At 65.9% G+C, this 110700-nt stretch carries 115 protein-coding genes and 1 tRNA gene (1 of these 116 only partly in view); 55 read left to right on the forward strand and 61 right to left on the reverse strand.

Features of this window, described 5'->3' with window-relative positions; all coding sequences use genetic code 11:
• Positions 1-437: 437 nt before the first annotated feature.
• From ACODRV_RS13680 to ACODRV_RS13700, 5 genes are all read right to left on the reverse strand, one after another.
• On the reverse strand, positions 438-1289 hold the full coding sequence (locus ACODRV_RS13680) for a class I SAM-dependent methyltransferase (protein ID WP_488908682.1): 852 nt from the start codon (positions 1287-1289) through the stop codon (positions 438-440).
• A 72-nt stretch (positions 1290-1361) separates the two neighbouring features.
• On the reverse strand, positions 1362-3272 hold the full coding sequence (gene dxs / locus ACODRV_RS13685) for a 1-deoxy-D-xylulose-5-phosphate synthase (protein ID WP_488908683.1): 1911 nt from the start codon (positions 3270-3272) through the stop codon (positions 1362-1364).
• 116 nt (positions 3273-3388) lie between these two features.
• Positions 3389-4258 carry a polyprenyl synthetase family protein gene (locus ACODRV_RS13690; protein ID WP_141628360.1) on the reverse strand — a complete coding sequence of 290 codons (870 nt, stop codon included), beginning with the start codon at positions 4256-4258 and terminating at the stop codon, positions 3389-3391.
• A gap of 56 nt (positions 4259-4314) precedes the next feature.
• Complete coding sequence (locus tag ACODRV_RS13695) at positions 4315-4674, reverse strand: tRNA-binding protein (RefSeq protein WP_141627503.1); 360 nt, start codon at positions 4672-4674, stop codon at positions 4315-4317.
• Positions 4674-4919 carry an exodeoxyribonuclease VII small subunit gene (locus tag ACODRV_RS13700; RefSeq protein WP_488908684.1) on the reverse strand — a complete coding sequence of 82 codons (246 nt, stop codon included), beginning with the start codon at positions 4917-4919 and terminating at the stop codon, positions 4674-4676. Before ACODRV_RS13700 ends, ACODRV_RS13695 begins: the two co-directional genes overlap by 1 nt.
• A gap of 127 nt (positions 4920-5046) precedes the next feature.
• Here ACODRV_RS13700 and ACODRV_RS13705 point away from each other — a divergent pair, with 127 nt between their 5' ends.
• The gene (locus ACODRV_RS13705) at positions 5047-6021 is read left to right on the forward strand and encodes a hypothetical protein (RefSeq protein ID WP_141627505.1); all 975 of its coding nucleotides are present in this window, start codon (positions 5047-5049) and stop codon (positions 6019-6021) included.
• Positions 6018-6371 (forward strand): hypothetical protein, encoded by a 354-nt coding sequence (locus ACODRV_RS13710; RefSeq protein ID WP_488908685.1) that lies wholly within the window; start codon positions 6018-6020, stop codon positions 6369-6371. Before ACODRV_RS13705 ends, ACODRV_RS13710 begins: the two co-directional genes overlap by 4 nt.
• 4 nt (positions 6372-6375) lie before the next feature.
• On the opposite strand, the gene ACODRV_RS13715 is transcribed toward ACODRV_RS13710, so the two are convergent.
• Positions 6376-6993 carry a peptidylprolyl isomerase gene (locus tag ACODRV_RS13715; protein WP_488908686.1) on the reverse strand — a complete coding sequence of 206 codons (618 nt, stop codon included), beginning with the start codon at positions 6991-6993 and terminating at the stop codon, positions 6376-6378.
• A gap of 19 nt (positions 6994-7012) precedes the next feature.
• Positions 7013-7663 (reverse strand): histidine phosphatase family protein, encoded by a 651-nt coding sequence (locus ACODRV_RS13720; RefSeq protein ID WP_488908687.1) that lies wholly within the window; start codon positions 7661-7663, stop codon positions 7013-7015.
• Positions 7664-7984: 321 nt separating this feature from the next.
• Between ACODRV_RS13720 and ACODRV_RS13725 the strand changes: the two genes are divergently transcribed.
• Together ACODRV_RS13725 and ACODRV_RS13730 are read left to right on the forward strand one after the other, a co-directional pair.
• Positions 7985-8512, forward strand: a complete 528-nt coding sequence (locus ACODRV_RS13725; protein WP_488908688.1) for a GNAT family N-acetyltransferase — start codon at positions 7985-7987, stop codon at positions 8510-8512.
• 51 nt (positions 8513-8563) lie between these two features.
• Positions 8564-9214: a hypothetical protein gene (locus tag ACODRV_RS13730; RefSeq protein ID WP_488908689.1), complete on the forward strand. Its 651-nt coding sequence runs from the start codon at positions 8564-8566 to the stop codon at positions 9212-9214.
• Between the two features lie 3 nt (positions 9215-9217).
• Here ACODRV_RS13730 and ACODRV_RS13735 read toward each other — a convergent pair whose 3' ends face one another.
• Positions 9218-10402, reverse strand: coding sequence for an aspartyl/asparaginyl beta-hydroxylase domain-containing protein (locus ACODRV_RS13735; protein ID WP_488908690.1), 1185 nt, complete (start codon positions 10400-10402; stop codon positions 9218-9220).
• Between the two features lie 116 nt (positions 10403-10518).
• Between ACODRV_RS13735 and ACODRV_RS13740 the strand changes: the two genes are divergently transcribed.
• The gene (locus ACODRV_RS13740) at positions 10519-11697 is read left to right on the forward strand and encodes a vWA domain-containing protein (RefSeq protein WP_488908691.1); all 1179 of its coding nucleotides are present in this window, start codon (positions 10519-10521) and stop codon (positions 11695-11697) included.
• A gap of 37 nt (positions 11698-11734) precedes the next feature.
• The gene (locus ACODRV_RS13745) at positions 11735-12244 is read left to right on the forward strand and encodes a hypothetical protein (RefSeq protein WP_488908692.1); all 510 of its coding nucleotides are present in this window, start codon (positions 11735-11737) and stop codon (positions 12242-12244) included.
• A gap of 63 nt (positions 12245-12307) precedes the next feature.
• Here the strand turns inward: ACODRV_RS13745 and ACODRV_RS13750 are convergent, their stop codons facing one another.
• The 5 genes from ACODRV_RS13750 to ACODRV_RS13770 all read right to left on the reverse strand — a co-directional run bounded on the left by ACODRV_RS13750 (position 12308) and on the right by ACODRV_RS13770 (position 16017).
• Entirely contained in the window at positions 12308-12493 is a 186-nt protein-coding gene (locus ACODRV_RS13750; RefSeq protein WP_141627514.1) for a CsbD family protein, read from the reverse strand.
• Between the two features lie 81 nt (positions 12494-12574).
• A complete protein-coding gene (locus ACODRV_RS13755) occupies positions 12575-13027 on the reverse strand; it encodes an NUDIX domain-containing protein (RefSeq protein ID WP_488908693.1) in 453 nt (150 codons plus the stop codon).
• Position 13028: 1 nt separating this feature from the next.
• Entirely contained in the window at positions 13029-14075 is a 1047-nt protein-coding gene (locus tag ACODRV_RS13760; RefSeq protein ID WP_141627516.1) for a sensor histidine kinase, read from the reverse strand.
• Entirely contained in the window at positions 14072-14497 is a 426-nt protein-coding gene (locus tag ACODRV_RS13765; RefSeq protein WP_141627517.1) for a response regulator, read from the reverse strand. Before ACODRV_RS13765 ends, ACODRV_RS13760 begins: the two co-directional genes overlap by 4 nt.
• Complete coding sequence (locus ACODRV_RS13770; RefSeq protein WP_488908694.1) at positions 14497-16017, reverse strand: sensor histidine kinase; 1521 nt, start codon at positions 16015-16017, stop codon at positions 14497-14499. The genes ACODRV_RS13765 and ACODRV_RS13770 overlap by 1 nt, the downstream gene beginning before the upstream one ends.
• 119 nt (positions 16018-16136) lie before the next feature.
• Here ACODRV_RS13770 and ACODRV_RS13775 point away from each other — a divergent pair, with 119 nt between their 5' ends.
• Positions 16137-16844 (forward strand): hypothetical protein, encoded by a 708-nt coding sequence (locus tag ACODRV_RS13775; protein WP_488908695.1) that lies wholly within the window; start codon positions 16137-16139, stop codon positions 16842-16844.
• A gap of 69 nt (positions 16845-16913) precedes the next feature.
• Here ACODRV_RS13775 and flhA read toward each other — a convergent pair whose 3' ends face one another.
• From flhA to ACODRV_RS13825, 10 genes are all read right to left on the reverse strand, one after another.
• The gene (flhA, locus tag ACODRV_RS13780) at positions 16914-19004 is read right to left on the reverse strand and encodes a flagellar biosynthesis protein FlhA (RefSeq protein WP_488908756.1); all 2091 of its coding nucleotides are present in this window, start codon (positions 19002-19004) and stop codon (positions 16914-16916) included.
• Positions 19005-19091: 87 nt separating this feature from the next.
• Positions 19092-20486, reverse strand: a complete 1395-nt coding sequence (flbD, locus tag ACODRV_RS13785; protein ID WP_141627520.1) for a sigma-54-dependent transcriptional regulator FlbD — start codon at positions 20484-20486, stop codon at positions 19092-19094.
• 73 nt (positions 20487-20559) lie between these two features.
• Positions 20560-20877, reverse strand: coding sequence for a flagellar motor switch protein FliN (gene fliN, locus ACODRV_RS13790; RefSeq protein WP_370451063.1), 318 nt, complete (start codon positions 20875-20877; stop codon positions 20560-20562).
• A gap of 14 nt (positions 20878-20891) precedes the next feature.
• Positions 20892-21545 carry a FliH/SctL family protein gene (locus ACODRV_RS13795; RefSeq protein WP_141627522.1) on the reverse strand — a complete coding sequence of 218 codons (654 nt, stop codon included), beginning with the start codon at positions 21543-21545 and terminating at the stop codon, positions 20892-20894.
• 1 nt (position 21546) lies between these two features.
• Positions 21547-22572 carry a flagellar motor switch protein FliG gene (fliG, locus tag ACODRV_RS13800; protein WP_205750971.1) on the reverse strand — a complete coding sequence of 342 codons (1026 nt, stop codon included), beginning with the start codon at positions 22570-22572 and terminating at the stop codon, positions 21547-21549.
• A 14-nt stretch (positions 22573-22586) separates the two neighbouring features.
• The gene (gene fliF, locus ACODRV_RS13805) at positions 22587-24218 is read right to left on the reverse strand and encodes a flagellar basal-body MS-ring/collar protein FliF (RefSeq protein WP_141627524.1); all 1632 of its coding nucleotides are present in this window, start codon (positions 24216-24218) and stop codon (positions 22587-22589) included.
• 107 nt (positions 24219-24325) lie between these two features.
• Complete coding sequence (flhB, locus tag ACODRV_RS13810; protein WP_141627525.1) at positions 24326-25402, reverse strand: flagellar biosynthesis protein FlhB; 1077 nt, start codon at positions 25400-25402, stop codon at positions 24326-24328.
• The gene (fliR, locus tag ACODRV_RS13815; RefSeq protein WP_141627526.1) at positions 25395-26165 is read right to left on the reverse strand and encodes a flagellar biosynthetic protein FliR; all 771 of its coding nucleotides are present in this window, start codon (positions 26163-26165) and stop codon (positions 25395-25397) included. The genes flhB and fliR overlap by 8 nt, the downstream gene beginning before the upstream one ends.
• 7 nt (positions 26166-26172) lie before the next feature.
• On the reverse strand, positions 26173-26436 hold the full coding sequence (fliQ, locus tag ACODRV_RS13820; RefSeq protein WP_141627527.1) for a flagellar biosynthesis protein FliQ: 264 nt from the start codon (positions 26434-26436) through the stop codon (positions 26173-26175).
• Between the two features lie 106 nt (positions 26437-26542).
• Positions 26543-26947, reverse strand: coding sequence for a MarR family winged helix-turn-helix transcriptional regulator (locus ACODRV_RS13825; RefSeq protein ID WP_488908757.1), 405 nt, complete (start codon positions 26945-26947; stop codon positions 26543-26545).
• Positions 26948-27157: 210 nt separating this feature from the next.
• On the opposite strand from ACODRV_RS13825, the gene ACODRV_RS13830 reads away from it, so the two are divergent.
• From ACODRV_RS13830 to ACODRV_RS13840, 3 genes are all read left to right on the forward strand, one after another.
• Positions 27158-27724, forward strand: a complete 567-nt coding sequence (locus ACODRV_RS13830; RefSeq protein WP_141627528.1) for a DUF308 domain-containing protein — start codon at positions 27158-27160, stop codon at positions 27722-27724.
• Between the two features lie 76 nt (positions 27725-27800).
• Positions 27801-28376: a GTP cyclohydrolase I FolE gene (folE, locus tag ACODRV_RS13835; protein WP_141627529.1), complete on the forward strand. Its 576-nt coding sequence runs from the start codon at positions 27801-27803 to the stop codon at positions 28374-28376.
• Positions 28377-28430: 54 nt separating this feature from the next.
• Positions 28431-29579 (forward strand): acyltransferase family protein, encoded by a 1149-nt coding sequence (locus tag ACODRV_RS13840; protein ID WP_488908696.1) that lies wholly within the window; start codon positions 28431-28433, stop codon positions 29577-29579.
• A gap of 15 nt (positions 29580-29594) precedes the next feature.
• Here the strand turns inward: ACODRV_RS13840 and fliE are convergent, their stop codons facing one another.
• From fliE to flgB, 3 genes are read right to left on the reverse strand one after another with little or no spacing between them, the layout of a single operon-like run.
• The gene (fliE, locus tag ACODRV_RS13845; protein WP_488908697.1) at positions 29595-29894 is read right to left on the reverse strand and encodes a flagellar hook-basal body complex protein FliE; all 300 of its coding nucleotides are present in this window, start codon (positions 29892-29894) and stop codon (positions 29595-29597) included.
• 9 nt (positions 29895-29903) lie between these two features.
• The gene (gene flgC, locus ACODRV_RS13850; RefSeq protein ID WP_370450961.1) at positions 29904-30323 is read right to left on the reverse strand and encodes a flagellar basal body rod protein FlgC; all 420 of its coding nucleotides are present in this window, start codon (positions 30321-30323) and stop codon (positions 29904-29906) included.
• A gap of 16 nt (positions 30324-30339) precedes the next feature.
• Positions 30340-30747 (reverse strand): flagellar basal body rod protein FlgB, encoded by a 408-nt coding sequence (flgB, locus tag ACODRV_RS13855; RefSeq protein ID WP_141627532.1) that lies wholly within the window; start codon positions 30745-30747, stop codon positions 30340-30342.
• Between the two features lie 149 nt (positions 30748-30896).
• On the opposite strand from flgB, the gene ACODRV_RS13860 reads away from it, so the two are divergent.
• From ACODRV_RS13860 to ACODRV_RS13870, 3 genes are all read left to right on the forward strand, one after another.
• Positions 30897-31172 carry a FliO/MopB family protein gene (locus tag ACODRV_RS13860; protein ID WP_141627533.1) on the forward strand — a complete coding sequence of 92 codons (276 nt, stop codon included), beginning with the start codon at positions 30897-30899 and terminating at the stop codon, positions 31170-31172.
• Positions 31173-31195: 23 nt separating this feature from the next.
• Positions 31196-31987 carry a flagellar type III secretion system pore protein FliP gene (gene fliP, locus ACODRV_RS13865; RefSeq protein WP_141628364.1) on the forward strand — a complete coding sequence of 264 codons (792 nt, stop codon included), beginning with the start codon at positions 31196-31198 and terminating at the stop codon, positions 31985-31987.
• A 120-nt stretch (positions 31988-32107) separates the two neighbouring features.
• Entirely contained in the window at positions 32108-32386 is a 279-nt protein-coding gene (locus tag ACODRV_RS13870; RefSeq protein ID WP_141627534.1) for an HU family DNA-binding protein, read from the forward strand.
• Between the two features lie 45 nt (positions 32387-32431).
• On the opposite strand, the gene ACODRV_RS13875 is transcribed toward ACODRV_RS13870, so the two are convergent.
• Positions 32432-35290, reverse strand: a complete 2859-nt coding sequence (locus ACODRV_RS13875; RefSeq protein WP_488908698.1) for a tetratricopeptide repeat protein — start codon at positions 35288-35290, stop codon at positions 32432-32434.
• Positions 35291-35444: 154 nt separating this feature from the next.
• On the opposite strand from ACODRV_RS13875, the gene ACODRV_RS13880 reads away from it, so the two are divergent.
• Entirely contained in the window at positions 35445-35852 is a 408-nt protein-coding gene (locus ACODRV_RS13880) for a DUF983 domain-containing protein (protein WP_488908699.1), read from the forward strand.
• A 5-nt stretch (positions 35853-35857) separates the two neighbouring features.
• Here ACODRV_RS13880 and ACODRV_RS13885 read toward each other — a convergent pair whose 3' ends face one another.
• Genes ACODRV_RS13885 through ACODRV_RS13895 form a run of 3 tightly spaced genes read right to left on the reverse strand, consistent with a single transcriptional unit; the run spans position 35858 to position 39761 of the window.
• Positions 35858-37444: a sensor histidine kinase gene (locus tag ACODRV_RS13885; RefSeq protein ID WP_488908700.1), complete on the reverse strand. Its 1587-nt coding sequence runs from the start codon at positions 37442-37444 to the stop codon at positions 35858-35860.
• Positions 37441-38151, reverse strand: a complete 711-nt coding sequence (locus tag ACODRV_RS13890; RefSeq protein ID WP_488908701.1) for a response regulator — start codon at positions 38149-38151, stop codon at positions 37441-37443. Before ACODRV_RS13890 ends, ACODRV_RS13885 begins: the two co-directional genes overlap by 4 nt.
• Positions 38152-38153: 2 nt before the next feature.
• Positions 38154-39761, reverse strand: coding sequence for a DUF4153 domain-containing protein (locus tag ACODRV_RS13895; RefSeq protein WP_488908702.1), 1608 nt, complete (start codon positions 39759-39761; stop codon positions 38154-38156).
• Positions 39762-40040: 279 nt separating this feature from the next.
• Between ACODRV_RS13895 and ACODRV_RS13900 the strand changes: the two genes are divergently transcribed.
• The 3 genes from ACODRV_RS13900 to ACODRV_RS13910 are packed head-to-tail and all read left to right on the forward strand — an operon-like array spanning position 40041 to position 44888.
• Positions 40041-40595 carry a hypothetical protein gene (locus tag ACODRV_RS13900; RefSeq protein ID WP_488908703.1) on the forward strand — a complete coding sequence of 185 codons (555 nt, stop codon included), beginning with the start codon at positions 40041-40043 and terminating at the stop codon, positions 40593-40595.
• A 14-nt stretch (positions 40596-40609) separates the two neighbouring features.
• Complete coding sequence (locus tag ACODRV_RS13905) at positions 40610-43984, forward strand: RHS repeat domain-containing protein (RefSeq protein ID WP_488908704.1); 3375 nt, start codon at positions 40610-40612, stop codon at positions 43982-43984.
• Positions 43932-44888 (forward strand): RHS repeat-associated core domain-containing protein, encoded by a 957-nt coding sequence (locus ACODRV_RS13910; protein WP_488908705.1) that lies wholly within the window; start codon positions 43932-43934, stop codon positions 44886-44888. Before ACODRV_RS13905 ends, ACODRV_RS13910 begins: the two co-directional genes overlap by 53 nt.
• A gap of 465 nt (positions 44889-45353) precedes the next feature.
• Here ACODRV_RS13910 and ACODRV_RS13915 read toward each other — a convergent pair whose 3' ends face one another.
• The gene (locus ACODRV_RS13915; protein WP_488908706.1) at positions 45354-45671 is read right to left on the reverse strand and encodes a hypothetical protein; all 318 of its coding nucleotides are present in this window, start codon (positions 45669-45671) and stop codon (positions 45354-45356) included.
• Positions 45672-45856: 185 nt separating this feature from the next.
• Between ACODRV_RS13915 and ACODRV_RS13920 the strand changes: the two genes are divergently transcribed.
• From ACODRV_RS13920 to hxsA, 6 genes are all read left to right on the forward strand, one after another.
• Positions 45857-47371, forward strand: coding sequence for a recombinase family protein (locus ACODRV_RS13920; RefSeq protein WP_488908707.1), 1515 nt, complete (start codon positions 45857-45859; stop codon positions 47369-47371).
• Complete coding sequence (locus ACODRV_RS13925) at positions 47368-48246, forward strand: plasmid partitioning protein RepB C-terminal domain-containing protein (RefSeq protein WP_488908708.1); 879 nt, start codon at positions 47368-47370, stop codon at positions 48244-48246. Before ACODRV_RS13920 ends, ACODRV_RS13925 begins: the two co-directional genes overlap by 4 nt.
• A gap of 1 nt (position 48247) precedes the next feature.
• Positions 48248-49138 carry a plasmid partitioning protein RepB C-terminal domain-containing protein gene (locus ACODRV_RS13930; protein WP_488908709.1) on the forward strand — a complete coding sequence of 297 codons (891 nt, stop codon included), beginning with the start codon at positions 48248-48250 and terminating at the stop codon, positions 49136-49138.
• A 358-nt stretch (positions 49139-49496) separates the two neighbouring features.
• Positions 49497-50942 carry a His-Xaa-Ser system radical SAM maturase HxsB gene (hxsB, locus tag ACODRV_RS13935; protein ID WP_488908710.1) on the forward strand — a complete coding sequence of 482 codons (1446 nt, stop codon included), beginning with the start codon at positions 49497-49499 and terminating at the stop codon, positions 50940-50942.
• A complete protein-coding gene (gene hxsC / locus ACODRV_RS13940) occupies positions 50939-52093 on the forward strand; it encodes a His-Xaa-Ser system radical SAM maturase HxsC (RefSeq protein ID WP_488908711.1) in 1155 nt (384 codons plus the stop codon). The genes hxsB and hxsC overlap by 4 nt, the downstream gene beginning before the upstream one ends.
• Positions 52090-53061, forward strand: coding sequence for a His-Xaa-Ser repeat protein HxsA (gene hxsA, locus ACODRV_RS13945; RefSeq protein ID WP_488908712.1), 972 nt, complete (start codon positions 52090-52092; stop codon positions 53059-53061). Before hxsC ends, hxsA begins: the two co-directional genes overlap by 4 nt.
• Positions 53062-53113: 52 nt before the next feature.
• Here the strand turns inward: hxsA and ACODRV_RS13950 are convergent, their stop codons facing one another.
• The 5 genes from ACODRV_RS13950 to ACODRV_RS13970 all read right to left on the reverse strand — a co-directional run bounded on the left by ACODRV_RS13950 (position 53114) and on the right by ACODRV_RS13970 (position 59305).
• A complete protein-coding gene (locus ACODRV_RS13950) occupies positions 53114-53434 on the reverse strand; it encodes a nucleotidyltransferase family protein (protein WP_488908713.1) in 321 nt (106 codons plus the stop codon).
• A 55-nt stretch (positions 53435-53489) separates the two neighbouring features.
• Positions 53490-55250, reverse strand: coding sequence for a hypothetical protein (locus ACODRV_RS13955; protein ID WP_488908714.1), 1761 nt, complete (start codon positions 55248-55250; stop codon positions 53490-53492).
• Between the two features lie 166 nt (positions 55251-55416).
• The gene (locus ACODRV_RS13960; RefSeq protein ID WP_488908715.1) at positions 55417-56337 is read right to left on the reverse strand and encodes a TniB family NTP-binding protein; all 921 of its coding nucleotides are present in this window, start codon (positions 56335-56337) and stop codon (positions 55417-55419) included.
• Complete coding sequence (locus ACODRV_RS13965) at positions 56334-58511, reverse strand: Mu transposase C-terminal domain-containing protein (RefSeq protein ID WP_488908716.1); 2178 nt, start codon at positions 58509-58511, stop codon at positions 56334-56336. The genes ACODRV_RS13960 and ACODRV_RS13965 overlap by 4 nt, the downstream gene beginning before the upstream one ends.
• On the reverse strand, positions 58508-59305 hold the full coding sequence (locus ACODRV_RS13970) for a TnsA endonuclease N-terminal domain-containing protein (protein ID WP_488908717.1): 798 nt from the start codon (positions 59303-59305) through the stop codon (positions 58508-58510). Before ACODRV_RS13970 ends, ACODRV_RS13965 begins: the two co-directional genes overlap by 4 nt.
• 860 nt (positions 59306-60165) lie before the next feature.
• Between ACODRV_RS13970 and ACODRV_RS13975 the strand changes: the two genes are divergently transcribed.
• The 3 genes from ACODRV_RS13975 (at position 60166) to ACODRV_RS13985 (ending at position 62812) form a co-directional block, all read left to right on the forward strand.
• The gene (locus ACODRV_RS13975) at positions 60166-60861 is read left to right on the forward strand and encodes a hypothetical protein (RefSeq protein WP_488908718.1); all 696 of its coding nucleotides are present in this window, start codon (positions 60166-60168) and stop codon (positions 60859-60861) included.
• 62 nt (positions 60862-60923) lie between these two features.
• Entirely contained in the window at positions 60924-62429 is a 1506-nt protein-coding gene (locus ACODRV_RS13980) for a hypothetical protein (RefSeq protein ID WP_488908719.1), read from the forward strand.
• Positions 62429-62812, forward strand: coding sequence for a hypothetical protein (locus ACODRV_RS13985; protein ID WP_488908720.1), 384 nt, complete (start codon positions 62429-62431; stop codon positions 62810-62812). The genes ACODRV_RS13980 and ACODRV_RS13985 overlap by 1 nt, the downstream gene beginning before the upstream one ends.
• A gap of 253 nt (positions 62813-63065) precedes the next feature.
• Here the strand turns inward: ACODRV_RS13985 and ACODRV_RS13990 are convergent, their stop codons facing one another.
• The 4 genes from ACODRV_RS13990 to ACODRV_RS14005 are packed head-to-tail and all read right to left on the reverse strand — an operon-like array spanning position 63066 to position 67444.
• Entirely contained in the window at positions 63066-63623 is a 558-nt protein-coding gene (locus ACODRV_RS13990) for a Pycsar system effector family protein (RefSeq protein ID WP_488908721.1), read from the reverse strand.
• Between the two features lie 47 nt (positions 63624-63670).
• Complete coding sequence (locus ACODRV_RS13995; protein WP_488908722.1) at positions 63671-64159, reverse strand: M67 family metallopeptidase; 489 nt, start codon at positions 64157-64159, stop codon at positions 63671-63673.
• Positions 64134-65855 carry a ThiF family adenylyltransferase gene (locus ACODRV_RS14000; RefSeq protein ID WP_488908723.1) on the reverse strand — a complete coding sequence of 574 codons (1722 nt, stop codon included), beginning with the start codon at positions 65853-65855 and terminating at the stop codon, positions 64134-64136. The genes ACODRV_RS13995 and ACODRV_RS14000 overlap by 26 nt, the downstream gene beginning before the upstream one ends.
• Entirely contained in the window at positions 65855-67444 is a 1590-nt protein-coding gene (locus tag ACODRV_RS14005; RefSeq protein ID WP_488908724.1) for a transcriptional regulator, read from the reverse strand. Before ACODRV_RS14005 ends, ACODRV_RS14000 begins: the two co-directional genes overlap by 1 nt.
• An 821-nt stretch (positions 67445-68265) precedes the next feature.
• On the opposite strand from ACODRV_RS14005, the gene ACODRV_RS14010 reads away from it, so the two are divergent.
• The 3 genes from ACODRV_RS14010 to ACODRV_RS14020 are packed head-to-tail and all read left to right on the forward strand — an operon-like array spanning position 68266 to position 72708.
• Positions 68266-68958, forward strand: coding sequence for a hypothetical protein (locus ACODRV_RS14010; RefSeq protein ID WP_488908725.1), 693 nt, complete (start codon positions 68266-68268; stop codon positions 68956-68958).
• 1 nt (position 68959) lies between these two features.
• Positions 68960-71218, forward strand: coding sequence for a KGGVGR-motif variant AAA ATPase (locus tag ACODRV_RS14015; protein WP_488908726.1), 2259 nt, complete (start codon positions 68960-68962; stop codon positions 71216-71218).
• The gene (locus ACODRV_RS14020; protein WP_488908727.1) at positions 71215-72708 is read left to right on the forward strand and encodes a hypothetical protein; all 1494 of its coding nucleotides are present in this window, start codon (positions 71215-71217) and stop codon (positions 72706-72708) included. Before ACODRV_RS14015 ends, ACODRV_RS14020 begins: the two co-directional genes overlap by 4 nt.
• A 211-nt stretch (positions 72709-72919) precedes the next feature.
• Here ACODRV_RS14020 and ACODRV_RS14025 read toward each other — a convergent pair.
• A tRNA-Arg gene (locus ACODRV_RS14025) sits at positions 72920-72996 on the reverse strand.
• A 299-nt stretch (positions 72997-73295) separates the two neighbouring features.
• On the opposite strand from ACODRV_RS14025, the gene ACODRV_RS14030 reads away from it, so the two are divergent.
• Together ACODRV_RS14030 and ACODRV_RS14035 are read left to right on the forward strand one after the other, a co-directional pair.
• On the forward strand, positions 73296-75794 hold the full coding sequence (locus tag ACODRV_RS14030; RefSeq protein WP_488908728.1) for a helicase-related protein: 2499 nt from the start codon (positions 73296-73298) through the stop codon (positions 75792-75794).
• On the forward strand, positions 75791-76072 hold the full coding sequence (locus ACODRV_RS14035) for an RNA-binding S4 domain-containing protein (RefSeq protein WP_488908729.1): 282 nt from the start codon (positions 75791-75793) through the stop codon (positions 76070-76072). Before ACODRV_RS14030 ends, ACODRV_RS14035 begins: the two co-directional genes overlap by 4 nt.
• Here the strand turns inward: ACODRV_RS14035 and ACODRV_RS14040 are convergent.
• Complete coding sequence (locus tag ACODRV_RS14040) at positions 76056-76685, reverse strand: YceI family protein (protein ID WP_141627577.1); 630 nt, start codon at positions 76683-76685, stop codon at positions 76056-76058. The two genes, ACODRV_RS14035 and ACODRV_RS14040, sit on opposite strands and share 17 nt — an antisense overlap.
• A gap of 153 nt (positions 76686-76838) precedes the next feature.
• Here ACODRV_RS14040 and fdxA point away from each other — a divergent pair, with 153 nt between their 5' ends.
• Together fdxA and ACODRV_RS14050 are read left to right on the forward strand one after the other, a co-directional pair.
• Positions 76839-77180 carry a ferredoxin FdxA gene (fdxA, locus tag ACODRV_RS14045; protein WP_141627578.1) on the forward strand — a complete coding sequence of 114 codons (342 nt, stop codon included), beginning with the start codon at positions 76839-76841 and terminating at the stop codon, positions 77178-77180.
• Positions 77181-77520: 340 nt separating this feature from the next.
• Entirely contained in the window at positions 77521-78060 is a 540-nt protein-coding gene (locus ACODRV_RS14050; RefSeq protein ID WP_141627579.1) for a CarD family transcriptional regulator, read from the forward strand.
• Positions 78061-78136: 76 nt separating this feature from the next.
• On the opposite strand, the gene ACODRV_RS14055 is transcribed toward ACODRV_RS14050, so the two are convergent.
• Positions 78137-79255, reverse strand: coding sequence for a hypothetical protein (locus tag ACODRV_RS14055; RefSeq protein WP_488908730.1), 1119 nt, complete (start codon positions 79253-79255; stop codon positions 78137-78139).
• Entirely contained in the window at positions 79252-79560 is a 309-nt protein-coding gene (locus ACODRV_RS14060) for a PadR family transcriptional regulator (RefSeq protein ID WP_141627581.1), read from the reverse strand. The genes ACODRV_RS14055 and ACODRV_RS14060 overlap by 4 nt, the downstream gene beginning before the upstream one ends.
• Positions 79561-79694: 134 nt before the next feature.
• On the opposite strand from ACODRV_RS14060, the gene ACODRV_RS14065 reads away from it, so the two are divergent.
• Complete coding sequence (locus ACODRV_RS14065; protein ID WP_488908731.1) at positions 79695-80639, forward strand: DUF808 domain-containing protein; 945 nt, start codon at positions 79695-79697, stop codon at positions 80637-80639.
• A gap of 98 nt (positions 80640-80737) precedes the next feature.
• Positions 80738-80989 (forward strand): hypothetical protein, encoded by a 252-nt coding sequence (locus ACODRV_RS14070; protein WP_141627583.1) that lies wholly within the window; start codon positions 80738-80740, stop codon positions 80987-80989.
• Between the two features lie 49 nt (positions 80990-81038).
• Here ACODRV_RS14070 and ACODRV_RS14075 read toward each other — a convergent pair whose 3' ends face one another.
• Positions 81039-81509, reverse strand: coding sequence for a DUF3617 domain-containing protein (locus tag ACODRV_RS14075; protein ID WP_240811649.1), 471 nt, complete (start codon positions 81507-81509; stop codon positions 81039-81041).
• 198 nt (positions 81510-81707) lie between these two features.
• Here ACODRV_RS14075 and rpmB point away from each other — a divergent pair, with 198 nt between their 5' ends.
• From rpmB to ACODRV_RS14090, 3 genes are all read left to right on the forward strand, one after another.
• Complete coding sequence (rpmB, locus tag ACODRV_RS14080) at positions 81708-82004, forward strand: 50S ribosomal protein L28 (RefSeq protein WP_141627585.1); 297 nt, start codon at positions 81708-81710, stop codon at positions 82002-82004.
• An 85-nt stretch (positions 82005-82089) separates the two neighbouring features.
• Positions 82090-82428, forward strand: coding sequence for an MmcQ/YjbR family DNA-binding protein (locus ACODRV_RS14085; protein WP_488908732.1), 339 nt, complete (start codon positions 82090-82092; stop codon positions 82426-82428).
• A gap of 60 nt (positions 82429-82488) precedes the next feature.
• Positions 82489-84228 (forward strand): M1 family metallopeptidase, encoded by a 1740-nt coding sequence (locus ACODRV_RS14090; protein WP_488908733.1) that lies wholly within the window; start codon positions 82489-82491, stop codon positions 84226-84228.
• On the opposite strand, the gene ACODRV_RS14095 is transcribed toward ACODRV_RS14090, so the two are convergent.
• Positions 84197-85033 (reverse strand): transglutaminase-like domain-containing protein, encoded by an 837-nt coding sequence (locus ACODRV_RS14095; RefSeq protein WP_488908734.1) that lies wholly within the window; start codon positions 85031-85033, stop codon positions 84197-84199. The genes ACODRV_RS14090 and ACODRV_RS14095 overlap by 32 nt on opposite strands.
• A gap of 10 nt (positions 85034-85043) precedes the next feature.
• On the opposite strand from ACODRV_RS14095, the gene ACODRV_RS14100 reads away from it, so the two are divergent.
• Together ACODRV_RS14100 and ACODRV_RS14105 are read left to right on the forward strand one after the other, a co-directional pair.
• Positions 85044-85430, forward strand: a complete 387-nt coding sequence (locus ACODRV_RS14100) for a hypothetical protein (RefSeq protein ID WP_488908735.1) — start codon at positions 85044-85046, stop codon at positions 85428-85430.
• Positions 85431-85436: 6 nt separating this feature from the next.
• On the forward strand, positions 85437-85985 hold the full coding sequence (locus ACODRV_RS14105) for a lipocalin family protein (RefSeq protein WP_488908736.1): 549 nt from the start codon (positions 85437-85439) through the stop codon (positions 85983-85985).
• 16 nt (positions 85986-86001) lie between these two features.
• Here the strand turns inward: ACODRV_RS14105 and ACODRV_RS14110 are convergent, their stop codons facing one another.
• The 3 genes from ACODRV_RS14110 to ACODRV_RS14120 form a co-directional block, all read right to left on the reverse strand.
• Positions 86002-86562, reverse strand: a complete 561-nt coding sequence (locus tag ACODRV_RS14110) for an HNH endonuclease (RefSeq protein ID WP_488908737.1) — start codon at positions 86560-86562, stop codon at positions 86002-86004.
• A 149-nt stretch (positions 86563-86711) separates the two neighbouring features.
• Positions 86712-87359 carry a trimeric intracellular cation channel family protein gene (locus ACODRV_RS14115; RefSeq protein WP_141627592.1) on the reverse strand — a complete coding sequence of 216 codons (648 nt, stop codon included), beginning with the start codon at positions 87357-87359 and terminating at the stop codon, positions 86712-86714.
• A gap of 17 nt (positions 87360-87376) precedes the next feature.
• A complete protein-coding gene (locus ACODRV_RS14120; RefSeq protein ID WP_488908738.1) occupies positions 87377-88033 on the reverse strand; it encodes a DNA-3-methyladenine glycosylase family protein in 657 nt (218 codons plus the stop codon).
• Between the two features lie 44 nt (positions 88034-88077).
• Here ACODRV_RS14120 and ACODRV_RS14125 point away from each other — a divergent pair, with 44 nt between their 5' ends.
• Together ACODRV_RS14125 and gluQRS are read left to right on the forward strand one after the other, a co-directional pair.
• Positions 88078-89220 (forward strand): cupin domain-containing protein, encoded by a 1143-nt coding sequence (locus tag ACODRV_RS14125; protein ID WP_488908739.1) that lies wholly within the window; start codon positions 88078-88080, stop codon positions 89218-89220.
• Positions 89217-90068 carry a tRNA glutamyl-Q(34) synthetase GluQRS gene (gene gluQRS / locus ACODRV_RS14130; protein WP_488908740.1) on the forward strand — a complete coding sequence of 284 codons (852 nt, stop codon included), beginning with the start codon at positions 89217-89219 and terminating at the stop codon, positions 90066-90068. The genes ACODRV_RS14125 and gluQRS overlap by 4 nt, the downstream gene beginning before the upstream one ends.
• Here gluQRS and ppk2 read toward each other — a convergent pair.
• Entirely contained in the window at positions 90065-90814 is a 750-nt protein-coding gene (gene ppk2 / locus ACODRV_RS14135) for a polyphosphate kinase 2 (protein ID WP_141628367.1), read from the reverse strand. The two genes, gluQRS and ppk2, sit on opposite strands and share 4 nt — an antisense overlap.
• Before the next feature lie 138 nt (positions 90815-90952).
• On the opposite strand from ppk2, the gene ACODRV_RS14140 reads away from it, so the two are divergent.
• The 3 genes from ACODRV_RS14140 to ACODRV_RS14150 all read left to right on the forward strand — a co-directional run bounded on the left by ACODRV_RS14140 (position 90953) and on the right by ACODRV_RS14150 (position 93311).
• Positions 90953-92083: a serine hydrolase domain-containing protein gene (locus ACODRV_RS14140; protein ID WP_488908741.1), complete on the forward strand. Its 1131-nt coding sequence runs from the start codon at positions 90953-90955 to the stop codon at positions 92081-92083.
• Between the two features lie 45 nt (positions 92084-92128).
• On the forward strand, positions 92129-92890 hold the full coding sequence (locus tag ACODRV_RS14145; RefSeq protein ID WP_488908742.1) for an extensin-like domain-containing protein: 762 nt from the start codon (positions 92129-92131) through the stop codon (positions 92888-92890).
• 217 nt (positions 92891-93107) lie between these two features.
• Positions 93108-93311, forward strand: a complete 204-nt coding sequence (locus ACODRV_RS14150) for a cold-shock protein (protein ID WP_141627597.1) — start codon at positions 93108-93110, stop codon at positions 93309-93311.
• A gap of 290 nt (positions 93312-93601) precedes the next feature.
• Here the strand turns inward: ACODRV_RS14150 and ACODRV_RS14155 are convergent, their stop codons facing one another.
• Entirely contained in the window at positions 93602-94150 is a 549-nt protein-coding gene (locus tag ACODRV_RS14155; RefSeq protein WP_488908743.1) for a hypothetical protein, read from the reverse strand.
• Between the two features lie 366 nt (positions 94151-94516).
• Between ACODRV_RS14155 and ACODRV_RS14160 the strand changes: the two genes are divergently transcribed.
• The 3 genes from ACODRV_RS14160 to ACODRV_RS14170 all read left to right on the forward strand — a co-directional run bounded on the left by ACODRV_RS14160 (position 94517) and on the right by ACODRV_RS14170 (position 97751).
• Complete coding sequence (locus tag ACODRV_RS14160) at positions 94517-95317, forward strand: BglII/BstYI family type II restriction endonuclease (protein WP_488908744.1); 801 nt, start codon at positions 94517-94519, stop codon at positions 95315-95317.
• A 124-nt stretch (positions 95318-95441) separates the two neighbouring features.
• Entirely contained in the window at positions 95442-96089 is a 648-nt protein-coding gene (locus ACODRV_RS14165; protein WP_488908745.1) for an MT-A70 family methyltransferase, read from the forward strand.
• Complete coding sequence (locus tag ACODRV_RS14170; protein WP_488908746.1) at positions 96090-97751, forward strand: AIPR family protein; 1662 nt, start codon at positions 96090-96092, stop codon at positions 97749-97751.
• Between the two features lie 79 nt (positions 97752-97830).
• On the opposite strand, the gene uvrB is transcribed toward ACODRV_RS14170, so the two are convergent.
• Positions 97831-100194 carry an excinuclease ABC subunit UvrB gene (gene uvrB / locus ACODRV_RS14175; protein ID WP_488908747.1) on the reverse strand — a complete coding sequence of 788 codons (2364 nt, stop codon included), beginning with the start codon at positions 100192-100194 and terminating at the stop codon, positions 97831-97833.
• Between the two features lie 94 nt (positions 100195-100288).
• On the reverse strand, positions 100289-101197 hold the full coding sequence (locus ACODRV_RS14180; RefSeq protein WP_488908748.1) for a hypothetical protein: 909 nt from the start codon (positions 101195-101197) through the stop codon (positions 100289-100291).
• 124 nt (positions 101198-101321) lie between these two features.
• Here ACODRV_RS14180 and ACODRV_RS14185 point away from each other — a divergent pair, with 124 nt between their 5' ends.
• The 4 genes from ACODRV_RS14185 (at position 101322) to ACODRV_RS14200 (ending at position 103755) form a co-directional block, all read left to right on the forward strand.
• Positions 101322-101831 carry a methylated-DNA--[protein]-cysteine S-methyltransferase gene (locus ACODRV_RS14185; RefSeq protein ID WP_141628370.1) on the forward strand — a complete coding sequence of 170 codons (510 nt, stop codon included), beginning with the start codon at positions 101322-101324 and terminating at the stop codon, positions 101829-101831.
• 62 nt (positions 101832-101893) lie between these two features.
• Positions 101894-102592, forward strand: coding sequence for a hypothetical protein (locus ACODRV_RS14190; protein WP_488908749.1), 699 nt, complete (start codon positions 101894-101896; stop codon positions 102590-102592).
• Complete coding sequence (locus ACODRV_RS14195; RefSeq protein WP_141627603.1) at positions 102585-102794, forward strand: helix-turn-helix transcriptional regulator; 210 nt, start codon at positions 102585-102587, stop codon at positions 102792-102794. Before ACODRV_RS14190 ends, ACODRV_RS14195 begins: the two co-directional genes overlap by 8 nt.
• Before the next feature lie 136 nt (positions 102795-102930).
• Positions 102931-103755: a sulfite exporter TauE/SafE family protein gene (locus ACODRV_RS14200; RefSeq protein ID WP_488908750.1), complete on the forward strand. Its 825-nt coding sequence runs from the start codon at positions 102931-102933 to the stop codon at positions 103753-103755.
• A gap of 8 nt (positions 103756-103763) precedes the next feature.
• Here the strand turns inward: ACODRV_RS14200 and ACODRV_RS14205 are convergent, their stop codons facing one another.
• Positions 103764-104285 carry a retropepsin-like aspartic protease family protein gene (locus tag ACODRV_RS14205; protein WP_488908751.1) on the reverse strand — a complete coding sequence of 174 codons (522 nt, stop codon included), beginning with the start codon at positions 104283-104285 and terminating at the stop codon, positions 103764-103766.
• Between the two features lie 92 nt (positions 104286-104377).
• The gene (locus tag ACODRV_RS14210; RefSeq protein ID WP_488908752.1) at positions 104378-104548 is read right to left on the reverse strand and encodes a DUF1289 domain-containing protein; all 171 of its coding nucleotides are present in this window, start codon (positions 104546-104548) and stop codon (positions 104378-104380) included.
• Between the two features lie 214 nt (positions 104549-104762).
• Between ACODRV_RS14210 and ACODRV_RS14215 the strand changes: the two genes are divergently transcribed.
• Positions 104763-104921 (forward strand): hypothetical protein, encoded by a 159-nt coding sequence (locus tag ACODRV_RS14215; protein ID WP_168196861.1) that lies wholly within the window; start codon positions 104763-104765, stop codon positions 104919-104921.
• Positions 104922-105071: 150 nt separating this feature from the next.
• The gene (locus ACODRV_RS14220; protein WP_141627606.1) at positions 105072-105869 is read left to right on the forward strand and encodes a crotonase/enoyl-CoA hydratase family protein; all 798 of its coding nucleotides are present in this window, start codon (positions 105072-105074) and stop codon (positions 105867-105869) included.
• Here the strand turns inward: ACODRV_RS14220 and ACODRV_RS14225 are convergent.
• The 4 genes from ACODRV_RS14225 to ACODRV_RS14240 all read right to left on the reverse strand — a co-directional run bounded on the left by ACODRV_RS14225 (position 105856) and on the right by ACODRV_RS14240 (position 108126).
• Positions 105856-106191, reverse strand: coding sequence for a hypothetical protein (locus ACODRV_RS14225; protein WP_141627607.1), 336 nt, complete (start codon positions 106189-106191; stop codon positions 105856-105858). The two genes, ACODRV_RS14220 and ACODRV_RS14225, sit on opposite strands and share 14 nt — an antisense overlap.
• The gene (locus ACODRV_RS14230; protein ID WP_488908753.1) at positions 106184-106594 is read right to left on the reverse strand and encodes a RebB family R body protein; all 411 of its coding nucleotides are present in this window, start codon (positions 106592-106594) and stop codon (positions 106184-106186) included. Before ACODRV_RS14230 ends, ACODRV_RS14225 begins: the two co-directional genes overlap by 8 nt.
• A gap of 12 nt (positions 106595-106606) precedes the next feature.
• Entirely contained in the window at positions 106607-106876 is a 270-nt protein-coding gene (locus ACODRV_RS14235; protein WP_141627608.1) for a RebB family R body protein, read from the reverse strand.
• A 92-nt stretch (positions 106877-106968) separates the two neighbouring features.
• Entirely contained in the window at positions 106969-108126 is a 1158-nt protein-coding gene (locus ACODRV_RS14240; RefSeq protein WP_141627609.1) for an MFS transporter, read from the reverse strand.
• Positions 108127-108179: 53 nt separating this feature from the next.
• On the opposite strand from ACODRV_RS14240, the gene ACODRV_RS14245 reads away from it, so the two are divergent.
• The gene (locus ACODRV_RS14245; protein ID WP_240811655.1) at positions 108180-109049 is read left to right on the forward strand and encodes a LysR substrate-binding domain-containing protein; all 870 of its coding nucleotides are present in this window, start codon (positions 108180-108182) and stop codon (positions 109047-109049) included.
• 12 nt (positions 109050-109061) lie between these two features.
• On the opposite strand, the gene ACODRV_RS14250 is transcribed toward ACODRV_RS14245, so the two are convergent.
• Positions 109062-110078 carry an HlyD family secretion protein gene (locus ACODRV_RS14250; protein ID WP_141627610.1) on the reverse strand — a complete coding sequence of 339 codons (1017 nt, stop codon included), beginning with the start codon at positions 110076-110078 and terminating at the stop codon, positions 109062-109064.
• A 23-nt stretch (positions 110079-110101) separates the two neighbouring features.
• Positions 110102-110700 carry the 3' portion of an ABC transporter ATP-binding protein gene (locus ACODRV_RS14255; RefSeq protein ID WP_141627611.1) on the reverse strand. 157 nt of this gene lie beyond the right edge of the window, so the window shows 599 of its 756 coding nt (coding positions 158-756); its start codon lies off the right edge, out of view; it ends in the stop codon at positions 110102-110104.

The raw sequence follows: 110700 nt of genomic DNA on the forward strand, positions 1-110700 counted from the left end.
CAGCCCGCCGTCGTCGAGCAGCGTGGATCCGACGCCCTCCCCATCGACGGGATGCCCATAGTGTGAGGCGTCCGCTTCCTATGGCGGGAGAATGACGCTGGGCCGGGAAATTATGAAGCGCAGTCAGAGGGTTGAGGCCCCGGATTGCGCGGGCTGAACGTGAACTCCTCCGTATCTTTGAAGGATGGAGTGCGGCGCCTCACCTCTCCATCGCCCGCTTCAAGGCGATGGGGAGGACAGATCGCGCAGCGATCAGGAGGGGGCGGCGCAGGCGTTTGACGGTTGGCCGCCGACACCGGTGTTCGAGGCGTCTTCTGCCGACACCGAGCCGCCCTCTCCTGACCGCCGCTGCCGCGCCGGTCTGTCCTCTCCATTCGCTTGAGGGCGAATGGAGAGGTGACGTCGAGAGATGCGTGGCCGACTGTGTAGCCCCCCCCCTACCGCCGCGCCGTCACCACCCAGCCCGCGCCGTCGATGACGACGCCTTCGGGGGTCAGGCGGTTGCGGTAGGTGTCGCGGACGGCGGCGACGGCGCGACCGCGGACGTCGTCGGGCTGGTCCTTGAGGGCGCGTTCCAGCGGGCCGACCTTCACGGCGTTGGCGACGGCGTCCTCGACCGCCTCATCGGGCGTTTCGCCGACGCCGAACAGGACCGGGTGATCACAGGCGACGATGCGGACTTCGGAGAAGCCCGCCCCGGTCAGGATATGCTCGATCCGGGCCGGGTCGCCGAAGGAGAAGGGCCCGGGCGCTTCCGGATCAACAGGCGCGGGCGGCGGGACGATGCCGCGAATGGCCGTCATCGGCAGACGGGTCCAGTCGTTTTCCCCTGCCCCCCGCCAGCAGACGAAGGCCAGACGGCCATCTGGCTTCAGAGCGGTTCGCAGATTGCGAAAGGCCGCCACCGGGGAATCGAAGAACATCACGCCGAAGCGCGAGACGATCAGGTCGTGGATGGAGTCGAACCGACGGGTCGCCGCATCGGCCAGCAGGAATTTCACCGGGGGCTCCTGCTCACCCGCCAGTTCTCGCGCACGATGGATCAGGGCCTGCGAGATATCGACCCCGGTGACGCGTCCGTCGGGCGCGACCTGCGCCGCGAGATCGAGGCTGGTCGCCCCGGCGCCGCAGCCGACATCCAGCACGCGCTCGCCCGGTCGGGCCTGGGCGGCGAGCCTGAGCGTGTCACCATAGGGGGCCAGCATCCGGTCCAGCCGGACCTGATTCTCGACCCAGCGATCACCACTGACTCCGTTCCAGTCGAACGGGCGGGCGGCTTCGGCAGACATGGGGCATCGCTCCTGACCTGTGGTCAGAAGGATTTATTGCGAATCATTCTCAATTTCAAGGGTGTGCGGCGATCAGGCCCGGACGGCGCGGGTCGTCTCGACGCCGAGCGCCTGCAGGGCGGCGGCGGCGATGTGGTCGGCGTTGAGACCGGCCTCGGCGTACTGAAGCTCGGGCTTGTCCTGATCCTGAAAGACGTCCGGCAGGTGCAGGGTGCGGATCTTCAGGCCCGCATCCAGAGCGCCCTTCGAGGCCAGCATCTGGAGCACGAAGCCGCCGAAGCCGCCCATGGCGCCCTCCTCGACCGTGATCAGGGCCTCATGCTCGCGGGCCAGACGCAGGATCAGTTCCTCGTCCAGCGGCTTGGCGAAGCGGGCATCGACCACGGTGGCGGAAACACCGCGCGCGGCCAGCAGATCGGCGGCCTTGAGGGTTTCCTGAAGACGGGTGCCGAGCGACAGCAGGGCGAGCGCCGTGCCCTCGCGCACCACCCGGCCCTTGCCGATCCGGAGCGGGGCGGCCAGTTCCGGAATCTCGACGCCGACACCGTCGCCGCGCGGGTAGCGGAAGGCCGAGGGGCGGTCGTCGATCTCAAGGCTGGTGGCGATCATGGCGGCCAGTTCGGCCTCGTCCGAGGCGGCCATCAGGACCATGCCCGGAAGCGCGCCCATGAAGCCGATGTCGAAGGAACCGGCATGGGTCGAGCCGTCAGCGCCGACCAGACCGGCGCGGTCCATGGCGAAGCGGACCGGCAGGGACTGGATCGCCACGTCGTGGACGACCTGGTCGTAGCCGCGCTGGAGGAAGGTCGAATAGATGGCGCAGACCGGCTTCATCCCGTCGGCGGCGAGGCCCGCGGCGAAGGTGACGGCGTGCTGCTCGGCGATGCCGACATCGTAGGTCCGCTCGGGGAAGGCGGCGCCGAACAGGTCCAGCCCGGTGCCGGACGGCATGGCGGCGGTGATGGCGACCACGGTGGGATCGACCTGCGCCCGCTTGATCAGCTCGGTCCCGAAGACCTTGGTGTAGCTGGGGGCGTTGGAGACCGGCTTTGACTGCTTGCCCGAGACGACGTCGAACTTGACCACCGCGTGCAGCTTGTCGGCGCTGCTCTCGGCCGGGGCGTAGCCCTTGCCCTTTTGCGTGACGACGTGGACCAGCACCGGGCGGTCGGTGATGGCGGCCGCGTTCTTCAGGATCGGCACCAGGTTGTCCATGTCGTGCCCGTCGATGGGACCGACATAGTAGAAGCCCAGCTCCTCGAAGAAGGTGCCGCCGACGACCATGCCGCGGGCGTACTCTTCCGCCTTGCGGGCGGCTTCCTTGAACGGGCGCGGCATGTGCTCGACGAACTTCTTGCCGATGTTGCGGACCTGACGGTAGGCGCCGCCCGAGACCTGACGGGCCAGATAGGCGCTCATCCCCCCGACCGGCGGGGCGATCGACATGTCGTTGTCGTTGAGGATCACCATCAGCTGGCCGTTGGTGGCCTCGGCGGCGTTGTTCATGGCCTCATAGGCCATGCCCGCCGAGATGGAACCATCGCCGATGACGGCCACCACCCGGTTGCTTTCGCCCTTCTGGTCGCGCGCGGCGGCGAAGCCGAGCGCGGCTGAGATGGAGGTCGAGGCGTGGGCCGCGCCGAAGGGGTCGTATTCGCTCTCGGAGCGCTTGGTGAAGCCGGACAGGCCGCCGCCCTGACGCAGGGTGCGGATGCGGTCGCGGCGGCCGGTCAGGATCTTGTGCGGATAGCACTGATGGCCGACGTCCCAGATCAGGATGTCCTTCGGCGTCTCGAAGACGTGGTGCAGGGCCACGCTGAGCTCAACCACGCCCAGCCCCGCGCCGAGGTGTCCGCCGGTCACGGAGACGGCGTCGATGGTCTCGGTGCGGACCTCGTCCGCCAGCTGCTTGAGCTGGGCGATGTCGAAGTTCCGCATGTCGGCGGGGAACTTGACCTGATCGAGCAGAGGGGTGTCGGGCATTTCGGGAGAGGAACCTAAACCTTCAGTCTTCCAACACGCTGTAGCCTGTTTCGCTGCGTGTCTGGTCGAGGCGGTCTGAAAAATCGGTGCAGCACCGGTGCAGGAAAGAAGCCCTATCAGGACCGGCGCTGAAGCACAAAGTCCACGCTGGCCTTGAGGATATCCGCGTCGGGGCCGAAGACGTCCAGATGAGCGCGGGCCTGGTCGGCCAGGTGCGCGACCCTGTGCCGCGCCTGCTCGACGCCGAGCAGGGTGACGAAATTGGTCTTGCCCTGGGCCGCGTCCTTGCCCGCCGCCTTGCCCAGAATGTCCTCATCGCCCTCGACGTCCAGCAGGTCGTCGACGATCTGGTAGGCCAGACCGATGTCGTGGGCGAAGCTGGTCAGGGCCTGACGGTGGACCTCGCGGGCGCCGGCGATGATCAGCGGGATCTCGAAGGCGAAGGTGAACAGGGCGCCGGTCTTGAGCCGTTGCATCCGGGCGACGCCGCCCAGATCGTCGCGGACACCCAGCAGGTCGATCATCTGGCCGCCCGCCATGCCGCGCGCGCCCGACGCCATCGACAGCCGCGCCGCCAGCTCGCAGCGGATGGCGGGATCGTCGTGGGTGTCCTCGTGCAGGATGATGTCGAAGGCCGCCGTCTGCAGGGCGTCACCCGCCAGAATGGCGGTGGCCTCGTCATAGGCGATGTGCACGGTAGGACGGCCCCGACGCATGTCGTCATTGTCCATCGCCGGCAGGTCGTCGTGGACCAGGCTGTAGGCGTGGACGCATTCCAGCGCGCAGGCGGCGCGCAGGACGGGCCGCTCCTCGATATCGAACAGGGTCGCCGCTTCCAGCGCGAAGAAGGGGCGCAGCCGCTTGCCCGGCCCCAGCGCCGCATAGCGCATGGCCTCGGTCAGGCGGGATTCGGGGCCTTCGGCGCGGGGCAGCAGCTCATCGAGGGCGACGGTGACCAGATCGGCGATCTCGGCGACCCGGTCGATGACGCCCTGCTCGGGCGAGTTGGCGGCCAGCCCGGGCTGATGAGGCGGCGTGTGGCTCAAAACAGCCTCCCGCCCACGGGGACTTCGCGGTCGACCCCGACCAGCACCACGGCGCCGTTCTCGTCCGGGAAGCCGAGGGTCAGGACTTCCGACATGATCGGCCCGATCTGGCGCGGCGGGAAGTTGACGACAGCGGCGACCTTGCGACCCTCCAGCTGTTCCAGCGTGTAGTGGACCGTGATCTGGGCCGAGGACTTCTTCACCCCGATGTCCGGGCCGAAGTCGATGGTCAGCTTGTAGGCGGGCTTGCGCGCTTCCGGAAAGGGCTCGGCCTTGAGGACCTGACCCACCCGGATATCGACCTTCATGAAGTCATCGAAGCCGATGGTTTCGGCGCGATGTTCCGTGGCGGACATCAGTCGAACGACGCGGGTTCGGCGCCGCGTGGCTGGCCGTCAGGGCCGACGACGATCTTCTCGACGCGCAGCTGGGCGGCCTTGAGCCGGGCCTCGCAGTGAGCCTTCAGGCGCGCGCCCTCCTCGTACAGGGCGATCGATTCCTCGAGCGGCGCCTGTCCCGACTCCAGCTTCTGGACGATCTGTTCCAGACGCTGGAGGGCGTCTTCAAAGCTGAGGTCGGCGGGGATCGGGGTGTCGGTCATCGGGCTTCCACAAGAGAACCTCTTCCTTAGTCAGACGACCCCGGAACGGCAATGGAGCGAAAGCCGGTTCCACATAACCTTGTTATAGGATACACACGGCAAGGTTGACGCATTGCGGGGGAGCGCCATGAGAACTCTACTTCTGGTGACAGGGCTGTGCGCAGGAATGGCCGCCTGCGCGTCCGTGCCGCGCGAGCAGGCGAAACAGCTGGCTCGCAGCGGGGCGGAGGTTTCGGACCTGGCGGCGAAAGAGGTGCGAGACCTGTCCGGTCGACTGGATCGGCAGGAAGAGATGATGGTCTTCACGGCGACATGGGAAACCTGCGCCGCGCAGGCCGCGAACACGCCATGCGATCCGGTGGAGCAAAGCGGGGCCAACGCCGCCGAGGTCGACAAGCTGATCCGCGCGATCAATCTGCGGGCCTCGGCCCTCACCGCGCTGGCCGACGCCTACCGGGCGCTGGAGCAGGAAGCCGCCTATGACGCCGAGGGCGCGACGGAGGCGGTCGTCGGACGACTGACCACCAGCGTGAACGCCTATGCGAACCTGATCCAGCCGGGATCCGGGACGCTGATCACCGCGCCGGTCGGAGCCGCCGTCGCGCAAGGCGCAGGACTGCTGGCGGCGGACCGGCAACGGGGTCGGCTGCGCGACGGCAGCGCCCGCATCCGCGCCGCGGTCGCCCTGTTGCGGCAGTCGCTGGGTGGGGAGGTGCGGCTGTTCAACGCCCTGTCCGGCGCGTTCGCCCAACAGGAAGGCGCCGCCATCGAGGCCCTGTATGATGCGGGCCTGATCGCGCGGGCGCCCCTTCTGGCGCCGATGGCGACCGATCTGGGCGTCGCCCTGACACCCGGGGCGGAGCAGATTCTGGCCGGCGACACCCGGGCGCGGGGCGCGGCGCTGGCCTTCGTGCGCGGACAGGCGAACGACCGGGTCCGACTGCAGGCCGCCCGCTATGACGCCATTCTGAGGACCCTCGCCAAGCTTGAGGCGGCCCACACCGATTTCGAGACCTTGGGCGGGGCCGACATCGCCGACCTGAACCGGGCCATCACCGACATCACCGCCCTGATCCCGGCGCCGAAGGAGGACGCGCAATGAGCACGCACGAAGATCGTTTGGCCCTGACCGCTCAGGCCTATTCCGACGCCTGGAACGCCCGCAAGGAAGACCGCAAGGCCTGCAACGGCGACACGACGAAGCTGAAGGCGATCAACGCCAATCTGGACGGCCTGCACACCGAAATGCTGCGGGCAGCGAACGCCTGGCTGGCGCAAACCGGACCGGATGTGGAAGCCGCCTTCAAGGCGGCGCGGGACGCCAAGGCGGCCGTGGACAAGGCGCGTCAGGACGCGGCGGACATCGTGACCCGACTGGGCCTGTTTTCCGATCTTCTGAACAGCGTGAAAACGTTGGTGGACAAGGCGATCAAGGCCACCGAGGACGCCTGAGACGTCAGGGCGTCGGCATCTCGACCCGGCGGGCCGATACGATGGGCACGCGGGGGTCCAGCATCTGGCCGCGCATCACGCCCTCGCCCGCGGTCGGAGATTTGGGCGCATCGAGAATGGCCAGCACCACATCCATGCCCTCGACCACCCGCCCGAAGACGGCGAAGCCCGGATTGTCGGGCGCCATCTTGCCCGCGTCGAGCGAGGACAGGTCGCCGACGATGACAAAGAAGTCGCCGGTCGCCTGCCCCGGGGCGCCCGCCGCCATGGAGACCGCGCCGTTGACGTGGCTGAGGCCTGTCTGGCTGGTCGACTCGTGGGCGATGGGCGGACGGGTGCGGTTCGGCAGGCCGCCGGTCCCGCCCTGCACCAGACCATGACCGGGCGCCACGGTCATGCCGCGATAGAAGGCCGAGTCGTCGAACCGGCGCTCATCGGCATAACGGACAAAGTTGGACGAGGTGATCGGCGCGCGCGGATCGGTCTCGATCACAATGCGCCCCATGCCGGTCTCCAGCGCGATCCGGACCGGGGCGACCGCCGGGTCCTGGGCGAAGGCGGGCGCGGCGCCAAAGACGAGCGTCACACCAATCAGACCGGACAGAAGGGCGCGACGGATCATCCGGAGCTCCTTGAAGACGTCAGCGCTTCTCGTACCGGCGCTGCGACCAGTACCGGAAGCCCTGATTGTGGACGAGCGCCCAGCCGTTGGCCTTCAGACGCTTGCCGACCATGTGGTTGAAATAGCCATGGGCCAGAACCAGCACGTCCTGCCCGGAGGCGGCGCGGGCGATCAGCACCTGGGCGGCCTGTTCGGCGCGAATCTCGGCCTCGCGGCGGGTTTCCTGTCCTTCGTGGTGATCGAAGGCATGCCACCAGAAGCGGGCGACGACGCCCCAGTATTTCGGCGGCAGCTTGAACCAGGAGGGGAAGCGCGGCGGCGGCAGCGGCGCCTCGATGAACAGGGCGTCGGTCAGTACTTCCTTGCCCGCGGCGGCGGCGGCGGCCGTTTCCTGCGCGCGGGGGCGGGTCGAGGCGTAGATGGCGCCCGCGCCCTCGGCGGTGGCCAGCAGACCCGGCGGCGGCGTCTGGCCCGCGCGCAGGCCGCCAATCTCATACTTCGCCCACCATTCGCGGTACTGATCCGAGGTCAGGACGCATTTGCGCGACAGGGCCGGCTCGCCGTGGCGGGCCAGGGTGATCGCCCCCGGACGCACGACGCCCCGCGCGGCTCGTCCGCTTTCAGCGGACGGCACGGGCTGGGTCGTTGCTGACGCGGGAGTATCAACCAAGGATGAGTCTCTGGCGGCGGAGGGCATGATCTGCGGAGGCAAGCCTTTGGCGAACCGTCCTTATTCCTCCCCGAAATCTGTACGTGGGCGCCCGCGGAACGGATCGCCGTCACAGGTGGTAACCGCCCACGAGCGATCAGACAACCTTCACACCGTCGCATCAGACGGTGATGTGGATAACGGCTGTGTCAGTCTCGTGAAATCTCCACCGCCCTCGGCCCGAAGCCCCGGCGATACAGACTGGACCAGCCTGCCCTGAAACAGGACCGTTCGGTCATCGGCAAGCTCGCACTGGACGGTTTCCCCCGCTAAGGCGGAGACATGACCGAGAGCATCATCCGCCCCGCCCGAAACGAAGACGCCCAGGCCCTGGCCGATCTGGGTCGCGAGACCTTCATCGACACCTTCGTGACCGGTTTCGGCATACCCTATCCCGAGGCGGACCTGACGGCGTTTCTGGACGCCAGCTTCAATGCGGAGACGATCCGGACGAAGCTGGCTGAGCCGGGCGCGGCCTGGTGGGTGGCGGAAAGGGAGGGCGAACTGCTGGCCTTCGCCAACACGGGACCGAACACCCTGCCCCACCCCGATGGCCGCGCCAGCCATGCCGAACTGCGGCGGCTGTACGTATCGAAGGCCGCGCAGGGGCTGGGCCTCGGTACGAAACTGCTGGTCGTCTCGCTGGAGTGGATGGAAGCCAACACCGACGGCCCGCTCTGGATCGGTGTCTGGAGCGGCAATCTGAAGGCCCAGAAACTGTACGCCGCCTACGGGTTCGAGAAGGCGGGCGAGTACCAGTATCCGGTGGGGTCATGGCTGGATGACGAGTTCATCCTGCGGCGCGGATAGACGCGGACGTTAAGGCATGGCTTGATCGTCTCCTGTTTTCCGGGGGACGCCATGCTGGCTCGTTTGACCTTTATCGCCGCGCTGGCCTTCGCGCCGGTGGCGATGGCGCAGGATGCCCCGACAGAGGGTGGAGCTCAGGTCCGTCGCTCGACGACCTGGACGCAGGCGCAGGCCCTGATTGATCGTACAGGCTATCCCGATCTGTTCGAGAACCAGAGCAGCGACACGCGACTGATCATTCGCCACAAGGCCAGCGGCCTGATCTGCGACTATTCGCCGGAAGAAAAGAACAACAGCCTCATGCTGTTTCCCGGCCTTCCCGCCGGAGATGATGTCGGCTGCAACGCCGACGCCGGCAATATCTACATGACCTATTATGCGACCCGTTACGGCCCGGGTGTTTCGGTACAGCAGGCCGCCGCGGACACTGCCGCGGGAATCCGGAACCGCTTCTCGGACGCCCGCCCCTATGAAGGTCCGATGGTGCAGGTCACCGCGCCCGAAGGCGTCGGCGAACAAATCTATCTAGCCTACATTGTCGGACAGGGCGACCGGGCGCTGCACGCCCAGGCCCGGCTGGCGAAGGTCGGCGAATGGATTTTCAAGCAGCGCATGACCACGCCCGAGAGCCTCGCTCTCGGCGCCGAAGTGATGCTCACCACCGGTCGCTGGACCACCGTACTCGAGGCCGCGACCGACTGACCTCTACTCCCAGGTCGAAACCGTCGGGGAGTAGGCGTCCAGCGCCTCAAGGGTCGTGGAGACGAGGACGCGTTCTTCCTCGGTCAGCTCCGGTCGCCAGATGTCGAAGATGAGCACCACGCGGGTACGGTCGCTGGTGTTGAGCGCTTCGTGTTCGATGGTGTCGTCGAAGGCCCAGCCCTGGCCGCGCCGCCACTCACGCACCTCGTTGCCGACACGGAATTTGCAGCCTTCGGGCACGATCAGCGGCAGGTGGCAGGTCAGGCGGGTGTTCACGAAGCCGGTATGGGGCAGGATGTGGGCCCCGGCCTTCAGCTGCGAGAACATGACCTGCGGCGATCGCGCGGCGACCCGGCAAAGGGGCGCGTCAGACAGGGCCGCCATGGTCAGGGGACAGCGCGCCGCGTTCGGCGTCTCGGCTCCGTCGCGCCAAAGGAAGCAGGCGCTCCAGTCCATGCTGTCGACCAGCGGATAGTCGGTGCGCGAGGGCAGGTCGGACACCGTCTGCAGATAGGGCGAGAAGGCCGCATCCTCGGCCAGCACCGTCTCCAGCTCGCGGGTCATGTCGTCCGTGGCCGCCTCGACCCGATCCATCCAGGGGAACATGTCGCGGGGATAGAACTGGGTGTTGGGCAGCTCGGGGAAGAAGAAGGCCTGCGGCTGCTGGAAATAGGGCTGGCGACGTCCGGTCACGATATCGAGCGCATGGGTGAAGCGGGCGCTGGAGCGGCCTTCGACATAGCCGGACTGCCGCAGCTCCTCCCGCAGGTGATCCGCCATGCCGGCGACGAGACGCCTCTGGATCGCCTTCGCCCGGGCCACGCTCTCGATCAGGTCCTGCGGAAGGCCGGCGGCGGTCTCGCCGCGCGCGATCACCGCCCGGTAATAGAGGTTGGCCTCGCGCTTTGCTCCGCGAGCGGTCAGCAGGTCGGCGCGGATGATGAGGACACGCAGATCGCCGCCGTCCAACGCGAGCGCCTGACGGCTGAAGGCGTCGGCCCCTTCGTCGTCGCCGAGCCTGTGGCAGGCCCACGCGAGCATGGCGACCCCCGCCGCGTCCAACCGGCCCTCGATCGCCGCAGCCTCGAACGCGGACCGGACGCCGGGCCAGTCGCCACCGAAGAAGGCGCGCCTTCCCGCTGCGGGATCGAAGGAGGAGGCGGAGAAGGCAGAGACAGGATCGGACATGATGACGCTTCCGGGAACTGTGTCGCCAATCCCGTCACGCCGTGTCGAAAAGGGGGCGGCCTCATTAAGTCGTCGTCATGATTGGGCGCCTGCCCGGAGCCTGCTAGGCTGACCCCATGCTCCTGCCCTTCTTCACAGCCCTGCGCGACGCCAAGGTTCCGGTCTCGATGAAGGAATGGCTCCATCTGATGGAGGCCATGGACAAGGGCGTGGCGGGGGGACGCGTCGATGATTTCTACCATCTGTCGCGTGCGGTGCTGGTCAAGGACGAGAAACACTACGACCGCTTCGATCAGGTGTTCGGCAAGGTGTTCGCCGGGGTCGAGACCGTGGGCGCGGGCGAGGACCTGACCACCGACATTCCCGAGGACTGGCTGCGGCTGCTGACCGAGAAATTCCTCACCGACGAGGAGAAGGCCGAGATCGAGGCCCTGGGCGGTTTCGACAAGCTGATGGAGACGCTGAAGGAGCGGCTCGAGGAACAGAAGGGCCGTCACGAGGGCGGCAACAAATGGGTCGGCACGGGCGGGACCAGCCCGTTCGGCCACGGCGGCTACAATCCCGAAGGCGTGCGTATCGGCGGTCCCGGCAAGCACGGACGGGCCGTGAAGGTGTGGGAGAAGCGCGAGTACAAAAACCTGGACGATCAGGTCGAACTGGGCACGCGCAACATCAAGGTGGCCCTGCGCCGCCTGCGCCGGTTCGCGCGGCAGGGGGCGCCCGACGAGCTGGACATGGACGCCACCATCGACGGCACGGCGCGGCAGGGCTGGCTGGACATCCATATGCGGCCCGAGCGGCGCAATACGATCAAGGTGCTGCTGTTCCTCGACATCGGCGGCTCGATGGATGCCCATGTGAAGATGTGCGAGGAGCTGTTCTCGGCCGCGCGGACCGAGTTCAAGCATCTGGAATTCTTCTACTTCCACAACTGCCTCTACGAGGGGGTGTGGAAGGACAACCGGCGCCGGCACAGCGAGAAGATCCCGACCTGGGAGGTGCTGAACAAATATCCCGGCGACTGGCGCGCCATCTTCGTCGGCGACGCCACCATGAGCCCCTATGAGGTGACCATGCCCGGCGGCTCGGTCGAGCACTGGAACGAGGAGGCCGGCGCCGTCTGGCTGAAGCGGGCCACTCAGCAGTGGGACAAGGTGGCGTGGCTGAACCCTTCACCGGAGCGGTACTGGAACTATTCCGCGTCAGTCGGCCTGATCCGCGAGGTCATCGACGAGCGGATGTATCCGCTGACGCTGGAAGGGCTGGAGAAAGCGATGCGGGCGCTGGCGAAATAGGCTAGCGTCGCCGCGACACATCCGGAGGCTTTTCCCCATGCTGACCGCCGCCGTGCTTTCCGCCCTGATGCTGCAACAGGCCGCCGCCGGCCAGGTGGTGTGGTCCACGCCCGTCGAGCCCGCGCCGGTGGCCGCGCCCGCCTCCGCGCCGACCCTGCCCGACTGGGCGCGGGCTGATCCTTTCGGCTATGAACGCTCCGAATGCAGCCCCCTGATCCGGTCCTCGTCAGAGACCATGGAAGCCTGTCAGGGACGCGTCCGCGCCGCGCTGGCCGCCCATCTGGGCGATGACCTGCCCGCCGCGCTGCGCACCGGCGGCAGGGCCGACCACTGTCGTCAGGAAGCCGCCGGGGACCGCTACGCCCTGCAGTGCGGTGCGCCTGCCCGCGCGAGTGCGCCGAGCGGGCCCGATCTGGCGGACCGCAACTGCACCACCCGTCCGGGCGTGACCGGCCGGGGCGCGGTGGCCTTCAGCGAGACCTGCGATCGCGGCGGTCAGGTGTCCCGTGAAGACGGCCTGAAGGTCACCTTCGGCGGCAGCGATTAAGCGGACAGACGAACGCCGCGCCCCTTTCGGGACGCGGCGTTGAGTCTTGTCCGGGGCGACGGATCAGTTGCGCTTGTCGCCGCGAAGGGTGTCCTTGACGCCGCCGACGGCGTTCTGGACCTTGCCTTCAACCTGATCGGCCTTGCCTTCGGCCTTCAGCTTCTCGTCGCCGGTGACCTTGCCGGCGAATTCCTTGGCCTTGCCACCGAGATTCTTGGCGGCGCCTTCGATGCGATCGTGATCGGGCATTGGGAGCTCCCTGTTCTGACGCCGCCGGAAGAGCGACGCTTCGGCAAGGACAACCGTGGGGCGGCGGGGGAGTTCCCGATCTCAGGTCTTTCGCCGCAGCCAGGTCGCGACCGCCCAGGCGTGGGCGTCGTGACGGAGTTCGTTCAGGGCTGTGTGGGGATGCAGCCAGACCAGTTCATGATCCGCCTCGACCTTGGCCGCCGGGTCCAGAGACAGCTGCTCGGCGATCCAGAAGCCGCCGATGTTGTTCAGCGGCGCGCCGGTGGATTTGCGGAAGAACTGGGCCGCCTCGGCGATGCGGGCGAAGGGGCGGACGGTCATGCCCGTCTCCTCGACGAACTCGCGGACCAGCGCCTGTTCCTCGCTCTCGTCCCCGTCCACGGCGCCGCCGGGCAGGTCGTAATAGCTGCCCTCCCCGCGATCCACGCGAACGCAGGCGAGCTTGCCGTCATGGAAGACGAGGCCGAAGGCGGTGGGGCGAAGCGTGTAGTCCAGCCCCGCCTCCGCCACGCCGAACTGCAGGGCGGCGATCATGTCAGAGATCAAAGGCCAGTCGGGCGCGGACCCCGCTGTGCGCCTGATCGAACTCGACCACCGAGCGCAGGCCGGACGCCATGGCGGAAATGATCTTGCCGCCCAGACCGGTGCCCTTGGGCGTGCCGTCGCCCATGCCCGGACCATCATCCTCGACCGTCAGCAGGGCGCGACCGTCGGCGCCGGCGCGCAGGATGACGCGGATCTCGCCGCCCTGACCGGGGGCGTAGGCGTACTTGACGGCATTGGTGACCAATTCGGTGACCACCACGCCCAGCGACACGGCCTGATCGGTCGACACCCGCATGGGTTCGACCTCCAGCGTCAGGGTCGGCGAGCCGGAGTCAGGGCCGACGGACTTGGCCAGCTCATCAATCAGACCGCGCAGATACTCGTCCATCTCCACCGAGGACATATCGCCGGAGGTGTAGAGGCGGCGGTGCACATGGGCGACGGCCTCGATCCGCGCCTGCGACTCGCGCAGGGCGGCGCGGGCGCCGTCGTCGGCCAGGTGCCGCATCTGCAACGACATGAAGCTGGACACCAGTTGCAGCGAGTTGCCGACGCGGTGGTTCACCTCGCGCAACATCGCCTCGGCGCGGTCGCGCGCGAGACGGACCTGCTCCTGCGCCTCGTCATGCTCACGCTGGAGGCGGCGGCGCTGGATGGCGTCCTCGATCGCGTTGCGCAGCAGGGCGGTGAAGTCCTCGGACACGTCCTTGATGACGTAGTCGGCGGCGCCGGCGCGCAGGGCGGCCACGGCGATGCGGCCTTCCTGGGCCCCGGTCACATAGACGACCGGCGGCGGGTCGTTCAGGGCGACGATGTCGGGCAGAACGTCCAGCCCGTCGCGACCCGGCATGTAGTGATCCAGCGCGATGGCGTCGAAAGCGTCCGGACGCGCGGCGAGCACATCCAGCCCCGCGTCCCCGTCGGAGGCGCAGGTCACGGCGTAGCCGTGACGCCCCAGCTCCTTCTCGACCAGCCGCGACAGGCCGCGGTCATCGTCGATGTAGAGCAGACGGATGACTTCGCCCTCGCCCTTCACTCGATCTCCGGGGCCTGCATCACGGACAGGAACAGCCCGAGCTGACGGATCGCGTCCGCGAAGCTCTCGTAATCAACCGGCTTGGTGATGTAGACGTTACAGCCCAGATCGTAGCAGCGCTGGATCTCAACCCTGTCGTCGGTTGTGGTCAGCACCACGACGGGCGCGCGGCGCAGGCGCTCGTCGCCCTTCACCTTCTCCAGAATGTCCGTGCCCGACATGTCCGGCAGGTTGAGGTCCAGCAGGATCAGCAGCGGGCCGTTGGCCCTGACCGTATCACTGAACAGATAGTCGAGGGCCGAGCTGCCATCCTCGAAATGCTCAATATCGTTCGCGATATTGGCGCGACGGATGTTTTTTTCGATCAGTTTGGCGTGGCCGAGGTCATCCTCGACCATCACGATCTTGACGGACGTGCTCATCAGTACTCTCCGGCCTCAGCGAGGATGAGGCGTGTGGGGAATTTGAGGATGAATGTCGAGCCCTTTCCGAGCTCTGAATCCACCGTGATGTCTCCGCCGAGACGGCGAACGCTGTTCCGGACGAAGGCCAGCCCCAGTCCCTCCCCCTTGCGGTCCTGACGGCCCGAGCGGCGGAACAGTTCAAAAATACGCTCGTGGTCACGCGGCGCGATGCCGCGTCCGTTGTCCGCGATCCGGTAGGTGACCCAGCCGTTGGCCTCTTCCCCCGACACCACGATCCGGCCCGGTCGGTCGTGATCGAGATATTTCACGGCGTTGTCGATCAGGTTGCCGAAGATCTGTTCGACCGACAGACGGTCACTGTCGAGACGCGGCAGGGGCTCGACCACGATCTCGGCGCCGGCCGCGCCAGTCTGGTGGTGCACGCTGTCGGCGATGCCCCGGACCATCACCGACATATCCAGAACTTCAGGCACCAGAGACCGCCGCCCTTCGCGGGACAGCCGGAGAATGGCGTTGATTAACCGGTCCATCTTCTCGGTCGAGGCGCGGATGAAGCCGATGGCCTCGGGCATGTCCTCGCGGACGGCGGCGATGACTTCCGGATCGACCTTGCGCCTGCTCTCGGCCTCGATGATCGCCTTGTCGACCACCTTGCCCGCCTGTTCGAGCTCGGAGGTGTAGCCCATGACGTTGACCAATGGCGCGCGCAGGTCGTGGCTGACGATGTAGGCGAAGCGCTGGATTTCCTCGTTTGCCCGGGTCAGATCGGCCGTCCGCTCGCGCACCTGACTTTCAAGCCCGGCGTTCATGCGGGCGACCGCGTCACGGGCCTGCTGGATTTCCATGACATAGCGGCGGATCAGCCAGGCGCTGACGCCCGCCAGGGCGATGATCAGGGCGGCCCCAACGGCGTTGGCGGCCACGGTGACACCACCGGCCCACTCTGACTGTCGGGTCCGGAAGTCCAGTCGGGTCTGGGTGATCTCGTCCACCGCCGCCGCCTCGTTGCGGAAGGCGTCCATCGCCGCCTTGCCCTCGTTGCTGCGGACGATGCTGAGCGCAGGCCCCAGACGGCCCGTGCGCGCCATGCCGACCGTCCGGTCCAGTTCGGCCAGCTTGGCCTCAGCCAGTTCCCGCAGGTGGGCGACCCGGGGCTCGATGTCCGGGTCCCCGGCGGCCAGTCGGGTCAGCTCCTCAAGCTGGTCCGGCAACTCCCGCGATGCTTCGCCGTGGACTTCCAGATACTCAGCGTTGCCGGTCAGCAGGAAGCCCCGCTGTCCGGTCTCGGCATCGATCAGATTGATCAGCACCGTACGCGCGTGACGTCGCAATTGCTGGGCTCTCTCGACGTCGTCGTTGAAGCGGGCGGTCCGCTGGATCATCACGAAGGTCGCGATATTGCTCGCCAGCAGGAGCACGATGGCGAGCGTCAACAGCCCCGCGACCCGTCGTCCCAGAGTCGGGGTGCGGAGGAACTGCCGCAGGGCCTGCAGGGTATCGCGCCACGCCGTACTCATCGAATACGAGCATTAGCGATGGGTTTTTTCCTGTCCAGTCGCGTCTTTGGAGAAACCCTCGCCACTCGATGGATTTAAGGTAAAGATTGTCCCGTCTTGATCGGGGGAAAGGGGCGCAAATGGTCTGGTGGTGGTGGGTTGTTCCGGCGGTGGTGGCGTTGCTGGGGCTGATGCTTCTGATAAAGGGGCTGGGCGCCCTGTTCCGGGGCAAGGTGATCGGCGGACTGCTGGGCAGCGTCGGCGGCGCGGGTTTCATGGCCGCCGCGACCATCGCCGCCCTGCTTGCGCTGGACATCCAGACCTATTCGCGCCTGACCTATGAGCGGCCGGTCGCCACCATCATGACCCGCCAGCTCGGACCGCAGTATTTCGAGGCCACGGTGATCCAGACCGCCAACGGCGAGAACATGCCCGCCGCGACCAACCTCTATCCCCTGCACGGGGACGAGTGGCGGATCGAGGCGCAGGTGCTGAAGTGGAAGCCGTGGGCGAATGTGCTGGGCCTGAACACCCAGTACCGGCTGGATCGCCTGTCGGGTCGCTATCAGCGCATTGATCAGGAGCTGAACGCGGAGCGCAGCGTGCACCCCCTGTCCATCACCGAGAACGACAACGGCCTGCCATGGAAGATCAGCACCTGGGATACGGCGCGGAAATACCGCAAGCACATCGACGCCGTGGACACCCTGTATGGCGGCGCCGCCTACATGCCGATGGCCGACGGCGCCCGTTACGAGGTCTGGATCACCCAGTCAGGCCTGATCGCCCGCCCCGTCAATGACGCGGCCCGCAACGCTTCGGCGGGCGGATGGACGACGGTGAACTGAGCAAAAGAGTGGTCCGCTGAAGCGCAAGGCAGGCCGGGTTGGACAGGGTCCGACCCGGCCGCTTTCGGTTTAGACCGAACCGATGGTCCGCAGGCGCGCCTTGGGGTGCACCTCGTTCTGGCTCATCACCACCGTCTGGCCGCGGAAGCGTTCAATGATCGAGCGCACGTAGGGCCGGACCTGCGGCCCCGTCAGCAGCACCGCCGTCTCGCCCGACATCGCCGCGCGCTCGAATACGTCGCGGACGGCGCGGATGAAGTCCTGCAGCCGCGACGGCGCCATGGCCAGTTGCTTGTCCTCGCCGGGGCCGATCAGGCTCTCGGCGAAAGCCTGTTCCCACTCGGGCGACAGCGTGACGATGGGCAGGGCGCCGTCATCGCCCTTGTGCTGCCAACACAGCTGCCGGGCCAGACGGGCGCGGACGTGCTCGACCAGGGTGGTGACCGAGGTGCTGTGCGGCGCGGCCTCCGCCAGACCTTCCAGAATGGCGCCCAGATCGCGGATGGAGACCTTCTCGCGCAGCAGGGACTGCAGGACGCGTTGCAGGGTGGTGACGGTGACGACCGTGGGGATCAGCTCGTCGACCAGCTTCTTCTCTTCGGTCCCCAGTTCCTTCAGCAGCTTCTGCACCTCGGCGTAGGAGAGCAGGTCCGCCATGTTCTCCTTGAGGATTTCGGTCAGGTGGGTGGTCAGCACCGTCGACGGGTCGACGATGGTGTAGCCGCGGAAGGTCGCTTCCTCGCGCAGGCTTTCGTCGATCCAGGTGGCGGGCAGGCCGAAGGCGGGTTCGCGTGTGTGTTCGCCCGGCAGCTCGACCTGACGACCGGCAGGGTCCATCGCCATCAGCGAGCCCAGACGCACCTCGCCACTGCCAGCCTCCATCTCCTTGATGCGAATGGCATAGCCCTGCGTGCCCAGACGCATGTTGTCGAGGATGCGCACCGACGGCATGACGAAGCCGTACTCCTGGGCCAGCGAGCGACGCAGGGCCCGGACCTGATCGGTCAGGCGGCGGCCCTCCAGATCGTTGATCAGCGACAGCAGGGAGTAACCCAGCTCGATCTTGACCTCGTCGATGGTCAGGGCCGTGCCGATGGGTTCTTCCACATCCTCGGCCGGACCGGAGGCGGTCTGGGCCAGTTCGGCCTCGGTCGGTTGGGGCTTGAGACGGTCGCGACCCAGTCGCCAGGCCAGGAAGCCGGCGCCGGCGGCCAGCGCCATGAAGGGGATGATCGGCATGCCCGGGATCAGGCCGATCAGGGCCGACGAACCGGCGACCACGCCCAGCGAAACCGGGTTGGTGGCCAGCTGGCTGACGAAGGCCTTGTCCGCCGTGCCCTCGACGCCCGCCTTCGACACCAGGAAGCCGGCGGCGATCGAGATGATGATGGCCGGAACCTGGGTCACCAGACCGTCGCCGATGGTCAGCTGGACATAGGTATTGGCCGCGTCGCCGACCGGCATGCCGTGCGAGACCACGCCGATCAGGATACCGCCGATGGCGTTGATGAAGGTGATGATCAGGCCCGCGACAGCGTCGCCGCGCACGAATTTGGACGCACCGTCCATGGCCCCGAAGAAGGTCGACTCCTGCTCCAGCTCCTTGCGGCGCAGCTTGGCCTGGTCCTCGGTGATCAGGCCCGACGACAGGTCGGCGTCGATGGCCATCTGCTTGCCCGGCATGGAGTCCAGGGTGAAGCGGGCGGACACTTCTGCGATCCGGGTCGAACCCTTGGTGATGACGACGAAGTTCACCACCAGAATGATCGCGAAAATGATCACCCCGATGATGAAGTTGCCGCCCATCATCAGCTCGCCGAAGGCGGCGATGACCTGACCGGCGGAGGCGTGACCCTCCTGACCATGGGTCAGGATCAGACGGGTCGAGGCCAGGTTCAGGCCCAGACGGAACAGGGTCGAGACCAGCAGCACCGTCGGGAAGATGGCGAAGTCGAGCGGCCGCTTCATCATCACGGCCGTCATCAGGATCAGCACCGACGACACCAGCGAGAAGGCCAGCAGCAGATCCAGCAGGAATTTCGGGATCGGCAGGATCAGCAGCAGGATGACGCCGATCACGCCGACGGCCATCAGCACTTCGCCGCGCATCAGCCAGCCGCGCATGTCGCCGGCGGTCGGACGGGCGAAGCCGTCCTTCATCAGGATGGGGGCGTCAGTCATGGCTGAACCCTCCCGCTTCCGGGAGGGCGGTCAGGACGCTTCTGCGGTCCGTCGCCAGTGTCATGATCAGGCCGCGTAACCCGAGGCCGCGACGCCCGACTGGGGCGCGGGGATCGACGTGCCCTCGTCGGCGTATTCGTTCAGCTTGTTGCGCAGGGTCCGGATCGAGATACCCAGGATGTTCGCCGCATGGGTGCGGTTGCCCAGGCAGTGCGACAGGGTGTCGAGGATCAGGGTCTTCTCCATCTGCGCGACGGTCTGGCCGACGTGCGAGCGGGTGACGACGTCGGCGGCATGGGCCGCGCGGGCGGCCGGACCGGCGTCAGCGGGGGATGCGCCGTAGGCTCCGGACGTCAGGGGCTGGCCGTCGGGCAGGCGGATGGCCTCCACGTCGATCTCCGGGCCCACCGCGAGCAGCACCGCACGGTGCATCGCGTTTTCCAGCTCGCGGACGTTGCCGTTCCAGCGGTGGCTGATCAGGGCGCGCTTGGCGTCGGCGGAGATCGGACGCACCGGCACGCCGTTGGCGGCGGCGTATTTCTTGACGAAGTGGTCGGCCAGAACGGCGATGTCGCCCGGACGCTCACGCAGGGCGGGCAGGCGCAGGTTCACGACGTTCAGGCGGTACAGCAGGTCTTCGCGGAAGCTGCCCTCGGCGACCGACTTGGCCAGATCGCGGTTCGAGGTGGCGATGATGCGGATGTTGACCGGCACCGGCTTGGCGCCGCCGACACGGTCGATGACCCGCTCCTGAATGGCGCGCAGCAGCTTGGCCTGCAGGCGGACATCCATCTCGGAGATTTCGTCCAGCAGCAGGGTGCCGCCGTCGGCTTCCTCGAACTTGCCGATGCGGCGGGCCATGGCGCCGGTGAACGCCCCCTTCTCGTGCCCGAACAGTTCGGATTCGAGCAGATTGTCCGGGATGGCGGCGCAGTTGACGCTGATGAAGGGACGTTCGGCGCGCCTGGACCCGCTGTGCAGGTAGCGGGCCATGACTTCCTTACCGACGCCGCTCTCACCGGTGATCAGGATCGAGGCTTCCGAGCGGGCGACCTGATCGGCCAGCTGGATGACGTGCTTCATCGACGGGTCGGCCGAAATCATCGGACGTTCGTCGTCGGCGACCGCCGACAGCACCGCCGCGATCAGGTCCGCTTCCGGCGGCAGGGGGATGAACTCCTTGGCGCCCGCGCGAATGGCGTTGGCGGCGTCCACCGCATCGGCATCGACGCCGCAGGCGACGACCGGGACGTGGATGCGCTCGTTCTCGTTGGCCGAGATCAGGGCGGCGATGTCCACGCGATAGTCGACCATCAGCAGGTCCGCGCCCTGCCCTCGCCGGAGCTGCTCCGTCGCCTGATCGCCGCGCTCGACGTGCTGGACCTTGGCGCCGTGCGCCATGGCCATCTTCACCGCCGTCGCCAGCTGTCCGCTGAGCCTGCCAACCACCAGAAGCCGCATGGGTCTTCTCCTCTAATCTCTTACCGCCGGTCGCCGCCCTTCCCTTGGAAAGACGCGATTTCTTCGAAATCGCTTAGGCGCCCGAGTCTTCCGTCTTGATGATTTCCGTCATGGTCACGCCCAGACGGTCTTCCACGACCACCACCTCGCCGCGGGCGACCAGACGGTTGTTGACGAAGATGTCGATGGCCTCGCCGACCTTGCGGTCCAGCTCCAGCACGCTGCCGCGGTTCAGCTTGAGCAGCTGGGCGACGGACATGTGGGCCTTGCCCAGAACGGCGGAGATGTTGACCGGCACGTCGAAGACCGGCGCCAGATCGTGCGCGGACTTTTCGGTGACGTCTTCGTGAGCGGGGAAGCTGTTGTCCGAGGAAAACTCTTCCAGAGCCATGGTGTCGGTGGGCATCAGAACCTCCCGTCGTTCAGGGTTTCAGCGTGCCCGGCCTCGGCGGCCAAAGCGGAATTCAGGGCCTCGACCATGCGGCCGAAGGCGGCTTCAGGCTCGAAGTCGGCGCGACCGTCGGCCCACTCCAGGCGGAAGGCGGCGACAGGCAGACCCGGCTCGTCGCGGAAGGCCAGCACGCCCGAGAAGCCGGCGTCGGCGGCCATCTGTTGCAGGCGTTCGCGGGTCTCGTCGTTCAGGTCGCCGGTGCGGATGACCAGACGGGGCGAGGCGTCGATCTCCTGCCCCAACGTCTCCAGCGCGGCCTGCAGCGGAGCCTGCGGGAAACGATCCAGAGCCGAGGCGGCGACGACACGGGCGGCGCTCATGGCCAGCTCGGCGGCCTGTTCGCGGTGAGCCCGGGCGATCTGGGTCAGGGCCGGCGCGGCGGAGGCCAGCGCCTGACCGATCGAGGACAGGGCCATGGCCTGGATGCTGGCGACCTCGGCCAGGGCGCTTTCACGCGCCTCCAGCGCCGCCTGGGCGACCATGGCCTCGACCTCCGCTTGCGTCCACGCATGCTTGACCGGACGCCAGGCGGAGGCGCGCACGACCTCGCCGCCCGCGTCGAACTCGGTGTCGAAGGAGAAGAGTTTTCTTTCGGCCTGAACGGTCATGTCAGTAGATCAACTCGTCATCTCCGCCCTGGCCGACCAGCATGATCTCGCCCTTGGCGGCGAGGTCCTTGGCGACCTGAACCATGGCCATCTGGGCCTGATCGACGTCTTTCAGACGGACCGGTCCCATCGATTCCATGTCCTCACGCATGATCTTGGCCGCGCGCTCGGACATGTTGGAGAAGAACATCTCGCGCAGGGTCTCGGAGGCGCCCTTCATGGCCAGCGCCAGCGAGTCCTTCTCGACCGCGCGCAGCAGGGTCTGGACGCCGCCCGGATCAAGCTTGGACAGGTCCTCGAACACGAACATCAGGGCGCGGATACGCTCGGCCGCCTCGCGGTTGCGCTCTTCCAGCGCACCGATGAAGCGGGCCTCGGTCTGGCGGTCGAAGCTGTTGAAGATGTCGGCCATCAGCTCGTGGCTGTCGCGCTTGGACGTGCGGGCCAGGTTCGACATGAACTCGGTGCGCAGGGTCTGCTCGATCTTGTCGAGGATGTCGCGCTGCACCGGCTCCATGCGCAGCATCCGCTGCACGCACTCCAGGGCGAAGTCCTCGGGCAGGCTGGTGAGGACGCGCGAGGCGTGGTCCGGTTTGATCTTGGACAGGACCACCGCGACGGTCTGGGGGTATTCGTTCTTCAGATAGTTGGCGAGAACGGCCTCGTTCACATTGCCGAGCTTGTCCCACATGGTCCGCCCGGCCGGGCCGCGGATTTCCTCCATCAGGGCGTCGACTCGATCACCCGGCATGAAGGAGGCCAGCAGTTTCTGGGTCTGCTCATAGCTGCCCATGACCGCGCCGGAGCCGGTCATGCCCGAGACAAACTCGACCAGCAGCTCCTCGACGACCTGGGCGCTGACCGTGCCGAGCCCGGCCATGGCCTGGGAGATTTCCTTGATCTCCTCCTCATCCAGACCTTCCCACAGCCGGGTGTGCTCCTCACCGAGCGACAGCAGGATGACGGCCGCCTTCTCGGGGCCGGTCAGTTTCCGGATGTCATCAACAGCCGGCTTCTTGGTGACCATGCGGGCGCCGGACATCAGCCTTCATGCACCCAGCTACGGATGATCGAGGTCGATTCTTCCGGATGCTTCTCGACGAACTCGGCGACCTTCTTGACGGAGGAGGCCTTCACCTGTCCCTCGATGCGCGCGATGTCGAGGCGCTGCTCCATGTCGGACGGGCCGCCCAGTTGCGGCACGGCGCCGCCCGTGGCGCCGACGATCGAGGTCTGCAGCGCCGTCACCGGCATGCCGCCCGCCGCGGCGGCCTGCAACTGCGGCGCGCCACCGCCCGTCGCGGCCTTCAGCAGCGGACGCAGGACGAAGAAGATCAGCAGCACGCCGGTGACGAGCAGCACCAGCAGCTCGATCCCGCGCATCATGTCGTCCTTGGTGAAGTTGAACAGCGAGTTGCCCGACTCTTCACCGCCCGCCACCGCATCGCGGTTGAAGCGAACGTTCAGAACCTCGATCTTGTCACCCCGCGTCTCGTCGATGCCGACAGCGGCCGCGACCAGCGACTTGACCTGCGCGATCTCTTCCGCCGTGCGGGCGGTATAGGTCGGTTCACCGCCGTCAGCGCCGGGCGTCCACTTGCCGTCCAGCAGAACCGACACGGCCAGCTTCTTGATCTCGCCGGCTTCCTTCACCGTGGTCGTGGTGGTGTTGGAGATTTCGTAGTTGGTGGTTTCAGTGTTCTGGGTGTCGCGCGAACCCTGCGGGGTGTTGGCCGGAGCCTGACCGCCGGGGATGTTGTTGGTGGCGGTCGCGCCGCCGTCGGGCGCACCGGTCGTGTCGGTGCTTTCCGTACCGTTGGTCGAGGTCGAGCGAACCACCTGACCATCCGGATCGAAGCGCTGCTCCTGGGTGGTCGAGCGGGCGTGGTCGATCTCGGCGGTGACCTGCACGCGCGCGCCGCCGACGCCGACGACGCCTTCGACGATGTCCTTGATCCGGGCCTGCAGCTGCGCCTCGGTCTGGCCACGCGCTTCTTCGGCCGAGGCCGCGCTGAAGCCGTCAGCGCTGGAACCCGCCGCGAGGGTGCGGTTCGAGGTGTCGGTCAGGGTGACCTTCTCCGGCTTCATGTTAGGCACGGACGACGCGACGACGTTGCGGATGGCCTGGACCTGGGCGCCGCTGAGCTGACCACCGGTCACGCCGACGACCACCGAAGCCGTCGGCTCCGCCGCCTGAGACTGGAACAGCTGACGCTCCGGCAGGGCGATCATCACCCGCGCCGACTGGATGCCGCGCAGGCCGAGGATGGTCCGCGACAGCTCGCCCTCAAGCGCGCGCTTGGCGTTCAGGTTCTGCTGGAACTCGGTCTGCCCCAGCACAGACTGGTTGTCGAAGATTTCGTAACCGACGCTGCCCGAGGTCACGAGCCCCTTGCCCGCGACCAGCATGCGGGCCTCGCCGACCTGATCGCGGTTGACGAAGATGGTCGAGCCGTCGCCCTTGGCGCTGTACTTGATCCCGGCGCTGTCCAGCGCAGTCGTGACTTCAGAGGCTTCACGCAGGTCGAGGTTGGAATACAGCAGGGCGTCCGGCGCCTGGCCGATGCGCAGCATGACGGCGATCAGCACCGCCGCGACGCCGGCAGCGATGCCGAGCACCACGGCCAGCCGACCGATCCCGAATTTCTGCAACGCCGCCGTGAAGCCGCCCACGCGCCCTAGCCCCGATACTCACGGGACCTTCAATCGACCCGCTGGGCAGAAAATGCCGGGCACGTGGTAAACGACCCGTTAAGAGAGCCGTTAACACCCGTGAACAGTCACCGTTTGCGACGCTGGCCCATGACGAAGCCGATGATCTTCGCGGCCGCTTCGAAGTGTTCGCGCGGGATGGTCTCATCAACGTCGACCGCTGCGTAGAGGGCGCGGGCCAGCGGAACGTTCTCCACGATCGGCACATCATGTTCGCGCGCGACTTCCCGGATGCGCATGGCGAGGGCGTCGACGCCCTTGGCCACGCAGACCGGCGCGGCGTCGCCCTGATCGGGTTCGTAGCGCAGGGCGACCGAGTAGTGGGTCGGGTTGGTGACAATCACCGTGGCCTTGGGCACATTTGCCATCATCCGCTGACGGCTGCGCTGCATGCGGATCTGCTTCAGCTTCGCCTTGACGTGCGGATCGCCTTCCGCCTGCTTGTAGTCTTCCTTCAGCTCTTCCTTCGACATCCGCATGCGCTTGGCGAAGCGGAAGCGCTGCCACACGTAGTCAGCGCCCGCCGTGAAGCCCAGGAAGATGATCGCCGCCGCCATCAGGACGATGGCCATGTCCCGCGCCAGCGGCAGGATGGCGGCGGGCGGCATGCCCGCCAGGTTCTCGAACTCCCGCACATGCGGCTTCATCACCATCCAGCAGATGAAGCTGACGACGAGCAGTTTCAGGAAGGTCTTGCCGAACTGAAACAGGCCGTCCGGCCCGAAGATGCGCTTGAAACCCTCCAGCGGATTGATGCGGTTCCACTGGGGCTTGAGCTTGTCGGCGGTGAACAGAAGGCCGGACTGGGCGACGTTGCCGCCGACGCCGCCGATGATGGTCGCCAGCATCACCGCGCCGAGGAAGGGCGTCACCGCCCACAGCGCATGCATGCCGATCTCGATGCCCGCGCCCGCCTCCAGTCCGCCCAGCATGGCGTGGGGCGAGGCGATGAACGGCAGCAACTGTTCCGCCATCGAGGTGGCGAAATAGCCGCCGGCGCCCAGCAACACCGCCGCCGCCCCCAGCAGGGACGCCGCCGCGCCGACGTCCATGGACTTGGCGACATCCCCCTTCTTCCGCGCATCGGCTAGTTTTCGTGGGGTTGCCTCTTCTGTTTTCGACTCGGGATCGGCGCCTTCAGCCACCGGCGCCTCCCGCGAAGATCTGGGCGAACGCGCGGTAGCGGTCGATGAAGACCGTGCCGAGCACGCCGAGACTTAGAGCAAAAATGGACAGCCCCAGGATCACGCTGAGCGGGGCGGCCGCGAAGAAGATCTGGAACGCCGGCATCACACGGCCGACCAGTCCCGAGGCCAGGTTGAAGATCAGGGCGAAGACCAGCAGCGGCGCCGAAAGCTGAACCCCTAGGGCGAAACTGTCGCCCAGGGTGCGGATCGCCAGCGTCGCAAAGTCGCCGGTCATCAGGGGACGCGCGGGCGCGATCAGGTCATAGGATCCCACCAGCCCGGCGATGAACAGGTGGTGGGTGTCGGTGGCGAAGATCAGGGTCGTGCCCAGCAGCATCAGGAAGGCCGAGATGGTCGTGCCCGGCGCGGCCTGCAGGGGGTTGGCGGTCTGGGCGAAGCTGAGCGTGGTCTGCAGCGAGACGATCTCGCCCGCGGTCGACAGGGCGGTGAGGAAGCTGCGTAGAAGGGCGCCGATCATCAGGCCGACGACGACCTCCCGGATGACCCAGCCCGCCATGCCGCCCAGCGTCGCCGGAAGGGCCGGAAGCGCGCCCGCCACGACAGGCCAGAGCGCGAGCGTCACCACCAATGCAAAAGACAGGCGGATGCGCGGCGGCACATAGCTTTCGCCGACGCCGGGCAGCATCAGCAGCACCGCGCCGATGCGGGCGAAGATCAGCGCGCCCTGCCAGACCTGTTCTGATGTGGCGTAAGGCTCCACGCGCCGGTCACATGCCGGCGATGCGCGCGGCGATGGTCCGCATGAAGCCGCCCAGCAGGGCGCCCATCAGCGGCAGGAACAGCAGGAGCGAAACGAAGATGGCGATGATCTTGGGGGCATAGATCAGGGTCTGTTCCTGGATCTGGGTCAGGGCCTGCACCAGACCGATGACCACGCCGACGACAAGGCCGACCAGCAGGATCGGGGCGCACAGCTGGATCGTCAGCCACAGGGCGTCGCGACCCACATCCAGAACTTCCGCGCCGTTCATGCCACGCTCCAGCGGCCGCAGAACGCGCGACCGAACCGGGCAAGAAATGCCGGGCGTGTGGTTAACGAGACCCTAACCGGACGCGGACCGCCCCAAACTTTCCCGTTCAGGCCGCCTTGTTGTCAGGATGGTCGGCGACGAACCGCGCGACGGAATCCCGGAACGCCTGAACCTCCGCATTCAGCCGGACCAGCCGCTCGACGCTCATGCCCGCCGCGCTGAACAGGGTCTGGCCCAGACAGGCGCTACGGGCCTGCATGTCGCGCCCGGCGTCGGTCAGATGCACCAGCACCTGACGCTCATCCTGCGGATTGCGCAGGCGAGAGACCAGCCCCGCCGCCTCCATACGCTTCACCAGAGGGGTGACGTTGCTGGAGTCCAGTCCCAGCCGTTCAGCGACAGCGCCGATGGTCTGGCCGTCGCTTTCCCACAGGGTGCTCAGCACCAGGTACTGGGGATAGGTGATCTCCAGCCCGTCCAGCACAGGCTTGTAGGCGCGATTGATCGCCATGCTGGCCCCGTAGAGCGAGAAGCACAGCTGTTCATCCAGCGTGACGGTTCGACCGGAAGCGGACACGGGCTTTTCCTCAAACGACGACAGTGTCGTTAAATTACATATCGCGACACATATTCCTATGGACAAGCCGACGGCGCGGGCCTAACCAGATATATGTCACGGCATATAATGTCGCAGCATAATTTAATCACTCACGGAGCCCTTATGGCCGCGACCACCCCCGCCCCGCATGAAAGCGCGACCGCGCTGAGGAACTACTATCTGCTTCGAACCGGCGTCTCGATCATCTGGGTGCTGGCCGCCTTCACCATCGGCAACGGAAGTCCGGTGATCAGCGGGACACTGCTGGTGCTCTATCCGGCGTGGGACGCGCTCGCGAACGCCCGGGACGCACAGGCCAACGGCGGCTTCCGGGCGAATGCGCCACAGGCCCTGAACGTCTGGGTCAGCAGCATCGTCACCGTCGCGGTGGCGGCGGCCCTGTTGATCAACGTGCATCTGGTGCTCGGCGTCTTCGGCGCCTGGGCCATTCTGTCGGGCCTGCTCCAGCTGGTCGCGGGCCTCCGGCGCTGGCGGGAGTATGGCGCGCAGTGGGCCATGGCGCTGAGCGGCGCCCAGTCGATGCTGGCGGGCGGCTTCTTCATCTACGGCGCGACCGGCCCAATGACCCCCACGGCGGCCACCGTCGCGCCCTATGCAGCCTTCGGCGCCTTCTACTTCCTGCTGTCGGCCATCGCCCTGACCCTGAAGGGCCGCCGCAAGCGCGGTTGATTGGACAGGGTTATGAAGGGGGAGAGCGGTTCGATCAGCCCTCCCCTTTCAGGCCGAGCCCCTCTATGAAGCGGCAATGACCAAGCCGAGCATCACCCAGGCCGACGCCGAAGCCGCTGTCCGCACCCTGATCGAATGGGCCGGAGACAATCCCGACCGCGAAGGGTTGCTGGAGACGCCGGCGCGGGTGGCGCGCAGCTATCGTGAGCTCTACGAGGGCTATGAGGTCGATCCGCGCCAGTATCTGGAAAAGACCTTCGAGGAGGTCGGCGGCTACAACCAGATGGTCGTGCTGAAGGACATCCGCTTCGTCAGCGCCTGTGAGCATCACATGCTGCCGGTCGTCGGCGTGGCCCACGTCGGCTACCTGCCCACCGACCGCGTGGTCGGCATCTCCAAGCTGGCCCGGGTGGTGCGCGGCTTCGCGCGTCGCCTGCAGATTCAGGAGAAGATGACCTCCGAGATCGCGCTGGCCATCGAGGAAGTGCTGCGTCCGCAGGGCGTGGGCGTGGTCATCGAGGCCGAGCACAGCTGCATGACCCTGCGCGGCGTCAACGCGCCGGGCGCCAGCCTGACCACCAGCCACCTGAGCGGCGTGATGCGCGACGACCCGCGCACCCGCGAAGAATTCCTCCGCCTGACGCGGAAGTAGAGTCGGCGGAACGGCGCGGTCCTTGCGGGTTTTGACCCGAAGGAGGCCTGTTCGATGCCCTGGACAGCGATTTCGACCCGAAATGAGACAGCGCCCATCGTTCGCGGCGGGTGGCTGGATGCGCTGCGTTTCATTGTGGCCAGCCTCATCATCCTGCATCACTTCCAGATGTCGGCGCCGATTCCGCTGGCCGAAGGCGTACACCCGGTGTTCGAGCGGGGCGGCTTCCTGCTGACCAACTTCTTCCTGATCGACAGCGGCTATGTGCTGATGCGGGTATATGGCGCGGCGGTGTCGCGCGGCTCCATGTCGGCCGGCGACTTCTTCCTGAAGCGCTATCTTCGGGTCGTGCCCGCCCACCTGATCATGGCGCTGGGTCTGGTGTCGCTGGTCGTGTTCGGCGGAATGATGGGCTTCGCGCCCCGTGCGCCGGAGTGGTTCCGATGGGACCAGCTGCCCGCGCAGGTCACCCTGACGCAGGCGTTCGGCGTGTACGGCGGTCTGGGCTGGAACGCTCCGAGCTGGTCGATCTCCGCCCTGATCGGCTGCTATCTGGCCTTCCCCTGGATTCTGCGCGGCCTGGTCAGAATGGGGCCGTGGAGCGTTCTGGCGCTGGGGATCGGCCTGTATCTGATGGCGAACCAGCTCACCTGGGCCCTGCTGGGCTATCCGGTCTACCAGATGCCGATGGGCTTCGGCTTCTTCCGGGCCCTGCCGCTGTTCTTGCTGGGCATGTCGCTGGCCTGGTTCGCCCAGAAGGTCTGGATCGCGCCGAAACTGGCGGGCTGGGCGGGGATCGGCGCGGCCCTGCTGCTGGCCTTCGTCCAGTATTTCGACAAGCACGCCCTGATCTCGCTGGCCTGTATCTCGACGATCATTCTGGCCGCCGGCGCCACGCCGACGCCGCGCCCGTCGAAGCTGGTCGAGAAGGCCGCGCAGGTCTCGTTCTCGATGTTCATCACCAATGAGGTCGTGCGCATCGCCTGGTTCGGCGTCGCCAACGTTCTGACCGCGAAATACGCCCTGTCGGCGCCGGTTCAGTGGGGAATGTGGTTCGCGGGCGTGGCGGCGGCTTTCGTCTTCGCCTTCCTGTTCCACACCGTCATCGACACCCCGATCCAGAACCGCATCCGCGGCTGGCTGAAGTCGCGCCGCCGGAGCAAGGCCCCGCCCCTGCAGCCGGTCGTGTCAATCGAAGGCTGACCTCGGGCAAAGTCGTCAGATCGGCATCCGCATGATTTCCTGATAGGCCGAGATGACCTGATCGCGGACGGCCATGACCGTTTCCAGCGACGCCTCGGCCGAGCTGACGGCGGTGACCACGTCGATCAGGCTGCTCTGCCCCTGAACCGAAGCGGCCATCTGGCTTTCGGCGCCGCGCGTGGCCTGGGTCATGTCGCCCATGACGTTGGTCAGCATCTCCGCGAAACCGGACTGCTGCGGACCCGCCGTCGGCGCGACCGGCATGGCGCCGCCCTGGATCGCGGAATAGGCCTTGGCCGCCATCATGGGATTCATGGCTCAGTCCTATCGCTTGATCAGGTCGAGGGTGCGGGTCTCCATCGACCGCGCCGTCTCGATGACGTTCAGGTTCGCCTCATAGGCGCGCTGCGCCTCGCGCATGTCCATGGCCTCGACCAGGGTGTCGACGTTGGGCCGCAGCACATAGCCCTCGGCGTTGGCCGCCGGGTGCGAGGGATCGTACTCGGAGCGGAAGTCGCCCTGATCGGGACGAACCTCGGCCAGGGTCACGCCGGTCGCGCCGTCGATCTCGCGCGCCTGGAAGACGGGGATCTGGCGGCGATAGGGCTCGCCGCCCGCCGTCAGGGCCGTCGATTGGGCGTTGGCGATGTTCTCGGCGATGACCCGCATGCGCGACTGCTGCGCCTTCAGGGCGCTGGCCGCGACGGCCATGGCGTTGTTCCGGGGCGGGACGGGATCCGGCATCGACTATCTCCCTCGATCAGCCGCGACCGGGCGGACGGGCCGCCGCGCGCAGCATCTGCATGGATTTCTGGTAGAAACCGATGGCCGCGTCATAGGCCATGCGGCTCTCGGCCATCTTGAGCATCTGCTCCTCGACCACGACCGCATTGCCGTCGAGCGTTGTTTCAGAGTCCGGCGAACTGACCGTATCGAACCGGGTCGACTGACCGGCGGGCGCGATGTGCATGGCGCTGGTGCGGGTCATCTGGACGCCCCCGCCGTTGCGCATGGCCGCGGCGAAGTCCGTCGGCTGGTTCAGATCACGGCCGACGTAGCCGGGGGTGTCGGAGTTGGCGACGTTCTCGGCGATGACGCGCTGGCGCTGGTCCAGCCAGTTCAGGCGGCCCTTGATCTGGCCGAGCAGCGGAAGATCGGTGAAGCCCACGGGCGGCGCATCTCCGGGCGAGGATCGCCCACGGTTCGATGGGCAGAAAATGCCGCCTGCATGGTTAATGAGAGGTTATCTCAACGCGACGTTAACCATGATCGCCGAAATCTGCCCTGCCGGAATCAGTCTCCGGCGGGGCCCGTCGCATGAATTTTCTCGATCTGCTCAGGGCCGTTTTCGCCCTCGCCTTCGTCCTCGGCATTATCGGCCTGGCGGCCTGGGCGGCGCGTCGCTACGCGCCCCAGCTGCTGGCGCGCCTCAGCGCCGAGCGGGGAGAGCGCCGGATGCAGGTGGTCGAGACGCTGGTGCTCGATCCCGCCCGCCGGCTGGTGCTGGTCAAGATCGACAGCGAGGAACGCCTGATCCTGCTGGGCGAGGGCCGCGAACTGATCGAGCCGCGCGGACAGGAGCTGGGCAAGTGAGGGGCCTGAAGGGCGTGTTCGGCATGCCGACGCGCGCCGAGCTGAAGCGTGCGGCCCTGCTGTCGCTGCTGACCACCCTGCTCTGCCTGTGCTGGCCGCTGGCCGCGCTGGCGCAGGAGGTCGCTTCTGGAGGAGCGGCGATCAATGTCGATCTGGGCACCGGCGCGGGCCTGACCGAGCGGGTCGTCCAGTTGGTCGGTCTGATGACCGTGCTGTCGCTGGCGCCGTCCATCGTGATCATGACGACCAGCTTCGTGCGGATCGTGGTCGTGCTGTCCCTGCTGCGGACGGCGCTGGGCATGCAGCAGTCGCCGCCCAACGCGGTTCTGGTGTCCCTGGCCCTGTTTCTGAGCGCCATCGTCATGGCTCCGACGTGGCAGGACGCCTATGATTCGGGCATCCGCCCCCTGCTCGACCAGCAGATGGAGCTGCCTCAGGCCTTCGATGCGGCATCAGAACCTGTGAAGACTTTCATGCTGTCGCAGGTCGATCAGGACGACCTCGCCCTGTTCACCCGGCTGTCCAACATCGAGGCCCCGCAGCAGGCGGTGGACCTGCCCCTGCGCGTGGTCACGCCGGCCTTCATGATCAGCGAGCTGAAGCGGGCCTTTGAAATCGGATTTCTCCTTTTCGTTCCGTTCCTTGTGATCGATCTGGTGGTCGCCAGCGTGCTGATGTCCATGGGCATGATGATGCTTCCGCCGGTGGTGATTTCCCTGCCGTTCAAGCTGATCTTTTTCGTGCTCGTGGACGGCTGGAGACTGGTCGCCGGGAGCCTCGTGGAGAGCTTCCAGCGCGCGTCCGGCGGAGGGTAAATCCCCAGCCTGCGGGGCTTACAGCGGCAATGCCGCTTGCCATGCGGATAAAAAGCGGCGTTGATCCGTCCGTCATCGCCCCTGAATCGCGGGGCGAACTTAATCGGGAAACGACCCACAATGACTACTCAAGCCGAACTCATCGCCGCCGTCGCCAAGGACGCGGGCGTCAGCCAAGCCGACGCCGGCCGCGTCCTGACCGCGATCGTCGAGAACATCCAGAAGTCGCTGGTCGCCGGCGGCGACGTGCGCATCTCGAACCTCGGCGTGTTCGACACCGCCGCCCGCGCTGCCCGTGAAGGCCGCAACCCGGCCACCGGCGGCACGATCCAGATCGCCGCTTCGAAGGCTGTGCGCTTCCGCGTGTCGAAGCCGCTCAAGGATGCGGTGAACAAGTAAGCGGATTACGACGGCGCGCCTTCGGGCGCGCCGTCATCGCTGAAATCAGGGACGGGCGGGGGTTGCTGGGCGATTCCCGCCCGTTCTCTGTCTGAGGTCCGCCTTCATCTCGGACACCCAACCGGCGAAAGTGTCCGCCGAGGCGCTGAGCGTGGCGAAGTCGCCGGCCGAGACAGTCCCCTCCATACCGCCCATGCCGTCCAGCGCGATCGACAGTGCCACCTTCGAGCGGGCTCCGGCCACGAACGGACGATAGTTGCGCGACAGCCGGCCCAGCCCCGCCGCATCACGCGCCAGCGAATAGCCGACGCCGGCGCGGATCAGCCGGGCTTCCTCATCCAGGGTCAGGGGCGCGGGGTTGCTGTAGCGGTCGGCGAGCGCCCCTTCATACAGGCTCGCGGCGCCGCCCCAGTTTTCCTGCTTCCAGAAAATCTCGGCCTTCACCGCCTTGGCCTCTGGCGAGGCATCGGTTCCCAGCACTTCCAGCGCGTGATCATAACGGCCCAGGCTCATCAGCGCCCGCGCCTCCAACGCCCGACGCTCGCTGTTCAGGGCCGTCGGCAGCAGGGTCGTGCGGGAACTCCAGATCGCCTGCAGCGCCTTCTCCGGCTGGCGATCCATCAGATAGATGGTGGCCAGATCGGTCGCGACCTGGGCCTTCGCGACACCTTCCAGACGCTCATCCACCTGATGCTTCAGAAGCTCGGCGGCCTGATCCAGCAAATCGACATCGACCAGACGCCGCGACAGGCGGCGCACCATCTCGTCGCCGTCGGCGCCGACCGGGGTCAGCTCACGGAAGTCATAGAACAGACCCAGCGCCTGCACGGGCTGCAACCCATCGGCGCCGCCTTCCAGGAACAGCATGCGGAAGGCATTGGACAGGTCCATCGACAGGTCCGCCGCGCCGGGGAGGCGCTGCATCTGACCGTTGACGCCCTTCAGCGCGGTCAGGGCCTCACGATACAGGCCCTGCGACAGGTACAGCTTGCCCAACTCGCGGATGACGGCCAGTTCGGTCGCGTCGCCCCGCCAGCGCCAACGCAACGCCTCAAGTTCCTTGGCCGCGACGTCCGGCTTCATCGTGCCGCGTTCCAGCGACAGACGGATCAGCCCCAGCTTGGCGGGGACTGCGACCTTGTCGAGCCGCGCGCGGCTGACGGCCTGATAGACGGCCAGCGCCCGGTCGCCCATGCCGTCCTGCTCAAATAGCCGAGCCTGCACATTGCGGGCGACCAGTTGATCCGCAGCCGGTGCGTTCTGGCTGAACACATAGGCCAGCAGGGCGCGCGCCGCCTCGGGGTCGCCGGTCTCCAGCGCCGCCTCGGCGTGGGCCGCGCCGAAACGGGCGCGCCAGATCGGCGGGAAGTCATCCACCGCTCCGGCCCCGGCCGAGAAGGCCTGACGCGCGGCCACCCAGTCGCCCTGTTTGGCCGCGATGTAACCGCGCCAGACAGCCGAGGCCGGATCGCCCGCGACGGCGGCGGAAGCGAAATCGCCCTGCGCCTCTTCCAGACGGCCGATAGAGGCCCGGGCCGCGCCGCGCAGACCGCGCAGTTCCGGCTCGCCCTGCATGTTCGGCGTCTGGGCGACGATGGCGTTCAGCACGCCGATGGCCTCGAACGACAGGCCCGAGCCGACCAAAAACCGGGCCAGCGCCATCCGCGCTTCGATGGGCGCGCGCGGATCATCGCCCGCGGCGGCGGCCTCAAGGGCGGCGGCGTCCTGAAGCTCGCGATAGCGGGCGGAGAAGCCCGCATGGCCGGTGTTTTCCCAGCCCTCGACGATCTGGCCGGGGTACTGGCCCTTGCGCGGCGCGCCCGGCTCGGTGCTGGCCTCTTCCAGCCCCTCCGACGGCGCCGACAGGGTCAGGCCGCCGGGACGGCTCAGGGTGACCAGATCCCCGTCCGCCTTGACCGACAGGTCCGACACCATCGTCTCGACCGCCAGACCATGCGCGGTCGGCAGCAGGGTCATGTCGATGGTCTGACGGCTGTCGGCGTAGCCCTTGCCCGGCGCGCGGGCGGTGACGGCGGCGAAGCGGTCGCCGGCCATGGGGTCGGTCAGCCAGATGGCGCGGGTCGCCCCGGCCATGCGGGCGACCAGCGTCGGCTCACCGGTGTCATCGCGATCGACAGTAACGCCCCCTGCCGACCAGGCGGGCCCGCCGACGGTCACGCTCCAGGTCGCGCCGTTGGAGACGGCCGAGACCCGCAGGCCACGCGGCGCGGCGATCCGGACGGCGACGTGATCGGGCGCGGCGGTCCAGTGGGCCCCGGTCGCCGGTCCCAGATCCTTGGCGCCGTCCATGTTGAGGCGGCCCGGCGCGTCGAACACCACCCAGACCGCATCGCCCCGCCGGAAGATCGCGGCGGGAACCGGCTGATCCCACTTGAAGTCCAGCGTCACCTTGTCGGGGCCGACGTGCGAGACCACCGGCACCGTGACCGCCTGCGCGGGCGCCAACGGGGTCGAGGGCGCTTCGGGCGCCGTAGGATACAGGTTGACGAAGACCGCGCCGTCCGACGATCCGGTGCGGATGTCCGCGCCCTCGGCCAGCGTCAGAACCAGTTCGGTGCCGCCGCGCACCGCGCGGGTCTCGACCTTCTCCACACCGCGCGGAGGATCGACCCGGAGACGCGATACATCCGGCGCGGCGGTCGAGCCGATGCGGACGATGACGGCGCTCCCCTCACGCCGGACCTGCGAGCGGGCGCCGATGACGCCGGCGAACTCCACGCGCGTGAAGGTGTCGTTGGCTCCGATCCGGATGGTGATCGGGTCGAGTGCGCCGCCGCCTTCCTGGGCGTAAAGGGGCGCCAGCGGGGCGAGCGCGACCGTACCGGCCGCGGCGACGGCCACGGTCGACTTCAGAATGCGCTTGGTGGTGCGGGCCCCGGACATACGCGCGCACACTCGCGCGACTGCCCTTTAAGCAGGGTTAACGGATGGTGACTCCCGAGCCGCTGTTCGGCCCGTTCCCCGCGACAAACAGCCCCGGTTGCGCTACCGACTGTAGAGGCCGACATCGTCAGCCATCAAGAGCATTGGACCCGCCATGAGCGACCCCGAGTATCCGCGTCTCAGCACCCTGGAAACCGGCCTGCGTTGCCGCTGCCCCCGTTGCGGCGAAGGCCCCCTGCTGCGCGGCTTCCTCAAGATTCGCGACAACTGCCCGAAATGCGGCCTGGACTACAGCTTCGCGGACCCGGCGGACGGCCCTGCCTTCTTCGGGATGAGCGTCGTCGGCGTGATCGGCATGGCCCTGTTCATGTGGTTCGAGTTCACCGTCCACCCGCCGGTCTGGGTGCATTTCGCGGTCACCATGCCCCTGCTGACACTCGGCTGTCTCGCCGTCCTGCGCCCGCTGAAGGGTTGGCTGGTCTCCGAGCAGTTCATCCACAAGGCCGCTCCGCCCGAATGGGAGAGCATCGGCGGGCACGGCGAAGGATCTCGCTGGAAGTAACCGCTTCAGCGCCCAGCCGTTGGTAGTCCGATCTCGAACACAGCGCCACCCTCCGAGGGCACGAGGTCCAGCGTCGCCTGATTGGCGGCCAGAAGGGCGCGGGCGATGGACAAGCCCAGCCCGGCTCCGCCCTCGCTGCGGCGGGTGGTGAAGAAGGGCTCGAAGATGCGCTGACGATCCGCCGGCGTCACCCCCGGTCCGTCGTCCGTGATCGACAGGATCACCGTCTCCTCGGCGACTCGCGCCGCGATCCGCACTGACGTCGCCCCGGCCTGACGGCTGTTCTCGAGCATGGTCGCCACGACCACTTCCAGCGTCGCCTCGGGCGCGGCGACGGGCGGCAGATCGTCGGGCAGGTCCAGTTCGATCTTCAGCTCGGGCGAGGCGGCATCAACGGCTTTCAGTAGCGGCGGTTTCAGCGCTACCGACAACCCCGCCTCCGGCCGCGCCATGTCCGCCCGCGCCAGATCCATCAGTCGGGTGACCAGCGCCGACAGCCGCCGTCCGTCACCGGCGATATTGTCGAGGAAGCGACGTCGCTCCTCCGGCGACATGTCCTCATGGTCCTGCAGCAGTTCGACCGCGCCGTTGATCCCGGCCAGCGGCGTCTTGAACTCGTGGCTCACCGCGGCGGCGAAGTCGCGTAGATAGCGGGAGCGGCGCTCGATGGCCTCGGCCATAAAGCCGAAATCCTCGTACAGGGTGCGGATTTCGATGGCCGCGGTGGCGGGCGGCGGCGGCACCTCCCCGCCTCCGGCGGCGACCTCGCGCGTGACCCGGCTGAGCCGCTCGATGGGCTTGGCGATGCCGCGCGAGACCAGCACGGCGAGGAAGGCGATGAAGCCCAGCACCCCGACGATGCCCAGGGCGATCTTGATGCGGTCCTGATAGATGCCCCGGAACAGGGCGCGGGGCGAACGGGAAACGAGGATTACCCCCTCCACCTGCCCGTTCACCACCACCGGACGGGCGTGATGGATGCGCAGGGCCGAGGCCCGGCTGAGCCACTCCATCGAATAGCGCGGCTGATAGCCGGCGTTGCGCCGGAGCACGGTCGCCGGGCGCCCCGCCAGCGCGGCTCGGACCTCCTGGATCGCCTTCCAGTTCCCGCCCTGACCGAAGCCCCGCACCACCGTCCCGTCGCGGTCCAGCAGGATGATCGAGGCCAGTGTCGTTCGACTGGTCTCCTCCATGATCGGGTCCAGCCGTTCGCCGACAGCGACCGCATCCGGGAGAGGTGGACCGGCCGGAGCCGCCTGCGGACGGGGCGGCAGAACCGGGGTGGAGCCAAGGTCGATGGTCGCGCCCTCCGGCCGATACCAGTCGGGCGCCCGTCGCTGGGCCTCGGTCGGCGTGGTCAGCCGGGACCCGGGCCACAGAGCCTCCGCCGTCGCCGAAAGGACTGCCGTCTGGGCGACGAGCTCCGCCTCGGTCTGACGCACAAGCGTGTTCTCATAGACCCGCAGGAAGATGCCCGCGAACCCCGGCAACAGGGCCGCGAACAGCAGCACCGCCAGCAGGATCGTTCTCAGTCGCAGGGCGGGCCAGTGCCGCCGCACGAACAGGCGGAAACGGCCCGGTTCGCCGCTCACGCCGCCGCGCCGACGCAGGGCCCCAACTGGTACCCCAGCCCGGCCCGGGTCTCGATCACATCGCCGCCGCCGACCGCCGCGAACTTGCCGCGCAGATTGCGGACATGGCTGTCGATGGTCCGGTCGGTCATGGCGAAGCCGGGGCCGTGCACGCGGTCGATGATGGCGTCACGGGTGAAGACCATGCGCGGCTGGGCGGCCAGCACCCGCACGATGGCGAACTCGGTCACCGTCAGCGGCACCTCCGCGCCCGCCCAGGCGGCGCGCCAACCCTCGGCGTCGAGCGACAGCTTGCCGTGGACCACCGCGCCCGAGGGCAGGGGCGCGGGCGTCCGCGCCGTCCGCCGCAGGATCGCCGCGACGCGCGCCACCACCTCACGCGGGCTGAAGGGCTTGGTCACATAGTCGTCGGCGCCCAGTTCGATGCCCAGAATACGGTCGAACTCGTCATCCCGGGATGAGAGGAACAGCACGGGCGTATCGCCCTTCGCCCGCATCCGGCGACAGGTCTCGATCCCGTCCATGCGCGGCATGTTGATGTCCAGCACGACCAGATCGGACGGATGCGCCTCCAGATCGGTCAGGGCCGCTTCCCCGTCCTCCGCCTCACGCGTGGCCAGTCCTGCCTTGCGCAGGGCGAAGGTCAGAAGATCGCGGATGTGGGGGTCGTCATCGACCACCAGAACGGTGCGCTGCATGATCGCCATGTTCAGACTCCGGTAGCAGAGGTCAACGGGGTGAGGGTGTCGGCCGCAGCCGGAACGGGGACCGCCACAGGCTCGGGGGCGGGCTCAGGTCGGCGCGGCGGCGCCAGACGTCCATCCCACAAACGCTCGCCGGGCAGAGGGACGATGAGCGGCTCGCGCGCCGCCAGCACCTCGACCCGCGCCAGCCGCCGCGCCCGGCGCCAGGTCCAGCCCCTCCAGCTCCAGTTATCGCGATCCGCGCGGTCCAGCACGTCGCGACGAACCGCCGCCACGCGATCCTTCAGGGCCGGCTCATCCGTCGCCTGTTCCAGCTCGACCAGAGAGACCAGCGCCGGTTCTCCGATGGTGTTCAGGTAGCCGAGGTCCAGCACCGCACCCGTGCCGTCCACTTCCCGCGCATGACGCACGTTCCAGGCGGCGGCGATCGCGCCTGTGTCGATCACGCTCAGCCCCATCAGGACGACCAGCGCCACCTTGGCATTGGCGTCGATCAGCCAGTGCCCGTCCTTGCCCTTCAGCAGACGCCAGCAGATCAGCAGCAGTCCGATCCCGACCATCACCATCCAGATCATCGCCACGATGCGGAAGCGGGTCAGGGCGTAGCCCTCGATATAGTCCGCGGTGCGCAGGATGGATGAGGCGACCAGCACCATGTTCTGCGCCACCCACAGCACGACCAGCCGACGCACCAGCGGCCGCTGCGCGGTCTCCGATCCCGGACGCAGGGCGACCAGCACGAACAGTCCGGCCAGCAGAGCCGTCCCGATCAGCGGATAGGCGCCCCGATGGGCGTAGTCGGCCAGGGTCGCGTCTCCCGGCAGGGGCGCACCGCTCCACAGGAAGGCGATGTCCAATCCGTTCTGAAGCGCGAACAGGGCGTTGAAGACGATCAGCGACAGGGTAACCGAAGCGGTGCTGACGCCCGGCAGCGCCCTCTGCCCCAGCGACGGCAGAGTCAGCAGCTTTCGATGCCAGCGCGGGCGCAGCGTCGTCCACGCCATCACGCCCACGATGACGCAGCCGATGAGACGCAGCACGGTCACGCCCGACGGCGCCGGCACGCTGGCCGCGTTCAGCGCTTCGGCGATCAACGGATTGGCGCGCGCGAACAGCAGCAGGAAGACCAGCCCGCCGACCACCGGCATGGCCGCCACCTTCAGAATGGCGACGGGGGAAATCCGCGACGGCCTGCGCCGCCGCAGCCGCGCCAGCCGCACCATGTCGAGGATCGGCCCGACCAGCGACACCACCCCGTGCACAAACAGACGCTGGAACCAGCGCCACACGGGCTCGCCGATCTTCACCCGACCGGACAGCGCGGCCAGGGTGAGCATCAGACCGAAGAGCATCCACGGCAAAGGTCCGGGCCGCTCGACCATCAGGCCCGCGAAACCCGCCGCCGCCAGCACGGGCGGCAGCGCTCGCCGGTCGCGGACCAGCCCCCGCCGAACCAGAACCAGCCCGGCGACCCAGGCCGCGGCGAACCCGCCGAGAACCGCGCCCCACGGCACACTCTGGAACAGCAGGACATCGGCCAGAACGGCCAGAAGCAGCGCGACGACACACTTCAGCCAGAAGGACGAACGCGAGAATGGATGATTGCCGAACATGGGCCTCCCCTTCGATCAGAAGGCCCTTGTCGAACGTCTGGGTTCAGCGTTCCGGGACTCGCAAAGGAGCGTCAGCGGAGACGGCGTGCAGAAGCGGTGCAGGCGAGGCGTCGCCGTCCCGGGAGCGCACCATTTCCCACTTCGCAAGAACAACTCGCTCCACCCGTCGCGATTGAGGATCAGAATATTTTCCTACCATACGACCAAATTTGACGCACCCGTCCTGTAGGATTGTTTTCCTGTCGATGCAGATCGACAGGCATATCCACGGAGGGAATTTTGAAAACACCAATCCCCATTCTCGTCGGGCTGGGCGCGCTCCTGCTCGCGGGATCAGCAGAGGCCCAGACGGCCCAGACATACCGCTATGACGCCCACGGGCGGCTGACCGCGGCGACCACCGCGCGTCCGTCGTCGGGCGCATTCGCCAGCTATACGCTGGACGATGCCAACAACCGAACAGCGCGCAGCAACGTCGCCCCACCCTCGCCCTCGGTCTCCTGGCGGCTGGCCAGTGGCGAAACGCTGGTCGTCGGTCGTCAACTGACGTCCCAGGACGGCCGCTTCACGCTGAAGGTCGAACCGTCGGGTCAGGTGGTTCTGCGCTTCGGTGCGACGGTCCTGTGGTCCGCCGGAACGGCCAACGGCCAGTCCATGTACTTCCGGCTCCAGACCTCTGGCGCGGCGGCCCTGTTCGACGTCCCGCAGAACGTTCTGTGGGCCACGCCCGCCGCCGGCGCCGACGCCACCCTCACCCTGCAAGACGATGGAAACCTGGTGCTGAAGAACAGCGGCGGGTCGGTCGTCTGGCAATCCAACACCTGCTGCCACTGAGAGGCGCGATACACATGAAAACCAGACACAAGACATGGCTGCTCGCAGCCACATCGGCGCTCGCCTTGGCCACAGCCGGGGTCGCCGAAGCCCAGACTTTGCCGCCCGAGCGCTACACCCTCGACGCCAGAGGTGTCGATCTGATCCGGAAGGAATGGACCCCGACCGGCGCCAACCTGTCTGTGGGTGGAACGACAGGCCTTTCCTATGGGTGGGTGCTGCTGGGAAATCAGTGGTGGGACTCCGCGATCAGCGGGATGAATAACTCCGGCACGCAGGCGACGGTGACCGCGGACGGCGTGACCGAGATTTTCGACACCACCGTCACTGGATGGGCTCCTCGCGAGAAGCTTGGCTCCACGTTGACCCGGGTCGGCACAACCAACGTCTATCTCTATCAACGGGGTGGGACGGTCTGGCGCTTTGAGACACTCGGCTTCGTCGCGATTCCGCCAGGTCCCTTCGAATACTTCGCCAGCAGCAGGGAAGAACCGAACGGCCTGAAGACTGACTTCACCTATGTCGTGGACTCCTACTTCGATCCGGAAGAAGGGATCGAAACAAGGGTCGGCCGCCTGCAATCCTACCAGAACAATGCGGGCTATCAGATCCACTACGAGTACAAAACTGACACCCTGACCCCTGAAAGCGCGGGTGAATGGCTGTCCGTTCAGAAGGTGATGGGCCTGAACCTCGCGGTCGATTTCTGTGACAAGGCCGCCTTCACCTGCACCGGCCTGACCCGGACCTGGCCCAGCGTCACCTTCTCGGCCGAAAATCCTGGACCGACCATCCAGGACCTTATCTTCACTGACCAGTCCGGCATCGAGACCCGTTACAGGACCAGAGGGACTGAAGATGGCGGCATCCGGGAGTTGCTCGTCGGCTCCAACCCCGTGCCCGTCGTCTCGGTCCTTCATCAATGGTCCGGCGAGGTCCGCAGCATCACCGATGCGTCCGGAACCTGGGACTACACGTTCTTTGACCGCACCGCGGTTCGACTGGAGACAACTATTGAAGGCCCATCGGGGCAGAAGTTGTTCGTCGTCTCCGACCCGTCGATCGGTCTGGTCACCTCGGCGACCGAAAGCACCTCGGCCAGCCCGGCGACAAGCCGGACCTGGAGCTGGACCTATGACGACGGCTATCGCGTCGAAACGGCCACCGGCCCGGAAGGTGAGACCGCCGAGTATGAGTACGATGATCGCGGCAACATCACCCAGGCCACCCTGTCGCCCAAGACCGGCGGGACCGAAGCCGACATCGTCACCAGCGCGGTCTATCCGGCGTCCTGCGCCAACCCCGTGACCTGCAACCTGCCGACCTCGACCACCGATGCGGCGGGCCGGGTCACCGACTATGCGTGGGACAGCACCCACGGCGGGATCACCAGCGTGACCCTGCCGGCGCCGTCCACCGGCGCGGCGCGGCCCCAGACCCGCTACGCCTATGCGGCGCAGACGGCGCAGTTCAAGAACAGCTCCGGCGTCATCGTCGCGGCCCCGACCGCGATCACCCTGCCGGTCGAGGTCTCGGCCTGCGTCACCGGCGCCAGTTGTGACGCCACGGCGAACGAGGTGCTGACCACCCTGAACTACGGCGTCACCACGGGCGTGGCGAACAATCTGAACGTCGCCTCCGTCAGCCGGGGTTCGGGTGTTGATCCGGCCATGTCGGTGACGGCCTATGGCTGGACCCCGGACGGCGATGTCGCCACCGTCGACGGCCCGCTCAGCGGCGCCGCCGATACGACGCAGTATCGCTACGACACCTCGCGACGGGTTGTCGGCATGGTCGGCCCCGATCCGGACGGCGCCGGACCGGCCCTGCACCGGGCGCAACGGGTCACCTACAATGATCGCGGCCAGCCCACCCTGACCGAGGCCGGCACGACCGCCGGCTACAGCGATCCGAACTGGGCCGCCTTCGCACCCCTGCTCCAGTCCAGCACCACCTACGACGACTTCGGCCGTCCGGTGGAAGCCCGACAGTTGTCGGGCGCGGGCATCGCCTCAGGCGTCCAGCAGGTGACCTATGACGACTCGGGCCGGGTCTCATGCGTGGCGACGCGCATGAACCCCGCGACCTTCGCAGCCCTGCCGGCCTCGGCCTGCACCGCGGCGACCGAGGGAGAGTTCGGTCCTGATCGTATCGTGCAGACGACCTATGACATCGCGAACCGCCCGGTCTCGAGCACCTCGGCCTATGGAGCTTCGAACCCCGTCACCGAAAGCGTGACCTACGGCGTGAATGGTCAGGCCAGCACCCTGACCGACGGCGAGGGAAACGTCTCGGCCGTGGAGTACGACGGCTATAACCGTCCGCTGCGGCTGCGCTATCCCAACGCCACCGGCGGCGGGACCTCTACCACTGACTATGAGCAGATCACCTACGACGCCTACGGACGAATCTCGGGCGTCCGCAACCGCTCAGGAGACACCACTTACTTCGGCTATGACAACCTGAACCGGACCATCGCCATCAACGCGCCCGGCAGCACGCCGGACATCAGCTCGGCCTATGACAACCTCGGCCGGATGACCGTGACCGGCAACGGCACGATCACCGTGGTCACCGGCTGGGACGCCCTGTCCCGTCCGGTCAGCGAGGCCTCCAGCGTCATCGGCGCCATGGAATACCAGTATGACGCCGCGGGCAACCTGACCCGGATCGAGTGGCCCGACGATTTCGGCGCCAACTACACCTACGATCTGTACGGCGGCGTCACGGCCATCTCGCAGCAACCGGCAGGCGGCAGCGCCACCCAGGTCGCGGCCTATGGCTGGAACAACCTGGGCCAGCCGGTCAGCACCAGCCGCGCCGGTGGGGCGGGCGCCTCAACCACCCGCTCCTATGACGCCTGGGGTCGGCTCAGCGGCCTGTCCCATGACGCCACGGGCACGACCAACGATGTGGCTCTGGGCTTCAGCTACAACCCCGCTGGCCAGATCATCGGCCGCACGGTGTCGAATGAGGCCTATGTCTACAGCGCCTCGCCGACCGGCTCGACCACCTATGCGGTGGACGGGCTGAACCAGCTGGACAGCATCAACAGCGTCGCGGTCCCCCACGACAGCCGGGGCAATGTCACCGGCGCTCTGGGGAATGCCTACGGCTATGACGACCTGAACCGCCTGACCTCGGCCAATGCGGGCGCGGGCGCGACCAGCTTCACCTTCGACCCGATGAACCGTCTGGCGACCTCGACCGTCGGCGGCGCCTCGATCCGCCGTCAGTATGTCGGCGATCAGCTGGTGGCCGAATACAATCCGGCCACGGGCGGAATGCTCAAACGCTACATCCCCGGCCTCGGCCTTGACGATGTGGCGGTCGCCTATGACGGTTCGGGAACCTCGACCCGCAACTGGCAACTGGCAACTGGCCGATGAGCGCGGCTCGGTGATCGCCCTGTCCGGCTCGACCGGCGCGGTATCGAACATCAATACCTACGACGAGTACGGCGTCCCCGGTTCGAGCAACACTGGTCGCTTCCAGTACACCGGCCAGCAATGGCTGCCGGAGACGGGCGCTTACCACTACCGGGCGCGAGCCTACCTGCCGCAGGTTGGCCGTTTCCTGCAGACGGATCCGGTTGGGTATTCGGCAGGGACGAACCTTTACGGATACGTAGGAGCCGATCCTATCAATTGGGTGGACCCGTCCGGTTTGCAGGAGGTCACCACTTTACCAGGCACTGAAGTCACTGCACGTTGCCCCATCCTGACACGTTGGAACGAACTGCTTCATACTTGTACTTCGGTTATCACCAGCCCACCTCAATCATGGGAGTTCAAAATTGGAGAGGTTTCGACCTTTTATGTAGGTTCGGGTGGAGGCACATCTGGCAGTGGACCGGAACATGAAGAGTGCAGAGGCTCAAAACGGGATCACGGCATAGGACGATATGAACAATATCCAGACGGATATTATGGAGTAGGAGCTGGTTTAAGCGTAGTTGGCATCGGAGGTTTTGCCGCCAACGTCATCGATTGGTACAGAGTCGAAAATAACGTAAGAACTGAGTCATTCACCACCTGGACCTTCCAAGGTCTGACGGGGGTCGAGCTTTCAGCGGGAGTTCAATTTTTTTATCAGACAACAGAGCCTGTCGGAAACGGTATCGTACTTGGCGGGTCCGCATTCTTTGTTGGAGGAGAGTATCAATGGGCGCAAGGCGGCTCTGGCTCACCATCAGGCTCTGCGGGTGCCACCATAGGCTTTAGATATGGCGGGCACTGGGGCGGAAGCGTGACCAAGCAAATGGGCTGCAGAACAACTTTGTCAGGCGGTTGAAGATGATTTTAATTACAGGATTTGGATTATTTGGTTCTGGCATCGCGAATTTGATTTTCATAGCGATGGTGGATTCTGAGCTAGTGAAATCGGGAGCACCGAAATCACACCGCCTGATGTCAACTAATGGCGCAGAAGTATTCCTAAGGGTCGCACTCTACAATGGAGACCTCATAAAATACGGAAATGCGCACAAGTACATGATTTGGTCTCGAATTTCGACCATCATATTCTTATGCTTCGCGGTTATTTTTGCCTTCAGCTTTACCAAGTAAGGAAGCTTAGCAAGCGAACCGCACATCTGCTAGCTATCCGGACCACTTAAGACCGGCTCAGACAAATCCCGCGCCTGCTGGGTTTGATAAATCCGACCACTTAAGCCGACCACTTAAGAGCGGCTCAATCTGGCGCCAAACCACTTAAGACCGGCTCACTGCGGGCGGGAAGCATCAGCTCCTCGCCCATTCAGTGCAAGCCTGGCGTCCCGCGCTCCCGCTCAATGAGCGTGAGCAGTTCCCGCATTTGCCTTTCTACCGCATCCAGCTTGAGCGTTCGAAGATGCGTCTGACGTCCTGCCGCTGAAAGCATGGCGTCGAGCACAGCATCCGAGTGTCGCATCAGCTCGACCAGGTTCTCGCCACTTGGTCCATTTCGAGCCTCAAACCAGTTCTTCACCGCCCGCTCGTTGGCGTTGGTGATGCGGCTCACGATCTTGCGCGACGATAACGTCGAACCCCATTCGTGATGCAGGGCGTCGGCGATGAGCTTGGGGAAGGCGTCCATCATACACCTCACGCACCGGAAACTATTTTCCGGTTTTGGACCGAAGTTTTCAGGCCAACTTCGGAAAAGACTTTCACCGCCACCGTCCTTACGCCCGTTGGCTGACCGCATCGTGACTGTGCGGATAGTTGGCGTGCGATATGGACCGAGGACGCGTTCAGCACGAAGGCGAAAAGAAGCGCGTCATGCGCGCTGCGCAGTACGTGCGCATGTCCACCGAGCACCAGAAATACTCGACAGAGAACCAGGCCGAAGCGATAGCCGCTTATGCCGCGCGCCGCGGCTTCGAGATTGTCAGGACCTACGAGGACGCCGGCAAAAGCGGCCTGCGGTTGGATGGCAGGGCGGGACTTCAAAAGCTGATCGCGGACGTGAAGGACGGGGCGGCGGACTTCGAGGCCATCCTCGTCTACGACATCAGCCGCTGGGGGCGGTTCCAGGACTCCGATGAGAGCGCCTACTACGAGTTCATCTGCCGCGAGGCCGGCATTGCGGTCCACTACTGCGCGGAGCAGTTCGAGAACGACGGCAGCCTGAGCGCGACCGTCATCAAGAGCATGAAGCGCGCGATGGCTGGCGAGTACAGTCGCGAGCTTTCCGCCAAGGTCTTCGCTGGCCAGTGCCGCCTGATTACCCTCGGATACCGTCAAGGCGGACCTGCCGGATATGGCCTACGTCGCCAGTTGGTGGACGAGCACGGCGTGCCTAAGGCGATCCTGTCTCGCGGGGAGCATAAGAGTTTCCAGACAGACCGCGTCGTCCTGACACCCGGCCCTCCCGAAGAGGTGGAAGTCGTCCGGCGCCTCTATCGCCTCTTCGTGCTTCAACAGCGATCAGAGACGGAGATCGCGGCGCAGCTGAATGCCGAAGGCTTGGTGACTGATCGCGGTCAGCCGTGGACGCGGGCGACCGTCCATCAAGTTCTCACCAACGAGAAATACATCGGCAACAACGTCTTCAACCGCTCCTCTTTTAAGCTGAAGACGAAGCGCGTGACCAACACCCCGGACATGTGGGTTCGCAAGAACAGCGCCTTTCCCGGGATCGTCGAGGCCGACTTCTTCGAAGCCGCCCAGCGGATCATCCGGGCGAGGTCCGCTCGCTTCACGGACGATGAGCTGCTGGCCAAACTGGCCCAGGTCCTTCAGAGCAAAGGCGCGCTGTCCGGGGTGATCATCGACGAGTTCGAGGACATGCCATCGAGCTCGGTCTACCGGCATCGGTTCGGCAGCCTGCTGCAAGCCTATCAGCTGATCGGATATTCGCCCGGCCGGGACTACCGCTACATCGAGGCGAACCGCGCGATCCGGGCGATGCACCCGGACATCATGGCAGGCGTTCTGGTCGGCTTCAGCGACATCAAGGATGTCGTGGTGTCGGAAGAAGACGGGCTCGTCACCATCAACGACGAGTTCACCGCGTCGATCGTGATCGCACGCTGTCAGGAAACGCCAGCGGGCGGACTGAGGTGGAAGATCCGGCTCGACCAAGGCTTGCGCCCAGACATCACGATCGCAGTACGCATGCAGCCCGGAAACACCGACATCCGGGACTACTACCTCCTCCCGTGGCTCGAGTACGGCGCAGACCCCAGCCTCCGCCTGGCACCGGAAAACGGCGTCCTGCTCGATACCTTCAGGTTCGACACCTTGGATGCCTTCTACGACCTCGCCCGACGCACGGAGCTCGCCGCAGCATGACCGACGTTCCTGAAATCAGAATGATCCCGGTGAACTCGATCACCGTCCTCAACCCGCGAGCCCGCAACAAGCGAGTGTTCCAGGAGCTGGTCACCAGCATCGAGCGCCTCGGCCTGAAGAAGCCGATCACGGTCAGCCAGCGGCCAGGCCGCGCCCGCTACGATCTCGCCTGCGGGCAAGGACGCTTGGAGGCCTTCATCGCGCTCGGGCAAGAGAACATTCCGGCTGTAGTTATCGACGCGTCCGAGGACGAGTGCTTCGTCATGAGCCTCGTGGAAAACCTAGCTCGTCGGCAGCACACGCCTCTCGAACTTGTGCGGGCGATCGGCGCGCTTCGAGAGCGGGGCTACACCATCAACGAAGTCGCGGCGAAGGTCGACTTCAGCCAGGAGTACGTCAGCGCCATCTGCTACTTGCTGGAGAACGGTGAGGAGAAGCTCATTTCGGCCGTGGAGCGTGGTGTAATCCCTCACACCATCGCCATGGAGATCGCCCGGGCGAAAGACGGCGATGTGCAGCAAGCCCTCGCTCAAGCCTACGAAGAGAAATCGATCCCGGGCAATCAGGTCCTCGCAATCCGGACAATTATCGAGCAGCGGAACAGCAGCGGTAAGGGCATCCACCACGCTCGACATTGGCCGGGACGCATACAGAGGCCTGCGACGCCCGATAATCTGATCCGGTCGCTGCAGCGTGAAACCGAACGCCAAAGGTCGTTTGTCAGGCGTGCCTCCATAACCCAATCGCGTCTCAGTTTCGTTGTGAATGCCTTTAGGCACCTGCTCACCGATGACCGTTTCGCCCTCCTGATGAAGGCCGAGGGCATCCACAACCTGCCGACTGCGCTCGCCGCCCGGATAGGGCCGGAGACGTAGAATGGGCCAGGTGAAAGTCGCCTTCGAGCCGACGATCCGGCTTCTCGGGCTCGATCAAATCCTGCCGTCAAAGATGCTCTCGGCATCGGTGATCGAGTCAGCCAAGTACAAGCGCATCGCGGCCTCCTTGGCGGAGGTTGGTCTGGTCGAACCACTGGTGATCGGCCCGATGAAAGTGGGCGACGCCTACCCACTTTTGGACGGGCATGTTCGCCTGAGCATTCTGAAGGACCAAGGCGTGGAGACCGCGCGCTGTCTGGTGTCTTCTGACGACGAGGGGTTCACTTACAACAAGCGCGTCAACCGGCTGGCCACCATCCAGGAGCACTACATGATCGTCCGCGCCCTTGAGCGCGGGGTTTCTGAGGACAAGCTGGCCAAAGCCCTGAATGCGGACATCGCCGCGATCCGACGCAGGAGACACCTGCTCAACGGCATCAACGACGACGTCTCCGAACTCCTGAAGGACAAGCCTGTCGGCATCCATGCCTTCCAGAAGCTGCGCCAGATGAAGCCGATCCGGCAGTTGGAGGTCGCGGAGCTCATGGTCTCTGCGAACAACTACAGCGCCAGCTATGCCCGGGCGCTGCTGATGACGACCAAGCCTGCCGATCTGGTGAAGCCCGAGTCCAAGGTGAAAGCGGGTCTCAACGGCGAGCAGATCGAGAAGCTGGAGCGAGAGCTCGCGGCGGTTTCCCACGACTACAGAGAGCTGGAGACGTCCTTCGGTGACGACACCCTCGTGCTGGTGATCGCCGCGGGTTTCCTGGAACGCATCCTCGGCCGGCCCGCGATCGAAGCCTATCTGGCCGACGCCCATCCCGAGATGCTGCAGACCTTCAGGTCTGTCGTCGCAGCCGCGTCGCTCGACCAGACGGCTCAGGCAGCCTGACCAAGAGAGTATGGGGACCGGGACCCATTGAGCGCCGGGACCGTCGGAGAAGCCGTCGTGTGAGGCGGATCAAGGGCGGCGGCGGGGATGACGGCGATCCCGTTCGGAGCCCGCCAGGCTGGCCGACATCTGGCCCGCCGAGGCCGGAGGCTGGAGATTGAGCGTATGGGTCGCTCTCTCCGGCCGACGGCTATTCGAACACCGCCCAGCAATCGGGGCTAGAGCGAGCAGGCAGGGCTACGCAAACAGTTGGGTGTGACGTGACCTCCGCAGGACGCGGCGACCGCGCTTTGCTCCAGTTCACTTGCATGTCGAGATGAAAAGGTCTTTGCTCTCAACCGTTGCGGGAGGGGGCTCATTGCGACGATCTACTGATCTCGATCCGGCAGGCAACCGCGTCCTGCTCAGCAACGACCTCGGCGACTACGCCGTGCTCGACCGTCCGACCCATGCATCGGCCCTCGCCGGTCGTCTGGATAACACCCATCCCCGCTACCGCGATCTTGAGGCGCGCAGCCTGCTGGACGACCGGCCACCCGGCCAGCGTCATGATCTCGAAAAGGCCGCTTACTCCACACGCAAGGCGTTCGCTCTGGAGGGGCCATCCCTGCACATCTTCGTGGTTACCCTGCGCTGCGACCACAGCTGCCAATACTGCCAAGTGTCCCGGGCTGCCGTGAACGCGCAGGGGTTCGATATGTCGCCCCGCGATGCGGCCGACGCGGTGGAGCGAGTGTTTGAGTCGCCATCGGACAATCTGACCATCGAATTTCAAGGTGGGGAGCCGGCGCTCCGGTTCGACTTGGTGCGGGAGATTGTCGGACTCGCCTTGGCTCGGAACAGCGAGGCGCAGAAGCGACTGACGTTCTCGATGGTGTCGACGCTGCACCATCTGACAGACGCGGACCTGGAATTCTGCCGGGACCACAATATCCGCTTGTCGACGTCAATCGACGGCCCGGCCGACCTGCATGACGGCCATCGCCCCAATCCGACGCGTGACAGTTGGGCCCGAACGATAGCGGCGCTGCGCCGAGCCCAGGCGATCATGGGAGAGGACGCTGTCAGTGCGCTGCCAACCCTGACGAGGCGGGCTCTCGCAGACCCACGGCGGCTGATCGACCACTATCGAGACCTCGGTTTCCCGTCGATTTTTCTGCGGCCCATCAGCCCCTACGGGTTTGCCCGGAAAACGCGTCGGGCGATCGGTTATGAGATGGGCGAGTTCCTGACCTTCTACGAACAGGCGCTGGATTACATTCTGGAGCTGAACGCTGGCGGGGAGCCGTTCGAGGAAACCTACGCCTCGATCTTGCTTCGCCACATCCTGACGCCCTTCCATTCCGGCTACGTCGATCTGCGTTCCCCGGCCGGAGCAGGGTTGGGCGTGCTGGTCTACAACTACGATGGCCAGGTCTATCCGGCTGATGAGGCCCGCATGGCGGCCGAAACCGGCGACACGCGCTTCTCGATGGGGCACGTCAGCAGACCTTTCTCCGAACTCATGAGCTCACCTGCGATGCGGTGGCTGGCGGCCGGCTCCGTCGCCGAGGTCCTTCCCGGCTGTTCGACCTGCGCATTCGTCCCGTTCTGCGGCGCTGACCCGGTTTATCACGCCACTGTCCAGGGAGATCCGATCGGAGATCGGGCGACGAGCGACTTCTGCCTCAAACACAAGTCGCTCTTCACCTTGCTGTTCAATCGGCTGGCGGATGCTGACCAAGACACCCTCTCAACCTTCACAGCATGGGCGTTCCGCAAGCCCCGTGAGGGCATCGTGCGACCAGGGCACGTCGATAGATGAGTTTGCCGCTCCACACCCATGCGACCGTGACCGGCGTCGAAGCCGTCGGCTTGTACAAGGTGCTCACCCGGGAAGAAGCGGCCGCCTCCGCCTTGCCTGCGGCGACTATCCTCGTTTGGGAGTGCGTGCTGGATGGGTTTGCGGGCGTGGTCTCGGAACGCCCCCTTCTCCACGCCGACGGCATTTCCATCAGCGCCGCCCGCGACGTCCGGGTCATCCAGCCCGGGGACGTGGTCCGACTGCGACCTGAATCATCGATGGTCTCGGTGCTTTATCGGCGAGGTTCAGGCGCCAACACCCTGTTCGTGACCGAACGATGCAACAGCCGCTGTCTGATGTGCTCGCAGCCGCCCCGCGACGAGGATGACAGCTGGCGGATAGACGAACTCCTGGCGCTTATTCCGCTCGTCGATCCCGACGAGGTTCAGCTCGGCGTCAGCGGCGGAGAGCCGACCCTGCTCGGGGCCGACCTTGGATTGCTGATCGATGCCTGTTCATCATCCCTTCCCGAAACGTCCTTGCACATTCTGACGAATGGTCGGGCCTTCTGTGACCCGTCCCTCGCGCGCGGACTCGCAGGCCGGCACCGGGACCGAACGACCTGGGCGGTCCCGCTGTATGCCGATCATGCCCAGCTCCACGACGTTGTGGTGGATGCCGAAGGCGCCTTCGACGAGACCCTCCAAGGGCTTTACGAACTCGGACGCCTCGGCGCTCAGGTAGAGATACGGGTCGTGCTCCATCGCATGACCGTAGACCGTCTGCCGGAATTGGCGTCCTTCATTTACCGTCGCCTCCCGTTCGTCAGTCATGTGGCGCTGATGGGCCTGGAGCCGATGGGGTTCGCGAAGATGAACCGAGACCGGCTCTGGATAGACCCGGTCGACTACGTTGAGCCCCTCGCCGAAGCCGTATTCCATCTCGCGCATCGGGGCCTGCCGGTATCGATTTACAACCTTCCTCTCTGCGTTCTGCCTGACACCCTCTGGCCCTACGCGCGTCAGTCGATCTCTGACTGGAAAAACATGTTCGTTCCCGAATGTGACGGGTGCGAGTTGACGGCCTCATGCAGCGGCTTTTTTGCTTCTGCTGGGCCTGCCTGGCGCAGCCGCGCCATCCATCCCCTCAAAGCCTTGGAGGCGGTCGCATGAGCTGGTCTACGGTCCTTTCGTTGCTCCTCGGGAGCGCCAATCCCTTCGCCGCCGGCGAACCCGCGCTCGTCGGTACGCCCGCCGATCCGGGTTTCGACAAAGACCCTGCCGAGGCCAGCCGGACCGTAGCGTACTGGCGCGACCCTGCTCAGAAGGACCGGCTTCTTCAGCTGGCCCAACACCGCAGCCACTCCAGCCATCGCAGCCACAGCTCGCACCGGTCTCATTACTCAGGAAGCGGCGGATATCGAGCGCCGCGGGCAGCCCCCGCGCCGAGGATCTACACCCCGCCTCCGCCCCCGGTTCGCTCCTCGCCTTCGCCAGCTCCGGCGCCACAGCCGGTCCGCCCCTTCGTCTCGCCTTCCAACTCAGCGCCGAGCGACTCCGTCGGAAGCCGCGCCTTCACCCAGACAGAAATCCGAGACATCGTCCGCCGCGTGCAAAGTGCGCTGACTATTCGAGGGTACGATACCCGCGGCGTTGATGGACAACTCGGTCCGAACACCCAGTCCGCTTTGCGGCGTTTCCAGGCTGCGCGCGGTCTTCGGGTGACCGGCTATCTTGACCTCGAAACCCTGGACGCTCTGGACGTCACCGGCGCCACGCCCTCGCTCGGGGCTTTGGCCGTTCCGGCACCATCGCCAGCGCCTGTGGTCCCTCCGCCGGTTGTCACGCCTGTGTTGCCCGCGTCCCCGCTCTGGCTGGACCAACCGACACCGGCAGATCTCCAGCGGCTTCGCCCCCGCTCCGCGCCTCGGTCCCGAGAAGGATGGGCCATGGTCAAATGCCAAGTGCTTGAGGATGGCACCTTGGGTAGCTGTGAGGCTTTGTCAGAGACACCGCCCGGTTATCGCTATGGCCAAGCCGCAGTGCGCGCCTCTGCGCTCTACCGAATGTCGGTGGAAGGCGCTCATCGGGCTTATATCGGCCGCGAAATCGAGCTGACGATCCACTGGGCAGCCGAATAGTCGGGGGCGAAGCACTTCATGGCGGAAGCTGCGATACTGCTAGCTTTTCGCCTCAGAGCAACCGTCGCAGATCGGGGGTAATTCGCTGCCTTAGGTTCTCCGAAATGCCTGACAGCAGGAGAACATCGACCTTGCAATCCAAAAGCTCTTGAAAGCTCACCGACACCCAGCCCAGATCCCAAGCATCGAATTCTTCGTGACCGGGCGAGATTTCGACGGCGAGATCGATGTCAGAATCCGGCCCGTCTTCGCCTCGTGCAACTGAGCCGAAGACGTGGATGGCTATAACGCCCCGCTTCCGCAGGTCTTCCCTCAGTTCCTTCGCCGCCGCCTGGAGTTTCTCAAAGCGCCCGACCCCAGCTATGTCGGTCATGCGGCAGGTGCCCCGTGTTTGATCCCAAAACCTCTAGGGTTGGAGCCCGCGGTCATTACATCGGGCCCAGCGGGAAATCCCACCAAGCCCTATCGGGGGCCTCGGCGCACAGGATGGGCTCAAGAGCATCTCGCTCGTGAAATCCCTGTCCTACCGAATGCACTTCCGGGTAGGCCTCGAGAAACTGCCTCACGTCGATTGGTCTGATCCCAAGGCGCGCGCCGACTTCACGCGTCGTGATGAAACGGCGACCAAGGGCTTCTATCACGCCTCGATCATATCGGGTCCTTTCCGAACCTATGATCGGTTGGAGAAGAGCTCGATATTGGAGCCACCAGACATCCTGAGCGGTACAGTTCAGATAGCTTTCGACCTCGTTTGGCTCCAGCCAATCCCGAAGCGCACCTCCGCATTGTTCCCGATGGAATGCAAAAGGTGACCTGTAGTCCGGGCCGCCCATCACGAGCGCCCTCGCCACCGTTTTATCGATAGCAAGTCGCTGCGGCATAGACCCCCGCAACCATTTCAGGCCTCCGGGAAAGGTTCTCTGCAGTCCGTGCGTAAGGACGGCGCCCCAAGGCTTCTCCCTACCGCCTATTCCCCGGAAGGCTTCCTGAAGAGATACGAAGCACTCGTCGGCTTCGACTACTGGGAGCTTTTCAAGGCCGTTGATGACCTTCATTGCTACCGCCCGTACGAGGACGTTGCTGCCGTAGGCCTCGTGAACAACCGGAGCCTTGCATGGCAGCAGCCAAGCCATGGCCAGCAACTGCTCCAGCGCAATTCGCGGCAGTCGCGTGCTACGCAAAAACTCCCACGATTTCATCGATAGACCTAAGGTACGGCGGAGCTCCCGAACGTCACCCTGATTGAATTGGAAGAACTGCCTGGCCTCGCCGGTTTCGACTCGACAGGCGAGGTAACCCAGCGTGGCCAGATCCCGTACTTTTGAACGCCTGAGCCCCAAGACCCGCCCCGCCTGGGTCAGTGTCAAGTATCCGCTCTTCGCTATGCCTGCAGTTTCGTTGTCGATCCGCGAACGACGATGCTCCATCGTAAGGCGTTGGATATTTTCCATCACGATCGGGCGCCTGCCATCTCTAGCGATGCGTGACAGGTCCGCCAGCAGGGCGGGCGCGCTCCGCTGGTCAACGTTGTGATACAAATCCCAAATGGACCGCGGATAATCCAGAAGTAGGCGAACCCCAGCGGCAAGGTCCTCAGGAAGCCAATCCTCGCGGGAGGAGCGGTCTGGACGCTGCAGTTGGGCAGCGTGAGCGAAGGCAAGCGCCAACTCGTATGCATCCGTCGCGGACCTGATGACGAAGAACGGAGGAACCCGCCTGACAGCCGCCTCCTGTCTCTCCACATCCTCACTGAAAAGATCCAAGACCCAAGAGAGAGCCGGGCGATCCGACTTGCGCACAAATCGCTTTTTCCCGCCGGAAAGCATCCCTCCGCATTGTTGGCATTGATCCAAGGCACGGACTTTGGGCCAAGAAAGAGGGGCGCCACATCCTGCCAAGAGACACCGATCCACGAGCAACTGCCATGTATCGGGACAAAAGTTCAGATGGCGCACCATCCATAAACGATTGTCTCCCTCGGCGTGGGCTCTACCCGGAAGAAAGCGCCGGCGCGCTTGATAGATGAGGTAGGGGCGTAAATGGACGCCCCCCAGTCTGCGCTTTCCACTCCCCGACAGCTCTTCTGCGCCCCATAAAGCAGTCAAATCTTCTGCATCGACACAAAGCACCTCGGCCAGCACTGCCAAGCTCTCGCCCAGCCGGCTGAGGAAATCTGCGTGTTGGCCCATCTTTATCCCAGCCTGGAGGAGCAGAGATACTGGTCGTCCCAAATGATTGTCGTACGCCGCACGAGCCACGAAACTAAGTAGGGTCTCGCCCGACCGGGGAATAACGGGGAAAAGTAGGCGGCCACGCGATCTCGGAAGAGCCGCTTCAGGTAGAAGGATCGCGCCATCAGACATGAACTACCCCCTTCAACGGGTTCTGTTTGATGAACGACTGCTCAACTGCCCAATGATCGATTGCCCACGAAATATCAGCCAGCTCCAAGCGTTCAGAGCCGCGCAGAATCGCGACCTCCACCGCGACCTGGAACAAGCGCGACACCCTGCCGATCACTCCGCCCGACACCTCGAACAAGGCAGGCAAGATATCGGCATCGTGAAGGTTGGAAGGGAGCGGCAGTATCATCTGGTCGACGATGGCCTGTTCGAGCCTAAGCACGAACTGCGAGAATAGTTTGCGATCCGCGCCCTTCCGCGAGTCCAGCGGAGGCAGATCGCACGGTGCTAGCAGCCGTCCGTTGAGCTGCAGGTTTCGGCTGAAGAGCCCCATCGCGTCCTCGGTCCCCACGAACGCCATGGGGACCACACCTGCGTCGAGCATACCCTTCAGCGTATCAGTCACATCGTTCTTTGGACCGTTTCGGTAGTTGAGGTGCTGGATTTCATTGACGATCAGCAGCTCCGTTTGAAAGCGTTCAAAACATGCCCATGCACGGCGTTTGAGCATCAACTCATTACCGTGACCTGCATGAGGATCGCCAAAGGCACTGAGTATGATCGTCATCAGTTTTTTCGACGTCATCGCCCGCTCCAGATCGACTTTGATGATAGGGATAAAGTCAGCCCTTGGCGGCGTCCTGGCCTCGACCAACGCGATGTAGGCCATCGCTGCGGCGCTCTTGCCGGATCCGGTCGGACCAAGCACCCTCAGCCCCATTTGCGGCTGTCCCTTGGTGCAGCGACCAAGTCGCTGGAGATAATCCAGACGGCTGTGGAGATGCACATGCGGCGGGTAAGGCAAGAACAGTCGTTTGAACCGCGCGACCTTTTCGGCGGCCTCCTCGTTACGATCAGACAGCGGGCGGTTCATTCGAAGCCCTCCCACTGACCTTCACCTCGGGCAGGTTCCATCCATTCAGACGCAACTGGCAATTGCGTTGGCGGCGGAGCCGCTCGAATCCGCTTCGCCGCACCGCCGCGGGCCCGCCGCACGGGCTTCGAATGACCATCGGTGCGTTCCGGGGCCAGAGCCGCTGTAGGGATGATCGGAGCCATGCCGTCGTGCCGAGGTTGCGCATAGGCGACATTGAGATGGCCACCCGCCATCCCCTCGATCTTGGGTGACGCCAACAGGCGAGCTTGCGTGCGCTTGTTCCGCGTGAGGACGCTAAGCGGCGTGAGTGCGTCTACCTTTCGACGGAGCTCCAGCCGGCGCTCTCGCCGGGCATCGGCCGACTTCAAGCCTTCCTCACGCATCCATTCCTGAATGCGTTCATGCAGCCACTTTGACAGGCCATCCATATAGTCGGGATCGTCACCCGGCAGGGTCACAAATATCCCTCGCTTGGCATCCCAAATGTGGATTTCGCCGAGGTTCGCGGGGTTGTACTTGATCGTCACCCGAGCCGTCGCCGACCCTGCAGGGCGACCACGAACCGGCTCCCTGCTAGCGAGCGCTTCCAGCAGCGGTCCTGTGATCGCGGGATCATGGTACTGATTGCCGAAGAGCGAGATACCTGAGCGGTTGAGGTTGCCCTCCACGTGGGCGCCGATCATCTTGTCGAGCTGGCGATCATCTCCGATCACCTGCACCCCGCCTTGCTCCCGGACACCTCGAGCCCAGACGTTTACGGGTGTGTCGCCCAAAGTTCGGTGCATCTCTTGGTGATATACACCAATCGCCTGGGCCAGCAGGTGCTCCGCCTGCGCCATCGTCAGAACAGCGTCGCGACGTGGATCGAGCCCCCATTCCCGAAGCTGCTGGATCGGAAATGTCCCGCCGGGAAGTTTCTGGTGAAACAGCTTGTTCAGGGTTCCGAAGAACCTCTCGACGACTGCTTTGTAGGTCGGGGACCGGACCGGCGCCCATCGGACGCTAATGCCAACATCCGTCATCGCGTTCTCGAACGATGTGCCCGTGAACTCCCAACCGTTATCGACCACGATCTCGTGGCATTTGCCGAAGATGTCGGCCAACTCCGGGCAATCCGGGAAGTGGTCGAGCATGTAGGGTTTCGGACGATTGCTGCGCTTGATGCACTCGGTCACGGAGTAGAGCGAGGGCGGTTCGAAGGTCAGAACCCAGCCAATGATGCAGCGGGAGTGGACATCGATTAAGACGGTGATCCAGGGTCGGCCGAGGAGCCGCCACCCATTGGGGTCGATAGCCACGAAGTAGTCCGCAAGGGTGTGGTCCATTGCAGCGAGCAGGAGTGGCCTGTGCGACTTCAAGCCTCTGCCGCAAGCCTTGAAGCGGGTGTCGGCGGCCTTCTTTCCGTACTTGGCGGCGACGGTCTCGTAGCACTCGGTCGCCCGTACATGTTGGCGAAAGGTCTCCCTCGACGGGACACGCACGGCAATCCAGTTGGATGACCGCTCTCGGAGCCGCTTGTTGAGAGCGCTTAGATAGTCGCAGAGATCATCGTGGGCGTCGGCGATCGACTTCCGGTGATCAGCCCAGTAGCCCATCACCTCCTCGTGCATCCGCCTGAAGACCGAGGGTGGCAGGCGCTTTCTGCGCGGCACGCGTCCGGACATGGAGACCATGACTTTGAGGACGCGCTCTCCCACGGCCCCGCGTTGTTTCAGCCAGCGTCGAACGGTCGACGGGGAAGGCGGGGTCTTTCCAGCCAGGTAGCGCGGCTTGGCTTCCCAGATTGCGGCCAACGCCATGCGAAGTCCCCGATCGCTGCAGGAATAGAACGGCAATCGATCGAGCGATCTCAGCACGACCTGACGCACAAGCGCTTTGGGATCCCGGGCCTGGATGGCATCGAAATCGTCCTCCCGCTCGGCCGCGATCTGTTGTGCGCGAGTCCGTACGACGGGGCGGTCCAACCGCCTAATCCGGCCCGCACCGAACTCCGCTTTCAGCCAGTCTAGGGTCGGCGAGACGCTCTCGCCAGTGTCCAACTGGATCTGGAAAGGCGCGCTGGTTCGCTCAGATCGGAAGTAGAGAAAGCCATTGCCCATGAGCTGGTCAAAGACGTGGCGCTCTCCGCCGATTTCCCATAGCTCGCCGATGTTGAGTTGGATGTCGCTCATTGGAAAACCTCCGCCTGGCCGCAGACCAGCTCCACCGAAGTTTCATCGTTGAGGGGGGAAGAAAGGTCGAACCGGACGAGGCGACCGACCACCATGGCTTTCAATTTGGCGGTGCCGAGAGGACGTTCGCCCAAGCAGGTCGCCAACTCGCCCAGCGGCTTTTTCCCTTGTCGTTCGAGCTCATCGACGACCCGGAACACGTCCGCGGAGGTGAACTCCGTGAATGCCCAGGACTGGATGTCGACGACCGCCTGATAGATTTCCGCCGGCTCGAACAGGGCCGACTTCATGACGACCCTGAAGCGCCACCCGACGCGTTCGCAAATCAGGCGAACCGCCTGAAGCTTCAGGCGGTAATCCGGGTCCTTGAGCGCTCGATGGTCGTTCTTAACCTCGACGATCTCAAGTTCGCCGTCGGCCAGGAGCCGGACACAGTCGACGATGTAGGTTCGCTTTCGACCATCGATGACGAACTCGAAGCGGAAGGGCTGAGCGCGATAGTCGACGACGTTCGTGTCGGCCTCGCAATGCATGAAGAATGCTCGCTCGTTCATGCTTTCGTACGGCAACGCCCGCCCCGCCTTGCGACTGACGTAGGTGCCCGTGGTGATCCCCCTTCGGCCGGTGATGATCGTGCGGATTGGACCGACCGCCGGCGTGACCACGAGTGTGGCCGTGGCCGATAGATCCTCCCACGACAGTGGGTCGCCGCTTGCGAAAGCGACCTGGTTGATCGCGTCATCGAGGGCCGTTCGAAGGGCAGGCGTGCGGAAGGTTTGATGGAACTCGTCCATTCTGGTCTCCTCAGATTGTGGAAGTTGGCTCCAAGCCAAGCGGAGGCGACGCTCTTCTCTGAAGACACGGCGTTGACTTCGGGCTCGTCTGAGGGGATGATTGCTAATCGCCGCGAAACGATAGGGTGCAACCAGCTCCCCAGAACAAGCCTTGGGTCCTCCCAGGGCTTGAACTGTTTTGGGCTAAGCCCATATAAATGTTGATCTTTACGGCGGTCGCATTTGCTGACTCCTCTCCAGTTTCGCTTGGCTTCGAGCCCACAGACCTCAAAAAGCCTCTGGGTGACTCACCGCCACGCGTAGAGATTATGTCAGATCGACAAGGCGGAGTCCCAAGACGATGAGGCTGAAAATTCCAGACAATATTCGCCAATGGATCAATATATACTAAAGGCTATAATACACCTGATCCGACATGCGAGGTTTCATAAGCCTTGGAAGCGGCATGTGCGGTGGAGCTCCACTCTCGCGTCTCGCTTAGCTGACTGCCCACCGGTACCGCATTTAGAAGGACGCTTGGCCGTAGGGCACCCGCGCGAGATCGGCCGCCAAGGTGAAGCCGAGCCCCGGTGCCGCCAGTTCGCACTCCGCTAACGCCGTCAGCAGTCGCAGGCCCAACAGGGACGGCCAAAGGCCGAGCAGAGGGGACCGAAGCTAGGGGTTCCGTCCGGCGTGCAGCCCGTAGTGCGCAGCCAGCAGGATCATCTGTAAGGCGCGGTCGGTGTCCGGTGTCGGCGGGTTACGGGTCCAGGTGGCGCCGGCATTCGTCGCTTCAATCTTGACGGGTGCATATGGGAACTCGAGGATGCTTCGCCAACGCGCCCGCCTCGTGGAGGCGAAAGCCGGTGCGGAGAGGACCGATGAGCCGACCGAGCCATTACAGCGCCGAACTGCCGAGGCGCTGCGCCGCCCTGATCGAGGGGCTGTCCGATTCCGTCGACGCCCTAACGGCGGACCCACACTGGGGCGGTCCCCTAAGGACCACCTTCCTCGTATCGATGGCCACGCCGATGATCGTCCTGCCGTTCGAACGGCTCTTCCAGCCCGGCGTTCGGCAGATCGAAGGGGTGGGCAACGACCTGCTTCTGGATCCCGACCTCGACGCCCGGATCCGGGCCGAGCTTGAGCCGGGTCGGCGGTTCGACGCGACGCCCTTCTTTCTCGCCGACGCCTTTTCCTACGCGCCCAAAGTCAGGCGCTTTCCGATCGGATCAGACTGGTCTCCTGAGGTGCTGGAGTCGCTTGGCGCCGAGGCGGCGTTCGCCGCCGCCGGGGCGGCGGACGCGGCCGACATCCTGTCGGTCCTTCGCAACGCCCTGGCGCATGGCGGCGTGACCTATCTCGACCGCGACGGCCGGCAGGTGAACGCGGCCACCACCATGTTGGCGTTCGCGAGCTTCGTCAGCCAGAGGGACCGCGACCACCTGCGGCTGTTGCGGATCTCCGTCCCGGCCTTCGAGCAATTTCTTGGCCAGTGGGCCGGATGGCTGACGGCGTCGGGCGCCGCCTACTGGATGGAACACGACGGACCCGGCTATTTCGCGGCCGCCGAATAGGCTCTGGCGCATGCGATCCCATATGCGGCCTCCGGCCTGACGCCAAAGCGAAAAGACCCTTCATGGCCCGCGCCCGAACCTGCATCATCTGCGACAAGAAGGCCGGCTCGCGTGAACACGTCTTCCCCGGCGCCCTCGGCGGACGACGCACGGACAAGGGCATCTACTGCGACGACCACAACGAGGCCTACGGACCGCTGGCGGAGGTGCTGACTACCCAGCTCGAACATTTCAACGCGCCGCTAGGTGTCGTGAGCGATCACACCAAACGGGTCCGGACAGTGGCGATGACGGATATCGCCACGGGTCTCGCCGTGACCATGAACAATGCGGTCAGCCGGCTTGCGGCGCCCCGGTTCTCGACGCCGTACACGCCGGGTGAAGCGTTCGCCGGGCAGATCGAGTTCAACTCCATCGAAGAAGCGCAAGCCTGGGCTGTCGCCCAGCGCGCGCGAGGCATGCGCGTCGAGTACGGCGAGGCTCCGCCGCCACGACCACTCATGCTGTCGGGTGCGCGAGGCACGATCGGCCTTGGCGGTCCGGAAGCCTTTCGCGCCGTCGGATACGTGGGCCAGACCTTCCTGGCTCATCTCTATCCGGACGTGGCGCGCGCCCCCGGGGTCTCGGAGTTCAAAACCTGGACGCTCAAGGGCGACGGCGATGACCACGTCTGGTGGGTCTTCGATGCGACGGCCGATCTGGACGGCCCAACGATGCCGGATCCCGCGACGCAGACCCGCCCCTTCGCCTTCGCGCACCGGATCCTGGTCGGCGTGGACGGGGAGGGCTTCGCCTACGCTCGCGTCTCCTTCTTCTCCAGCCTGCACTTCGCGATGGTCTTCGGTCGGGTCGGAGGCGTTCCGGAAACCTCGACGTTGGTGGAGATCGACCCCTTGGCGCCCGCCGCTCCGGCCGACCGGCGAACGGAGCGGTTAGCCGTGACCAAGGAGCCGGTCGAACGCCCGGAAGACCTCAACGCCAGCTTCATGGAAAGCGTGCGCTCCGGGCGGGCGGTCAAGGCGATCGACAGGCTCCTGAAACGAATCGCCGCCAAGGACGTCGCTCTCGCCGTCGCGGCTCTGCAAACCCAGCTGACGGATGTGGCGACATTGTCGTCGTCCGCGCGTGAGACGCGGTTCGCCGGGATCGTCGAGGCGCAGCTGCAGCGCTACTGGTCGATCGGCAACACCGTCCTGCGCGAGTTCATCGCGCAAGGGGACATAAGTCCTTTCCGCGCGGCGGGCATCCGCCTGGAGGCTCTGGTGGAGCCGGATCTGACGCGCCCCGACGGCCTGTCCGTGACGGCGTCGGCCTGTCTGGAGAGGGTGCGTCTCGCGATGATCGTCCAGTTCGAGGCCGCCTATGCCGAGAACGCCCTTGATGCGTCCGGGCTGACGGACCTTTTGATCGGCGGAGAGACGCGGAGCGCGATTCTCATGGCGATGATGCAGCCGGTCCTTGATCGGGCGAGCAGGGCGCTCACGGCCGTCTCGGAGCTCGAGGCCCCCGCAAACGGGAGCGGCGGATGTGGAGGGCGACGGGGAGACCGACGTCGTGGGAGAAGCTGATGACGGTGTGGATTCAGGCCTCTGAAGCCGCCTATTTCGACGGTCTATGGGCGCGTCGGGCGGAAGCTCGAACGCTCGTCTATCGCGAGGTAGTGTTTCGCAACGGCGCGCGTCCGCTGCGCCATGACTGCCACGCCAACGCCGCGCGATGGGCGGCTGAGACGCCTGACATCCATCCGGTCCACGGCTGGTTGGTTGAGTCCGCAAGCGAGGAGGCCGTCCGGCTGTCTGCGCATTCGGCGCTCCAGCAAGCGGACGGCGGGCTCTACGACATCACGCCGCTTGAGCCCTATCGTCCGGCCTTTCTGGCACATGTGGGATCGGCCCAGGCGTTCTTCGCCCTTTTGCCGCGCTTCAACACGCTGAATTGGCCGGTATCCTGACTCCGGTCAGTCAATGGTGAACGACAGCGTCTTCTTCCCGTGGGGGGATTGGCAGTTGACTTTTCGCGCGGCGGATAAGGCGTCGCCGGACGGCGAAGCTTTTCCGTTATCCTAGATTTCAAACCATGGCGCAGAAGCCCGGATTGATCGGCCCGGATGGGAAGTCAACGAACAGCTCCGGTAGACTCTGGACGCAGCGACTCCACGCCCGCGCTGGGATGGCTGAACTTGGCGCCGTGGTGGTCTCTTAGCTCTAGATTCCAAACAGCAACCGGGCCGCCCCGAAGACATAAACGCCCAGTCCGACCAACAGAGCTCGAACGCCCCAGCGAAACAGCCGGAACTTCATGTTCGCGACCTTGGCGTTGGCGCCGATCTGACATCCGAGATCGTCGAAGTAGCGCTGGCTCAGAACGCCACCGCCGCCCTGATCCAGGAATCGCTTTCGGATGCGACGCGACACCTTGTTCAATGGCAGGTCCGCGAGGTGGGCGAAGAACAGATAATTCTGCGGACACTCCGGGTCCTGCTTCCCTCCCAATCGCTTCAGATCGGTGCGCGGAAGGAAAGAGAGAAGCGCCAGGCTCGCGGCAAGGACGATAAGCGGTGCGCCGTACATGAGAGCGTAGCGAACCTGGGCGACCGTCTCGGCGGTTTCCCCCATTGCGACGTTGGCTGAAGCCAGAATCCATGCCGAGGCGAAGGTCAGCAACGCCGCGTTCTTCGCTTCGCCGAACTTCACGAAATCGATGGTGCGGGCGAGGCTGGCCGTCATTGTCGCGTCGAGGGCTTTAGCGTCTTCGGGGGTCATGGGACTTCCGGAAAAATGGCGACATCGTTGCGCCGCCGAGTGCGAGTTCAAAGGGCATCAGACCGCGGCCCAGCGTGGCGTCTGATATGGACAGGCGTTATCCGGCCATCGCGGTGGAAGGCTGTGGACGACGCTCGTACCGCACCGCTTCTGGACAATCGGCAGACCAACAGCATGGCGAAGTCAGGCGACAACGGCATGCAATCCGTGACGATCTCGATCATGCGCTCGCGGTCGACTGGACTGGGTCGCGCAGGGAAACTGGGGTGTGAATGCCACTCGCCGAGATAGTTGAAGCGAAGAAAATCACCGCCGGTGCGTTCAAAGAAGGCGTCCAGAAAGGCTTGATGGGCTTCGGGACGCCGCACGAAGTGATCCGGGCCACCGCCCTGTTGGATCGACAGATCCATCAAGCGGAACACGCCATGTCCCATATGTTCGCCAACCAGAACCCCGCCGATTTCCAGACAGCCTGCAGAACGGAGCGCTTGCCCCAGACGGTGGACCAGCTCAGGCGGCGCGATCAGCGTCGGCATGGCTCCTCCTTGTCAGGCGATCACGCAACGCGAAGCCAGCTTCTGGAGACCCGACGCGTTGAGGCGGGGGTTCCGGCGATCCGAGGTCGAGCGGGCGAGTATCAAAAGGCGCGTCGAAGATCCACTCTGCGGCCAATCCGATCAGATAGGCGGACTGAACGAAGGCCGACGGCTGGACATCCAGCAGCAGATCCAGGGCGAGCCGGGCCGCATGGCCCGCTATAACGGTGACGTCGGCGTCGTCGGCGACCAGCGGAGCCTCTTCGGCGCCTGATTCATACGGCCGAGCCGGGCGAGGCGGAGGAGGTTCACCCTGTGCCGCGCACCAAGCTTCGATACGGCGGCGCGCGACCTGTGGAGACGGATCGATCCCCGGCCGCGACCGGGCGACGAGGCCGCCGAACCCGCCGCCGAAAATCTCCAGCCAGATCATCGGCCGCACGCCCTCACGGCAAAGCCCGGCGATGAGATTGAACACCTCGGCCTCCGCCGTAGCATCGATGATCAGGTCACACGCTTGGATCGCGGATGTCATCATGTCCGCCGAGCTGCTGGCCTCCTGCCCGCCCAAGCGCTGGAGGTGAGTCACGACCTCGGCCTGAGGCGCGACCAGGGTGATGCGGCGCTTCAGGGCAAGGGCCTTGTGTTGGCCGAGTTCCGACGCGTCCAAGGCGTTCCGCACGAGATTTTCCGGAAGGAGGATGTCATCGTCCACGAGGACAAAACGTCCGACGCCCGCTCGCGCGAGCATCAGGGCGATCTTGCTCCCGGCCGAACCGCATCCGACGATGGCCACGCTTTTCGCGCCCAAGGTGCCATAGGCCGGCGACAAACGCGCGCCGCCTCGGCTGGTCGCAACCGCCACCTCCAACACCTTGTCCGCGGCTTGCGATATCCACCACATGCGCAAACCGGTATCGAAGGCGACGATCGCGAAGTGCAGGTCATCGGTTTCGCCCGCGCGCACGTAGCCGAGGTCAGAAAGCCGGCCGGGCACGCTTTGGTCCGCCAACCGGGCCGGGAATGCGACCCCATGGGGTGCGCGGATCGCCGTCGCCTTCCAGAGCTTTTCGTTGTCGGCGAGTGTCGGCGATAGGCTGGGATCCCTCCAAACGCCCCCTTCCTCATCCGTTAGGCGCATGGGGATCAGGTGATTCTTGGCGTCCCGCTGAACCCAGAGAAACTCCACCTGGACGGCCTGTCCTGGCGGCAAGCCCTCGAGTCGGGTTTGGAAGGGCTGGGTCGCGACCACCCGGTAGGATTCGAACCGCATCTGCTGGCCTTCGGTCACCCGATGACGGCTCGGCACCGACGGGCGCGGCTCGGACGGCGTCGGGGCCTCTCCGGTCACGAGGTGCCAGGTGCTCTGAATCATTTCCACGCCACCGAAGTCCGGTTCCCAGTTGTCCGCGCCGAACTCCAGGCACAGCTCGCCGCCATCGCCGTACTGATGCCCCGACCAGACTTCACGATCCGCCGGAAACACCGACGGTGGCGAGTGGGGAAAAGCGCGCGGATAGGCCAGGGTCGCCCTGCGCACGCCATTCGGCGTCTGCAGGACGAACCCGACGAGATATCGGCCATCGGCGTCGAACATCTGGTCGATGATGCGCAGCCACGACACGGCCTCGGCGAGAGCCGAGATCGTGTCGTGTTCGAGCGCGAGACGACCAGGGTCTCGGTCATACCAGTGCATCAGGCGAACCCGTCAGGCTTGGACGGACCTGTACGGCGCGGCGCGAAGGAGGCCTCGCTGGCCGCCGCCGAGCTCGGCCGCAGCAGGCTCGCCCCAGCCGTGACAGTAGCCGCCGCCGCGGGAGCGGCGCTGGCGGCGGCGGCCTTGTCTGCCGTCTGGTCGCCGTCCGTCAGTTCGTCTTCGACGGCGGCGTAATCCAGTCCGCCGCGCAGCCGGTCGTCGCCGAAGACGGCCCGAACCACATCCGAAGCGCTGTCGTAGGCGGCGGCGCCGATCGCGGTCTCGTCCCCGGCGCAACGCCGTTGTTCGGACTCCGATGCCAGAACGGCGCGGCCCACCGCGCAGCGGATCATCGCGCCCTTCACCCCCAGCCGCGTCAGCGCGATCGGTCCCAGGTCGAACCCGACGGCCAGACCAAGCCCATGGTCATCGCCCAGCACCGCTTCCTCTTCGAGATGTTCGAGGGCCAGCGCGAAGCTGCTGCGCAAGGCGCCCGCGCAGCGGGTGGCCTCCGTCACCGTCTCGTCTTCATCGGTCGTCTGCGCGGTGCCTTCCGCGAGGACGCCATGAACGCAGTCGCCGATAAAACGGATCTTCCGCCCCCCGAAATCCTTGTCGAGGACGGCGTCCAGCTCCCCACGCAGCACATGCAGGGTGCGAACCACGTTCCTGGCGTCATCATCGTCATCGACACCGGCCGCCACGAAGTCGGTGAAGCCGTCGATGTCGCCGTAGAGCGAAACCGCGTCATTGCGCCGCGAAGACGCCGGCGACAGGAGTTCAAGATCCAGATGGGCGAACGGCGGGGTGTGACCCGAAAAGGCGAACTTGCCGATCGGGTTCTGTTCCAGATCCTTCTTCCAGGCCTTGACGATGTCCGCCGACGTGACCGTCAGCGCCGCCGCGTCCTGACTGTCGGCGATTTCCGCCTCGGTCAGAGGCGTCGTGTCCTCGTCGACATCGTCATCCAGGTCGATGACCGCCCGGGCCGTGTTGGTGAGATAGATCCCCGTCTCAGTCCCGCCACACGCGCGCTTGGCGGCGTGATTGGCCGGGACGCCGAGGAACAAGGGTTCCTTGTGACCGCGCCGGCCGTTGCAGACGGCGAGGGCTAGGCCGCTGTCGATGCCGACGCGCACCTCGGCGGCCGGAATGATCTCGTCGCCCGTTTCACCCGTCTCGGCCAGGACGTCGATTATCAGTTGGGCGGTCGCGATCGCCTTATGGATCCGAGCGGCCTCGTCGGCATAGGGCCGCGCGATCACGGCGTGAAGCCGCTGATTATGGAAGTCCACCTCGATGGCGTCGATATCCTGAAGAATGCGATGAACGGCGCGGTAGTGCAGATTCAGGAAGCGCAGCGTCCGCTTGTGGCAGGTAATGCCCTCGACCTCGGTCGTCCCGAGCAGGGCGGCCATATTGAGGATGTCGACATACAGATGAACGCCGTTGACACGATAGGCGCGCGTCGCCGGCAGCGAGGAGAGATCGGTATTGCGGACATAGTCCTTGATCTCGACGGTCTCGACCTCCTTGAGGCGAATTTGAATGCGCTTCAGCGCACGGTCCTTGGACCAGGAATGAGGCATGGCGGATTGTTCTTTCGGACGTACGCCGAGGCGCCGGCGCAGCGCCGGGCGGGTCGGTCATGTTTCGGGAGGAGACAACGGACCTGTCGGTCCGGTCGGTTGACGGTCGTTTTAGTGTCGTTCACTGCGCGCCGGCCAAAGGCGTCTACCGAACTCTCTTGAACGAAACGGCCGAACCCCGAAGCGCGGTGTTGTCCCGAGGGCCTTCCGCGTCCTAAGATTAACTGCCGGCTCTTCGCGAGTCGGAACCCTGGGAGGAGGCGGCTTGCTGTACCGGCAAAGTCCGCCAGTCGCCTCCTCCCAACCCTATGGCGATCGCTATCGCCCTCCTCTCCTTCAGCCGCCGGCCTTGTGGGCACGATGCGACTTTCGATGTCTGGAACAACGGGAGACACAGCCTCGGCGTGTTCGCTATCCAAGCGGTATCGCGAGTCGCTGGCGTCCGGAAGACGTTAACGAAACGTCCTTTTAACCCGGTTTCACCTTCGCTCGATTCTTTCGGTCCGTCGAGTGATGGCTCAACATATGGTGGGTTAACTGAAGCCAGCCCCATGATGTGCCAGTCCCGTCGTCTTTCTTCCTCTCTTGCTCTTCCCCTCGCCTGAGGCGACGGCGCTGAAACGATCATCGCCAAGAACGGCGCGACTCGGTTCTCTGACCTCAACGTAGTGAACCCACAGCGCCAGATCAACTGTCGATCAACCTTTTTTCGAGATTGTGCAGATTAACGACGCCGGGGCCACAATTTGCGGACCAAATTCATTGACTAAGAGTTGATAATCGGCCCCTCATCGCTTAGATGGGCTTCGGAGACCACACCCGTGAACATCAAGACTTGGCCCGTGCTGGCCCATATCGACGCCGCCCTTGCCCAGGGCGATTTTGCCTCAATGGTGCCGGGCGCTTTCGATGCGCTGGCGGACCGGTTGGAGGCCGCGCTGGCGGAACAGGACTCCGACACCCTGGCTGCCATCACGACTTGGCTGGAAGACCGCTCGCGCCAATTGCTGTCCTCCAGTCCCGAAGATCTTCGCAGAGCCATGCGCGGAGACGCGGACGCCGATACCCATCTGCTTGCTCTGTTCAAGGCTGGCCATCTTGCCTTCGCCCAAACCTTGGCGACCCGCGCGCTTGACCACCGGATCGATGACGCCTTCTTCGCTGAGATCAACCAGTCACGATACGAGCGCTATCTTCGCGCGCTGCTGACCGGTCCCCAGACAGGCAAGGCGCTGTCGGAACTTGTCGGTGAAACCGAGGAGACCGTCAGCCGCAAACTGAAGCCTCTTGAAGAAGCGGGTGTCATCCAACGCGTCCGGCGCGGCCAAACGACGGTCAATCTCCTGACACCGGCCGCCCAGGACTGGCTGTCCCATCAGGGCGTCGCACCACTGGGAACCACTGCGCCCACTCTGCCGCGCGCAATTCAGGCCAGACTGGCCGAGCGCGAGCAGACCATAGCCCCTCATTTGAAGGAGCCGCCGGTTCTCGGCTTGGCTCTTGCGGGAAGCTGAGGTGGCGCCGGCGGGGCGGCAGCCCGGACACATCACCACCTTTTATTCGTTCAAGGGCGGCGTCGGTCGGACGATGGCGCTGGCCAACGTCGCCTTCCTGGCTTCGATGCGAGGCCTGCGCGTTCTCATCATGGACTGGGACCTGGAAGCGCCCGGCCTCGACTATTATTTCCGGGGGCTGTCCGACCAGGAAAGCGCTCGGGCCATCAAGACGGCTCCGGGCGTGCTCGACTTGGTCTGGACCTGGCGTCGGCGACTGTTCGAGAGCGCAGATCCCGACAACCTGGATCAGGTGCTCGACGAGTATGGATCGGGCGAACCGTTCAAGGCCTGTGTTCGCAACATCTTGGACCCGGACCGTTGCCCGGGCACCCTGCACATCATCGGCGCCGGTTCCAAGGTGATCGAGGAAGACGGCCCCCTCTCCTACGCCGAGGCCTTGGCGCGTTTCTCTTGGTCGGAGTTCTTCGACCTGTACGGCGGCGGGCTGTTCATCGAGCGGCTGCGCGATTGGGCCAAGCGGGAATACGATCTGATCCTGATCGACAGTCGGACCGGGTTCGCCGATGTCGCCGGCGTCTGTACGCTTCAGCTCCCGGACACCGTCGCGCTCGCCTTCATCTACAACCGCCAGAACATCGAAGGCGTGGCTTCGGTCGCGGCGTCCGTGTTCGCCGCACGCGGCGACGCGGTCGAGCTTCGCGCCGTGCCCATGCGCACCTCCCGTCGAGGGCCGATCGAAGAAGCCGAAGTCCGGTCCCGCGCCGCGCGGGCTCTCGCACGTAGCGGCGCTTTCAGCGCCGACAGGGCCAAGTCAGACATCGAACACCTGGCGATCCGGGCGTCGCCCAGCGTGCCCTTCTATGAGACCCTGGCGCCGTTCGCCGTGGCCGCGTCCAACGCCGACGAACTGTCTCTCGACTATCGCACCTTGGCGCGTGCCCTCGTCAACGACAACGGCATCGAGTTGATCGAACCGTCGGCCTCTTGGCGGGACAGCGTCCGGCAGCGGCTGGAACCCAAGATCGTCACGGTCGACTACATCCAGGATCTCGGGTCCGCCGATCCGGCACGGGCAGCGGAGGATCTCGCGCGCCTTCTGGAAGGCGCCGTGGAGGCAGAACTTTATGACGGCGGCGTCGATGACGCCTACCTGCGGGTTCTTGTCGAATTTGCGATCGATTTCGAAGGCATGGTGTTCGACGAGGTGGAGGACGAGGAAGTCCGTCGCCTCGCCGAACAGGCGCTTCAATTGATGCGGACGCGCGCCGAAACCGATCCACGACGCTGGAACGAAGCCTATGTCGCCGCACGCGAACGTTTCGACGACACCTTCTTCCTGGAGACAGACGACGAAGCCGTGCTGGAGCGTTACGCGGCCTACGATGACCTGCTCGCCGAAGCGGACCCGACCGCTTCGGTGTACATGCGGCGAGCAGATTTCCAGCGACGTGTGGCCCAGATTGTTGGAACTCTCGACGTCGAGGCCGCGCTGAACCGGCTGGATCTAGCGGACGCGCATCTGGAAAAGGCGCGCGTGAAGGGCGCGGACGGCGCTGAAGTGGAACTCGCCAGAAACGCTTTCCAGAAGGCGAATCTTTTCCTTCGCCTCCGCAACCCTGAAGCGGCGAAAAGCAGCGCCTTGGATGGCCTGCGGTTCTATGGCCCCAATGGCCGCGTGGATGGAGGCCGACTCGGCCTGGCCCTAACTCTCCTGCTGGTGCGGGTGGAGGACGATCCGAACGCCGCGCTCGACCATCTCCAACGCGCGCTGGAGGATGACGCCTTCCTGACGTCAGCGTCGGGGGGGTTGAGTAGTATCGTCAAAATGCTGGGACGGTCGCCCCGCGGCGCTGCTCTGGCAGTGCAGATGGCTCGCCGCATGGCGATCGGCCGAAGCGGACGAAACGCGTCGGTGCCCGGTTTCTTCTTCGGCCGCTCTCCCGGGCACGCCAGCGACTTCATCACCGCGGCCGCGCAGCTCGCAGAGATGATCGCCGCACAGGGTACGGACGAAGCGACACCCGCCGTGGAGGGTTTGGCGCAGGCCGTTCACGTCATGCTGGGTCAGCTGAATCGCCGATCCAGCCAAGGCGGTGCATGGATTGCCTCCGCCAGAGCCGCGCGCGTCATACTGGCCAATGCTGGTGCCCTATTGGCCGCCGCCGGCCAATTGGGGGTCGATCCGGTACTGATATCCGCCTTGGCGGAGGCTATCGAGAATTTGGATCGATCCATTCGGGATAGACCACCGGAATGATCGCGGATCTGGACGGCGGCGCCCCGTGCCCCAGCGTCGTCTTTCTGAGGTTTTGGGCCGAAGCGTCCCTCTGGAGCCATGTGGAGCGTCACGGCGCCCGGCTGCCCGACGCGGCGGTGCTTGCCGAACTGCGCGCCGTGCTTATGGACCATGACGATGCGGCCGCCGCCGCGTCCGCCTTGCTGGCCGAACTTCGGGTTCAGGACCATCGCGCCGCCAGCCGGCTTCGGGGCTGTATTCTGGCAGGCATGCAAGCCATCGACGAGGCCGTCCTGCGCATCCATCCGCGAACCGGCCTTCTCGCTCCGGCGCGCGGGGCACGCGGACGTACGCCAGTCTGGCTCGAGAACCTGCGAGACCGCCGCGCGCTGTTTGGCATCTATGGCGAGGATGAAGCGCGACGGCTCTTGCCGCGCGGGCCATTCACCGCCCGGACCCGCACACTCCTCGACGTCAATGGAGATACGCTGGAAGACCGCTTCGTCGCGCTGACGGCAGCGCCCCTCACCGTCTCGGACGGTGAGCGCCCCATACGGATCGAGGCGCGCGCCATCGGACAGAACGCTCTGACCGGCGTGCCGTCGGACCGTCGTCGGACCGCCGAGGTCGTCGGCGTGGTTCCGATCGCCGAATGCGCGGCAGACCTCGCCATTGAACGGCTGAGCCGCAACGCGTCACCGCATGTGAGGGTCGAGGTCTCGGATAAGGTCGCGGCCGCCGATCGGCTTTTCATGGGCGTCACTCGCTTGGCGCCGCTCGACATCGCCGTCGCCCCCGAGCTCACGGTTTCAGAGGTTGAAGCGCGACGGTACGCGACCCGGCTGTCGGAAGACTGGGAACGCGCGCCCCGTCTCAGCATCGCCGGATCCGGCGTTAGCGACGATGTCGATGACGAAGGACGCCGCCGCAATCTGTCTCTGGCGTTCAACGCGGTGGGGGCCACTCTTTGGGGGCACAGCAAGATTTGGCCCTACGGAATGACCAGTGATCAAGTCCGCAAGTTCGGTTGGCCGGACATCGAGACGGGTGCCCTTCTGATGGAAGATCTGGCCCCCGGCGACAGTTTCACCGTCGCGGATATCGACGGACTTGGGCGCGTCATCACGCTCATCTGCCAGGACTTCCAAATCGCTCCTGCAGTCGCAGAAGCCATTCGGGTCTATCAGCCGGACTGGGTTGTCGTTCCCATCCTCGACGATGGCGTGGATCTTCGGCGCTGGCCGCATGTTCGCGCCTTCCGATTGTCAGATGCGTCCCAGGCCCGTTTCATTATCGCCAGCAGCCTCTCGCTCGCCGATCAGGCTGGCGTCAAAGATCTTGATATTGTTCCGGTCGGTCTTCTTGTGGGACCGCAGATGCCTGTAGAGGGCTCGGTCGTCACTTCGCCTCGCGCTGTCGGCGTCATTCGCTGCAGTCATTCAGAGCCTCGATGTGGCTCGCTTGCCTGGGGCGATGGCAGCGCCGCCTGGACGCGGACCGACTTCGCCTGAGCCCAAGTCAACGCTATCGAGGCCTCCTGGCCCTGCATTGGCGTCGAGGTGCGATCACATAGGCGCGATGAACTTCTTCTTCTCAGCCCGGCACTGATGTCCGCTCTTGGTGCGAAGCGGTCGTTCATGGAGGCGTCTTGCGAGTCCCTCGCACCTTGCGCCAGTCTTAGCTGGTTTTGAGCCAGTTCTAAGTGGTTTCGACACTAGCGCATGGCGACCCCGGCAGGACTCCAACCTGCGACCTCGGCTTTAGGAAAGCCTTGCTCTATGCAGCTGAGCTACGGGGCCATTGACGGGTGAACTAGCCGAGCGCGAAGCGCGACGGAAGCGGGGCGGCGGCGATTTCTTCCCGCCGCCCCTTTTTCATGCCCAAAGGTTGCGCGAGCCGCCCGAAAACGATTGTGGTTAATCGACCTTAAGATACAATATCCTGTAGGGAACAAATCCCGAATCGGGCCGTGTCACCGATTCGGTCCTGATTCGTTTCGCGCCTGTTCCGCCCCTGCACAGCTTCGCATTTACCCCGGTCACGTCCGCGAGACTCCCGCTTGAGGAACCGCGCCGGAAAGGCCACCTTTATCCATAAGATGAGTGATCGCGGCACAGGCCGGGCCCCGTCGCGCGTAACGGCGATCCTGGGCCCCACGAACACCGGCAAGACCCATCTGGCGGTCGAGCGGATGCTGGGTCATGCGTCCGGCATGATCGGCCTGCCGCTGCGCCTGCTGGCGCGCGAGATCTACGACCGCATCGTCAAGCAGCGCGGCGCCGCCAAGGTCGCCCTGATCACCGGCGAGGAGAAGATCGTCCCCGACCGGCCGCACTATTTCGTCTGCACGGTCGAGGCGATGCCGCTGGAACGGACGGTCGAGTTTCTGGCGGTGGACGAGATTCAGCTGGTCGCCGATCCGGAGCGCGGGCACGTCTTCACCCAGCGGCTGCTGCACGCCCGCGGTCGTGAGGAGACCATGTTCCTGGGCGCCGGGACCATGGCGCCGCTGATCCGGTCTCTGGTTCCGGATGCGGAGATCGTCTCGCGGGATCGCCTGTCGGTCCTGTCCTATGCGGGGTCAAAGAAGCTGACCCGCCTGCCCCGCCGCAGCGCCGTCGTCGCCTTCTCGACCGAGCAGGTCTACGCCATCGCCGAACTGATCCGGCGCCAGCGCGGCGGCGCCGCCGTGGTCATGGGCAGCCTGTCGCCCCGCACCCGCAACGCCCAGGTCGAACTGTTCCAGTCCGGCGAAGTCGACTTCCTGGTCGCCACCGACGCCATTGGCATGGGGCTGAACATGGACGTGGACCATGTCGCCTTCGCGGGGCTGCGGAAGTTCGACGGCCGCCGCACCCGCTGGCTGCACGCCACGGAGATCGGCCAGATCGCCGGACGGGCGGGCCGCCACCTGCGCGACGGCACCTTCGGCGTAACGGGCGAGGCGCTGGAGCTGGACCCCGATCTGGTCGAGCAGGTGGTCGAGCACCGCTTTGACCCCGTCGAGAGCGCCGAATGGCGCAACGCCCGGCTGGACTTCGACACCCTGAGCGACCTGCTGCGCTCGCTGGTGGTGACGCCGGGCGTGAAGGGGCTGAACCTGACCGCGCCCGCGCTGGACGAGACCCTGCTGCGCCGCCTGATCAAGGACGAGGAGGTCGCCCGTATCGGCCGCTCGCGCGGGGCTATCATGCGTCTGTGGGAGGCCTGCCAGTTGCCCGACTTCCAGAAGACGACGCTGGATGAACACGGGCGGCTGGCCAAGGACATTTTCCAGGCCCTGACCGGCAAACGCGGTCGTCTGACCGAGGACTGGATCGCGCCCCGCTTCGCCGAACTGGATCGCGACGATGGCCAGATCGACCAGCTATCGGCCCGCCTGAGCGGCGTCCGCACCCTCAGCTACATCGCCCACCGCCCCGACTGGCTGGATCAGGCGCAGGGTTGGCGCGACCGCACCAAGGCGCTGGAGGAGCGGCTGTCAGACGTCCTGCACGAACGGCTGACCGCCCGCTTCGTGGATCGTCGCACCACCGCCCTGATGCAGGCCCTGAACGTGCGCGGCGATGCGATCGCCCAGGTCGAGGCGGAGACCGGCGAGGTCATCGTCGAAGGCCACGCCGTCGGGCATCTGGCCGGGATCGACTTCCAGATCGACAAGGGCTCCACGGCGCTGGAGGACCGCGCCCTGCGCCACGCCGCTCGTCAGGCGGTCACGCCCGAGATCGCCAAGCGGCTGGGGCAGCTTGCTTCAGAGCCGGACGAGGCCTTCTCCGTCACGCCCGACGGCGCCGTGCTGTGGCGCGGCGTGCAGGCGGGAGTGATCATCGGCGGCGAGCCCTTCACGCCGCGCATCCGGCTGTTGGGCGACCTCGGCGCGCTGGCCGCGCGCGAGCGGGCGACGAAGCGGCTGGAAGCCTGGCTGGCGGGCGAGTCCGGGCGCGCCCTTCGTCCCCTCCGTCGCCTCAAGACCGTGGTCGAGAACGGCACGCTGAAGGGGCTGCCGCGCGGCCTCGCCTTCCGCCTGCTGGAGTCCGGCGGGATCATCGACCGCCGTGAGGTCGAGCGCGATCTGGCGGCCCTCAGTCAGGCCGAGCGCCGCACCCTCAAGGCGTTCGGCGTCCGCGTCGGCGCCCATTCCGTCTGGCAACCCGCCCTGCTGAAAGAGCGCGCCCGCACAACCGCACAGGCCTTCATGGCGCGCGAGCCGTTCCGCCCGAAACCGACCGGCCTCAGCATCCTGCCCGAACCGCCGCCCCCGCCGCGCCTGCTGTCCGCCTTCGGCCTGCGCGCGGTCGGTCGCTTCGCCGCGCCGGTTGATCTGCTGGAAGCGCTGACCGAGCGCCGCACAAAGGGGGAAGGCAGGCTTTCAGACAAGGATCTGCGCGAGCTCGGCGTCACCGCCGATGAGGCGAGAGCCCTGTTCGCAGGCCTGAAGACCGTGCGCGCCCAGCAGCCGGAACGTCCGGGCAAGGCGCCGAAGCCGGTGAAGGACTCGCCCTTCGCGGCGCTCGCCGCCCTGACCGGGCCCCCACCCGCGGCAAAGCCGGAGCCGTCGCGCCGCAAACGCCCGCAGCGCAAGGCGGCCCCGCGTTGAGCGACCCGGCCTGCCGTATTGATGTCTGGCTTTGGCGCGCGCGGTTCGCGAAGACGCGGACACTGGCGGCGACGATGGTGGAGAAGGGAGCGGTCCGCCTAACCCATCACGGCCAGCAGGTTCGTCTCGACAAGGCCAGCCGCTCGGTCCACCCCGGCGACCGTCTGGTCTTCGCCCTCGGCGGGCGGTTGTTCGATCTCGAGGTGCTGGCCCTCGGCGAACGGCGCGGACCTCCGGAAGAGGCCCGCACCCTGTACGCCCTTACTGCTGAAGGATGAACTCGCCTTCGAGGTGCAGCTTGACCTCGTCGCCCAGGCCCATCGGGATGCCGTAGGTGATGCCGAAGTCCGACCGCTTGATGGTCGCCTCGCCGTCGAAGCCGGCCTTGTAGGTGTTGCCCATCGACGGACCGGCCTGATTGAACTCGACCTCGATGGTCACCGGCTTGGTCACGCCGCGCAGGGTCAGGTCGCCGACCACGGTCGCCTCGTTCGGATCATCGGCGTCCACCGTCACCGAGCGCGAGACGAAAGTCGCGGTCGGGTGATTGGCGGTGTCGAAGAAGTCGGCGGTCTGCAGGTGATTGTTGAGCCCCTCGCTACCGGTCAGCACATCCTTCAGCGGGATGGTCGCGGTCAGGGTCGAGGCGGACGGGTTGGAGGTGTTGAGGCTCAGTTCGGCCTGCACGTTCACGAACTGGCCTGTGTAGGTCGAGAAGCCCATGTGATCGACCGACCAGGTGATGTTGCCGTGCGAGGAATCGAGCTTGTACGCGCCGGCGGTGACTTCCGACGGAACCTTGGTCAGGACGGTCTGGGCGACCACCGCGCCGCCGGTCAGCAGGGCGATGGAGGCCACACCGACGGCGGCGTAACGAAGGAAGGGACGCATGGGGAGACTCCGATAAATCTGTAAGAGTGATGGATACTAAATAGCCCGTGACACCGTCACTGCAACCCCAAACGCCCCATCCGGTTGACAGTTCGGCTGGCCGGGGTCATCTGCGCGTCCCGCGCCCCTTACCGAAACGCCTGCCCCCCGCCCATGACCTACATCGTCACCGACGCCTGCGTCCGCTGCAAATTCATGGATTGCGTCGAGGTGTGCCCGGTCGACTGCTTCTATGAGGGCGAGAACTTCCTGGTCATCGCCCCGGACGAGTGCATCGACTGCGGCGTCTGCGAACCGGAATGCCCGGTCGACGCCATCGTCCCGGACACCGAGGACGAGCCCGACGGCAAGTGGCTGCAGATCAACGCCGAATACGCCAAGGTCTGGCCGAACATCACGGTCAAGGGCACGCCGCCGGAAGACAAGGAGCAGTTCGAGCGCGAGACCGGCAAATACGAGAAATATTTCTCGCCCAAGCCCGGCACGGGTTCCTGACTTCGCCGATGGCCTGATCAGCGAACGATTCACATCGCGCTGCCGCTTTCCGGCGAGGATTTCCAGCCATCTCCACACTGACGCTGTGGACGTTTTGAAATTCCGCAGATTTGTGATAGGTTACTGTCATTGGGTCGGGCGGTATGCGAAATCTTCGCGCCGCCCGCGTTTGCGACAGAATCCCACTCATGAAAGTGGGATCGGCCAGAGGTTGGGTGATCCGTTTCCGCATTTGACGACCAGACCGACATCTCCGACGGGGCGAGTTTCCGGCGGGTGTTATTCTATTGTCCGTGCGCCTTCGCCTCTCCCCTCCCGCTGAGCCGGGAAAGGAAGTGACATGACGAGCAAGACTGGTCTGGAATTCAAGGTTGGCGACGCGGTCGTTTACCCGGCGCACGGCGTCGGCAAGGTAGCGGCGGTCGAGACCCAGGAAGTCGCGGGCATGTCGCTGGAGGTCTATGTCGTGACCTTCGACCACGAGAAGATGACCCTGCGCGTCCCGACCAAGAAGGCGAAAACCGCCGGCCTGCGCTCGCTGGCCGCGGACGATGTCGTCACCAAGGCGCTGACGACACTGAAGGGCCGCGCCCGGGTGAAGCGCACCATGTGGTCGCGTCGCGCCCAGGAATACGAAGCCAAGATCAACTCGGGCGACCTGATCTCGATCGCCGAAGTGGTCCGCGACCTGCACCGCGCCGACAGCCAGCCGGAACAGTCCTACTCGGAGCGTCAGCTGTACGAGTCGGCCCTGGACCGCATGGCTCGCGAAGTCGCCGCCGCCAACAAGATCGACAAGGACGCCGCCGTCGAGCTGCTGGGCAAGTCGCTCAGCGCCAAGAAGGCCGCCGCCCCGGCCGCCGAGGCCGAAGCCGCCTGATCAGACGCGCATCGCTGAACAGACAGAGGCCCGGGAGCGATCCCGGGCCTTTTGCTTTGCGAGGAGGCCGATGCGCCTACACCGTCGCCAGATACGGCGAGCAGTCATCGCCGGACGAGCGCGCGGGTGCGACGCCCTGCTCCGGAGAGCCAACCGGTCCTGCGCGGCGGGGGAAGCTCACCAAGGCAATCAGATAGCCGATGACGGCGCTGCCGCCGTACCCCACGATCGGCGTCGGATAGTTACCGAGCGCCGCAGCGACGATGAGCGCCGCCCAGACCGCGCCGAACACCGCCGTCTCCGGCGCCCCCGGCCCACGAACGGCGAACACCGGCACGATCAGCAGCGCCGCCCCAAGGAGAACGACCGTTCCGGCGAGAGGATGAACGCTGAACGACGAATAGAATATCCGGTCCACAAACGGCATCGCCGGCGACGGATCCGCCTGCGCGACCGTGGCGGCGAACCCGACTACGGCGAAGGCCAGCGCCGACAGCACATTGCGGTTCGGGCGGGTGAACGCCAGGACGGCCAATCCGGCGACCAAGGCCCCCGCCATTCCCCGATCCGGCTGTAGTGCGAGCGCCAGCGCCGCAAGCGCGATCCCGAAAAGGGACAGCGCATCCCGATACCGGGCGAACAGGACCATCATCAGCGGCAGGAGCATCATTGACGGCTGAATCGTCAGCGGCCCCAAGGCCAGCCAGCGCGAAATCCCGTCGATACGCACTCCAAACAGGGCCGTCGCCAACAAGGCCGCGCCCGACACCAGGACAAGGCTACGGCCGGGCAGATGCCGCCGCCGGTCGGCCAAGGCCAGGATCCCGAGCACAGTCAGGCCGAAAGCGAAGGCCGCTGCGTTTATCATCAGGTACCGGGACGGAGCACCTCCCATGGCCATGTAAATCATGCCCAGCGTCGCGGCCGCCGCAGCGCACGAGAGTGCGACCGCCCGGGAGCCGGAAATGATATGTGGGGACGTCACGGCATCATCCTTCCTGTTCAACAAAAATGAGGGACGGGCGACGACCGCATACCGCGTCGCCCACGCCAGACAGCCCAGTGCGAACGACAGCGCCTCGCCGGGACGCTCGATAGCGCTCAACTCGCCGAACGCAGCCCGACCCCACGGCCGTTTGTCCGGCGGCAGCAGCTGACAGCAAAGCCGCAGAATAGCGGTGGCCAGAAATCTCATGCCGGCCTGCCGTCGGGTAAGCCTGCGTCTTTCGGTTCGATGACCGGGTTCCCTGCCGCCAGCGTCCGTCCTTCAGCCGTGAGCCTGTAGACATGGCGTGGTGGACGCCCCGGCATATCCACAACCTGCCAGTCGGCGGCGAGATAGCCCTGCGCTTCCAGCCGCATCAGCAGGGGATAGAGGGTGCCGGACTTGATGCCCGCCTCCCGGCAAAGATCATAGCCGTGACGCCCGGCGGGGCCGGCATCGGTGAGCGCCTGGAGAACGCGCCGGGCTGCGGGAGAAAGGGATCGCTGACGGGTCATTTCCCAATAAATCTACCTATGTAGAATTAAGTCAACCCATTTGGGCTTGGACGCGGTTTGAGCGCCACCAATCGACAATCGCCCACGCCTGCCCTACGCCTGCAGCCCTCCTCCCTCGTGTAGACAGACAGCCCATGCCCTCCGGACTTATCGCCTTGCTCGATGACGTGGCGGGGATCGCCAAGCTGGCGGCGGCGTCGATTGACGATGTCGGCGGGGCGGCGGGCAAGGCGGGCGCCAAGGCGGCGGGCGTGGTCATCGATGATGCGGCGGTCACCCCCAAATACGTCACCGGCCTGTCGCCCAGTCGCGAACTGCCGATCATCGGCAAGATCGCCGTGGGGTCCATACGCAACAAGCTGTTGCTGATCCTGCCGATCGCCCTGTTGTTGACCGCCTTCGCGCCCTGGGCCCTGACGCCGATCCTCATGTTGGGCGGAACCTATCTCTGCTTCGAGGGCGCCGAGAAGCTGATGGAGATGTTCGGCGGCGGCCATCACGGTGAGGCCGAGGAAACCTCCGATGACCCCGCCCACCTGGAAAAGAAGACCGTCTCCGGCGCGGTTCGCACGGATCTGATCCTGTCGGCGGAGATCATGGTCATCGCCCTGAACGATGTGGCCGACCGGCCTCTGTGGACGCAGGCGGGCGTGCTGGTGGTCGTCGGCCTGGCGATGACCGTGATCGTCTACGGCGCCGTGGGCCTGATCGTGAAGATGGACGATATCGGCCTGCACATGGCGCAGAAGCCCTCGCGTCTCAGCCAGACCATTGGCCGCGGACTGGTGAAGGGCATGCCGGTGATCATGGCGGCCCTGTCCGTCATCGGCACCTTCGCCATGCTGTGGGTCGGTGGCGGCATCGTGATGCACGGCGCGCACGAACTGGGCCTGCATTGGCCGGCCGTGCCTGTCGAGCACCTGGCTCACGCCGTCGCCCACGCCACCGGGCCCGTCGGCGGCCTCCTTGGCTGGCTGGTCACCGCCCTGATCTCCGCCGTGATCGGCGTCGTCATCGGCGGCGTGGTCGCCCTTGTTCTGCATCAGGTCGGACGCCTGAAGCCCGGCGCGGCGCACTGACCCTCAACACGGGAAAGTTACCCACTAACTCAATTTCAGATTGTACAGACGCGCAACTGTTTGCGCGAATGCGGACCTTCATCAACGGAGGGTCTGACATGAAACTGATCAAGTCTCTTGCACTCGCGGCGGGTGTGGCCGTCGCGGGTCTGGCTGGCGCCGCCTCGGCGCTTCCGCCGGGTCTGCTTTACGAAAAATATTATTACAGCGACGCGACCTACACGACCGTTGTGGGCCATCAGCTGGATCGCTGCGTCAACGGCAACGTCGGCTCCGGCACGCTGCACGGCTCGTCTTCGGCCTATGTGGTCGCGACGGCGGTCGGCGAGTGCCCGGGCGGCTACTGGTAAGACCGCATGTCCTCCCGCCGTCGCATCGACGGCGGGAGGCTGTCTTCCGTCAGAAATATTCCGCGTTCGCCGGGCAGGTCGCGCTGATGCGACGGGCGGTGATCGAGGCGGGCAGATAGGGCGTGCCGCGCGCCAGCTGGGCCCCGCCGCGGAAGCTGAAACTCTGCTGGGTGTAGGTGCCGTTCAGCCGCACGTTCACCCGGCGGTTCTTGCGGTCGGTGCAGGTCCCCTCGAATCGGGCGTTGCCGTTGCCGACCTGCCGCACCGGATAGGTACAGCTCCACCGGCGCGTCGACAGGCCACCGAAGAATCGGTTGATCTCGCTGGGCCGCACGCATTTCTGCTCGGTGTCGCGAACGCCCACGGCGCTGGTCGTATATTCCCAATAGCCGGGCAGGACGGTGTCTCCGTTCTGCTGAACGGTCATGGCCGCCTGCGGCGTCGCGGGCGCGGCCAGGAACAGGGCGCCGGCGATCGCGGGAACGGCGATGGCGGCGGCTCGGGTCAGTGCGGTCTTCATCCTTGCCCCTCGGGCGACTGGTTCGGTCATGGGTAAAGTGGATATATGGCGGCAATTGAACGGAGGCTGAACGGTCCTACGCCTTGACGCCTCGCGGACTCTTCCTCTATACGCCCCACCTCTCGCGCTGGACGGTGTCTAGCGCGCACCTGTTTCATGCGTCTGCGCCCGTCGCGGACCGCTCCGAAGGATAGTCAGATGTCGCGTCGTTGCGAACTCACCGGTATCGGCCCCATGGTCGGCAACAGCGTGAGCCACTCGAACATCAAGACCAAGCGCCGCTTCCTGCCGTCGCTGAAGGCCGTCAAGGTGACCTCGGACGCCTTGGGTCAGACCTTCTCGCTGCGTATCTCGAACGCCGCCCTGCGCACCCTCGACTACAAGGGCGGCCTGGACGCCTTCATCGTCAAGGCCCGCGACGAGCAGCTGTCGGTCGCCGCCCAGCGAATCAAGCGTCAGGTCAAGGCCAAGCTGGCCGAGCAAGCCGCCGCCTAAGCAGCGCTGCTGCACGAGTTCTGAAGGGGCCGGTGGAAACGCCGGCCCTTTTGCTTTGCGCGGAATACGGCGCATCCTGACGCCCATGACGCGCGACGAGATGTTCGCCTACGCCCTGAGCCGCCCCGGCGCGGAGGATTCGACCCTGCACGGCGGGCGCTGCATCCGCATGCGCGGCCACTGGATCGTCAACGACAACGCCGATCCGACCGCCCTGGCCCTGGCTCTGGATCGGGAGACGGTGGCGTTTCTGATGGCGACCGAGCCCCGGACCTATTTCCAGACCCCGCACTTCGAGGGCTGGCCCGCCGTTCTGGTCCACTACGACGTCGCCGACGACGACAGGCTGCGCGAGCAGATCGACAAGGCATGGGCCCGGCGGGCGACGAAGGCCCAGCGAAAGGCGCAGGGCGTCGCGTCCTGACGGTTGCGTGAACCGCCCCTCCCCGCCAGTCTGCCCGCCTGTTCGTCGGGGAGCTGTTCCATGTCCAAATCCGTCCGCCGCGTCGCCCTGCTGGGCGTCTCGCTTCTGGCCCTGACGGCCGCGCCCGCCGTCGCGCAGGACACCCCGGTCGCCGAGCCGAAGCCCACCCGCGAATCGACCGGGTTCACCCTCGCCACCGACCAGCCGCGCACCCCGGAACAGGAGGCCGTCCGCTTCGACAAGGCCGACCTGTCGATCAAGGTCATCCCGGACGAACAGTCCATCGAGGGCGTCGCCGTTCTGGACTTCACCGCCACCGCCCCGCTCAGCATCCTGCCGGTCGAACTGGACACCCTGCTGACCATCTCCTCGGTGCAGGTGGACGGGCGCGAGGTCGAACAGGGCGAAGGCGGTTGGCGCAACCCGGAGGGCCGTCTCTGGATCGATCTGGGCCGCGACCTCGCCGTCGGCGACAAGGTCCAGATCCGCATCGTCTACGCCGGGGCTCCGCGCGTCGCGCCGCGCGCGCCGTGGGACGGCGGCTTCGTCTGGTCCACCACCGCCGACGGCCAGCCGTGGATCGCCACCGCCGTTCAGGGCGAGGGCTGCGACATCTTCTGGCCCTGTATCGACAGCCCGCTGGCCGAGCCGGGCCGCTTGGACCTGCACATCACCATTCCGTCCGACCTCGCCGCCCCGTCCAACGGGCGCTTCCTCGGCAAGGTCGACCACGGCGACGGCTGGACCACCTGGAACTGGTCGGCGGCCAATCCGAACACCTACGCCATCGCCCTGAACATCGGGCCGTATGAGGAAATCACCGAGGCCTATCGCAGCCGTTTCGGCAACACGATCCCGCTGTCCTACTGGTATCTGCGCGGCGACGACCCGGCCAAGGTCCGCGCCCTGTTCGCAGAGTTCCGGCCCATGATGGACTTCTACGAATCCACCGTCGGCCCCTTCCCTTTCGGCGACGAGAAGATGGGCGTGGTCGAGACCCCGCATCTGGGCATGGAGCACCAGACGATCAACGCCTACGGCAACGATTATCGTCTGGACGGCAAGGGCTACGACTGGCTGCTGCACCACGAACTGGCGCACGAGTGGTTCGGCAACCAGATGACCAACGCCAACGCCGACGACATGTGGCTGCATGAAGGGCTGGGCAGCTATATGCAGCCCCTCTACCTGCGATGGCTGCGTGGCGAGCAGTATTTCCAAGCCGAACTGCTGGCCCAGCGCAACGGCCTGATCAACCGCTTCCCGGTCGTCTCCGGCACACCCAGGTCCGAGGATGAGGTCTACAAGGGCGACGTCGGACCGGGCAATGACATCTACAACAAGGGCTCGCTGATCGCGCACTCCCTGCGCCTGCTGATCGGCGACGAGGCCTTCTTCCGCTCGGTCACCCGGCTGGTCTATGGCCGCCCTGATCCGCGCCCGGGCAACTTCACCACCCGCTACGCCACGACGCGCGAGTTTCTGGCCATCGTGAATGAGGAGACCGGTCGCGACTACGGCTGGTTCTTCCAGGGCTATCTCTACAACGCCGCCCTGCCCGACCTGCGCCAGACACGCGAGGGCGACCGGCTGCGGCTGGAATGGGTCACCGGCGACGGCCAGACCTTCCCCATGCCGGTGGAGGTCGAGGTCGACGGGCAGGTGGTCAATGTGCCGATGACCCGCGGCCGGGGCGAGATCACCGCCCCCGCGACCGCCCACATTCTGATCGACCCGCGGAACAAGGTGCTGCGCGAACAGGACTTCATCACGGAGTGGCGCGCGCAGATGACGCGCTAGCCCCCTCTCCCTCCGGGAAGGGTTTCCAGTCCGCCGCAACCGCCGTCACCGACTGCCGCACGAAGCTGCAGGTCCCCTGCGTGGTCAGGAAGGCGATGTCGGCGGCATCGCGGCCGCAGGCGATCCGCACCAGACCCTCGACCGGGGCCAGCCCGGTCGGATCGACCAGCCACCAGCCGTCCGACAGCCAGACCTCGAAGATGGCGTGGAAGTCCGGCGGCGTCAGCTGATGCGCATAGGCGCTGACCGCCCGCGCCGGAATGCCCGACGCCCGGCACAGGGTGATGCCCATATGGGTGAAGTCGCGGCACACGCCCGCCCGATCAATGAAGGTCCGCGCCGCCGTCGTCTCGCTGTCCGACGCACCCGGCTCATAGTCGATATTGGCCTTGATCCACTCCAGGATCGCCAACACCCGCTCGCCCCCGACCGTGCCGCCGAAGGTCCGCTCCACGAACCGCCCGAACTGGTCCGACGGGCAATAGCGGCTGGGCCACAGATAGGTCAGCACCTCGGGCGGCAGGTCGTTCCAGTCATGCTGCAAGGTCACCGGCGGCAGACCCTTCAGCACGCCGTTGTCGACCACCGCCTCATAGGTCAGCGCCACCTCGCCCGACAGATGCGCCCGCAGCGTCCGCGCGCCGAACTCGTCATCCTCGTTCTCGATGAAGTCGACGTGCGGCGTCGTCTCCAGCCGCTCCTCAAGGATATTCTGGCCGGGCCAGTGCGCGACCTGAATCTTGTAGATGGCGTCCGTCGGAGGATCGAAGCGATAGACGAGTTCGGCGCGGACGCGGATTTTCATGAGGGCTCGAATGCGGCGGCTGTGGCTTGCCGTCAACGTGGGGATTCGAGCGGTGTTCCGTCTGGCCGTCGATCGCGGCTGCGACAGCCGGCCCCGCCCCATTAAAGCCGGGTCAGTGAAGCCTGGTCTGGCGCGCCTCGATAAGGTCGGCGTTTCTCTCACACTCTTCGGCATATTCGGTGAGCTGACGAACCGTCATCGGATCGGTGGTGGCTTTCAACAGCAACCGCGCTCTGGCGGCCTGGGCGCGGAGTCTTTCTACATGTTCGGACATGCCCTCGGAAAAGCACATCGCAACAGCTTGTTCCGGCGCTCCCAACACGTCCGGGAGGAACTGGAGGTCGCGGCGTGCGCCCCCGGCATCATGCCGGAACACGAGACCGGGGCCCGTCGTTAGGCCGCCATGAAACGCACGCTTCGCTTCTCCATCATCGCCTTGTCCGCACTCGCCCTGACGGCCTGCGCCACACTGCAACGCGGGCCTGTCGGCAATGCCGAGGTTCCGCAGCCGGGCAAACCCGTTGATCTGAACCGGTATGCCGGACTGTGGTATGAGATCGGCCGCTACGAGAACGGGTTTGAACGCGGATGCGAGGGCGTCACCGCTGAATACACCCTTCGACCGGACGGCCTTGTCGGCGTCCGCAACAGCTGCCGACAGGACGGCGTGAACGGCGAACAGAAGGTCTCGGAGGGCAGGGCCCGCGTTGTCGAGGGCAGCCAGAACGCCAAGCTGAAAGTCTCCTTCTTCGGCCCCTTCTACGTCGGTGATTACTGGGTGCTGGACCGCGCCGACGACTATTCCTGGTCGATCGTGGGCGAACCCTCCGGCCGCTACCTGTGGCTCCTCAGCCGGACGCCCCGCCCCTCTGAAGCGCAGCGTGCTGTGATTGACAGGCGCGCGCAGGAACTCGGCTACGACATGTCGCTGGTTCGCCCGACCTTGCACTGACGGCTGCCGGAACGCCCTACGGCTCGAGCTCGATGTCCCAGTATAGATAGTCCAGCCAGCTCTGGTGGAGGTAGTGCGGCGGGAACCTCCGTCCATGCTCCTGAAGCTGCCAGGCGCTGGGGCGGTGAGGTGCGCGGCGGATCGCCATCTGGGCCTGCTGGGGCGTGCGGCCGCCCTTGCGCAGGTTGCAGGGACCGCAGGCGGCCACGATGTTCTCCCACGTCGTGCGCCCGCCCCGACAGCGCGGGATGACGTGGTCAAAGGTCAGTTCGGTGGAGTCCCCGCAGTACTGGCAGACGAAGCCGTCGCGCAGGAAGACGTTGAAGCGGGTGAAGGCGGGCTGCCGGTCCTGATCCACATAGCTCTTCAGCGCGATCACGCTGAGCAGCTGGATTTCCATTGATGGACTGCGCACGACCTTGTCGTACACCGACACGATGTCGACGCGGTCCTGATACACCGCCTTGACCACCTCCTCCCACGGCCAGATCGACAGCGGGTAGTAGGAGAGCGGCCGGAAGTCGGCGTTCAATACCAGAGCGGGCCAGCCCGAAGGGGGACGACTGAGGACCTGCATCAGGTCCGCTCCGGGATACGGAGGGTTATCAAGGCGACAGGACTGAAGACACGTCTCCTTCCCTAGTCAGGCAAGCAAACCGTATCCCTGATTCGTGGGCTTGGCGATGACCGGACGACGACGCTTTCGCGACGCCCTCGGAGCGGCGATCAGCGCGTGACCGTCCCCGGAAACGCCGGCAGACTCCAGCCCCAGACCAACGCCCCGGCGCGCAGGGCGAAGCCCAGTGAGGCGCCGACGAAGGCCGCCGGCCACAGGTCCAGACCCAGCACCCGCGCGAGCACGAACACCGTCGCGGCCAGCAGGGCCGCCGAGACGGTGATCTCACGCCGCAGCAGGATCGACGGCTCGCCCGCCAGCAGGTCGCGCACCACCCCGCCGAAACAGGCGGTCAGCGCCCCCATGACGATGCAGATCAGCGGCGCGATGCCGAACGCCCCCGCCTTGGCCGCTCCCATCACGCCATAGGCCGCCAGTCCGAAGGCATCGAGCCACAGCAGGGCCCGGAACCGCCAGGGGCGCGCGCCGACCAGCCACACCGCCACCGATGCCGCCAGACAGACGGCGATGTAGCGCCAGTCCTGCACCCAGAAGACCGGGGCCCCGATCAGCAGGTCGCGCAGCGTCCCGCCGCCCACGCCTGTGATGGCGCCGAAGAAGGCGAAGGTGACGAGATCATGCTTCTGGCGCGCGGCGGCCAGCGCGCCGGTCGCGGCGAACACGGCCACGCCCGCGAAATCAAGCGCACCGAGAACCGTCTCGGGATTGGCGATGGCGGGGTCGACCAGAGGCGTCATGCGTCCGAGCCTAGCCTTTATGCGGGCGGGTTCTCCAGCACGATCTCGCCACGCTTCACCGCTCCGTACCAAGCCCAGAGAAGATGAGCCGCGACGCTGCGATGCGGGCTCCAGGCCTCGGCCCGCAGGTTGGCCGCCTTCTCCTTCGGCCGCTCGGGCGATCCATCGGCCCAGCGCATCGCCTCCTGAAGGGCGATGTCCCCGCCCGGAAACACATCCGTCCGCCCCTCGCAGAACATCAGAAAGGTGTCGGCGGTCCACCGGCCCACGCCCTTGATCGCCACCAGCTTCGCCACCGCCTCCTCGTCCGGCAGTCGCTCCAGATGGTCGAAGTCGATCCGCCCCTCCACATGCGCCCGCGCGATCTCATGGCCATAGTTCGCCTTCTGAATCGACAGACCCATGGCGCGCAGCGCCGCGATCTCGGTCGCCAGTACTCGCTCCGGCGTTAACTCGCCGCTTAACCCATCGATCACCCGCTTCCAGATGGCGGCGGCGGACTGCACCGAAACCTGCTGCTCCACGATCATGCGGAACAGGCCCTCGAACCCACCGGTGCGCGACCGCCATTCAAACACGGGCACACAGGCCTGGGCCTCGGTCAGACGCGGGTCGAGGATGACCAGAGCAGCGCGGGCGGCGGCGATCTGTTCAGGGGTGGGCGGAACGGGCATCAGACCTCATCGACAGTCGGGATCGGGCCATTTAATCGTTTCGCATGCTGACCCTGGACGACATTCTGCACCCGATCACGCCCGCGCAATTCCTCGCGGAGTATGACGACCGGAAACCGCTGTATATTCCGGCGACCGACAACGCGCGCAAACGCGAGGTGCTGACCTGGTCGGCCTGGAACGGCCTGCTGAACCAGACCGCCAACTGGTCGGCCGCGTCGCTGCGGCTGATGCGGAACCATCAGGCTGTTCCGGCGGAACAGTACTGCCAGCCGGTCCAGACCCCCGACGGCATGGTCATGCGTCCTTTTCCGGCCAAGGTGGAGGTCTTCATGTCGGCGGGCGCCAGCGTGGTGGCGAATGAGGTGACGCATCTGCACCCGCCCGTCACCGCGGTCGCAGCGGCGCTGGGCAGCGCCTACGGCGCCCAGATCGGCGCCAATGTCTATTGCTCGTTCGAGGGCGTTCGCGCCTTCGGCAGCCACTATGACAACCACCACGTCTTCGTGGTTCAGACCGAAGGCGAGAAGGTCTGGAACCTCTATCAGAACCGGGCCGAAAACCCGACCGAAAACCCTGCCGACACGCCGGAGACCCGTCTGTTCTTCGAGCAGAGCCGAGGCCCCATCCTCCAGGAGGTGACGATGCGCCCCGGCGACGTCCTGTACCTGCCGAGGGGCTGGTATCACGACGCCCTCGCCAAGGACGGCCCCTCGCTGCACATCACCTTCTCCGTGGCGCCGCTCTATGGCCGCATCCTGTTCCAGTTGCTGGACCATGCGGCCATGCAGAACCCGGGCTTCCGGGCCTATCTGCCGCCCGCGCATCGGGACGGCGGCGTCGCCCTGCGCCGTCAGGTGGCGGAGATGAGCGATTACCTGAGCCGCCTCATGGCTTCCCCCGCCTTCCTTGATGAAGTGATCGCAGCCCAGGAACGGCTGGTGATCCGTCCGCCCGCCTACACCTTGCCCGTTCGCAAGCCGGTCACCCTGTACCAGACCACCGGCCGGGCCTTCCCGCCGACTTCCTCGATTATCCGCGGCGTCTACGAATGGATGATTGGCCAGCGTCGCTTCGCGATCGAGGATCTGATCGCCGAGATCGACTACACGTCCGAGACCAACGTCCGAACGGCGGTCGAGGCCGCGGTCACCGCCGGCGCGCTCGTCCGGGAACAGGCGAGGTGAGCCTGACCACCCGCTTCGCCCCTTCCCCGACCGGGCGACTGCACAAGGGTCACGCCTTTTCGGCCCTGACGGCATGGACGGCGGCGAAGGCCGGGGGCGGACGGTTCATCCTGCGGATGGAGGACATCGACCCCACACGCTGCAAGCCCGAGTATGATGCCGGAATCCTCGAAGATCTGGACTGGCTCGGGCTGGAGTGGGAGACCCCTGTGCGTCGTCAGTCTGAACATCTGACCGACTACGCCACGCTCGTCGACGTGCTGGACCGCCGAGGCCTGCTGTACCGTTGCTTCCGCACCCGCAAGGACATCCTTGACGCCATCGGCGACGCCCCGCACGGCAGTCCCGAAGCCGTCCGGCCCGGCCCGCACCCTGCCGATGAGGAGGCAGCCCTGCTGGCCGAGGGCAAGCCCTTCGCCTGGCGGCTGTCGCTGGATCGCGCGCGGGCGGCTCTCGGCGGTCGGGCATGGGATGCGCTGGCCTTTGTCGAAGAGGGCGCGGGCCCCGCCGGCGAACGCGGTCTGATCCGCGCCCGGCCCGAAACCGTCGGAGACGTCGTCGTGGCGCGCAAGGACGCCGGAACCGCCTACCACGTCGCCGTCACCCACGACGACGCCCTGCAGGGGATCACCCACGTCATCCGGGGGCTGGACCTGTTCGAGGCGACCCACATCCAGGTCCTGATCCAGACCCTGATGGGCTGGCCGACGCCGACCTATCGCCACCACCACCTGATCACCGGCCCCGATGGCCGCCGCTATGCCAAGCGGGACGGGTCGGTGACGCTGGCCCATCTGCGCTCACAGGGTGTGTCGCCCGCCGCCCTGCGGGCCGAACTCGGCGTCTAGCGGAACAGCCGATCCAGATTGTCCGCCACCGGAAAGACGATCTTCGCGTCCGGTGCATCCGCCGCTTCGCCCGGCCCGCCGATGCTGCGCAGCACGTGCCGGATGACATTCAGCCGGGCCGTCTTCTTGTCGTCGGTGGCCACGGCGGTCCAGCGCGCCGCCTTCGTATCCGTTTCTTCCAGCATCCGGTTGCGGGCGCCGCTGTAGGCGTCCCAGCGAGCCTCGGCCTCGGCGTCCAGCGAGGACAGCTTGAACCGCTTCAGCGGGTCCTCCCGCCGCTCGGCCAACCGCGTCGCCTGCTCCTGACGCGAGATGTCCAGCCACAGTTTGATCAGCACGATCCCGTCGTCCGTCAGCATCCGCTCGAAGCGCGGCGCATCCTTAAGGAACTGGGCGTGCTGTTCCGGCGTGCAGAAGCCCATCACCGGCTCGACCCCGCCACGATTGTACCAGGAGCGGTTCAGGATCACCGTCTCGCCCGCCGCCGGAAGATGGCTGACGTAGCGCTGGAAATACCACTGGCTCGCCTCGCGCTCGGTCGGCTTTGGCAGGGCCACCACCCGCGTCTGCCGGGGCGACATATATTCGGTCAGCCGCTTGATCGCGCCGTCCTTGCCCGCCGTGTCGCGCCCCTCCAGCACGATCAGGGTGCGCAGCCCCTGCTCGATGGTCCACGCCTGCGTCTCCACCAGCTTGACCTGCAGCTGCTCCAGCGCCTTGTCGTAGTCGTCTGAATTCTTGCCCATGCGCCCAACCTGCGCGCCCTGCGCCATCAGGGCAATGTTGCAGACGTGTTTCAGCACCTGCCACAAACCTTTCCGCGTTCTAACGTGTAGGCGACCGTTGATACGGCTAAGCCTGAGCCCTCGCACAGGAGACCCCGGATGATCGCTTCGCGCCGCAGCCTGCTGACCGGCCTCGCCGCCCTGCCTCTGGCGGGCGCCCTGCCTCGTATGGCCTTCGCCACGGACCTGACCGGCGCCGACGCCGCGCTGGGCGAGGTCTTCGCCGCCGCCGGACCGCCCGCCATGGCCGCGGGCGTCCTCGGTCCCGACGGGCTGGACTGGACCGGCGTGCGGGGCGTGCGGCGTCAGGGCGAGGCCGATCCGGTCACCCTGCGGGACCGCTGGCACCTGGGCTCCAACACCAAGGCCATGACCGCCGCCGTTCTGGCCCGTCTGATCGAACAGGGCCGCGCCCGCTGGGCCATGCCGCTGAACGAGGCCTTCCCCGATCTGACCCTCGACAGCGGCTGGAACGGTCTGACGCTCGATGATGTCATGCACCACCGCGCGGGCCTGCTGGACGGCCCCGTCATCAACCGCGACTGGCTGATCAGCGCCCGTGCCGACGCCCGCCCCCTGCCGGAGCAACGCCGGGCGCTGGTCGAGCGGGTTCTGGCCGCCCCGCCCGCCGGGCCGCGCGGAACCTTCGCCTATGGCAACGCCAACTACATCCTGATCGGCGCGGCCATCGAGCGGATCACGGGCGGGTCGTGGGAGGACGCCATGCGGGCCGAGCTCTACACGCCCCTGAACCTGACCAGCGCCGGCTTCGGCCCGCCGCCCGGGCGCGACAATCCCTGGGGCCACCGCCTGATCGGCGAGACCCGCACCGCCATCCCGCCCGAGACCCCCGGCGCCGACAATCCCGCCGCCCTCGGCCCCGCGGGCACGGCCCATATGAGCCTGGACGACTACGCCCGCTTCATCAGCGCCATGATGGGCGGCGCCCCCGGCTGGCTGGGCGCCGACAGCCTGAACCGCCTGACCACCCCGCCCGAAGGCGCCGCCTACGCCTGCGGCTGGGGCGTGCGCCAGCAGCCGTGGGGCGGCGTCGGCGGTCCGGGCCCGGTCATCGGCCACGACGGCTCCAACACCATGTGGCACTGCACCGTCGCCGCCGCGCCCCGGCGTGAGCGGGCCGTCATCGTCCTGAGCAACGACGGCCCCGCCGGGCGCGCCGCCTGTCAGGGCGCGCTGCAAAAGCTGATCCCCATCGCCTTCGCCCCGTAAGCTTCTCCTTGCCCGCGCCGCCCGGACGGTTAACCCTGTCCCGGCATGAAGCGCGACTTCGCCGATTTCTGGAACCTGTTGTGGGAGGCCGCGCTGGGCGTCTGCGCGGCCTTCGCCCTGCTCAACGCCTTCGCCCCGCATCAGGATCTGCCGTGGAAGCCGCTGGACCTGAACCACCCGATCGGTCAGGCCACCGCCGCCAAGGTCAGCGACTTCGAGGTCACCCGTCTGTCCGCGCCCGAGGAAGTGACCGCCGTCACCGACGCCTGCATGCGCATCCTGCGCGAGGCGGGGGTGCGGGTCGAACGGGCCGAGGACCGCGACGACGGCGGCTTCTGCGTCGTTCAGGGCGCCGTGCACCTCACCGGCGGCGACATCACCCCCCTGGCGCCCGGCGGGCTCGTCATGCAGTGCCCGCTGGCCGTCCGCTACGTCATCTGGGACCGGCAGGTGCTCCAGCCCGCCGCCCAGGAGACCTTCGGCAGCAAGGTCGCCCGCGTCGACAACTACGGCTCCTATTCCTGCCGCCGCATCTACAACTCCGACCGTCCGGACGACCGGCCCAGCGAGCACGCCCGCGCCAACGCCCTTGATGTCGCGGGCGTCACCCTCGAGGACGGCCGCCGCGTCTCCATCGCCGATGACTGGGCCGGAGACGGTCCCGAGGCCGACACCCGCGCCCGCTTCCTGAAACGCCTGCGCGACGGGGCCTGCCGCGTCTTCTCCACCGTCCTGAGCCCCGACTACAACGAGGCCCACCGCGACCACCTGCACCTCGACGGAGCCGAACGCGGCCTCTGCCGCTAGGGAAGGTAAGGCCTCGCTTACCCTTTTCGCCTTGCGAGTGAATCGCTTTGCTGTTGACCGCCGCTGTTTTGCGGGTGAGAACTTCGCCCGCAGTCCGGATTTCGCGCGGTCTCCATCCCCGTGCAGCGCTCCTTCTACTGAACGAGCTTGTCCAGATGGGCTGACGGATTCCCCGCAGGGGCATCCGCCTGGAAAAGCGCGTTTACGGAGACGCACAATGGCGACCGGTACGGTCAAGTGGTTCAACCCGACCAAGGGTTATGGCTTCATCCAGCCTGATGGCGGCGGTCAGGACGTGTTCGTCCACATCACCGCGGTGCAAAAGGCTGGCCTCGCGGGCCTCGATGAAAACGCCAAGGTCGAATACGAGCTGGAATCCCAGCGCGGCAAGACCTCGGCCGTGGACCTGAAGGTCCTCTAAGGACCGACATCCATGTCGAAACGGAAGGGCGCGGCAGCTTCGGCAGCCGCGCCTTTTTGTTTGGGCCGCGGACCGTTTCACCTCTCCATTCGCCCTCAAGGGAATGGAGAGGACAGATCGGCGTCTTCGCCGATCAGGAGAGGGCGGCGCAGGCGTCGGACGATCAGCCGCCGACACCGGTGTTCGAGACCTCTCCGGCCCTGATGGAGCCGCCCCCACCTGATCGTCGCTTGCGCGCCGATCTGTCCTCCCCATCGCCTTGAAGGGGCGATGGAGAGGTGAACCGGCCCCTATGGCACATCCTCCGCCACTCCGTCCGGCACGCCCGTCTCCTCCCGCCACGCCGCGCGGTTGGCCATCAGAATGAGCATGTCCACATAGCCGGCCCGCCGCAGGCGGCCCTCCTCATCCCAGAACCCCTCCGCCCACGGGTGTTTCTCCATCAGCCACGCCCGATCCTTCGCCGCCGCCTCGGCGCCCAGGTGTTCGGCCCGCCACTCCAGCACAAAGCCGACATGCCACAGGGGCGTGCCCACCGGCGGCCCCGCCCCCGTCATCGCCTCGGCCAGGGTCATCGCCAGCGCCCGCTGCTCCGCCAGCCTCAGTTCGAACTCCTCCAGCCGCGCCCGCGCCCACCGGTCCCAGCCCTCCACCGGCTCCGGCTTCGCATCCACCCGCTCCGGCCGCCGCCAGCTCTCCGACGCCCGCCGCCGCCACAGGTTGGCCAGCCCCACCTGATACCGCCGCGCCAGCGACGCCCCGGTCTCCCCGGCCTCCCAGCACCGCCGGATCTCGTCCCAGCTCTCATCCGAACGGATTTTCTGATCGCTCCAGTCCATGCGCGAAGGATAGACCGGCGGTACGTCAAATTTGGTCGTATGGTTCTCCCTCCCCTCATGGGGAGGGTGGCTGTCGCGCAGCGACCGGGTGGGGAGCGGCCGCCCGCCGCTCACCTCTCCATTCGCCCCCAAGCGAATGGAGAGGACAGACCGCGCAGCGGTCAGGAGAGGGCGGCTCGGTCGAAGACAGAGGAGCTCCACCTCTCCCTCCCCGCCCCGGGAAGGGGGGCCGGGTGGGGAGGGCTGGATGAGCGCCCTTCCCCTGCTTTCGTCATCCTCCGGCGAGCCGCGCAGCGGCGCAGACCGGGAGTTCCAGTGGCAAAACCAGCGTTGCCGCAGAACGGGAATCCGGTACAGGTTTCGCGCATGAGCGAAGAGAGCAATTTTGAGGAAGAGGTTTCGCGCGACGAGGTCGCCCTCGCTCCCGGCGAGGCCGCCGATCCGCAATGGCTCGTGGACAAGAAAATCCCGAAGGACCTTCGTCAGAAGTATGAGGTCTACAGCTATCGCAGCGCTGCTACGATCCTCGCTGAAAGTCACCCGAAGGAGTTCGAGGAACTGTGCGCAGCGCTGCGCGAGTTCGTCATCACGCGCGAGATCATCCGGACGGCAGGCGGCAACGAATCCGAGGTGCCGAAATTGCTGTCCGCCTCACTTCGTCCTCACGGTTGGGAAGAGACGATCATTCGCGGGGACCTTGTCGTCGAACTGATCTCCCGCAAACAGGTGGGCGTGGACGGCAAGGGCAAGCCCATCACCAAGCCTGCCAAACGCATCATCCGCCGGGATAAGTATCTGGATGGGCACAAAGTCGATTATGTCAAAGGTCGCGTGGCCTTCGACCTTGAATGGAACAGCAAGGACCAGACCTTCGACCGTGACCTCTACGCCTTTTCGGCCTTCGCCCAGACCGGCGTGATTGACGTCGGCGTCCTCGTGACGCGAGGTGGGACAGAGATGACCGAGTTCATCAAATCGCTAGGCCAGTCCCTCGACAAGAACGGGCAGCCTGAGTTCACCAAGTCCGGCCAGCCTCGAATGGTAGGGGCGAAATACGGCGCCAGCACCACCTGGATGGGTAAACTGCTCTATCGTTTGAACGCCGGTCGCAACGGAGCCTGTCCGGTGCTGGTGTTTGGCATCACCCCAAGGTGTGTCTCGGCATAATAACCCGCCTAACGACTGAAGACTGGAACAAAGTCAGAACTCGTATACGTAGGCGAGCGGTTTCGCGGTTCCGCGTTACCATCCGTAAGGTGCGACCCGATTCGTTTCGGGTGCGGAGTGACTCATGGCCTACGACGCTGAATTCCCTGATCCGAATGAAAACCTCCGCGCGTTCGCCGGTGGCCGGAAGTTCCGCACAATTCTCGCCGACCCGCCGTGGCAGTTCCAGAACCGCACCGGCAAGGTAGCGCCCGAGCACAAGCGGCTAAACCGTTACTCGACCATGGATCTTCAGGCGATCTGCGACCTGCCTGTAGCCGAGGTCGCACAGGATACGGCGCACCTCTACATGTGGGTGCCGAACGCCCTCCTGCCCGAGGGACTGGAGGTCATGAAGGCTTGGGGCTTCAACTACAAATCCAACCTGATCTGGCACAAGATCCGCAAGGACGGCGGCTCAGATGGCCGGGGCGTCGGCTTCTATTTCCGCAATGTGACCGAGATCATCCTGTTCGGCACGCGTGGCAAGAATGCCCGCACGCTCGATCCCGGCCGCAGCCAGGTCAACATGATCCAGACCCGCAAGCGCGAGCACAGCCGCAAGCCCGACGAACAGTACGAACTGATCGAGGCCTGCAGCCCGGGGCCTTATCTGGAGATGTTCGCCCGCGGCCAGCGGCCCAACTGGGCCGTCTGGGGCAATCAGGCGGATGAAACGTATACGCCGACATGGAAAACGTATGCGTACAACTCGGCGGTGGCGGCAGAATAGATGGCGGAACTCCAGCACTCGCAAATCAAGAGCAAGCTCACCGAAACGGTAATCCCGCTTCTGGACTTGACCGACATCCAAGGAGAGCCGGTTGACCAACGCGAGGCTCATGCCCTCTCGCGCGCTGTCGCGGCCACGGCCGCGCGCATAGTGTCCGATATGGACCTGAACCTAGCGGTTCAGGCTGTTGTCGATGGCGGCACCGACAATGGGATAGATGTAATCCTGTACGATCCGCAGACGAGGACTTTGTTTCTCGTCCAGTCGAAGTGGTCCGCTTCTCACGGCAGCTCGATCGACTCCGCTGGGGTTCTGAAATTCCTGCAGGGCGTCCAAGATCTAGTTTCGCTCAAGAAGGATCGGTTCAACACCAAGATACAGGAGCGCTGGCCCACGATCGAGGATGCACTCACTCGGCTAACCAGTGTTCGGCTTGTCGTCGCCTACCCCGGATCAGCCAAGATTGATCCCGACATCCAAGAAAAGATTGATGACTTCGTTGGCTCTCAGAACGACACGTCTGAACTATTCTTCTTCCAAGCAATATCTCAGAAGGAGCTATTTCAGTATTTTGTGCAAGAAGCCGCTCCACCACATATTGATTTAACCATAAAGCTTTCCCATTACGGGATAGTCGAGAGCCCATTAAAAGCGATCTACGGACAAGTATCCGCTCAAGACGTTGCACAGTGGTACAAACAATATGGAAATCAACTTTTCTCCGGCAACATTCGCCACTTCCTCGGAATAAAGTCAGACGTCAATTCTGGCATCGCAAAGACAATTAGCGAGAATCCAGAAAACTTCTGGTACTTCAACAATGGCATAACCATCATTGTCGAAGGATACACAAAACAAGCTTTTGGCGGGAACGACCGGTCTGTCGGTCTATTCGATTGCAAGAACATCACCATAGTGAATGGCGCTCAAACCGTCGGAACCATCGGACGTACGCTCCCGGCGGGTGATTCAACAGCCACCCTTCTCGTAAGGATCATCGCGGTTGACGATCCGGAATCTGACATCGGGAAGAGCATTACCCGCGCGTCCAACACTCAGAACAGGATCGACGCTAGAAACTTTGTTGCACTGGACCCCGAACAAGAGCGAATTCGCACCGAACTCTTGATCGACAATGTTGAATACGAGTATCGTGAAGGCGAACCGATCGATAGCGTGGCGGACAGCTTCGAATTCATCGAGGCAATCACGACACTGGCATGTGCGAGCAGCGAAATCTCCTACGTTGCCTTGGCTAAGGGGTATGTCGGCGGCCTCTATGTCGACATCACATCAACCCCCTACAAAGCTCTTTTCAACGGTGGAACAGTCTCCAGTCGACTCTGGAGTATAGTCAAACTTGCTCGCCGAATAGACCAAGCCGTTCGCGCTCATCACTCCCCCGATTCACCAGTGGATCGCGGGATCGTAGTCCACGGAAATCGACTACTGACCCATTGCACGCTGCGGCGATTGGCGAAATCAAATGACATCGCGAAAGCAGATTCGATTTCCGAAACAGCGGTCGCTGAATCTGCTCACACGACTTTCGACGCCGTAAAACAAGTTATTGAGGCCGAGTATCCCGACGCCTATCTCGCACCGTTGTTCAAGAACGTTGGAAAGTGCTCTAACATCAGACTTAAGGTAGAGGCTGTTTAGCCTGCCCCAGCCACACCGATGAACTCCGGATCCATCACCTGCGCGTGATCTGAGATGGCCCTTAGGCGGCATGCCCCCCTCACCGCCCCTTCCTGAACGCCTCCGCCTTCTCCGCCGCCGCTTCGGCCCGCCAGCGTTTCGGCGCGCCCTTGTCGACCTCTTCCCCCGCGCCGGTCAGGGCTTCGTTGGCGAATTCGAGGTCGAGGAGCTTCATCTTCTTGATCTCGTCGCGCAGGCGGGCGGCTTCCTCGAACTCGAGGTTGGCGGCGGCGTTGCGCATGCGGCCTTCCAGGTCCTTGAGGGCGGCCTGGAAGTTGGAGCCGATGAAGGGCTTGGCCTCCTCGGCGACGCCCGGACGGGTCAGGCGGTCCATCTCGCGGGTCTCATAGGGCGAGGCCATGATCTCCTTGATGTCGCGCTTGACCGATTCCGGCGTGATGCCGTGTTCGGCGTTGTAGGCTTCCTGCTTCTCGCGCCGGCGGTTGGTCTCGGCGATGGCGCGCTCCATCGAGCCGGTCATGCGGTCGGCGTAGAGGATGACGCGGCCGTCCACATTCCGGGCCGCGCGGCCGATGGTCTGGATCAGGCTGGTTTCGGAGCGCAGGAAGCCCTCCTTGTCGGCGTCGAGGATGGCGACCAGACCGCACTCGGGGATGTCGAGGCCCTCGCGCAGCAGGTTGATGCCGATCAGGACGTCGAATGAGCCCAGCCGCAAGTCGCGCAGGATCTCGATGCGTTCGAGGGTGTCGACGTCCGAGTGCATGTAGCGGACGCGGATGCCCTGCTCATGCATGTATTCCGTCAGGTCCTCGGCCATCTTCTTGGTCAGGGTGGTGACGAGGGAGCGGTAGCCCTTGGCCGCCGTCTGGCGGACCTCGTCGATGACGTCGTCGACCTGGTTGCGGGTGGCGCCGCTGACCGGGCGGATTTCCACCGGGGGGTCGATCAGGCCGGTGGGGCGGATGACCTGTTCGGTGAAGACGCCGCCGGTCTGGGCCAGCTCCCACTGGCCGGGGGTGGCGCTGACGTGGACGGTCTGGGGCCGCATGGCGTCCCATTCGTCAAACTTGAGCGGACGGTTGTCGATGCATGACGGCAGGCGGAAGCCGTACTCGGCGAGGGTCGATTTGCGGCGGTAGTCGCCCCGGTACATGGCGCCGATCTGGCCGATGGTGACGTGGCTTTCGTCCACGAACAGCAGGGCGTTGTCGGGGATATATTCGAAGAAGGTGGGCGGCGGCTCGCCCGGCGCGCGGCCGGTCAGCCAGCGGCTGTAGTTCTCGATGCCGGCGCAGGAGCCGGTGGCCTCCATCATCTCCAGATCGAAGCGGACCCGCTGTTCGAGGCGCTGGGCCTCCAGCAGCTTGCCGTTCTCGTTCATCCAGTCGAGCGTCTCCTTCAGCTCGGCCTTGATGCCGGTCATGGCCTGATTGAGCGACGGGCGCGGGGTGACGTAGTGGCTGGCGGCGTAGACGGTGATCTCCTCCAGATCGGCCGTCTTTTTTCCGGTCAGCGGATCGAACTCCTGGATGGATTCCAGCTCATCCCCGAACAGCTGGATGCGCCAGGCGCGGTCCTCCATGTGGACGGGGAAGATTTCGAGGGTGTCGCCCCGCTTGCGGAACATGCCGCGCTCGAAATGCACGTCGTTGCGCTTGTACTGCAGCGCGATCAGATCGGCCCGCAGCTTGGCCTCATCGATCTGGTCCCCGACCTTCAGGGTGAAGGTCATGGCCGTATAGGTCTCAACCGAGCCGATGCCGTAGATGCAGCTGACCGAGGCCACGACGATGACATCGTCCCGCTCGAGGACCGCCCGCGTCGCCGAGTGGCGCATCCGGTCGATCTGCTCGTTTATCGAAGAGTCCTTTTCGATATAAGTATCTGATTTTGGAACATAAGCTTCCGGCTGGTAGTAGTCGTAGTACGAGACGAAATACTCGACGGCGTTGTCCGGAAAGAAGCTCTTGAACTCGGAATAGAGCTGGGCGGCCAGGGTCTTGTTGTGGGCCAGGATCAGGGCCGGGCGCTGGGTCTGTTCAATGACCTTGGCCATGGTGAAGGTCTTGCCCGAGCCGGTGACGCCCAGCAGCACCTGATCGCGGTCGCCCGCCTCCGCCTGGGCCACCAGTTCGGCGATGGCCGAGGGCTGGTCGCCGGCGGGGGTGTATTTCGTCTCCAGCCGGAACGGGACGCGCTTCTTGTCGCCGGGCCGCTGCGGACGGTGTGGCGTCCAGCCCTCGGGCTTCCCCGGGGCTTCCTCGGGCGTCAGGCGGGGGCCCGCGACCGGGGCGAACATCGGCATGTGTTTCGGCTTGGCGCCCGCGTCGAAGACGAAGGGCGCCGAGGCCTCTGACACTCCTGCCGCCTCGGACCGCACATGCTCGGGTTTGCGCGTCCCCTGGGGGGTGATCTGTGTCGACGAGCGGGGAGAACGGGCCATGAACGCAATCTAGTCAGCGGAAGGGGCGCGCGCCAGTGACGCACGCCCCTTCGAGGTTGGCCTGCTGACAGCAGGTTGGCAGCAGGACAGCGCTTTAGCGGCGAATACGGGCGCGGGTTTCCAGATCGCTGATCCGGCGCTCCAGATAGGCGCGGTCGTCCGACGACGGCTGGATGCGGTTGTAGGCGGCCTCGAGACGGGTCAGGTCGCCCAGCTCGACGCGGATCTGGGCCTGCACCGTGCTGCCGAGGCCGGAAGACGACAGGGCGCGGTCGATGTTGTTCAGGCGGGTGCGGTTGTCGAGGTAGCCGCTGTTCCCGCCGCCGATCGGGCCGTCGCCGACGCGGGCGTCGAGCGCATCGAGGCGGCTGTCGAGATCATCCCGCTCCGTCGCGGTCAGGCGTCCGTCACGCAGATATCCGGCCTCGACGCGGATCAGGTCGGAATAGTCGGCCTTCAGGCGGGTCCCTTCGGTGCGGGTCAGGCGGCGGGTGCGCACGGCGGCATCGACGCGCGCCTCGAAGTCCGCGCGACCGTCCGCGACGCTGCTGCGGCCCGAGGAATAGTCCGAGCCGCCAGCTTCGACGCGCTGGGAGAACTCGCGATACCGGGCGACCAGATCGGCGCGCTCCTGTGTCGTCACCCGGCCGTCGGCGGTGTAGCGGGCCTCGAGATCGACCAAATCCTGATACTCGTCCCGCAGGCGGCGGGCCTCATTGCTGGACAGACGACCGGCGCGGACATCGGTGTCGAGCCGGGTCTGGAACTGGGCGCTCTGGTTGGACAGGGGACGGCGGCCCCGGCTCCACTCCGCCTCCAGCGAACTGGACACGCCCAGACGGTCGCCGAAAAGGGCTCCCAGAATGGCCCCGAAGGCGTCCTGCTGCTGGGTCGACTGCGGCTGTTGGGTGGAGCCGTAGGGTGTCTGGGCCATGGCCAGCGGAGCGGCGGCCAGCACGACGGCGCCTGCGGCGATGGCGGACAGATATTTGGCGGAAGGCATCAGGTCATCTCCGACCGTTGTTCGGGTCGGGGAAACGACGCCGCCCGACGATGGTTGCCTTACGCCCCGGGTGAAGGTCCGAAAGCCGCGAGCCATGATCGCGGACTCGGGGCAGGATGCAAGGATGCTGCTGACCGTCTCCACCCTGCCCTCCCCGGTCGGCCCGCTGGCTCTGGCCTGCGATGCGGAGGGGCGGCTACGCGGGGTGTCGTTCGGCGAGGGGCTGGCCAAGGTGATGCGGCGGGAATACCCGGACGTCGCGCTGGTTGACGGAGAGACGCCGGAGGCTATGCGGGTGAGGCTGGACGCTTATTTCGCGGGAGATCAGGCGGCGCTGGGGTGTATCCCGTGGTCGCTGGACGGGGCGGTCGCGGCGGACGGATTTCAGGCGCGGGTCTGGCGGGGGCTGGCGGACATCCCGGCGGGACTGACGATCAGCTATGGCGAGATGGCCAGACGCGCGGGCGAGCCGGGCGCGGCGCAGGCGGCGGGCGTGGCCCTGAACCGGAATCCGATCGCGGTGGTCCTGCCCTGCCACCGGGTCGTCGGCGCGGACGGCGCCATGGTCGGCTTCGGGGGCGGGCTGGAGCGCAAGACCTGGCTGCTCAGGCACGAAGGCGCCCTGCTGCTCTGACCGCTTGACTCATGTAACCCACAGGTGACATGTAACCCGTAGGTGACACGGGAGGCGACACCATGACGGAAACAGACTGGAAGGCGCAGGAGCGGCGGCGCGAGCTTCGCTCCCGCATCGCGGTCGCGATCTTCTGCCTGGGCATGTTCTCGGCCGTTCTGGCGGGCCTGTTCTGGCATGAGGACGGTCTCGATCCCGCGCGCCTGCTGGCCGTCGCTACGGTGGTCGGAGCAGTGGTGGCAGTCGCGGGGCTGGGCGGCCTGATCGCGTTTCGCCCGGGCGAGGCGCAGAAGCGACTGGCGCAAAGCGGCGGCTATCGGGACCGGTTGCAGCGCGACTGGGTGGCCCGGATCAACTTCCTGCCGGTGGCCATGCTGGGCCTCACCGTGATCGCCATGGCGCGGGCCGATGAGTGGCTGAGCGGCGAGGACCCGAGCTTGAGCGGCGTGTTTCTGGCCGCGGCGGCGGTGCTGAACGTGCTTCTGATCCCGGTGATGATCATGGGCTGGGACGGCGGCTCGCGGAAGCAGAAGCGGCTACTGGAGGACGAACTGACCCGCACCTACCGCGCAGACGCCATGATCCGGGCCTTCTGGGTCCTGCTGGTCGGGGTGATGGGTCTGTATCTGGTCGGCCTGTGGAACCCGCGCGTGACGGTGGTGGCGCTGCCGATGGTGCTGTGGATCGCCGCGGCGACAGCGGCGATGCGCTTCGCCGCCCTGCACCGCCGCGCCGAGCGAGAGATGGAAGACGATGGCTGATCCCCGACTGGCGTCCCGTCTCAAGGAGGCGCGGCAGGCGGCGGGTCTGACGCAGGCGGAACTGGCCGAGAAGGCCGGGGTGTCGCGCAAGACCGTCAACACCGTCGAGAACGGCGTCTTCATACCGTCCACCATCCTCGCCCTGAGCCTCGCGCGGGCGCTGGATGTGAAGGTCGAGGACCTGTTCTGGCTGACGGATTGAAGAGAGGGATTAGGGATTAGGGACCAGGGATTTAGCTGACCGAGCAGTCAGGCTTTCATTCTGCCCACTTCGCCAATCCCTAATCCCTAATCCCTAATCCCTTCTCGTCCTCACAGCGGGCAGCTAGACCGCAACCATGACCGCCCTTCCCCTGTCTGAAATCCTGATCCTGCTGGCGGCGCTGGCCGCGGCGGGATTGGCGGGCGGCGTGGTCGCCGGGCTGTTCGGCGTGGGCGGCGGGACGGTGATCGTGCCGGCCCTGTTCTATGCGTTCGAGGTGCTGGGCGTCGGGGGTGAAAGCAACCTGCACGTCGCGGTCGGCACATCCCTGCTGACCATCGTCGCGACGTCGCTGAGGTCATTGAGGGCGCACCGCAGCCACGGGGCCGTCGATGAGGCGGTGCTGAAAAGCTGGACGCCCTGGGTGGGGCTGGGCGGACTGGTCGGCGCAGGCATCGCGGGCGTGGCCTCGATGGAGGGGCTGGCCATCGTCTATGGCGTCTGCCTGGTCCTGATCGGTCTGCAACTCGGCCTGCTGCCCGAGCGGTTCACACTGGCGAAGGACCTGCCGACCGGCTGGCTGCGCCGGATCGTCGGCACGGCCATCGGCGGCCTGTCCGCCATGATGGGGATCGGCGGCGGCAGCTTCGGCGGGCTGGTGATGACCCTGTGCGGACGGCCGATCCATCAGGCGGTGGCGACCGCATCAGGCTTCGGCGTGGCCATCGGCGGCGCGGCGGCGCTGGGCTTTCTGGTGTTCGGCTGGGGCGCCGCCGGGCGTCCGCCGTTCAGTCTCGGCTACATCAACATCCCCGCCGCGATCATCATGGGCGTGCTGACCACGGCGGTCGCGCCTTGGGGCGCCAAGCTGGCGCACCGGCTGGACAAGCGGGTGCTGCGCAAGGTGTTCGCCCTCTACATGATCGGGACGGCGCTGTCGGTGGTCCTGAAGGCGATCTGAGAGAGAGATCAGGGCGTCAGGGTCAGTGCGACCGGAGTGGCGGTGAAGCTGGACAGGCGGCCGAGATAGCTCATACCGAGCAGCGAGTGGGGCAGCCCCTCCGCCACCACCAGAGCCTCGACATTCTCGACACGGGCGCCGGATACGGACACGGACCGCAGGCGCACAGGGGCGGCGGCGACCGTCCCCGAGGCGGTGACAAGCTTTGCGTCGAAGTCATCCGGCTTCAGCCCGAGCCCCAGGCGCACGGCGTCCTCCTTGGTCAGGACCATGACGCTGGCGCCGGTGTCGACCATGGCGTGGATGGCGCGGCCGTCGATCCGGACATCCGCCCAGTAATGCCCGTCCGGCTCCTTGAGAACCTGCGCCGGACCGCCGGTGGCGGGGGCGCTGATCGCGGCGGACTCGGCCGCCTGCGCCTCGTTGCGCAGACCGCTCTGATCCATCCACCACAGGACGGTCAGGGACGAAGCGACGGCGAGGCCCAGCACACCGAGAGAGGACAGGTCGAAACGCATCAGGACGCGCATCCCGCAACTACCGCCGCTTCCTGCGGCTGCCCCCTCTGTCCCACAGAGCGATTGGGATGCGGTGAAGGAGGATGGTGGACAGGGGGTTAAGCTCAGACCGGCCCCAGCTTCGCCGGATCAATCCGCGAGCGGCGGGACGAAAGCTGGGTCATGATCTCCGCGCGGCGTTCATCGCTCAGGGCGCTCCAGCCGCCGATCTCCTGCAGGGTGCGATAGCAACCCAAGCACAGCCCCGTCGGGCCGTCGACGATGCAGACCTTCACGCAGGGCGTGGCGACCGGTCGTTGAGGCTGTCGGGGAAGGTCGGACGGGTTTGATGACATCTGCGAGAAATATGGTCCGCTACCGGAGTAAAAACACTTGCAATCCGCGCATGATTATCCTACCTTCACCATGACGCGAAACGACTATGACGGTGAGACCCCCGATCAGCACGACGTGTCTCTTTTCATCGTTCAACGAAAGGAGACATCACAGATGAACGATAAGGACCGCAACCTGCAGCACGCCATGATGAGCTTTGCGCTCTGGGGCGGAATGCTCGTGAACACGAAACACACAAACGGCGCCGGCGATCGCGTGATCAGCCACCCGTCCAATTTCGTGCCGATCAAGATCGACAGGGCGCGCCGGTAAGGCGAGACCCGGATCCGAAGAACAGGAAAGCCCCGGCCCGCAAGGTCCGGGGCTTTTGCTTTGTGGCGAGTTTGCGGGTTGGGCCGCGGCGGACAAGCGACTACTGAGTCAGACCCGGGACCTGACCCGCTCGCCACTCGCCACCGTCTCATGACCCTGATCCATATCGAACGTCGCGGCCCGATCGAGCTTTGGACGCTGAATCGCGCCGACAGGCTGAACGCCCTGCCCGATCCCGGCGACGGCGCCGCCTTCGCCCGCGCCTGCGAGGCGGTGAACGCGGACCGCGCGGTGCGCTGTGTGGTGCTGACCGGCGCCGGGCGCGCTTTCTCGGCAGGCGGCGATCTGAAGGCCATGCGGGATCGGTCGGGCGCCTTCGGCGGGACAGGGCCGGACATCCGCGAAAGCTATCGACGTGAAGTGCAGCTGATCGTGCGCGCCCTGTACGGGCTGGAAGTTCCGCTGGTGACGGCGGTGAACGGGCCGGCGATGGGGCTGGGTGGCGACATCGCCGGGCTGGGCGACATTCGCATCGCGTCCGAACAGGCGTCGTTCGGCGCGCCCTTCCTGCGGCTGGGCATTCTGCCGGGCGACGGCGGCGCCTGGCTGCTGCCGCGCAACGTCGGCTACGCCCGGGCGGCGGAGATGCTGTTCACGGGCCGCACGGTGGATGCACGAACGGCGTATGACTGGGGCTTGGTCAACCGGGTGGTCCCGGCCGCCGACCTGCTGGACGAGGCGATGAAGACCGCAGGCGAAATCGCCGCGCAGGCGCCCCACGCCCTGCGTATGACCAAGGCCCTGCTGCGTCAGGGGCGCGACGCGACCTTTGACCAGATTCTGGAGATGACAGCCGCCATGCAGGCGCTGGCCCACCTGACCGACGACCATGCCGAGGGCATCGCCGCCGTGCTGGACAAGCGGAAGCCGGAGTTCAGGGGGCGGTAGACGCCTGAACTCTGGCGACCCTGAGCGCCGCATCGGTCGTGGCGATGAAGCTGTCCAGCGCCGCCCGCATGGTGCGCTCGGCCTGATCCAGAGCTCCGGAGCCGACTGAGCCGCCGCCGGGCTCCAGCGAACGGACGAGAGCGGCCGTGGCCGCGGCCTCGAACACCATCGACATCCGGCGCAGACTGCCGGCCGCGTCGCTGATCACCAAACAGGCCGTCTGGGTGGCCGCCAGCCGGAGCATGGCGTCACCGGTCCGGTCGGACGACGCGAGCAGGGCCTGAAGGATCGCCTCGTCCGCGGAGGCCTTCGCGTCAGGCACCGTCGGCGCCCTCGCCCGAACGCGGAGCCGCCGACGGCGGCGGCGTGAGCCCGCTGGACCGATACAGGGCGATCACACCCTGGGTCGTCGCAGCCTGGGCCATGATGTTCTGGTTCTGCTGAGCGGTGACCGCGTTCTCGAACATGATCCCGAGCGAGTGAGCGGCTGATTGGTACAGTGAGCCCAGAGCCATGGCCGGGGCTTCGCCCACGACCTTCACATTGGCCTGGGTGACGGCGTCGGTGATCTGGGAATTAACGGACGTGGGATAGGCCATGGTCGGGTCTTCCGATGAAAGGGCGTCAGGGATGTCACTGGCGTCAGGCGTGTCCGGAGGCGGATCGGCGTCCGTGGGTCCGGGCGCCCCGGCAGGAGCGGGCGCGGCGCGGCGGCGAGGCGGCATCGGCCGGCTCCGTCAGGCGGGCTTGTCAGCCGCGGGCGCGACCGGAGCCGCGGTCGCATCCAGGCTGTAGATCTGCATCACGCCCTGAACGGTGGCCGACTGGGCCAGAACCGCCTGCTGGTTCTGGCTGGAGACCGCGTTCTCGAACGCCAGTCCGGTGGAATGCGCCATGGTCTGGTAGAGATTACCCATGGCGACAGCAGGGGACTCGCCCAGAACCTTAACATTGCTCTGGGTGATCGCGTCGGTAACCTGATCGTTCACTGAGGTCGGGAAGGCCACGGCGTCTCTCCTGTGAAGCTTGAGAGAGCGCACATTACGACGCCCGCAAAGATTGTACAGAAATTAAAAACCGCCGCTATCCGAGAAGAGTCTTAACGCCCCGCCCGCGCCGGCCCCAGGCCAAGGGTGAGGGCGAAGACGCCGAAGCAGATCAGGCTGGACAGGGTCAGCGCCGCCACGGGCGACACGTCGATCACCAGCGCATAGGCCGCCGGGGCCACCGCTTGCAGATACCGCGCGGGGGTCAGGACCAGCGCCTGCCGGACCGCGTACCGATCCGGGCCGAAAACGTGCAGCGGCAGAACGCCGGACGCCACGGAAAGCATGCCGTTGCCCAGCCCCTGCCCCACCGCAAGCAAGGGCGCCAGACGCGCACCCCCCGCGACGGCCAGCGCCGCTCCCAGAGGGTGAAACAGGGACGCGATGCGGACGGTCAGCACCGGATGCGAACGGTGCAGGACGAGCAGATCGAACAGGCGGGCCGCGACCGCGCTGGCGGCCGTCAGCCCCGCCGCCCAGGCCGCGTGGACCGGGTTCAGTCCCAGATCACCGAGCAAACGCGGCAGATGTGCGCCCATGGCGGTCGAGACCATCCAGCCGCCCGCGAAGACGCCCGCGATCTGGATCATCCGGCGGTCCCACAGGACCGGCCGCGCCCGGTCCGCCTTCGGACAGGGAGCCGATGCTCGATGGCCGGGCAGCAGCAGCACCGTCAGCGGCAGGCAGACCAGCAGATGGGCCGTCGCCCAGACCAGACAGGCGGTGCGCCAGTCGGCGGCCTCGATCACCATGCGACTGACCGGCCAGCCGAGACCGCCGCCCAGCGCGCCGATCAGGGACACGGCGGTGATCGGCCGCCGGGCCGCCGCCCCGTGGATCTGGACCAACAGGGCGAAGGCCGTGCCGTACATCCCGATGGACATGCCCAGCCCCAGCAGGGCGACCCCGGCCAGCAAGACCGCTCCTGACGGCGCGCAGGCGATCAGCGAAAGGGCTCCGGTGAAAGCCAGATGCGCCGCGCCGAGCACGCGCCGCCCGCCCCGCCGCTCGATCCAGCGCCCGCCGAACGGGGTCAGCGCCGCGGAGATCAGAAAGGCGACGGACAGGGCGGCGAAGACGGCGGATGCGGGCAGATCGAAGGCGCGCGCCATCGGCTCCCCCAACACGCCGAGCAGGTAGTAGCTGGAGGCGAAGGCCACCATCTGACCAAGGCCGAGGATGGGAACCACGAGGAAGGTGCGAACGGACATGGCGCTGGATCGCGGGATTGCTCGTCCGGCGAAAGCGACATATCCGCGTTGCCATGTTCGAAAACCTCACACCCCGGAGCGGCCTGCCGTCACTTAACGGACTGAGGGCGTTCGAGGCCATGGGGCGGACCGGCAGCGCCACCCGCGCGGCGCAGGAGCTGAACGTGACCCACAGCGCGGTCAGCCGTCAGGTGAAGGCGCTGGAGGCGGCGCTGGGCGTTCGCCTGTTCGAGGGACCGAAACACGGACTGCGGCTGACCGAGCAGGGGCGCACGCTTTTGGCCGGGCTGACCGAGGGCTTCGACAAGCTGGCCGCCGCTGTCGGACGGATCCGGGAGCGCCGCGAACTGCGTCTGGCGGTGCATCCCAGCCTGGCCGTCAAATGGCTGGTGCCAAGGCTGGCCGATCTTGAGTCGCGCCACCCCGAGATCGTGCTGCACATCACCGAACTGGAGAACCGGGCGCTGAAGCAGAGGGGCGCCGATCTGGCGCTCAGGCACGTCGATGCGGCGATGCGCGACACACCCGGGCTGGAGGTTCTGGCGGAGAACCGGGTCGGACCGGTCTGCGCACCGGCGCTGGCCGCCTCGATCATGACGTCGACACGGCTGATCACGCGCACCCGCGAAATCGCCTGGGCGGAATGGAGCGAACTCAGCGGGCAGGCGCAGCCCGGAGGCCGCAGCCGGGTCCTGCCGCATCAGCATGTGGTGTTGGACGCGGCCCTGGCGGGGCTGGGCGCGGCGGTGCTGCCGTGGATGATCGTGGCGGATGACATCGCCGCGGGACGACTGGTCGCCCCGTTCGGCTTCGTTCCCAACGACGGGGCGCTGGCCCTGATCCGGAACGGCGGAGAGCCGGACAGCGCCGAGCGGACCCTGATGCGCTGGCTGAAGGATCAGGCGCGCGCGACGCACGCCTGATCCCTGAAGTCATCAGCCCTGACGGGCGGGCGCCTGCATCGAGCGGTTGGCCGGCACGCCCACCGAAGGCGTGCGCGACGCACCGGCGGTCTGGCCCGGCTTCATGAACTTCACCAGCACGCGCTGACCGATCAGCAGGGGCGCGTCACCGGCCGAAACCACGACCTCCACCACGCGCTCGTCCGAACGCTGCGAGGGATCGTCCGAGGCCAGTTTGCGAGCGCCGAAGACGGCGGCGCGACGCATGACCGTACCGACATAGACCTTGGACGGATCACCTTCCGGCGTGATCTCGACCTGCTGACCGTCGGCGACGTTCGGAATGTCGCTTTCCACGATTTCAGCGCGGGCGATACGCGGCGCGTCGGGCTCCAGATCAAACATGTTGGACACGTTCAGGGTCGAGGCGCCGGCGCCCGGGTTGGCGTAACGGCGCACGATGCGCCCGGCCGAGGGCGAACGGATGATCGTCAGTTCGACGTCATAGGCGGCCTGATCGCGACGGGCGCGCGCGGTCTGGACCGTCGCCTGCTGCGAGCCGAGGCGGGCTTCGGCCTGGGCGATGGCGTCGCGGGCCTGATCGAGGCGTTGGGCCGCGACGAAGTTGGTGGCGGCCAGACGCTCCATGCGCTCGTACTCACGACGGGCGGCGCGGATGTCGACCTGGATCAGGCGCAACTGGCTCTCGGCCGAGGCCAGATCGGCGTTGGCGGTCTGCAGGGCCAGGCGGGGCTCGTCGTCTTCCTGACGGGCGAGAATCTGTCCGGCGACGACACGGTCGCCTTCCTGCACCAGCACCTCGCGCACGACCCCGCCGCGACGGGCCGCGATCTGGATGATGCCGCCCTCGATATCGACCTTGCCGTTTGCGATGGCGGCATACGGGCTTTCAACCTTCTCGGCGGCGGCCTTCTCTTCCTCGGCCTTCTTCGCCTTGGCGTTACCTTGCAGGACGAGGAACCCGACCACGATCAGGATGACGCACGCCAGGCCGATCCAGAGCCATTTGTTTTTGAGGAAGCGCATAATGTTTCTCGGTCCGGAAAGGGCGTTCAGTGCGACGCCAGGGCGGCGTCAGGATTGGGGGTTCGGCGTTCGTCACTGGTGATGACGCCGTCTTCGATGTGGATGACCCGGTCGGCCCAGGCCTCGAGGCGCGGGTCGTGGGTCACGCAGATGACCGCGGCGCCGTGCTCGGTGGCGGCGCGACGCAGCAGGCGGATGACCACCTGACCGTTCTCGCCGTCGAGCGCCGATGTCGGCTCGTCCGCGAACAGGATGTGCGGGTCCTTGGCGAGGGCGCGGGCGATGGCCACGCGCTGCTTCTCACCACCGGAAAGGGCGGTCGGACGCTGGTGCAGGCGGTGGCCGAGGCCGACCTCCTCCAGCGCCAGCCGGGCGCGCTTCTTGGCATCGCCCTTGGACAGTCCCTGAAACTTCAGCACGATCTCGACCTGCTGCAGGGCGCTCAGGGCCGGGAACAGGTTGAACCCCTGGAAGATGAAGCCGCAATGATCGAGGCGGAACCTGTCGATCTTGCTCGTGGAGAAGCTCCACAGATCATCGACGTCCAGTGCATCGACACGGCCCTCCTCGGGACGCAGCAGGCCGGACAGGGCGGCGATCAGGGTCGATTTGCCCGACCCCGACG

The organism is Brevundimonas sp. FG8, from assembly GCF_057808845.1.

Bases quoted from the DNA above. Each gene is read 5' to 3' on its own strand.
- ACODRV_RS13680 (WP_488908682.1), bottom strand. From the start codon at position 1,289: ATGTCTGCCGAAGCCGCCCGCCCGTTCGACTGGAACGGAGTCAGTGGT.
- dxs (WP_488908683.1), bottom strand. From the start codon at position 3,272: ATGCCCGACACCCCTCTGCTCGATCAGGTCAAGTTCCCCGCCGACATG.
- ACODRV_RS13695 (WP_141627503.1), bottom strand. From the start codon at position 4,674: ATGTCCGCCACGGAACATCGCGCCGAAACCATCGGCTTCGATGACTTC.
- ACODRV_RS13700 (WP_488908684.1), bottom strand. From the start codon at position 4,919: ATGACCGACACCCCGATCCCCGCCGACCTCAGCTTTGAAGACGCCCTC.
- ACODRV_RS13705 (WP_141627505.1), top strand. From the start codon at position 5,047: ATGAGAACTCTACTTCTGGTGACAGGGCTGTGCGCAGGAATGGCCGCC.
- ACODRV_RS13710 (WP_488908685.1), top strand. From the start codon at position 6,018: ATGAGCACGCACGAAGATCGTTTGGCCCTGACCGCTCAGGCCTATTCC.
- ACODRV_RS13715 (WP_488908686.1), bottom strand. From the start codon at position 6,993: ATGATCCGTCGCGCCCTTCTGTCCGGTCTGATTGGTGTGACGCTCGTC.
- ACODRV_RS13725 (WP_488908688.1), top strand. From the start codon at position 7,985: ATGACCGAGAGCATCATCCGCCCCGCCCGAAACGAAGACGCCCAGGCC.
- ACODRV_RS13730 (WP_488908689.1), top strand. From the start codon at position 8,564: ATGCTGGCTCGTTTGACCTTTATCGCCGCGCTGGCCTTCGCGCCGGTG.
- ACODRV_RS13735 (WP_488908690.1), bottom strand. From the start codon at position 10,402: ATGTCCGATCCTGTCTCTGCCTTCTCCGCCTCCTCCTTCGATCCCGCA.
- ACODRV_RS13740 (WP_488908691.1), top strand. From the start codon at position 10,519: ATGCTCCTGCCCTTCTTCACAGCCCTGCGCGACGCCAAGGTTCCGGTC.
- ACODRV_RS13745 (WP_488908692.1), top strand. From the start codon at position 11,735: ATGCTGACCGCCGCCGTGCTTTCCGCCCTGATGCTGCAACAGGCCGCC.
- ACODRV_RS13750 (WP_141627514.1), bottom strand. From the start codon at position 12,493: ATGCCCGATCACGATCGCATCGAAGGCGCCGCCAAGAATCTCGGTGGC.
- ACODRV_RS13755 (WP_488908693.1), bottom strand. From the start codon at position 13,027: ATGATCGCCGCCCTGCAGTTCGGCGTGGCGGAGGCGGGGCTGGACTAC.
- ACODRV_RS13765 (WP_141627517.1), bottom strand. From the start codon at position 14,497: ATGAGCACGTCCGTCAAGATCGTGATGGTCGAGGATGACCTCGGCCAC.
- ACODRV_RS13770 (WP_488908694.1), bottom strand. From the start codon at position 16,017: ATGAGTACGGCGTGGCGCGATACCCTGCAGGCCCTGCGGCAGTTCCTC.
- ACODRV_RS13775 (WP_488908695.1), top strand. From the start codon at position 16,137: ATGGTCTGGTGGTGGTGGGTTGTTCCGGCGGTGGTGGCGTTGCTGGGG.
- flhA (WP_488908756.1), bottom strand. From the start codon at position 19,004: ATGAAGGACGGCTTCGCCCGTCCGACCGCCGGCGACATGCGCGGCTGG.
- flbD (WP_141627520.1), bottom strand. From the start codon at position 20,486: ATGCGGCTTCTGGTGGTTGGCAGGCTCAGCGGACAGCTGGCGACGGCG.
- fliN (WP_370451063.1), bottom strand. From the start codon at position 20,877: ATGGCTCTGGAAGAGTTTTCCTCGGACAACAGCTTCCCCGCTCACGAA.
- ACODRV_RS13795 (WP_141627522.1), bottom strand. From the start codon at position 21,545: ATGACCGTTCAGGCCGAAAGAAAACTCTTCTCCTTCGACACCGAGTTC.
- fliG (WP_205750971.1), bottom strand. From the start codon at position 22,572: ATGGTCACCAAGAAGCCGGCTGTTGATGACATCCGGAAACTGACCGGC.
- fliQ (WP_141627527.1), bottom strand. From the start codon at position 26,436: ATGAACGGCGCGGAAGTTCTGGATGTGGGTCGCGACGCCCTGTGGCTG.
- ACODRV_RS13825 (WP_488908757.1), bottom strand. From the start codon at position 26,947: ATGGCGATCAATCGCGCCTACAAGCCTGTGCTGGACGGGCTGGAGATC.
- ACODRV_RS13830 (WP_141627528.1), top strand. From the start codon at position 27,158: ATGGCCGCGACCACCCCCGCCCCGCATGAAAGCGCGACCGCGCTGAGG.
- folE (WP_141627529.1), top strand. From the start codon at position 27,801: ATGACCAAGCCGAGCATCACCCAGGCCGACGCCGAAGCCGCTGTCCGC.
- ACODRV_RS13840 (WP_488908696.1), top strand. From the start codon at position 28,431: ATGCCCTGGACAGCGATTTCGACCCGAAATGAGACAGCGCCCATCGTT.
- fliE (WP_488908697.1), bottom strand. From the start codon at position 29,894: ATGAATCCCATGATGGCGGCCAAGGCCTATTCCGCGATCCAGGGCGGC.
- flgC (WP_370450961.1), bottom strand. From the start codon at position 30,323: ATGCCGGATCCCGTCCCGCCCCGGAACAACGCCATGGCCGTCGCGGCC.
- ACODRV_RS13860 (WP_141627533.1), top strand. From the start codon at position 30,897: ATGAATTTTCTCGATCTGCTCAGGGCCGTTTTCGCCCTCGCCTTCGTC.
- fliP (WP_141628364.1), top strand. From the start codon at position 31,196: ATGCCGACGCGCGCCGAGCTGAAGCGTGCGGCCCTGCTGTCGCTGCTG.
- ACODRV_RS13870 (WP_141627534.1), top strand. From the start codon at position 32,108: ATGACTACTCAAGCCGAACTCATCGCCGCCGTCGCCAAGGACGCGGGC.
- ACODRV_RS13875 (WP_488908698.1), bottom strand. From the start codon at position 35,290: ATGTCCGGGGCCCGCACCACCAAGCGCATTCTGAAGTCGACCGTGGCC.
- ACODRV_RS13880 (WP_488908699.1), top strand. From the start codon at position 35,445: ATGAGCGACCCCGAGTATCCGCGTCTCAGCACCCTGGAAACCGGCCTG.
- ACODRV_RS13890 (WP_488908701.1), bottom strand. From the start codon at position 38,151: ATGGCGATCATGCAGCGCACCGTTCTGGTGGTCGATGACGACCCCCAC.
- ACODRV_RS13895 (WP_488908702.1), bottom strand. From the start codon at position 39,761: ATGTTCGGCAATCATCCATTCTCGCGTTCGTCCTTCTGGCTGAAGTGT.
- ACODRV_RS13905 (WP_488908704.1), top strand. From the start codon at position 40,610: ATGAAAACCAGACACAAGACATGGCTGCTCGCAGCCACATCGGCGCTC.
- ACODRV_RS13910 (WP_488908705.1), top strand. From the start codon at position 43,932: ATGACGGTTCGGGAACCTCGACCCGCAACTGGCAACTGGCAACTGGCC.
- ACODRV_RS13915 (WP_488908706.1), bottom strand. From the start codon at position 45,671: ATGGACGCCTTCCCCAAGCTCATCGCCGACGCCCTGCATCACGAATGG.
- ACODRV_RS13920 (WP_488908707.1), top strand. From the start codon at position 45,857: ATGCGCGCTGCGCAGTACGTGCGCATGTCCACCGAGCACCAGAAATAC.
- ACODRV_RS13925 (WP_488908708.1), top strand. From the start codon at position 47,368: ATGACCGACGTTCCTGAAATCAGAATGATCCCGGTGAACTCGATCACC.
- ACODRV_RS13930 (WP_488908709.1), top strand. From the start codon at position 48,248: ATGGGCCAGGTGAAAGTCGCCTTCGAGCCGACGATCCGGCTTCTCGGG.
- hxsC (WP_488908711.1), top strand. From the start codon at position 50,939: ATGAGTTTGCCGCTCCACACCCATGCGACCGTGACCGGCGTCGAAGCC.
- hxsA (WP_488908712.1), top strand. From the start codon at position 52,090: ATGAGCTGGTCTACGGTCCTTTCGTTGCTCCTCGGGAGCGCCAATCCC.
- ACODRV_RS13950 (WP_488908713.1), bottom strand. From the start codon at position 53,434: ATGACCGACATAGCTGGGGTCGGGCGCTTTGAGAAACTCCAGGCGGCG.
- ACODRV_RS13955 (WP_488908714.1), bottom strand. From the start codon at position 55,250: ATGGGCCAACACGCAGATTTCCTCAGCCGGCTGGGCGAGAGCTTGGCA.
- ACODRV_RS13960 (WP_488908715.1), bottom strand. From the start codon at position 56,337: ATGAACCGCCCGCTGTCTGATCGTAACGAGGAGGCCGCCGAAAAGGTC.
- ACODRV_RS13965 (WP_488908716.1), bottom strand. From the start codon at position 58,511: ATGAGCGACATCCAACTCAACATCGGCGAGCTATGGGAAATCGGCGGA.
- ACODRV_RS13970 (WP_488908717.1), bottom strand. From the start codon at position 59,305: ATGGACGAGTTCCATCAAACCTTCCGCACGCCTGCCCTTCGAACGGCC.
- ACODRV_RS13975 (WP_488908718.1), top strand. From the start codon at position 60,166: ATGAGCCGACCGAGCCATTACAGCGCCGAACTGCCGAGGCGCTGCGCC.
- ACODRV_RS13980 (WP_488908719.1), top strand. From the start codon at position 60,924: ATGGCCCGCGCCCGAACCTGCATCATCTGCGACAAGAAGGCCGGCTCG.
- ACODRV_RS13985 (WP_488908720.1), top strand. From the start codon at position 62,429: ATGACGGTGTGGATTCAGGCCTCTGAAGCCGCCTATTTCGACGGTCTA.
- ACODRV_RS13990 (WP_488908721.1), bottom strand. From the start codon at position 63,623: ATGACCCCCGAAGACGCTAAAGCCCTCGACGCGACAATGACGGCCAGC.
- ACODRV_RS13995 (WP_488908722.1), bottom strand. From the start codon at position 64,159: ATGCCGACGCTGATCGCGCCGCCTGAGCTGGTCCACCGTCTGGGGCAA.
- ACODRV_RS14000 (WP_488908723.1), bottom strand. From the start codon at position 65,855: ATGCACTGGTATGACCGAGACCCTGGTCGTCTCGCGCTCGAACACGAC.
- ACODRV_RS14005 (WP_488908724.1), bottom strand. From the start codon at position 67,444: ATGCCTCATTCCTGGTCCAAGGACCGTGCGCTGAAGCGCATTCAAATT.
- ACODRV_RS14020 (WP_488908727.1), top strand. From the start codon at position 71,215: ATGATCGCGGATCTGGACGGCGGCGCCCCGTGCCCCAGCGTCGTCTTT.
- ACODRV_RS14030 (WP_488908728.1), top strand. From the start codon at position 73,296: ATGAGTGATCGCGGCACAGGCCGGGCCCCGTCGCGCGTAACGGCGATC.
- ACODRV_RS14040 (WP_141627577.1), bottom strand. From the start codon at position 76,685: ATGCGTCCCTTCCTTCGTTACGCCGCCGTCGGTGTGGCCTCCATCGCC.
- fdxA (WP_141627578.1), top strand. From the start codon at position 76,839: ATGACCTACATCGTCACCGACGCCTGCGTCCGCTGCAAATTCATGGAT.
- ACODRV_RS14050 (WP_141627579.1), top strand. From the start codon at position 77,521: ATGACGAGCAAGACTGGTCTGGAATTCAAGGTTGGCGACGCGGTCGTT.
- ACODRV_RS14055 (WP_488908730.1), bottom strand. From the start codon at position 79,255: ATGAGATTTCTGGCCACCGCTATTCTGCGGCTTTGCTGTCAGCTGCTG.
- ACODRV_RS14060 (WP_141627581.1), bottom strand. From the start codon at position 79,560: ATGACCCGTCAGCGATCCCTTTCTCCCGCAGCCCGGCGCGTTCTCCAG.
- ACODRV_RS14065 (WP_488908731.1), top strand. From the start codon at position 79,695: ATGCCCTCCGGACTTATCGCCTTGCTCGATGACGTGGCGGGGATCGCC.
- ACODRV_RS14070 (WP_141627583.1), top strand. From the start codon at position 80,738: ATGAAACTGATCAAGTCTCTTGCACTCGCGGCGGGTGTGGCCGTCGCG.
- ACODRV_RS14075 (WP_240811649.1), bottom strand. From the start codon at position 81,509: ATGAAGACCGCACTGACCCGAGCCGCCGCCATCGCCGTTCCCGCGATC.
- rpmB (WP_141627585.1), top strand. From the start codon at position 81,708: ATGTCGCGTCGTTGCGAACTCACCGGTATCGGCCCCATGGTCGGCAAC.
- ACODRV_RS14085 (WP_488908732.1), top strand. From the start codon at position 82,090: ATGACGCGCGACGAGATGTTCGCCTACGCCCTGAGCCGCCCCGGCGCG.
- ACODRV_RS14090 (WP_488908733.1), top strand. From the start codon at position 82,489: ATGTCCAAATCCGTCCGCCGCGTCGCCCTGCTGGGCGTCTCGCTTCTG.
- ACODRV_RS14095 (WP_488908734.1), bottom strand. From the start codon at position 85,033: ATGAAAATCCGCGTCCGCGCCGAACTCGTCTATCGCTTCGATCCTCCG.
- ACODRV_RS14100 (WP_488908735.1), top strand. From the start codon at position 85,044: ATGCGGCGGCTGTGGCTTGCCGTCAACGTGGGGATTCGAGCGGTGTTC.
- ACODRV_RS14105 (WP_488908736.1), top strand. From the start codon at position 85,437: ATGAAACGCACGCTTCGCTTCTCCATCATCGCCTTGTCCGCACTCGCC.
- ACODRV_RS14110 (WP_488908737.1), bottom strand. From the start codon at position 86,562: ATGCAGGTCCTCAGTCGTCCCCCTTCGGGCTGGCCCGCTCTGGTATTG.
- ACODRV_RS14115 (WP_141627592.1), bottom strand. From the start codon at position 87,359: ATGACGCCTCTGGTCGACCCCGCCATCGCCAATCCCGAGACGGTTCTC.
- ACODRV_RS14120 (WP_488908738.1), bottom strand. From the start codon at position 88,033: ATGCCCGTTCCGCCCACCCCTGAACAGATCGCCGCCGCCCGCGCTGCT.
- ACODRV_RS14125 (WP_488908739.1), top strand. From the start codon at position 88,078: ATGCTGACCCTGGACGACATTCTGCACCCGATCACGCCCGCGCAATTC.
- ppk2 (WP_141628367.1), bottom strand. From the start codon at position 90,814: ATGGGCAAGAATTCAGACGACTACGACAAGGCGCTGGAGCAGCTGCAG.
- ACODRV_RS14140 (WP_488908741.1), top strand. From the start codon at position 90,953: ATGATCGCTTCGCGCCGCAGCCTGCTGACCGGCCTCGCCGCCCTGCCT.
- ACODRV_RS14145 (WP_488908742.1), top strand. From the start codon at position 92,129: ATGAAGCGCGACTTCGCCGATTTCTGGAACCTGTTGTGGGAGGCCGCG.
- ACODRV_RS14150 (WP_141627597.1), top strand. From the start codon at position 93,108: ATGGCGACCGGTACGGTCAAGTGGTTCAACCCGACCAAGGGTTATGGC.
- ACODRV_RS14155 (WP_488908743.1), bottom strand. From the start codon at position 94,150: ATGGACTGGAGCGATCAGAAAATCCGTTCGGATGAGAGCTGGGACGAG.
- ACODRV_RS14160 (WP_488908744.1), top strand. From the start codon at position 94,517: ATGAGCGAAGAGAGCAATTTTGAGGAAGAGGTTTCGCGCGACGAGGTC.
- ACODRV_RS14165 (WP_488908745.1), top strand. From the start codon at position 95,442: ATGGCCTACGACGCTGAATTCCCTGATCCGAATGAAAACCTCCGCGCG.
- ACODRV_RS14170 (WP_488908746.1), top strand. From the start codon at position 96,090: ATGGCGGAACTCCAGCACTCGCAAATCAAGAGCAAGCTCACCGAAACG.
- uvrB (WP_488908747.1), bottom strand. From the start codon at position 100,194: ATGGCCCGTTCTCCCCGCTCGTCGACACAGATCACCCCCCAGGGGACG.
- ACODRV_RS14180 (WP_488908748.1), bottom strand. From the start codon at position 101,197: ATGCCTTCCGCCAAATATCTGTCCGCCATCGCCGCAGGCGCCGTCGTG.
- ACODRV_RS14185 (WP_141628370.1), top strand. From the start codon at position 101,322: ATGCTGCTGACCGTCTCCACCCTGCCCTCCCCGGTCGGCCCGCTGGCT.
- ACODRV_RS14190 (WP_488908749.1), top strand. From the start codon at position 101,894: ATGACGGAAACAGACTGGAAGGCGCAGGAGCGGCGGCGCGAGCTTCGC.
- ACODRV_RS14195 (WP_141627603.1), top strand. From the start codon at position 102,585: ATGGCTGATCCCCGACTGGCGTCCCGTCTCAAGGAGGCGCGGCAGGCG.
- ACODRV_RS14200 (WP_488908750.1), top strand. From the start codon at position 102,931: ATGACCGCCCTTCCCCTGTCTGAAATCCTGATCCTGCTGGCGGCGCTG.
- ACODRV_RS14205 (WP_488908751.1), bottom strand. From the start codon at position 104,285: ATGCGCGTCCTGATGCGTTTCGACCTGTCCTCTCTCGGTGTGCTGGGC.
- ACODRV_RS14215 (WP_168196861.1), top strand. From the start codon at position 104,763: ATGAACGATAAGGACCGCAACCTGCAGCACGCCATGATGAGCTTTGCG.
- ACODRV_RS14220 (WP_141627606.1), top strand. From the start codon at position 105,072: ATGACCCTGATCCATATCGAACGTCGCGGCCCGATCGAGCTTTGGACG.
- ACODRV_RS14230 (WP_488908753.1), bottom strand. From the start codon at position 106,594: ATGCCGCCTCGCCGCCGCGCCGCGCCCGCTCCTGCCGGGGCGCCCGGA.
- ACODRV_RS14240 (WP_141627609.1), bottom strand. From the start codon at position 108,126: ATGTCCGTTCGCACCTTCCTCGTGGTTCCCATCCTCGGCCTTGGTCAG.
- ACODRV_RS14245 (WP_240811655.1), top strand. From the start codon at position 108,180: ATGTTCGAAAACCTCACACCCCGGAGCGGCCTGCCGTCACTTAACGGA.